This window comes from Rossellomorea pakistanensis, from assembly GCF_016908495.1.
GTDB lineage: Bacteria > Bacillota > Bacilli > Bacillales > Bacillaceae_B > Rossellomorea > Rossellomorea pakistanensis.
On record NZ_JAFBDZ010000004.1, the window covers coordinates 115,343 to 230,685 of the forward strand.

Annotated in this window: 101 protein-coding genes and 1 pseudogene (2 of these 102 running past the window's edge); 28 read left to right on the forward strand and 74 right to left on the reverse strand. The window is 38.0% G+C overall.

Features of this window, described 5'->3' with window-relative positions; translation table 11 throughout:
* The 4 genes from JOC86_RS18235 to JOC86_RS18250 all read right to left on the reverse strand — a co-directional run.
* Positions 1-750, reverse strand: partial view of a MurR/RpiR family transcriptional regulator gene (locus JOC86_RS18235; protein ID WP_205174379.1) — the 5' portion only. Its footprint begins 108 nt before the window's first position; 750 of the gene's 858 nt are visible here — the first part of the coding sequence; it begins with the start codon at positions 748-750; its stop codon lies off the left edge, out of view.
* A 516-nt stretch (positions 751-1,266) separates the two neighbouring features.
* Entirely contained in the window at positions 1,267-3,882 is a 2,616-nt protein-coding gene (ppsA, locus tag JOC86_RS18240) for a phosphoenolpyruvate synthase (RefSeq protein ID WP_205174380.1), read from the reverse strand.
* A gap of 1,051 nt (positions 3,883-4,933) precedes the next feature.
* Positions 4,934-5,473: a GNAT family N-acetyltransferase gene (locus JOC86_RS18245; RefSeq protein ID WP_205174381.1), complete on the reverse strand. Its 540-nt coding sequence runs from the start codon at positions 5,471-5,473 to the stop codon at positions 4,934-4,936.
* A gap of 221 nt (positions 5,474-5,694) precedes the next feature.
* Positions 5,695-6,165, reverse strand: a complete 471-nt coding sequence (locus JOC86_RS18250; protein ID WP_239587695.1) for a GNAT family N-acetyltransferase — start codon at positions 6,163-6,165, stop codon at positions 5,695-5,697.
* 190 nt (positions 6,166-6,355) lie between these two features.
* On the opposite strand from JOC86_RS18250, the gene JOC86_RS18255 reads away from it, so the two are divergent.
* Positions 6,356-6,541, forward strand: coding sequence for a hypothetical protein (locus JOC86_RS18255; RefSeq protein ID WP_205174383.1), 186 nt, complete (start codon positions 6,356-6,358; stop codon positions 6,539-6,541).
* 474 nt (positions 6,542-7,015) lie between these two features.
* Here the strand turns inward: JOC86_RS18255 and JOC86_RS18260 are convergent, their stop codons facing one another.
* On the reverse strand, positions 7,016-7,741 hold the full coding sequence (locus JOC86_RS18260; RefSeq protein WP_205174384.1) for a class I SAM-dependent methyltransferase: 726 nt from the start codon (positions 7,739-7,741) through the stop codon (positions 7,016-7,018).
* Positions 7,742-8,266: 525 nt separating this feature from the next.
* On the opposite strand from JOC86_RS18260, the gene JOC86_RS18265 reads away from it, so the two are divergent.
* Entirely contained in the window at positions 8,267-8,470 is a 204-nt protein-coding gene (locus tag JOC86_RS18265; RefSeq protein WP_205174385.1) for a hypothetical protein, read from the forward strand.
* Positions 8,451-8,768, forward strand: coding sequence for a YbjQ family protein (locus JOC86_RS18270; protein WP_205174386.1), 318 nt, complete (start codon positions 8,451-8,453; stop codon positions 8,766-8,768). Before JOC86_RS18265 ends, JOC86_RS18270 begins: the two co-directional genes overlap by 20 nt.
* A 97-nt stretch (positions 8,769-8,865) precedes the next feature.
* On the opposite strand, the gene JOC86_RS18275 is transcribed toward JOC86_RS18270, so the two are convergent.
* The 5 genes from JOC86_RS18275 to JOC86_RS18295 are packed head-to-tail and all read right to left on the reverse strand — an operon-like array spanning position 8,866 to position 14,603.
* Positions 8,866-9,963 carry a threonine aldolase family protein gene (locus tag JOC86_RS18275; RefSeq protein ID WP_205174387.1) on the reverse strand — a complete coding sequence of 366 codons (1,098 nt, stop codon included), beginning with the start codon at positions 9,961-9,963 and terminating at the stop codon, positions 8,866-8,868.
* 14 nt (positions 9,964-9,977) lie between these two features.
* Positions 9,978-11,555 (reverse strand): hydantoinase/oxoprolinase N-terminal domain-containing protein, encoded by a 1,578-nt coding sequence (locus tag JOC86_RS18280; RefSeq protein ID WP_205174388.1) that lies wholly within the window; start codon positions 11,553-11,555, stop codon positions 9,978-9,980.
* Positions 11,555-12,649 carry a DUF917 domain-containing protein gene (locus JOC86_RS18285; protein WP_205174389.1) on the reverse strand — a complete coding sequence of 365 codons (1,095 nt, stop codon included), beginning with the start codon at positions 12,647-12,649 and terminating at the stop codon, positions 11,555-11,557. The genes JOC86_RS18280 and JOC86_RS18285 overlap by 1 nt, the downstream gene beginning before the upstream one ends.
* Positions 12,646-13,977, reverse strand: a complete 1,332-nt coding sequence (locus JOC86_RS18290) for a purine-cytosine permease family protein (protein ID WP_205174390.1) — start codon at positions 13,975-13,977, stop codon at positions 12,646-12,648. Before JOC86_RS18290 ends, JOC86_RS18285 begins: the two co-directional genes overlap by 4 nt.
* Positions 13,978-13,994: 17 nt before the next feature.
* Positions 13,995-14,603, reverse strand: a complete 609-nt coding sequence (locus JOC86_RS18295) for a TetR/AcrR family transcriptional regulator (RefSeq protein ID WP_205174391.1) — start codon at positions 14,601-14,603, stop codon at positions 13,995-13,997.
* A 279-nt stretch (positions 14,604-14,882) separates the two neighbouring features.
* On the opposite strand from JOC86_RS18295, the gene JOC86_RS18300 reads away from it, so the two are divergent.
* Positions 14,883-16,481, forward strand: a complete 1,599-nt coding sequence (locus tag JOC86_RS18300; RefSeq protein WP_205174392.1) for an FMN-binding glutamate synthase family protein — start codon at positions 14,883-14,885, stop codon at positions 16,479-16,481.
* 77 nt (positions 16,482-16,558) lie between these two features.
* Here JOC86_RS18300 and JOC86_RS18305 read toward each other — a convergent pair whose 3' ends face one another.
* From JOC86_RS18305 to JOC86_RS18320, 4 genes are all read right to left on the reverse strand, one after another.
* Positions 16,559-17,443 carry an NAD(P)-dependent oxidoreductase gene (locus JOC86_RS18305; protein WP_205174393.1) on the reverse strand — a complete coding sequence of 295 codons (885 nt, stop codon included), beginning with the start codon at positions 17,441-17,443 and terminating at the stop codon, positions 16,559-16,561.
* 1,004 nt (positions 17,444-18,447) lie between these two features.
* Positions 18,448-19,113, reverse strand: a complete 666-nt coding sequence (gene wrbA / locus JOC86_RS18310) for an NAD(P)H:quinone oxidoreductase (RefSeq protein WP_205174394.1) — start codon at positions 19,111-19,113, stop codon at positions 18,448-18,450.
* A gap of 144 nt (positions 19,114-19,257) precedes the next feature.
* Complete coding sequence (locus JOC86_RS18315; protein ID WP_205174395.1) at positions 19,258-20,196, reverse strand: ring-cleaving dioxygenase; 939 nt, start codon at positions 20,194-20,196, stop codon at positions 19,258-19,260.
* 284 nt (positions 20,197-20,480) lie between these two features.
* Complete coding sequence (locus JOC86_RS18320; RefSeq protein ID WP_205174396.1) at positions 20,481-20,744, reverse strand: atypical membrane-integrating protein (Mistic protein); 264 nt, start codon at positions 20,742-20,744, stop codon at positions 20,481-20,483.
* A 163-nt stretch (positions 20,745-20,907) separates the two neighbouring features.
* On the opposite strand from JOC86_RS18320, the gene JOC86_RS18325 reads away from it, so the two are divergent.
* Entirely contained in the window at positions 20,908-21,378 is a 471-nt protein-coding gene (locus tag JOC86_RS18325; protein WP_205174397.1) for a hypothetical protein, read from the forward strand.
* A gap of 234 nt (positions 21,379-21,612) precedes the next feature.
* On the forward strand, positions 21,613-23,196 hold the full coding sequence (locus JOC86_RS18330; protein WP_205174398.1) for an OPT/YSL family transporter: 1,584 nt from the start codon (positions 21,613-21,615) through the stop codon (positions 23,194-23,196).
* 78 nt (positions 23,197-23,274) lie between these two features.
* Here the strand turns inward: JOC86_RS18330 and JOC86_RS18335 are convergent, their stop codons facing one another.
* The 4 genes from JOC86_RS18335 to JOC86_RS18350 form a co-directional block, all read right to left on the reverse strand.
* Positions 23,275-24,036, reverse strand: a complete 762-nt coding sequence (locus JOC86_RS18335) for an IclR family transcriptional regulator (protein WP_205174399.1) — start codon at positions 24,034-24,036, stop codon at positions 23,275-23,277.
* 136 nt (positions 24,037-24,172) lie between these two features.
* Positions 24,173-25,915: a hydantoinase B/oxoprolinase family protein gene (locus JOC86_RS18340; protein ID WP_205174400.1), complete on the reverse strand. Its 1,743-nt coding sequence runs from the start codon at positions 25,913-25,915 to the stop codon at positions 24,173-24,175.
* Complete coding sequence (locus JOC86_RS18345) at positions 25,905-27,959, reverse strand: hydantoinase/oxoprolinase family protein (RefSeq protein ID WP_205174401.1); 2,055 nt, start codon at positions 27,957-27,959, stop codon at positions 25,905-25,907. The genes JOC86_RS18340 and JOC86_RS18345 overlap by 11 nt, the downstream gene beginning before the upstream one ends.
* A gap of 280 nt (positions 27,960-28,239) precedes the next feature.
* The gene (locus tag JOC86_RS18350; protein WP_205174402.1) at positions 28,240-28,398 is read right to left on the reverse strand and encodes a hypothetical protein; all 159 of its coding nucleotides are present in this window, start codon (positions 28,396-28,398) and stop codon (positions 28,240-28,242) included.
* 98 nt (positions 28,399-28,496) lie between these two features.
* Here JOC86_RS18350 and JOC86_RS18355 point away from each other — a divergent pair, with 98 nt between their 5' ends.
* Positions 28,497-29,474, forward strand: a complete 978-nt coding sequence (locus JOC86_RS18355) for a LacI family DNA-binding transcriptional regulator (protein ID WP_205174403.1) — start codon at positions 28,497-28,499, stop codon at positions 29,472-29,474.
* 105 nt (positions 29,475-29,579) lie between these two features.
* Here JOC86_RS18355 and JOC86_RS18360 read toward each other — a convergent pair whose 3' ends face one another.
* From JOC86_RS18360 to JOC86_RS18370, 3 genes are all read right to left on the reverse strand, one after another.
* A complete protein-coding gene (locus JOC86_RS18360; protein WP_205174404.1) occupies positions 29,580-30,272 on the reverse strand; it encodes an LrgB family protein in 693 nt (230 codons plus the stop codon).
* A complete protein-coding gene (locus JOC86_RS18365; RefSeq protein ID WP_205174405.1) occupies positions 30,256-30,621 on the reverse strand; it encodes a CidA/LrgA family protein in 366 nt (121 codons plus the stop codon). The genes JOC86_RS18360 and JOC86_RS18365 overlap by 17 nt, the downstream gene beginning before the upstream one ends.
* Positions 30,622-31,007: 386 nt before the next feature.
* Complete coding sequence (locus JOC86_RS18370) at positions 31,008-32,423, reverse strand: YfcC family protein (RefSeq protein ID WP_205174406.1); 1,416 nt, start codon at positions 32,421-32,423, stop codon at positions 31,008-31,010.
* Positions 32,424-32,537: 114 nt separating this feature from the next.
* Here JOC86_RS18370 and JOC86_RS18375 point away from each other — a divergent pair, with 114 nt between their 5' ends.
* The 4 genes from JOC86_RS18375 to JOC86_RS18390 all read left to right on the forward strand — a co-directional run bounded on the left by JOC86_RS18375 (position 32,538) and on the right by JOC86_RS18390 (position 37,450).
* Positions 32,538-33,335 carry a MurR/RpiR family transcriptional regulator gene (locus JOC86_RS18375; protein WP_205174407.1) on the forward strand — a complete coding sequence of 266 codons (798 nt, stop codon included), beginning with the start codon at positions 32,538-32,540 and terminating at the stop codon, positions 33,333-33,335.
* A 14-nt stretch (positions 33,336-33,349) separates the two neighbouring features.
* On the forward strand, positions 33,350-34,501 hold the full coding sequence (locus JOC86_RS18380) for a M20 peptidase aminoacylase family protein (protein WP_205174408.1): 1,152 nt from the start codon (positions 33,350-33,352) through the stop codon (positions 34,499-34,501).
* Entirely contained in the window at positions 34,482-35,627 is a 1,146-nt protein-coding gene (menC, locus tag JOC86_RS18385; protein ID WP_205174409.1) for an o-succinylbenzoate synthase, read from the forward strand. Before JOC86_RS18380 ends, menC begins: the two co-directional genes overlap by 20 nt.
* Before the next feature lie 524 nt (positions 35,628-36,151).
* Complete coding sequence (locus JOC86_RS18390) at positions 36,152-37,450, forward strand: MFS transporter (protein ID WP_205174410.1); 1,299 nt, start codon at positions 36,152-36,154, stop codon at positions 37,448-37,450.
* A gap of 97 nt (positions 37,451-37,547) precedes the next feature.
* On the opposite strand, the gene JOC86_RS18395 is transcribed toward JOC86_RS18390, so the two are convergent.
* The 19 genes and pseudogenes from JOC86_RS18395 to JOC86_RS18485 form a co-directional block, all read right to left on the reverse strand.
* The gene (locus JOC86_RS18395) at positions 37,548-38,054 is read right to left on the reverse strand and encodes a protease inhibitor I9 family protein (protein ID WP_205174411.1); all 507 of its coding nucleotides are present in this window, start codon (positions 38,052-38,054) and stop codon (positions 37,548-37,550) included.
* A 107-nt stretch (positions 38,055-38,161) separates the two neighbouring features.
* Positions 38,162-38,875 carry a hypothetical protein gene (locus JOC86_RS18400; RefSeq protein WP_205174412.1) on the reverse strand — a complete coding sequence of 238 codons (714 nt, stop codon included), beginning with the start codon at positions 38,873-38,875 and terminating at the stop codon, positions 38,162-38,164.
* Positions 38,876-38,893: 18 nt separating this feature from the next.
* Positions 38,894-39,436 carry a signal peptidase I gene (locus tag JOC86_RS18405; protein ID WP_205174413.1) on the reverse strand — a complete coding sequence of 181 codons (543 nt, stop codon included), beginning with the start codon at positions 39,434-39,436 and terminating at the stop codon, positions 38,894-38,896.
* An 819-nt stretch (positions 39,437-40,255) separates the two neighbouring features.
* Positions 40,256-40,438, reverse strand: a pseudogene (locus tag JOC86_RS18410) (S8 family serine peptidase); the annotation flags it as partial.
* 420 nt (positions 40,439-40,858) lie between these two features.
* Positions 40,859-45,013, reverse strand: coding sequence for a S8 family serine peptidase (locus tag JOC86_RS18415; protein ID WP_205174415.1), 4,155 nt, complete (start codon positions 45,011-45,013; stop codon positions 40,859-40,861).
* A gap of 176 nt (positions 45,014-45,189) precedes the next feature.
* The gene (locus JOC86_RS18420; protein ID WP_205174416.1) at positions 45,190-46,461 is read right to left on the reverse strand and encodes a helix-turn-helix domain-containing protein; all 1,272 of its coding nucleotides are present in this window, start codon (positions 46,459-46,461) and stop codon (positions 45,190-45,192) included.
* Positions 46,462-46,669: 208 nt separating this feature from the next.
* Positions 46,670-47,140 carry a GNAT family N-acetyltransferase gene (locus tag JOC86_RS18425; protein ID WP_205174417.1) on the reverse strand — a complete coding sequence of 157 codons (471 nt, stop codon included), beginning with the start codon at positions 47,138-47,140 and terminating at the stop codon, positions 46,670-46,672.
* Positions 47,141-47,291: 151 nt separating this feature from the next.
* Positions 47,292-48,287, reverse strand: a complete 996-nt coding sequence (locus tag JOC86_RS18430; protein WP_205174418.1) for a LacI family DNA-binding transcriptional regulator — start codon at positions 48,285-48,287, stop codon at positions 47,292-47,294.
* An 80-nt stretch (positions 48,288-48,367) separates the two neighbouring features.
* Positions 48,368-49,249, reverse strand: coding sequence for a DMT family transporter (locus JOC86_RS18435; RefSeq protein WP_205174419.1), 882 nt, complete (start codon positions 49,247-49,249; stop codon positions 48,368-48,370).
* Entirely contained in the window at positions 49,250-50,926 is a 1,677-nt protein-coding gene (locus JOC86_RS18440) for an amylo-alpha-1,6-glucosidase (protein ID WP_205174420.1), read from the reverse strand.
* Positions 50,927-51,310: 384 nt separating this feature from the next.
* Entirely contained in the window at positions 51,311-54,373 is a 3,063-nt protein-coding gene (locus tag JOC86_RS18445; protein ID WP_205174421.1) for a glycoside hydrolase family 2 TIM barrel-domain containing protein, read from the reverse strand.
* 116 nt (positions 54,374-54,489) lie between these two features.
* Entirely contained in the window at positions 54,490-55,311 is an 822-nt protein-coding gene (locus JOC86_RS18450; protein ID WP_205174422.1) for a carbohydrate ABC transporter permease, read from the reverse strand.
* The gene (locus tag JOC86_RS18455; protein ID WP_205174423.1) at positions 55,308-56,237 is read right to left on the reverse strand and encodes a carbohydrate ABC transporter permease; all 930 of its coding nucleotides are present in this window, start codon (positions 56,235-56,237) and stop codon (positions 55,308-55,310) included. Before JOC86_RS18455 ends, JOC86_RS18450 begins: the two co-directional genes overlap by 4 nt.
* 101 nt (positions 56,238-56,338) lie before the next feature.
* Positions 56,339-57,586, reverse strand: a complete 1,248-nt coding sequence (locus JOC86_RS18460) for an ABC transporter substrate-binding protein (RefSeq protein WP_205174424.1) — start codon at positions 57,584-57,586, stop codon at positions 56,339-56,341.
* A 608-nt stretch (positions 57,587-58,194) separates the two neighbouring features.
* Positions 58,195-60,039, reverse strand: a complete 1,845-nt coding sequence (locus JOC86_RS18465) for a nitrilase-related carbon-nitrogen hydrolase (protein WP_239587696.1) — start codon at positions 60,037-60,039, stop codon at positions 58,195-58,197.
* A 304-nt stretch (positions 60,040-60,343) separates the two neighbouring features.
* Positions 60,344-61,657 (reverse strand): (Fe-S)-binding protein, encoded by a 1,314-nt coding sequence (locus tag JOC86_RS18470; protein WP_205174425.1) that lies wholly within the window; start codon positions 61,655-61,657, stop codon positions 60,344-60,346.
* Positions 61,650-63,059 carry an FAD-binding oxidoreductase gene (locus tag JOC86_RS18475; protein WP_205174426.1) on the reverse strand — a complete coding sequence of 470 codons (1,410 nt, stop codon included), beginning with the start codon at positions 63,057-63,059 and terminating at the stop codon, positions 61,650-61,652. The genes JOC86_RS18470 and JOC86_RS18475 overlap by 8 nt, the downstream gene beginning before the upstream one ends.
* Positions 63,052-63,936: a DUF6282 family protein gene (locus tag JOC86_RS18480; protein ID WP_205174427.1), complete on the reverse strand. Its 885-nt coding sequence runs from the start codon at positions 63,934-63,936 to the stop codon at positions 63,052-63,054. Before JOC86_RS18480 ends, JOC86_RS18475 begins: the two co-directional genes overlap by 8 nt.
* Positions 63,908-64,831: an alpha/beta hydrolase gene (locus JOC86_RS18485; RefSeq protein WP_205174428.1), complete on the reverse strand. Its 924-nt coding sequence runs from the start codon at positions 64,829-64,831 to the stop codon at positions 63,908-63,910. Before JOC86_RS18485 ends, JOC86_RS18480 begins: the two co-directional genes overlap by 29 nt.
* 180 nt (positions 64,832-65,011) lie before the next feature.
* On the opposite strand from JOC86_RS18485, the gene JOC86_RS18490 reads away from it, so the two are divergent.
* A complete protein-coding gene (locus JOC86_RS18490) occupies positions 65,012-66,379 on the forward strand; it encodes a sodium/glutamate symporter (protein ID WP_205174429.1) in 1,368 nt (455 codons plus the stop codon).
* A gap of 88 nt (positions 66,380-66,467) precedes the next feature.
* Positions 66,468-67,202 carry a FadR/GntR family transcriptional regulator gene (locus tag JOC86_RS18495; protein WP_205174430.1) on the forward strand — a complete coding sequence of 245 codons (735 nt, stop codon included), beginning with the start codon at positions 66,468-66,470 and terminating at the stop codon, positions 67,200-67,202.
* Between the two features lie 191 nt (positions 67,203-67,393).
* Here JOC86_RS18495 and JOC86_RS18500 read toward each other — a convergent pair whose 3' ends face one another.
* The 3 genes from JOC86_RS18500 to JOC86_RS18510 all read right to left on the reverse strand — a co-directional run bounded on the left by JOC86_RS18500 (position 67,394) and on the right by JOC86_RS18510 (position 69,164).
* Positions 67,394-67,558, reverse strand: coding sequence for a hypothetical protein (locus JOC86_RS18500; protein ID WP_205174431.1), 165 nt, complete (start codon positions 67,556-67,558; stop codon positions 67,394-67,396).
* 298 nt (positions 67,559-67,856) lie between these two features.
* Complete coding sequence (locus JOC86_RS18505; RefSeq protein WP_205174432.1) at positions 67,857-68,396, reverse strand: GNAT family N-acetyltransferase; 540 nt, start codon at positions 68,394-68,396, stop codon at positions 67,857-67,859.
* Between the two features lie 195 nt (positions 68,397-68,591).
* Positions 68,592-69,164 carry a dihydrofolate reductase family protein gene (locus tag JOC86_RS18510; RefSeq protein ID WP_205174433.1) on the reverse strand — a complete coding sequence of 191 codons (573 nt, stop codon included), beginning with the start codon at positions 69,162-69,164 and terminating at the stop codon, positions 68,592-68,594.
* Positions 69,165-69,737: 573 nt separating this feature from the next.
* Between JOC86_RS18510 and JOC86_RS18515 the strand changes: the two genes are divergently transcribed.
* A complete protein-coding gene (locus JOC86_RS18515) occupies positions 69,738-70,112 on the forward strand; it encodes a hypothetical protein (RefSeq protein ID WP_205174434.1) in 375 nt (124 codons plus the stop codon).
* A 984-nt stretch (positions 70,113-71,096) separates the two neighbouring features.
* Here JOC86_RS18515 and JOC86_RS18520 read toward each other — a convergent pair.
* From JOC86_RS18520 to JOC86_RS18545, 6 genes are all read right to left on the reverse strand, one after another.
* Complete coding sequence (locus JOC86_RS18520; protein WP_205174435.1) at positions 71,097-72,842, reverse strand: ABC transporter ATP-binding protein; 1,746 nt, start codon at positions 72,840-72,842, stop codon at positions 71,097-71,099.
* A gap of 39 nt (positions 72,843-72,881) precedes the next feature.
* The gene (locus tag JOC86_RS18525) at positions 72,882-73,691 is read right to left on the reverse strand and encodes an energy-coupling factor transporter transmembrane component T family protein (RefSeq protein WP_205174436.1); all 810 of its coding nucleotides are present in this window, start codon (positions 73,689-73,691) and stop codon (positions 72,882-72,884) included.
* Positions 73,692-73,722: 31 nt separating this feature from the next.
* A complete protein-coding gene (locus tag JOC86_RS18530) occupies positions 73,723-74,301 on the reverse strand; it encodes a hypothetical protein (protein ID WP_205174437.1) in 579 nt (192 codons plus the stop codon).
* A gap of 37 nt (positions 74,302-74,338) precedes the next feature.
* Positions 74,339-75,391 carry an NAD/NADP-dependent octopine/nopaline dehydrogenase family protein gene (locus tag JOC86_RS18535; protein WP_205174438.1) on the reverse strand — a complete coding sequence of 351 codons (1,053 nt, stop codon included), beginning with the start codon at positions 75,389-75,391 and terminating at the stop codon, positions 74,339-74,341.
* Positions 75,392-75,443: 52 nt separating this feature from the next.
* Positions 75,444-76,136 (reverse strand): GntR family transcriptional regulator, encoded by a 693-nt coding sequence (locus JOC86_RS18540; RefSeq protein ID WP_205174439.1) that lies wholly within the window; start codon positions 76,134-76,136, stop codon positions 75,444-75,446.
* 227 nt (positions 76,137-76,363) lie between these two features.
* Positions 76,364-77,233 (reverse strand): Cof-type HAD-IIB family hydrolase, encoded by an 870-nt coding sequence (locus JOC86_RS18545; RefSeq protein ID WP_205174440.1) that lies wholly within the window; start codon positions 77,231-77,233, stop codon positions 76,364-76,366.
* Positions 77,234-77,376: 143 nt separating this feature from the next.
* On the opposite strand from JOC86_RS18545, the gene pfkB reads away from it, so the two are divergent.
* The 9 genes from pfkB (at position 77,377) to JOC86_RS18590 (ending at position 85,647) form a co-directional block, all read left to right on the forward strand.
* The gene (gene pfkB, locus JOC86_RS18550) at positions 77,377-78,315 is read left to right on the forward strand and encodes a 1-phosphofructokinase (RefSeq protein ID WP_205174441.1); all 939 of its coding nucleotides are present in this window, start codon (positions 77,377-77,379) and stop codon (positions 78,313-78,315) included.
* A gap of 3 nt (positions 78,316-78,318) precedes the next feature.
* Complete coding sequence (locus tag JOC86_RS18555) at positions 78,319-79,749, forward strand: PTS fructose transporter subunit IIC (RefSeq protein WP_205174442.1); 1,431 nt, start codon at positions 78,319-78,321, stop codon at positions 79,747-79,749.
* A gap of 23 nt (positions 79,750-79,772) precedes the next feature.
* Positions 79,773-80,231 carry a PTS sugar transporter subunit IIA gene (locus JOC86_RS18560; protein WP_205174443.1) on the forward strand — a complete coding sequence of 153 codons (459 nt, stop codon included), beginning with the start codon at positions 79,773-79,775 and terminating at the stop codon, positions 80,229-80,231.
* Positions 80,232-80,282: 51 nt separating this feature from the next.
* Complete coding sequence (locus tag JOC86_RS18565; protein WP_205174444.1) at positions 80,283-81,155, forward strand: tagatose bisphosphate family class II aldolase; 873 nt, start codon at positions 80,283-80,285, stop codon at positions 81,153-81,155.
* Positions 81,156-81,572: 417 nt separating this feature from the next.
* Positions 81,573-82,148: a DeoR family transcriptional regulator gene (locus JOC86_RS18570; RefSeq protein WP_205174445.1), complete on the forward strand. Its 576-nt coding sequence runs from the start codon at positions 81,573-81,575 to the stop codon at positions 82,146-82,148.
* 12 nt (positions 82,149-82,160) lie between these two features.
* Positions 82,161-83,549: a PepSY-associated TM helix domain-containing protein gene (locus JOC86_RS18575; RefSeq protein WP_205174446.1), complete on the forward strand. Its 1,389-nt coding sequence runs from the start codon at positions 82,161-82,163 to the stop codon at positions 83,547-83,549.
* 19 nt (positions 83,550-83,568) lie between these two features.
* Positions 83,569-84,024 carry a FixH family protein gene (locus JOC86_RS18580; protein WP_239587697.1) on the forward strand — a complete coding sequence of 152 codons (456 nt, stop codon included), beginning with the start codon at positions 83,569-83,571 and terminating at the stop codon, positions 84,022-84,024.
* Between the two features lie 355 nt (positions 84,025-84,379).
* Positions 84,380-85,192: a VOC family protein gene (locus JOC86_RS18585; protein WP_205174447.1), complete on the forward strand. Its 813-nt coding sequence runs from the start codon at positions 84,380-84,382 to the stop codon at positions 85,190-85,192.
* 302 nt (positions 85,193-85,494) lie between these two features.
* Positions 85,495-85,647: a hypothetical protein gene (locus JOC86_RS18590; RefSeq protein ID WP_205174448.1), complete on the forward strand. Its 153-nt coding sequence runs from the start codon at positions 85,495-85,497 to the stop codon at positions 85,645-85,647.
* Between the two features lie 28 nt (positions 85,648-85,675).
* Here JOC86_RS18590 and JOC86_RS18595 read toward each other — a convergent pair whose 3' ends face one another.
* The 11 genes from JOC86_RS18595 to JOC86_RS18645 all read right to left on the reverse strand — a co-directional run bounded on the left by JOC86_RS18595 (position 85,676) and on the right by JOC86_RS18645 (position 95,260).
* Positions 85,676-86,209, reverse strand: coding sequence for a helix-turn-helix domain-containing protein (locus JOC86_RS18595; protein WP_205174449.1), 534 nt, complete (start codon positions 86,207-86,209; stop codon positions 85,676-85,678).
* Between the two features lie 124 nt (positions 86,210-86,333).
* On the reverse strand, positions 86,334-87,656 hold the full coding sequence (locus tag JOC86_RS18600) for a TRAP transporter large permease (RefSeq protein WP_239587698.1): 1,323 nt from the start codon (positions 87,654-87,656) through the stop codon (positions 86,334-86,336).
* Complete coding sequence (locus JOC86_RS18605) at positions 87,653-88,147, reverse strand: TRAP transporter small permease subunit (protein ID WP_205174450.1); 495 nt, start codon at positions 88,145-88,147, stop codon at positions 87,653-87,655. The genes JOC86_RS18600 and JOC86_RS18605 overlap by 4 nt, the downstream gene beginning before the upstream one ends.
* 13 nt (positions 88,148-88,160) lie before the next feature.
* Positions 88,161-89,249 (reverse strand): TRAP transporter substrate-binding protein DctP, encoded by a 1,089-nt coding sequence (gene dctP, locus JOC86_RS18610; RefSeq protein ID WP_205174451.1) that lies wholly within the window; start codon positions 89,247-89,249, stop codon positions 88,161-88,163.
* Between the two features lie 779 nt (positions 89,250-90,028).
* Complete coding sequence (locus JOC86_RS18615) at positions 90,029-90,580, reverse strand: GNAT family N-acetyltransferase (RefSeq protein WP_205174452.1); 552 nt, start codon at positions 90,578-90,580, stop codon at positions 90,029-90,031.
* A gap of 87 nt (positions 90,581-90,667) precedes the next feature.
* On the reverse strand, positions 90,668-90,814 hold the full coding sequence (locus JOC86_RS18620) for a hypothetical protein (RefSeq protein WP_205174453.1): 147 nt from the start codon (positions 90,812-90,814) through the stop codon (positions 90,668-90,670).
* A gap of 186 nt (positions 90,815-91,000) precedes the next feature.
* Complete coding sequence (locus JOC86_RS18625) at positions 91,001-91,495, reverse strand: hypothetical protein (RefSeq protein ID WP_205174454.1); 495 nt, start codon at positions 91,493-91,495, stop codon at positions 91,001-91,003.
* 57 nt (positions 91,496-91,552) lie between these two features.
* Complete coding sequence (locus JOC86_RS18630; protein ID WP_205174455.1) at positions 91,553-91,990, reverse strand: hypothetical protein; 438 nt, start codon at positions 91,988-91,990, stop codon at positions 91,553-91,555.
* A gap of 460 nt (positions 91,991-92,450) precedes the next feature.
* Positions 92,451-93,137, reverse strand: a complete 687-nt coding sequence (locus JOC86_RS18635) for a response regulator transcription factor (RefSeq protein WP_205174456.1) — start codon at positions 93,135-93,137, stop codon at positions 92,451-92,453.
* A 17-nt stretch (positions 93,138-93,154) separates the two neighbouring features.
* A complete protein-coding gene (locus JOC86_RS18640; protein WP_205174457.1) occupies positions 93,155-94,237 on the reverse strand; it encodes a sensor histidine kinase in 1,083 nt (360 codons plus the stop codon).
* Between the two features lie 246 nt (positions 94,238-94,483).
* Positions 94,484-95,260 carry a MurR/RpiR family transcriptional regulator gene (locus JOC86_RS18645; RefSeq protein ID WP_205174458.1) on the reverse strand — a complete coding sequence of 259 codons (777 nt, stop codon included), beginning with the start codon at positions 95,258-95,260 and terminating at the stop codon, positions 94,484-94,486.
* A 313-nt stretch (positions 95,261-95,573) separates the two neighbouring features.
* On the opposite strand from JOC86_RS18645, the gene JOC86_RS18650 reads away from it, so the two are divergent.
* Both JOC86_RS18650 and JOC86_RS18655 read left to right on the forward strand, forming a co-directional pair.
* Complete coding sequence (locus tag JOC86_RS18650) at positions 95,574-96,482, forward strand: ABC transporter permease subunit (protein WP_205174459.1); 909 nt, start codon at positions 95,574-95,576, stop codon at positions 96,480-96,482.
* On the forward strand, positions 96,475-97,479 hold the full coding sequence (locus tag JOC86_RS18655) for an ABC transporter permease subunit (protein WP_205174460.1): 1,005 nt from the start codon (positions 96,475-96,477) through the stop codon (positions 97,477-97,479). The genes JOC86_RS18650 and JOC86_RS18655 overlap by 8 nt, the downstream gene beginning before the upstream one ends.
* Positions 97,480-97,642: 163 nt before the next feature.
* Here the strand turns inward: JOC86_RS18655 and JOC86_RS18660 are convergent, their stop codons facing one another.
* From JOC86_RS18660 to JOC86_RS18685, 6 genes are all read right to left on the reverse strand, one after another.
* The gene (locus JOC86_RS18660; protein ID WP_205174461.1) at positions 97,643-98,458 is read right to left on the reverse strand and encodes a histidine phosphatase family protein; all 816 of its coding nucleotides are present in this window, start codon (positions 98,456-98,458) and stop codon (positions 97,643-97,645) included.
* A gap of 232 nt (positions 98,459-98,690) precedes the next feature.
* Positions 98,691-100,133, reverse strand: coding sequence for a glycoside hydrolase family 1 protein (locus JOC86_RS18665; RefSeq protein WP_205174462.1), 1,443 nt, complete (start codon positions 100,131-100,133; stop codon positions 98,691-98,693).
* A gap of 78 nt (positions 100,134-100,211) precedes the next feature.
* The gene (locus JOC86_RS18670; protein ID WP_205174463.1) at positions 100,212-102,059 is read right to left on the reverse strand and encodes a beta-glucoside-specific PTS transporter subunit IIABC; all 1,848 of its coding nucleotides are present in this window, start codon (positions 102,057-102,059) and stop codon (positions 100,212-100,214) included.
* Between the two features lie 195 nt (positions 102,060-102,254).
* Positions 102,255-103,085 carry a BglG family transcription antiterminator LicT gene (licT, locus tag JOC86_RS18675; RefSeq protein ID WP_205174464.1) on the reverse strand — a complete coding sequence of 277 codons (831 nt, stop codon included), beginning with the start codon at positions 103,083-103,085 and terminating at the stop codon, positions 102,255-102,257.
* A 462-nt stretch (positions 103,086-103,547) separates the two neighbouring features.
* On the reverse strand, positions 103,548-104,051 hold the full coding sequence (locus tag JOC86_RS18680) for a hypothetical protein (protein WP_205174465.1): 504 nt from the start codon (positions 104,049-104,051) through the stop codon (positions 103,548-103,550).
* Between the two features lie 54 nt (positions 104,052-104,105).
* Positions 104,106-104,621: a DUF6886 family protein gene (locus tag JOC86_RS18685; protein ID WP_205174466.1), complete on the reverse strand. Its 516-nt coding sequence runs from the start codon at positions 104,619-104,621 to the stop codon at positions 104,106-104,108.
* 257 nt (positions 104,622-104,878) lie between these two features.
* Between JOC86_RS18685 and JOC86_RS18690 the strand changes: the two genes are divergently transcribed.
* Positions 104,879-105,310, forward strand: a complete 432-nt coding sequence (locus JOC86_RS18690) for a DUF6463 family protein (RefSeq protein WP_205174467.1) — start codon at positions 104,879-104,881, stop codon at positions 105,308-105,310.
* Between the two features lie 20 nt (positions 105,311-105,330).
* Here JOC86_RS18690 and JOC86_RS18695 read toward each other — a convergent pair whose 3' ends face one another.
* Complete coding sequence (locus JOC86_RS18695; RefSeq protein WP_205174468.1) at positions 105,331-105,477, reverse strand: hypothetical protein; 147 nt, start codon at positions 105,475-105,477, stop codon at positions 105,331-105,333.
* Between the two features lie 369 nt (positions 105,478-105,846).
* Here JOC86_RS18695 and JOC86_RS18700 point away from each other — a divergent pair, with 369 nt between their 5' ends.
* Entirely contained in the window at positions 105,847-106,119 is a 273-nt protein-coding gene (locus JOC86_RS18700) for a hypothetical protein (protein ID WP_205174469.1), read from the forward strand.
* A 453-nt stretch (positions 106,120-106,572) separates the two neighbouring features.
* Positions 106,573-107,334 carry a TipAS antibiotic-recognition domain-containing protein gene (locus JOC86_RS18705; RefSeq protein WP_205174470.1) on the forward strand — a complete coding sequence of 254 codons (762 nt, stop codon included), beginning with the start codon at positions 106,573-106,575 and terminating at the stop codon, positions 107,332-107,334.
* 57 nt (positions 107,335-107,391) lie between these two features.
* Here the strand turns inward: JOC86_RS18705 and JOC86_RS18710 are convergent, their stop codons facing one another.
* The 7 genes from JOC86_RS18710 to JOC86_RS24750 form a co-directional block, all read right to left on the reverse strand.
* Complete coding sequence (locus JOC86_RS18710; RefSeq protein WP_205174471.1) at positions 107,392-108,105, reverse strand: response regulator; 714 nt, start codon at positions 108,103-108,105, stop codon at positions 107,392-107,394.
* Complete coding sequence (gene dcuS / locus JOC86_RS18715) at positions 108,098-109,708, reverse strand: DcuS/MalK family sensor histidine kinase (protein ID WP_205174472.1); 1,611 nt, start codon at positions 109,706-109,708, stop codon at positions 108,098-108,100. The genes JOC86_RS18710 and dcuS overlap by 8 nt, the downstream gene beginning before the upstream one ends.
* An 85-nt stretch (positions 109,709-109,793) precedes the next feature.
* Positions 109,794-111,053: a dicarboxylate/amino acid:cation symporter gene (locus JOC86_RS18720; RefSeq protein ID WP_205174473.1), complete on the reverse strand. Its 1,260-nt coding sequence runs from the start codon at positions 111,051-111,053 to the stop codon at positions 109,794-109,796.
* Positions 111,054-111,395: 342 nt separating this feature from the next.
* Complete coding sequence (locus JOC86_RS18725; protein WP_205174474.1) at positions 111,396-111,899, reverse strand: DinB family protein; 504 nt, start codon at positions 111,897-111,899, stop codon at positions 111,396-111,398.
* A gap of 237 nt (positions 111,900-112,136) precedes the next feature.
* Positions 112,137-113,336 (reverse strand): glycoside hydrolase family 88 protein, encoded by a 1,200-nt coding sequence (locus tag JOC86_RS18730; RefSeq protein WP_205174475.1) that lies wholly within the window; start codon positions 113,334-113,336, stop codon positions 112,137-112,139.
* On the reverse strand, positions 113,333-114,763 hold the full coding sequence (locus JOC86_RS18735) for a sulfatase-like hydrolase/transferase (RefSeq protein ID WP_205174476.1): 1,431 nt from the start codon (positions 114,761-114,763) through the stop codon (positions 113,333-113,335). Before JOC86_RS18735 ends, JOC86_RS18730 begins: the two co-directional genes overlap by 4 nt.
* A 15-nt stretch (positions 114,764-114,778) precedes the next feature.
* On the reverse strand, positions 114,779-115,343 hold the 3' end of the coding sequence (locus tag JOC86_RS24750; protein WP_338021792.1) for a polysaccharide lyase 8 family protein. 1,937 nt of this gene lie beyond the right edge of the window; the window shows 565 of its 2,502 coding nt (coding positions 1,938-2,502); the start codon falls outside the window, past its right edge — the gene reads right to left on this strand; its stop codon occupies positions 114,779-114,781.

Below are 115,343 nucleotides of genomic sequence, written 5' to 3' on the forward strand. Positions count from 1 at the left end.
AAGACTTACAACAGAAGCAATCGAGTGATGTCCTGAATTGAGATTTTCCTCAGTCGTTAAAGTGATATCAGATAGTTGTCCGATAGGTGACAGCTGTCTATTCGTTAACGCGACAATCTGGGCTTTTTGTTTTTTCGCAAAGTTTGCAAGCTTAAGACTTTCTCTTCGATAGCGCGGAAATGAAAAAATCATCACGACAGAATCCTTACTCAGTTCACATAAATCCTCTGGTAAAAATCCGGTTGGACTAGAGATAAACACATTTTCCCTCATCTGTTTTAGTGCGTAATAAAACCAAAACCCTGCTGCATAGGAGCTTCCAAAGCCTCCAATATAAACCCGGTCTGCATGGATGAATCGATCTACTGCCTTCCAAATATCCTCTGTGCTATTTTGTTGCAATAAATGCTGTAAAACCGTTCTTTCCTTATCGATGATTTTGGTAAATAAATTTTCTTCTCCTTCTCTTTCCTCTTTAGATGAAGGATATCCTTCATCCTTTAGGTGTTTCTGACCAAGCCAATCCTTTCGCACCACCTCCTGCATTTCAGAATAACCGCTAAACCCTAGCGCATAAGCTAGCCGAATGACCGTTGTTTCGCTTACTCCTACTTTTCTTCCCAATTGAAAAGCCGTAAGCAATGCCCCTTCATCATTGTGATCATTGATGAATTCAGCCACTTTTTTCTGGCCAGGTGATAAGGTAGAAAAACGATCTTTAATGATTTTTGAAATGATTTTTTGCTTCATAATGGCTCCTTTTTGATTTCGTTGCAGGAAAAACTTCATTTTGTTTATTATAGTGTATTATATACTTCGTATTCAATGGTTATTTTGATTTTTCAGATATTTAATGTGGGAAAAAACGTAAAAATTATTAAGAGTGGGCTGTGCAAAATTCAGTGTATCAGAACTACACCTTAATGAAATCGAGTGTGTTTACCTTCGAGAACTGCCCTTCTGAATAGAACCCAATCATGGTAGGTTCCGGCCCCCTTTAAGGACAGCTGTTGCTTTAGAATAACGTTTAATTGGATACTCATAACCTTGATAAACGAGAACAAAAAGAAAGAGCGAGTTTTGAAAAAATGGATTAAAACTCGCTCTAAATATATTTAATTGAAGCATTATTTTATAAAAAAGTTTGATCATTTCTGTGATCCTTATTCAATTAAAGCTCCGTTACTGTGTCCTAGTGACAGGTGTTTTACAATATACCGATTCTCCTAATTCCATTCACTTCTTTTATGATTTAAATGTAAAGAATTAAAGTATTTCTATATACCCTTCTGTTCCATTCACCCTGATCCTTTGTCCATCCTTGATCATCTTCGTAGCATTTTCCACACCGACAACTGCTGGTAAGCCATATTCACGTGCGATAACTGCTCCATGGGTCATCAGTCCACCAACTTCGGTGACTAGACCTTTTACAGATACAAATAATGGTGTCCATCCAGGGTCAGTAAAGGAGGTGACTAATATATCTCCATCTTCTAAATCAGCCTCTTCCATGTTTAAGATGACACGTGCGCGTCCCTCTATAACTCCGGAAGAAACAGGCAGACCTACAATCGCTTCGGCTGGGAGATTTTCTCGTTTGTACTCACCCGTAATAATTTCACCATCAGACGTGATAACACGTGGAGGAGTAAGTTTTTCATATAATTTGTACTCGTCTTTTCGTTTGCTGATGATCTGGTAATCCAGTTTGTTTGTACGTACGACTTCGTGAAGTTCTTCAAAAGTGAGATAGTATATCTCTTCTTTTTCATGAATAACGCTCGCTTGTACGAGTTGTTCGGCTTCTTTCAATAAAGCCTGCTTATAAACGAAGTAGCGATTAATCATACCGTATTTTGGATATTCCCTAAACCCGCTGAAATTCCGGATTAGGCTGATCATTCGTTTTGTCTCTTGAGCTTTTTGTTTACCATCCGGTAATTGCTTCAATCGACCTAATAACTCTTGTTCTTTTTTCAAAGCTTCTTGTCGCCCTTGCTCAAATTTCCGATTGCCAGAATTCGGCTTAAACTCTTTGATGTTATTGAGAATCATGGGGACAAGTGTAGTTGGTTTTTCACTCCAACGAGTTTTAGTCATATCGATTTCTCCAGCACATCGCATTCCGTATTTGTTGAGAAAAGCTATTATTGCGTCTTGGGTTTCCTGTCCACCATCAAACTTAACCAGTTCATCCAAAAAGTGATCATCTTTTACATGTTGTAAATAATCAATTACTTCTGGATAAGGATGAATCACATCTGCTACATCCATTAGCGCCAGACCCATTTCCGAAGTAATATTGTTTGGTACAGATTGAGAAAGCGTATCTGCTGCGTTTTTTTCACCCAACCACATGTTCATTTTTTCATTGATCCATGATGAAGCATCCATAGCAGCCATAATCACACTCGAACTTTGCGGGTCAAATAGAATCTTCTTTAATTCCTGAATATCATCCAGTATAAAATCAAATAAATCCGTTCCTGATTTTGTTTGGATGCTTTGTTTCAACTCTTCTATCGATGTTTGGCTGCGTTTAATCAAATCAGAAACAATTGTCGGATCGTTTTCGATTTGTGCTTGAGAATCCGAAGACGATTTACCTTTATTGCTTTTACCGGGGCTGGGCACTTTTTCAGCATTTGGTGACGATTTTATAAAATCTTCTCGCTCTACGATGGTCATGAGCGCGTCTTTTATGAGCGGATCGGATTTTCCTAAGGTATCTATTACCGTTTTTCTGCTGACAGGTGAAGCCAGATTTTGTGTGACATCAACAAACAACCTTCCACCAGCTTTACGCATGGGTGCAGGAGTGGTTAACAGGAAAAAAGACAATCCCAATGGTTTCATGGGGTCGGTCATCATTTGTTGATGACCAACAGATACATAGATGTGATTTTCTTGATCATTCGCTTCAGGGATGGGGTATAAAGTAGTGATTGGACGACTTTGGACTATATAAAATGTATCATCAACCAAACACCATTCGATATCTTGTGGATAGCCAAAATACGCTTCAAGCTTTCTACCGATCCTTTCAAGCTCTAACACTTGCTCATCTGAAAGTGTAGATAGGCTCTGCTGACCCGGCTCAATTTCCATTTCCTTCGTTCCGCCTTCATTTCGTACATAAATAGCCAACTTTTTGGTAGAAATCGTCTTCTCCACAATCCTACCTTCCCGCACTTTATAATTGTCCGCAGACACTAAGCCAGAGACAAGCGCCTCCCCCAGTCCAAAGCTAGCATCGATCGACAGCACCTTTCGGTTTGAGGTAACTGGATCAGCTGTAAATAGTATTCCAGAAGCTTGTGGAAAAATCATCCTTTGAATAACAACAGACAGAAAAACCTTTCGATGGTCAAATCCGTTTTGGATGCGATAAATCACTGCACGATCAGTAAATAGTGAAGCCCAGCACTTACTAATATGTTGTAAAATTGCCTCTATTCCTTTGATGTTTAGATAGGTATCCTGTTGACCAGCAAAAGAAGCATATGGTAAATCTTCAGCAGTCGCACTAGAACGCACCGCATAAGCATGTTCATTGCCAAACTGGAAGAGATAGTGAGCAACAGCTTTTACAACATCGGAAGGAATATCTACTTCCAATATGATTTTCCGAATTTCCCTGCTGATTTCACCAATTTGATCTCGATCCTCTACTTTTAGCAGTGTTAGTTGATCTAACAATGCGTGGAAGGCTTCATTTTGCTCGAGAGCTTTTTGATAAGCTTCTGTCGTAACACAAAATCCTCCTGGCAGTTGTATTCCGTGAATCTTCGATAGTTCCCCTAAATTTACCCCTTTTCCTCCGACCACCATTTGTCTCGTTTTATCAATCTCCCGAAACTCTAGAACATATGGTTTCATTTCTTTCCCTCCCATTTATCGCTTAATACCAAGACGAATCGTATGACACATCTGATCGACTAATTACGTTCAAATGAATCAGCGAAGAAGCAACTTCACTTGATTAATACTAACAATTTAATCAATAAAAAACAGACTAAAAATGGTTAGTTAATAATGGTATAATTAAATTAGGGAAAGGACAGTCTGATAAGTCAATACTTTTACTATCAGACGGATCATTTGATTTTAGAAATAGGATAAATAACGTTTCCATTTATAAATTTTCTGGATTTCTCTCTATTTGGATAATCCATTTTCCTACTACACTACATGAAAAAGAACTGGGCTGATCGATAATTTCAGGAAAAATTGTCATTAATCTTTGTTTTTCCTTTAAAATTCATAAGATTACTCATTCCATGCTAAGGAGAATCATTATTTTCCTTGACTCGAATGTCGAAATGCACAACTTTTTGATTTTATGCACCTAATCGACTAGTAATTGCACAAGAATCTAAATTTACGCATTAAGATCCAGGAGAAATGCACGAGATCGGTTTGACCCCCTAATTCCTAACACCAGCTTCAGTAAGCAAGTAATAGTTCAACTTTTATTATGGAAATCCTTGTTAAAGTAAACTTCCCTTTTGCTCAATAAGCCTCACTCAATTAAATGTCCCTTTACATAAAGAATGAGCGCATATTTTGTAAATGCGCCCGTTAATAAAGATATATTTGAACTATTATTTATTCACTACTTCTAACTATTTCTAACACATTTTTAATAATATCTATAACAACTTGTAGACGATCAATGTAGATTGCGTGTTCAGCCTCTTCAATAATGATATGCTTACTGTTTGTAGATAACTTAGAGCAAGTTCTTCTTGAAATAACATCTAAGCAGCTAGATTCCTGCGTATGTTGAGGTTGTAAACCACTTGTTACTACAATAAGTGGAATGTGTCCGAGTGATTTGGAAACACGAATTTGTTTTAGACTTTCTTCAAAAACAGTAAGAGAACTTTCATAAGGAAACCCTTAAACTCGCCTTTTGTTAAACAAGGATTTATAAACCAAAATAATCATCCCTTGTTATGCCATATATGACAGTATCTTCATAAACACCTCGGTACAAACAACTTTGTTTAAATGTACCTTCATATTTAAGCCCCACTTTTTGCATTACCTTTGAAGAGGCAGTGTTTTTTGTAAAAGCATCAGCATAGATTCTATTTAACCCTAATTCCTCAAACCCAAATTTAATCATTTCCTTTCCTGCTTCGGTGCAATATCCTTTATTCCAGTAAGGTTTGCCCAGCCAATACCCAAGTTCCCCTTTATTGTGTTTTTTATTTAAAAAAAGATAAATACAACCAATTAAAATGTTTTGATTATTTACTAGTGCAAAATGGATACTGTCCTTATTAATCATAGAAATTTGTATTTTGTTAATCCACTCTTCTGCAAAACCATCTGGCAAAGGATGTGGAATAATCGTTGTAGTTTCAGCTATCTCGCCAGCTCCTAGTAATTCTTGTACTCTGGAGGCATCATCTAATTGAAATGGACGGATACTTAATCGCTCTGTGAATAATAATGGGTTCATTCTTTAACCTCCTCTATTTATTAAATCATTGTTTTTTTTACTTTTCTGCTATTCTAAGAGACTAAGAAAGAGTGCCATTTTTCCTGCAAGTTCGCCCATAACTTTAATAAGCATTTTGCCTACGATCTTTTTAATGCAACCTATTAAAAATTCTCTATCTCTTTTGATCAAACTTTGTTTTTAATCCATGCCCCCTCTTTTTATCTCATCTAGTTCATTATTTATAATGAGTACCTGTAAATGAATTGTTCCCCAATCTTCCCCATCTTTCGTTGGCCCGTATCTTGAAATCCAACCTTTTCATACAGTTTCTGTGCTCCAATATTTCTTTTATTTACAGCTAAAACAATCTCATTACAAGTTGGAAAGGAATCATTGACGAATTCCTTTAATTGTTCCATTCCTCTTTTAGCGATTCCTTTTCCTTGTTCAGAATAATTTATTGAGAGTGCCGTTAATAACATTGCCTTAGGATTGTCTGAATAATCATTTACTCTCGCACTTGAATGTAATACAAAGAAACCAACCGGCTTCCTATTATTTAAGATTACTATAGGATATTTCTCATTCGCAGCTTCTAAATTTTCTAAAGGCAGGGCTGTGAATTGTTCTTGTTCTTCAGGTAAACTAAATTCCTTCAATGAATCGAAATATTCAGATTTATAATGGTTTAATTCAACATCAACTAACAAATCGGACAACCTCCATTATGTATATTTCCATTTTCATTATACCACGGGGAATATATGTTCGTACAATACTATCCTAAATAGATTAATAACTTCTGGCTTTGAAAACTACCATACATAAAATTCACTTTAAATTAATAATAATGATTGATGAAAATGATTAATTATAAATTCTTTATTAGGAGAGATTTGGATGGGGTTATCAAAAGAAGCGAAAAAAGGAAGTCAGCAAACTAAAGATGTGTTGAACGGTCCTCCCCTTGAACCTGTAAAGTCTAAAGTGTTAAAACCTAATGAAACAAAACGAGCATCGGACTCCATTTCCCGAAACTATTATGTTCAGAATCTCATTGCTAAAAAATACGGTCTAAAAAAATAGTTAAAAAAGGACTTTCCCATACATATGGGGGTCAGTCCTTTTTAACATTAAAATTAGCTTGAAGGTGACCACTGTAAATCCATGATCCTAACCCCTTCAATTAACTGAATAGGTACAGGATGATTCAAATCAACAGCCCACATTTTATGAGCAAATTCCTGTTCTGTACACCCACTAAGATAAGCGATTTTTCTTCCATCTGGTGACCAGGTGACAGGAGTGGAAAAACAATTAGAAATCGCCCATACTCTGTCATTTTCTCCACGCCTACCTACAGTCCTGATCTGTGAGAAATATCCCCTGTCATCAAAAGCGGTTGCACTTTAAGCGATTCGCATAGAATCAGGAGACCAAGTGACGAACGACTTTTTGATTCCTCTCGCTCCCTCTTCTTCAACAGTAAATAGATGGTTTAAGAACCTACTTTAATGAATCCATATTAATCATGCAGCGGGTTAAATAAGCAAATTAAATCTAGATTAAGGCTCCTTTATTTTTTACCGCTTTAATGATTAGGAAATGTGGGCTGGTCATCAAGTAGTGATAAGCTTCTTCGGTTATTTCTTTCATCTTTTCTTGTGGTTGAGGTTCAATTATTTTTTCAAGTACGAAGAATTGTGTCGTTTCATTTATTATGCTTTGCATGGATCTTCGGAAAAAACTTACATCAATCGTAATATTTGGCTTGTTCCAGGTATCCGTTAAGAATTCCGTTTCAAAGTAGTCCTTACATTTATGTCTAGTAAAGTCCATAAAAGGGTGATGAACGGAAAACAAATAAATTCCACCATCTTTAAGAATACGATTGAATTCCTGAAAAGTATTCGTCCAATATTCAATATAGTGGAGTGTAAGTGAGCTCACGATAATATCAAATGAATCATCCTTAAATGGCAAGGGTTCTTGAAGATCATGGCAAAGTATTTTCGCTTTTTCACCTACACGTTGCTTTGCTACCTTTACCATTTCAGGGCTGATGTCTATACCAGTGATTTCTGCTCCACGTTCAAGGAATTGAGAGCAATACCATCCGGCTGCACAACCTGCATCAAGCACTTTTTTTCCTTTTAATTGCGAGGGCAAAGCCCCCATCATGTTTGGACGCTCATAATATGCATTGTAAGGACTTTCCTTATCAACATTGTTTTGATAGGTATTAGCTAACTTATTATATATGTCTCTCATAGAATTGGACGCCATGTTATTTCCCCCTAAAAAATTTTATATATAACAACTATCATATATCTTTTCAATAAAATTCTATCTCTTTTTTAAATGAAGAAGATATCATTAATTACAGAATTACTTAATTTTATTTAAGCTTTAGATTTGTGATTTCCTCTTTTGCTCGATTTCACAGAATCAAAGACTTCTTTTTTAATGTCATTTCGGCTTTTGCTTGTTTTCACGGTATCAATGATCTCTTTTCGGTACGTCATTTCACCTTTTACTCGTTTTCACGGTATCTACGATCTCTTTTCTGTACGTCATTTCACCTTTTACTCATTTTCATGGTATCAAAGATCTCTTTATTGCCGTTATTCAGTTCTTTACAGTTTCAGTGATCTATCACCTCTTTTCAGAATATTATTCAGCCCTCACGTGTTTTTGGTGCTTCAGTAGACTCATTTAAAGCAAATTAAAAGGATGATCCTAATTAAAAAACATTCATCTTTTCCCCAAAAAAAGATATAGTAAAAATAGAAATAAGAAGGGAAGTTGAAGATGGAAAAGGTAAAGTATATTAGTATGGTGGCTGCAGCCATCACTCAGATTACCGGTATTATCTTTTTGTTTATAAACATGACGATTGCCATCGGGCTATTTTTTGTTTATTTCATCTCACTTCTTGTGTTGCTGGTGGTGTTTGTCAAATCAAGAATGGATGAGAAAAAGGAGGATGATCAGAATGATTATCGTGACTACTGAATCGGTACCAGGGAAAGAAACTAAGGAATATAAGGGGTTTGTAAGAGGAAGTACTGTTCAATCGAAACATATTGGGAAAGATCTTATGGCAGGATTAAAAACGATTGTCGGCGGGGAATTGAAAGAATATACAGAAATGATGGAAGAGGCTAGAAAAAAGGCGATTGGAAGAATGGTTGAAGATGCAAAGGCTAAAGGGGCAAACGCGATTATCTGCATGAGATTGGAGTCCTCCGCTGTCATGCAAAATGCTTCTGAGATTATTGCTTATGGAACAGCTGTTACGGTTGAGGAATAAAACTGTATACATCTAAAGGGAAAACAGGAAAAAAAGCCGCAAATATTGCAGCTTTTTTTCCTAGGAAATTGTATGGCAGGTAGGCAAGATATAAAGATTATTCTTTTATTTTTTTCATACTCTCATCAAGCATTTGAAATACTTTTATCAATCCTTCTTTTGGTATGTTTCCAAATTGATCACCAATACTTACCTCATAGAAACAAGCTTCTGCTTCAATTTCTCTAAGATAGCCAGTTAAACCAATGCCTGTTTTCTCATAAATATCAATAAGGATCGATTCCATCTTCTCTTTTGGACTATTAATGTATACATGAAACATATTAGAAACTGGTTCTACAGGCTTTGTTGAAATACCATGGCATTGATTAAATAAACCAGCCAGTTCTTTTGCTTCCTCATGATACATTTTCATTTTGTTTATTCTCTTGTTGAAATAATAATCGGCACTGATAATATAAGGGTAGAGACTTATTAAATCACCACCGTACCTCCTTTTCCAAACTTTTGATTCCTTTGTAAATCCTTTATCACCTGCAAGAATGGCTCCTGCAATCCCACCAATTCCTTTGTAAAAAGAAACATAAACACTATCAAAAAGTTCACAAATTTCAGCAGCTGACTTTTTATAATAAGGAAGAATTTCAAATAGCCTGGCGCCGTCTAAATGCAGTTTGATCCCTTTTTCATGACAATAAGCGGAAATCGCTTCTAACATCTGGTAATCTGGTAATTGCCCACCGATCTCTCGTTGAGGTAATTCAAGCAATAAACAGGCGACCCCCTCCCCCATGTTCACAACATCTTCGAATTGAATCAAACGACTTTTATCCGCTAGTAATACAGGCTCTATATGATGCAATTCTTTTAACCCTTCTTCTTCATGAATTTCTAAATGGCACAAAGGATGATAGGCCACTTTTGATACTCCTTCATGATCACACCATATTCTTAATGCGATTTGTTGTGCCATCGTTCCGCTAGGAAAAAATACGGCATCTTCTTTCCCTAAATATTCCGCCATCTTCTTTTGAAAATCTTCTATTATTTTGCCCTTCCCATAAATATCACTTTCCTGATGTCCTTCATAATTTCTCAATGCCTCTTTAAGTACTTGAATGTCTCTTATTCCATTACCTGCTACTTGATAGTTTGTTTGTTTAAATGCTTCTATTAACCTATTATTCTCATTCAATAGCTGATCTCCTTTCAGGACATAGGAACCTCTAATTGGGCTAAATCCCCTGCAGCTTTCACACGTATTCTAGTCGCATTTCCTGGTAAATAGGCCAGTGGAACATCCTCAATATCAACAATAATGAGATGATCTGGATCTGCTCCTGCTTTGATAGCTTCTTGCTTCGCTTCATCCTTTGCCATTTCCAATGCTTGATCACGGTCGATTTCAGTCAATTTATAAATCCGTTCTACCTGCCCGCTCACCTGTGAAATCGCTGCACCAATAGCATTGGCTACACCTGAACGCTTAGGGCGGATGACCTTAGAAGCGCCTTTTAATGCTTCCGGAAGTAAGATACTGCCTCCTCCAACGAGAATGACGGACGCATCTTCTGCACTTGTTTTCATCTTATCAACGGCTTCTTCCACCATTTCTACCATATTCGCATAAACCTTTTTTAATAACCCTGTATCTAGATGAGCAACCTTTGAGGGATCTCCTAGCTCCACTTTTCCGAGGGCAACAGCAACATCTGTTGCTGTTAGGGTATCTCCTCCAAAAATTAAGCTTTTTTCTGGAAGATGATATCCGACACTGTCAGGTCCAATCGTGAATTCTCCATTGTCTTTCATTCGAATGATGGTGCCTCCCCCAAGTCCAATCGAAACAATATCAGGCATTCGGAAATTCGTTCTCGCTCCACCAATTTCAACCGCTAAGGACGATTCACGTGGGAATGATTGCATTAAGACACCAATATCGGTTGTCGTCCCACCTACATCAACCACAATGGCATCAGAGCTTTTAGTCAAATAGGATGCTCCGCGCAATGAATTTGTCGGGCCGCAAGCGATGGTGAAAATCGGATATTTCACAGCATAGTCTAACGACATTAACGTTCCATCGTTTTGACCGAAGAACACCTTCGCCTCAATTCCTTCATTTTTTAATGCATGAACAAATCCGTCTGCCGCTGTTTTGGCAACATTCACGACTGCCGCATTGATAATCGTCGCATTTTCTCTTTCAAGCAGGCCAACTGAACCGATTTCGGATGATAAAGATATAGCCACCTCTTCTCCAAGAACCTCTCTGATGATTTCACTTGCTCTTGCTTCATGTGTTTGAGAGACAGGTGAAAACACGGAGGTAATAGCAACTGAATCTACTTTTCCTTTGATTTCTTCTGCAATTTGATATAAATGTTCCTCATCTAAAGAAGTGATCTCCCTGCCATCGAATTCATGCCCTCCTTTAACCAAGTAAAGATATTTTCCGAGTGCTTCACGTAGGTCATCGGGTACACCAATGAGCGTTTTCACAGCTAGAGTAGCAGGAGCTCCGATACGGATGGCCGCAATATTATTTAATCTTCTTCTTTCTACGATTGCATTTGTACAATGTGTTGTCCCTAGCATAGCAAACTTAATTTGTTCTCTAGGTACATTTGCTTCTTCTATGATTTTCTTCATGGCCGTGTAAATACCTGTCCCTACATCTTCAGTTGTCGGTGATTTCGTTTCAGAAATTACCTGATTGTTCTCGTCTAAAAGGACAGCATCGGTATGTGTACCTCCGACGTCTATTCCAATTCTATAGATACTCATTATGCTTTCACTCCTTTTTTCACAAGCTCTTCCACCGGAACATAGTCAACATCATAGTTAAAATATTTGGGTCCAACCGTTTCAATGCCCTTTTCGGTTCTCCACTTTGGGTCACAAGGGATTCCTACAATCACGCATCTTGCACCATAACGAATCGCTTCCGTTGTAACCGGGAGGCCTGTTTCTGCATCAAGGACTGCAATTAAATCTGGTGTCACACAAAGAAGACGTTGATCTGTTTGTGCAAGTAAGTGTTCATTTTGGAAACGAACTTCTAACGTTTCCCCTTTGTATTGATTGATACCTTCGAATGTTGCCACTCCTTTTGCAAATCCGCTCTCTGTCTTCCTATTGACATCTATCACTTTCCCACGGAACAATTCAAATCCATCTGCACATTTTAACGCTTCCTTAATGGGATCAGCATTGTTTCGTTTGGCAAGCCTGATCGCCTTCCCTAATTCCTCCTCAAGCTTGAGAATATTACGGATTCCACTATCTTTTAAGTTTTTTCCAGTCATTGGGTAAATCGCTGTCATCGTGCTTCCACCCATTTCGATTGTGGCCGATCGGGCAATACGTTCTGTCCATACATTATTAATGGTTGACAATAGCGACGTATTCCCTTTCTCATCCGCAATCACCATTGGGGTTGCGGATACGCCATCTAGGTAAAACGTTACCATTTGCAATTCAGGAAAGGCCCTCCCCATACCATCTACATCAACGACAGGAATGCCCATCCTGGCTGCAAGCGCAAGAGGCAGCATCGAATTCAGACCACCAGCCTCAATCGGCATCGTTGCATATATTTCTTTTCCTAAATAGGATTCAAGGTTTTTAAAGGCACTAATGGCTTCTTCACCACTTGGAGCCTTTTCAATCATGACAGTTGGGGCTCCCATCATGGCAGATGGTACAACAAGTGCATCATCAGGCACCTCATCAACATCCAACAATGTAATTTCTCCATACTCTTCAATCGCTTGCAATGCCATCAGTTTGCCAATGTAAGGATCTCCACCGCCACCTGTACCAAGTAATGCAGCACCTACAGCAATATCCTCAATTTCTTGTTTTCCAATGATCCTCATAGAATAGACCCTCCTTGATTTTTAGATGTAATCGCTTGTATTTTATTTTGTGAAGTCTTGCTTGCTATCAGCTGTAATCCGAATGAAACTAAAAATGCATCAAAACCTGAAGCACCTGTTAACGTGAAGAGACCAAATCCATTAGGCGCTGGAGTGGTGATAAACGCAACCAATGCTGCAACAATCCATATCGATACACTAACAAAGTTTACATTCTGAATAGATGATAGCTTGTAATATCGGTACTTACTTGGATTCATTAAATAATCCCCGACATAGATTCCTCCGATTGGGGGAATAAACGCACTTAAGAAGATGAGGAATGGAATAAAATTCTCATATATTCCTGCAACCGCCATGATTGTTCCGATTAATCCTGCCGTAATAGTCAGTATATATTTAGGTGTATTTTTAAAAATAACCGAGAATCCTAGTGCTGAAGAGTAAAGGTTATTGTCGTTTGTTGTCCACTGTGCAAGGATCAATATGAGCATCGCAGAGGTTCCCCACCCTAGCCCCAACATGATTTCAACAATATCTACTTGTGCTGTTGCTTTTGCCAAGATCGCAGCAATGATCAGAACGATACTAAAACCGATAAAGAATCCGGCAAATGAGGAAATAACTGCGTCTTTTGTTGATTTTGCATAGCGTGAGATATCAGGACCAATAATAGCTCCAATAGCTAACGATCCAATAATAAGTGAAATGGATAATCCTATTGTCAACGGATCCCCTATTAATGGTGCATTTACCACTTCATCCATTGACCTTCCATTCATGACACGAATTAATGATGCAATTAGCAGCAATCCAAGGAGAGGAACGGCAATCAAACTTAGTTTTTCTATCGCTTTGTATCCAATGAAAGCGGTAGTGGTCATAAGAATACCACCAATAACAACCAGTAATTTTGGATGAATATCTAAATGAAATACATTTATCAGGATATTGTGTAAGCTAGCCCCAAATAAATCAAGCTGCACGCCAAACCAACCGAATAAGGCGATGGCAATAATAACGGAAACAGCGTAGGATCCATATTTACCCAAGGCAAACATTGAAACAAATGAAGTAGACAATCCCGTTTTAGCGCCAACAATTCCACAAAGGGCACTTAATATTGATAGAATCAAACAGCCAACAAACGAAGCGATCACTGCCTGAGTCATGCTTAATCCGCCACCAAGGGTACCGCCAAGTGCCGTTGCAGATAATGCAATGATCGCTCCCATCCAAACCACAGAAAGCTTTACCCACCCTTTTCGTTGATCCTGTGGAACTGGCTCCCTTTCGTAGTCTTTAATAACGTGATGTTTGTTTTCCATAAGCATCTCCCTCCTCTTTATTTTTTGTGTACCTCTGAATCGTACTTTCTCTCTACATCTTTAAACATAGAGCTGATAAATTGATCGGCCATTTGAACCTGTTCTTCAAAAACTTGTCCATCATACAAATTCATCCCCCAAAAAACTCCATTCGCCAGTAAAACAAATTGTTTCGTAACTTGGTCTACATCCTCAGCGGATATGCAAGAATATCTTTGTCTCAAGAGATCCTCTAGTGAGCTGGCAAGCCAATCATTCACATGCAACATATGCTTTTGTAAATATTGACTAATTTCCGGAATCGGTGACGTAACCAATGAAATATATGCCATTGTTCCTTGCTTATCGTCTTTGTGATACCTAACGATTCCATGAAGCAATTCACTAAAAATTTGATCACCTGACTGTGCACTTGTTTCCTTAAAAATTCGTTTCATCTCGGCTAAATGGTTATCAAGCAATTGTTGAAACGCCGCGATATACAATTCCTCTTTATTCTTATAAAAAAAATAAATCGACGCGGGTTTAATCCCGACTTCTGTTGCAATTTTCTTCATCGTAGCTCCCTGATATCCATGAAGGGAATAATGCAAGAGAGCTGCATCTATCAATTCTTTCCGCTTCAATTTGTCACCACCTAACGTTTGTTAGGTAAATTATAAAAGACTAAATTTATAAAAGCAATAATTTTCTGAACTATTCATTTTTTCTAAAAAATTCCTGGTGTTACTGAAACTCCACCAGACAAAGGGATACAGAAAAAATTTTTAGTCAAAAGAACAGCCATTTTACTTAACATCCTTTTTTTAATTCTTGTAGAAAACAATGGATAGTTTCCTCTATTTTAGAAAACCTAACTATATATGTGAGTGTAAAACGTTATCGCTTGGTAGGAGGAATCAATCTTGAATATTGCTAATGTTTTTACGATAATTGGCTTTATTGCTTGTGTCATAATCTTACTGGTACTCATCGTGGCAGTACTTTATTTTTACTACATCGACCGTACGCAAAAGCAGCATCCAATTCTACGGAATTATCCAGTTATCGGGCGAGCTAGATACTTCTTTGAATCCATTGGACCTGAGCTGAGACAGTATTTCTTCAACTCCGATACAGAAGGAAAACCGTTTTCACGAAATGACTATACACATATTGTCAGGAAAGCTAAATATAAACGTGATGTTCTGGGGTATGGATCGCAAAGGGATTTTGAAGAAGAAGGATATTATATTCGAAATTCCATGTTTCCCAAGTTAACGGAAGAATTGAAAATGGATCGCGAAACGAAAGTGACAACTGATCGATATCTTTTGATCAAGGAACCTTTATTTGCACAGAAAAAAGAGCGTCTAGAGAAGAATGAATCACCTGTTTATTTGCTTGATGATGAAGATGCCATTGTAATTGGAAAGCACGCCAGGAACCCTTTCATTGTGAAGGGTCAGATTGGGATGTCTGCGATGAGCTATGGTTCCCTTGGAGAACGTGCCATTACCGCTCTGTCAGAAGGGTTGGGAATCGCCAAAGGAACATGGATGAACACTGGAGAGGGCGGGATCTCTGAATACCATTTAAAGGGCGGCGTTGATATTATCATGCAAATTGGCCCTGGATTATTTGGAGTTAGAGACCAAGAAGGAAATTTTAGCTGGGAAGCATTAAAAGAAAAAAGTGAGATTCCTCAAGTTAAAGCATTTGAAATTAAACTGGCTCAGGGCGCTAAAACGCGTGGCGGTCATATTGATGCTGAAAAGGTGACAGAGGAAATTGCAAGAATCCGGATGGTTGAACCTTTTAAATCGATCGATAGTCCAAACCGTTTTCGAGAATTTAGTGACTTTCCCTCTTTGTTTGACTTTATCGAAAAGGTTCGCGAACATTCTGGGAAACCAGTAGGAATGAAAGTGGTCATTGGAAGCAGTGAAGAAGCAGATGAATTAGCTAAACAAATTCAACTCACCGGAAAAGCACCCGACTTTATTACCGTGGATGGTGGTGAAGGCGGCACTGGAGCCTCCTATCAGGAATTGGCTGACAGTGTAGGTTTGCCCATTAAATCAGCATTGCCTATAATGGACAATGCCTTAAGGAAATACGGTGTTCGTGACCAGGTGAAAATGATCGCTTCAGGCAAATTGTTTTCACCTGACAGAATTGCAATCGCACTGGCAATGGGGGCTGACCTAGTGAATATAGCAAGAGGATTTATGATTACAGTTGGTTGTATTCAAGCCTTGCAATGTCAATCCAATGCCTGCCCGGTCGGTGTAGCGACAACAGACCCGGATTTGCAAAAAGCACTGGTTATTGACGAAAAGAAATATCGTACAGCCAATTATTTAATTTCGTTACGGAAAGGTTTATTTCGAGTAGCCGCTGCAGCAGGCTTGGATTCTCCTGTCCATTTTACACGTGAACATGTTGTTTATAAGGATGAAAGAGGGAAAACGTGGTCACTAGAGGAAATTTATCAATCCATCGTTCAAACTGAAAGTAGTTAAAGCATCTTACTAATGGAACGATACTAGGCATGATTAATACCTAATCATCCCTAGTATTGCTCCACTTAAAACATACCTTAACACTTTTCACTCATATACTTGTAAAGTGCTTGAGTACCACGATTTTCTTCCCCGACATTCGCAAGATCCGAATATAATTGCTCTGCAAGCGTTAGACCGGGCATCTCGATTTCCATTTTTCTCGCCTCATCTAAAGCAATTCTCATATCCTTCAGGAAATGTTTAATATAAAAACCAGGCTCGAAATCCCCTTCGATCATTCTCGGAGCTAGGTTAGAAAGACTCCAGCTTCCTGCTGCCCCTGTCGAGATACTTTGTAATACCGTTTCAGGATCTAAACCCGATTTTTCTGCATAAATGATGGCTTCACTTACGCCAATCATATTAGAAGCGATCGTAATCTGATTACACATTTTCGTATGCTGCCCTGAACCAGCCTTCCCTTGATAGACGATAGTGGAGCCAATTAAATCAAAGATCGGTTTCATCTTATTAAAAACCTCTTGATCTCCGCCAACCATAATCGATAGCGTTGCTTCCCTTGCTCCCCTATCCCCTCCAGATACGGGTGCATCCAGTGCATACATCTCTTTCCTTTTCGCTTCATCATAGATTTCTTTTGCCAAAGTCGGTGTAGATGTCGTCATGTCAATCAAGTAACTATGTGGCTGGCCATTAGCGATAATGCCCTTATCTCCAAGATAAACTTCTCGAACATCAGAGGGATAGCCTACCATCGAAATAATGATATTGGCTTGAGCGGCAACCTCCATCGGAGACTCCGCCCACTTCGCTCCTAATTGGACTAAGCTTTCGGCCTTCTCTTTCGTACGGGTGTAAACCACTACTGGAAAACCAGCATTCAAAATATGAGTCGCCATCGATTTTCCCATTACCCCTAATCCGATAAAACCAACTTTATTCTCCTCTGGTGAAATCATTTTCCTTCCTCCCTATGTGGTTAGATCCTCTAAATCCCTTTAATTGTTTTATAATTCTCAATTTTATCATTTTATTGTACATCCTGAACAGTTTGGTGTCTGGCAGCAAATGACCGAATCAAACGGAAATTCCTCTATGACACCGTAAAACTGAGAATAAGCTAACATGGTAACTTTAATAATGCTCTTTGACACCTTGAAATCGCGTAAAAGCCGAAATGATCTAACGAAAAAGAGGTCTTGGATATCATGAAAACGTGTAAAAGCCAAAATGACGGTATGGAAAGAGGTCATTGATGGCGTGAAAACGAGCAAATGACGAAATGATGTATCGTAAAGAGGTCTTGGATAACATGAAAACCAGCAAAAGCTGAAATGATGTAACGGATAGAGGTCTTGGATACCATGAAAACCAGCAAAAGTCGAAATGATGTAACGAAAAGAGGTCTTGGATACCATGAAAACCAACAAAAACTGAAATGATGTAACGGAAAGAGGTCTTGGATAACATGAAAACCAACAAAAACTGAAATGATGTAACGGAAAGAGGTCTTGGATACCATGAAAACATCCAAAAACTGAAATGATGTATCGGAAAGAGGTCTTGGATACCATGAAAACCAGCAATAGCTGATATGATGTATCGGAAAGAGGTCTTGAATAACGTGAAAACCAGCAAAAGACGAAATGATTTAACGGAAAGAGGTCTTGGATAACGTGAAAACCAGCAAAAGACGAAATGATGTAACGGAAAGTGGTTTTTGACACCGTGAAATCGCACAATAGCCATTATGAGAACCTCAACAGAGTTTTGTGACACCGTGAAAATTCATAACATCCAAAATGTCAGCCACAAAAACATAGATTGTCCTGACCTTATTTTATATAAACAATTTATCCCTAAAAATAAAAAAATGCACAGGAGCATTAATCAAATCTCCTGTGCATTGCCTTGCTATTCCTTAAAGTATACCCTAGTTTGTGGATCAGCTTCTTTGAATCTATTATTGATTACCTTTTTTAACCATTCCCGCTACATTTACAGTACGTTTAGCCTGGTGTTTAACTGCCGCTTCTACATCCTCCACCATTTTCCCATCTTGATCAACGGTCACACTTGTTCCATATGGATTCCCTCCAGCTGCAAATGTCACTGGATCTGTATATCCAGGAGTTGCTACAATGGCACCCCAATGATACATGGTGGTATAGAGGGATAAAATCGTTGCTTCTTGACCGCCATGAGGATTTTGGGCAGAAGTCATAGCACTAACCACTTTGTTTACTAGTTTACCATTAAACCATAAACCGCCTGTTGTATCTAAGAATTGCTTCATTTGTGATGGCATATTCCCAAAGCGTGTCGGTACACTGAAAATAATGGCGTCTGCCCATTCTAAGTCATTTAATGTTACCTCAGGGACATCCTTTGTTGCCTCTACATGAGCTTTCCAAACTGGATTTCCTTCAATTGCTGATTGTGGAGCTAATTCTGGTACTTTCAATACTTTTACTTCTGCCCCTGCTTCTGCTGCCCCTTCTTCCGCCCATTTTGATAATTGATAATTTGTTCCACCCATGCTGTAATAGATCACTGCTAATTTCACGTTTGTCATAGTTTCTGTCTCCTTTTTTGATGAGTTCCCAAATAATTTAGCTATAATCCCCATTGTATTGCACCTGCCTATTATTTCATTTTTCATTAATTTTTAAACTTAATCTGAGTAGATTTTGTCATCTTAAATGCTTATAATTTTTTCTTTCCGTATTTGTTGATGGATCAATTGAAAACAATATTAAGCTCCTTTTGGAAATCAATCTAACTTTCTTACTTCAATCGGAAGCAATACTCGTTCAATCTGATTTCGATGTGGTTCATATTGTTCAGGCAACATTAGGTTTTCACCCATTGTTTCTCGTGATTCATCATGAGCAAATCCTGGAGGGTCTGTCGCAATTTCAAAAAGGATTTCCCCATGCTCTCTGAAGTAAATCGCATTAAAGTAGTTTCTATCCTGGACAGGGGTGACCCCATATCCATTCTCTTCAACATACCTTTTCCAATCTAATTGATCCTGATCATCACTTGCTCTCCATGCAATGTGATGGACTGTGCCTACCCCCATTTGTCCACGGCCAACTGGAGTTAATGTAAGATCAATGATATTTCCGATGTCAGCTGAAGAACGAAAACGGACTAAATTGCCTTCTTCTTCAACCAATTCAAGACCTAATACCTTTTCTAACAACTCCGCCGTTTTTCTAGACTGAGCAGATAATAGAGTTGCTCCACCAAACCCTTTGATGGCAACTTCTGGTGTGACTCCGCTAAAGTTCCAGGTATTCACTTCCCCTTCTTCTCTTTCAACGATTTCTAAACGGAGTCCATGTGGATCCTCAAATTCTAAATACTGCTCTCCAAAGCGTTCCGTTTTTGAATAAATAATATTAAACTTCTCTAGTCTGTTTTCCCAAAAGCCCATCGCCCCTTTTGGCACCACATAAGAGGTGACACCTACCTGACCGTCGCCGATGACCCCTTTACGAGCACCCGCCCATGGAAAAAAGGTGATGATGGTTCCTGGTTTTCCTCCTTCATTTCCAAAATAAAGGTGATAGGTACCGGGATCATCAAAATTGACGGTTTTTTTCACTAATCTTAAACCTAACACCCCTGAGTAGAAATCCACATTTTCCTGCGGATTGCCTACGATGGCTGTGATATGGTGAATCCCCATTGTTTTCTTACTCATTTTTGGACACTCCTTTTTTGTTTTACACTTATATTTTTATAAAAAGGATTATTAATGGATCAAAAAATATATCTCGAATTAAAAAGTTTTTAATTCGAGATAATAGTAATACAATAATTCTTTCGTGTCAATAAAGATTTATTTTCTCTATCCATAAAGTCATTTAGTAAATTTTTTAGGAGTCACTTTACAAAAAGAAAAGCAATTTTACTAGTTTATAGGTTCTAATCATAGATACTGACTTGTGAAAAACAAATGAACAATCGCCGGCTTTTGATTTCCAGCTATTCTTCCTCTTCTTCTTCATGCTCATCTAAATCTAACCAAGTTAAAACTTCCTTAACAATGGTATTTAGTTTTTGACTAACATACTCTTCACCATAAATATGTTTGGCTTTTTCCAAATCCTCTAGCACTTCTTTATCAAAGTTGATTAAAGGCATATCTTCTTCGAGTTCATTATATAGCTCGATCATATTATCCAACCCTTCTTGCATGTTGTCGATTGCCTTGCTAAGGGTTTCGTTTTCTGTTTTATTTGCTCTCATTCTTATCACCCGATCGATTTTTTCATGATTCAACACTTGAGCTCAAGCGCTAGTTTACGGAAAAAGGATTTTATCATGAGTCTTATTTTTAATAGCAATGTTCTTTTTATACTTTTCCTATTTTTGGGGATATTATTCTTGAAGGGTGGAAGGAGGTTGTTTGATGAAATACTCGAGGTTATTGTTACTGTTATTATTGATCCTCCCCTGGTTTTCACTTCCGTTATTAGGGAAAGAGGCTATCAAAAGATTTTTACCAGCAGGATTATTTATCGCCTTTGTTGTGAGGTTCGTACATTTCATTGCTGAAAAGCGAAAATGGTGGTGGTGGTATGAACGACTCCATCCTAAACTTTCGGGAGGATTTTCTTTTATATGGGGACCTTATTTGATTGGTTCTCTATGGATACTTAAATTTACTTATGGTAACTTCCTTCGATTTATATTGGTGAACTTTATTGTGGATTCGATGTTCACTTATGTATTAGTGGATTGGTTACAAAAGTTAGGAATTGCTTCACTTGTTCGGATAAAGAAAATCCAATTGTCCTTCATTTTCTTTGTTGATGCTCTGCTTTTATATGGTTTTCAATTTTTTAAAGAAAAGGTTCCACAAATGAATGATACCAAGTAGAAAAGCGTAGCGAATATGAGTTACGCTTTTCTACTGTTTAAATGCTATTTTTTAAAGAATATCCGTTTACTTGCAGCCGTACTCTATATTTCACAAAAGATGCATCAATTAAATTCCCCTTTTTTATTCAGAATAGATTGAAAATTTATAATTTCATAGTATAATAATTTATAGATACAGCGTTTCTATAATAGATACACACGATTAAATTATTAAAGTGCAAAGGGGATATGTATGAACAAAGGGGAAACGAAAAAACATCCATCTGCATTCGAGCCGTCTACCATAGTCATTATGATTGTATTAAGTGTATTAGGTTCTTTAATTGGGTTGCAATTAATTACAACCCTTGGGATATCCGCAAACACATCTATTATTGGGGCATTATTTGCTATTTTAATCTCACGGATTCCCATCCATTATTTTATTAAATATCGCTCTGTTCACCGGCAAAATCTCGTACAAACAGCTAGCTCGGCCGCTACATTTGGAGCTGCCAATAGTTTACTATTACCTATCGGGATTCCGTTTGCCATCGGAAAACCAGAACTGATTATACCTTTATTCATTGGTGTTATATTAGCTATGTTTTTAGATGCCATTTTACTTTATCGTTTCTTTGACTCCAAAGTTTTTCCCGCTCAGGAAGCATGGCCTCCAGGGGTGGCTACGGCTGAATCCATTAAAGCAGGAGATGAGGGAGGAGGTCGTGCAAAGCTGTTAGGAATTGGGATTATCGTTGGGATTATTGGGGCATTCTTAAAAATTCCAATGTCTGCTTTTGGGGTAGCTTTTATCGGAAATATTTGGGCTCTCACCATGTTTGGGATCGGTTTACTGTTAAGAGCCTACTCGCCACAGGTATTAGGTATTGACTTAAATGCTTTATATATCCCCCATGGCTTTATGATTGGAGCAGGTTTAGTCGCCTTTGTCCAAGTGTTTGTCCTTCTTCTAAAAAAAAGGAATAATACAGAAGAACGTGATGAGATCGTTCTGACCCGATCAACCGGGGAGGTTAAAAAGAGTTTCACATATGGCTTTGCCGCCTACTTAGTCATTGCTTTAATCATCGCACTTTTAGGCGGTATTATAACGGACATGTCACCTGGGATGCTCATCCTGTTTCTCTTATATGCAGCATTTGCCGCTTTCATACATGAACTAATTGTTGGGATAGCCGCCATGCATGCCGGATGGTTTCCTGCTTTTGCGGTGGCTCTTATTACGTTGATTATAGGGATTATTATTGGATTCCCGCTCACTGCCTTAACCCTTTTAGTCGGTTTTAGCGCATCTACAGGGGTTGCGTTTGCAGATATGGGCTATGATTTGAAAACAGGCTATATGCTCCGAGGAAATGGTGATGATATTGAATTTGAGAAGCAAGGAAGAAAACAACAATTATTTGCAGGGTTATTTGCCTTTGGAGTATCTGCAGTGGTCGTATTCTTCACCTTTAATTACTACTTTTCACAAGGGTTGATTCCACCCGTTGATCGAGTATACGCGGCGACCATTGAAGCGGGAGTTTCGGCTGATGTCGCAAAACAATTATTCATTTGGGCAATCCCAGGTGCTATTATTCAATTTATCGGAGGTACCAAAAGGCAAATGGGTGTATTACTTTCTACAGGTTTGTTAATTATGTTCCCGATGGCTGGCTGGGCTGTTCTAGCCGGGATTCTCATTCGCTTAGTCGTTAAGAAAGTAAAAGGAGATTCTGCCGAAATTCCAATGTCTATCTTGGCAGGAGGCTTCATCGCTGGGGATGCACTCTACAATTTCTTCAGTTCGATTCTGAAATTGGGGAAATAACTGGCTCCCTCATTTATTAAGACTAGATAAAAAAAAGCTAGAAAGAACAACTTATTATTGTCTTTCTAGCTTTTTTTATTATCGATTATACTTAATATGTTTAAGATATCGTTGAATAAGCGCTCCCTCATCTTTTAAAATTGCCACAGTTTGATCGTTGTCGATACTTGAAAGCCGATAGACCGGCCCTGAAATGGTAAGTGATCCAAATACATTTCCACTAAAATCAAATAACGGCACACCCAGGCCAAACACATCATTGGCATATTCTCCTGTGGACAGACACCATCCTTGTGATTTAATCCGTACTAAATCCTTTTTCAGTTCTTGCGGATTGGTAATGGTGTTAGGGGTTAATGATTCCAACCCCTTTTCCATGATTCTTTCCTGATGATCTTCTTGCAAATAGGCCATCATTACTTTACATGATGCCCCTGAATATAATGGTGACCTTGTCCCGATTGAAACAGCATATTTTATATTCTGTGTTGTCTCCACCATCTCTACGGTTACCCCTTCATCCCCATCGAGAATGGTTAGGAAGACCGATTCATTCGTTTGATCGACAATACGTCTCATTGCTTGATAGACCTCTGAAGATAACTGGATTCGTTCTTTCACCATCTCCCCATACTCTAAAAAACGTAATCCTAGCTCATACTTTTTCGTTTCAGGATTTTGATATAAATAACCACTCTCTTCAAAGGTAGACAAAATCCGATAAATAATAGAGTGATTAACTTCCATTTTTTTTGCTAGCTCTCTAACTCCCCATGAGGGTGTTTGCCTTGTAAAATATTTTAATACATGTAACGAATTTTCCAGTGTCTTTAAGGACATAGTTCACCTCTATATGTACGCCTTTTTTCTAATTGTAATTTGTGGATGTATGTTTTACAACCGTTCATGAAAAAAGACTAAGCCCTCATAATATGGAATTATGAGAGACTTAATCTTTCTAGCAATTGATTTATTCTTACTGATTAAACTTTCTCCTAGCTTCTGTTTCCCCAATGACCATACCTAAAGTTTCATCAATGATGACGCCGAATGTTGTTTTAGCCTGTTCAGTAGAAATAAATTCATTTTTCCAATCCTTAAAAACCTTTTCAATTGGACGATGAAATGAGTGGCCATTTCCTCCACCTGTAGCTGTTACTAATTGAACAACATCACCTTCATTAAGCTCATAACGCGTCACGATACCGAAAGGACCGACGCTCTCTCCGTTCTGCTTCTTGATTTGAACATAGCTTGGGGATCCTTCCTCTCCTCCATTCATCCCCCATGGAGCGAATTGATGCCTTCCAAAATTAACAGATAGTTTTTGCCCGTCTGTCAACGCACGGTAAGATCGAATAACCCCAGAGCCCCCTACATACTCACCGGCTCCGGCTCCATCTGAACGAAAGCTATATTCATCTACTAACAACCCATAACGAGTTTCAGCTACTTCAATTGGAACGTTATAGGTTTCACCATTTCCCATTGAAAACTGTCCGCGTTCTCCATCCATGTCCTTACCAGCTCCCCACCCTCCTACTGATGGTTCAACTAGCAAAAAAGGCGTTTTTAAATCCTGGTGCTGACCTGTTAATACGACTGAGCTTACTGATAATAAGTTTCCAGCAGTCAAACGATCAGGCAAGATTGGAGCAAGAGCTTTCCAAATGAGATCTGCACCGCCGATCCGGGCTTCAAAATTCATCGATACTGGTGCTGGTCTTGTTGCCGATACAATGGTTCCTGATTCTGTAATGATGGTTAAAGGAGCAAACATTCCTTCATTTACACTCTGAGAAGGATTCAAAATAGCTAGAAACATTACTCGTACACTGGATAACAACCCAAAATAGGAGCAATTCACAGGTGATGTCACTTGGGGGTGGCAACCAGTAAAGTCACAAATGAACTCTTCTTCTGTCACTGTTACTTTGACATGAATAGGATAAGGTCCTCCACCTTCTGCTTCTATAAAACTATTCGCTTCATAGATCCCATTAGGAATCTTCCTTACTTCATTTATCGCAAGCTCTTTTCCCTGATCTAGTAACACCTCAATGGAACATAAGACTGGATCTTTCCTGTATTTTGAACATAATTCAATCATTCGTTTCTTACCTGTTTTTAATGCAGCGACCTGTGCCCATAAATCCCCTAAAGACAATTCTGGAAAGCGAACATTACTTTCGATGATGTCCACAATCGCTTGGTTAAGGACCCCTTTTTCGTATAGTTTAATTCCTGGTAGTTGAAGACCTTCTTGGTAAATTTCATTGGAATCGGTAGTAAATGAACCCGGATCCTTCCCTCCGACTTCAGTCCAATGCCCCTTGTTAGCAGAAAAACCGATCAGATCACCATCGTAAAAAATAGGCATCACTAACCCTACATCCGATAAGTGAGAACCTCCGCCAACATAAGGATCATTTATAATGATAATGTCCCCTTCTGAAAGATCTTGACCATGATCAAATTTTTCAATCACATGTTGAACCATCGGACTTAACATCCCGATGAAGCTGGTGACTCCATTCCCTTGTGAAATTAACTGCCCTTTCGCATCTGTCAATCCACATGCGTAATCCAGGACTTCATAAATGATTGGGCTCATTGAGGTCCGAGCTAATGCCACAAACATTTCATCTCCAATAGACAATAAGGAGTCTTTAATGATTTCTACAGTATAAGGATTTATCGTACCGTCTTTATGCCTCATAATCTATGCCCTCCGTTTCAACGACTAAATTGCCAAACCGATCCACTTCAATAGATTGACCAGGATAGATGACAGTCGATGAGGATTCTTCCTCTACTATTGCTGGCCCCTCGATATTCATCCCCGGCTCTAATTGATTCCGATCATAGATATTAATAGATAGCCATCCCTCATTTTCGTAATAAACAGATCTTTTTTCCTTTAGGGCATTTTTGAGGGGTTTCCCGGTGACTTCCTGCTCTTTAATAATTGGTTTTGAGACAACTCCAAAAAGAGTAAGATGAATATTGACAATTTCCGTGCTAGCTTTTGGTAAACTAAAAGAATAATGTTGTTCATGTAAATTGTGAAATTGATTTACTATTTCCTCTATTTCCTCTACCTCCACCTTATTTGTATTTAATGGTACTTTGACCGTATGTTCTTGCCCTTGATATCTCATATCTACATAGCGTTGAACTATAATTTCTGAGTGTTTTTGATGTTCAATAAAATGCTGGATAGACTTTTCCTCCATGTCAGCAAGCGCCTGATTAAGGTTTTCCATTGAATTCTTTTGAAATGAAAGGATAGATGTTTTTAAATAGTCAGAGCGCAGGTCAGTCATCAGCATTCCCCATGCAGAAAATACAGAAGATGCCATTGGGATAATCACCTTTTTAATACCTAATTCTTTCGCCAAAGCTGGAGCATGCATTGGCCCGCCTCCACCAAATGCTATCATCGAAAATTCCCTTGGATCATATCCCTTTCGGACAGAAATCAACTTCAGTGCATTCAGCATATTGGAATTGGCAATTTGAATGATCCCCATTGCAGCATCATCGGTAGAAGAGCTAAAAGATTGAGCGATTTTATTCTCAATGATTTCTTTTATACTCTTCATATCAACGAGATTTTCAAAATTTTTAGGAGAAAGTCTTCCTGTCACTAAATGGGCATCCGTCGTAGTAGGTTCTTCTCCTCCATTCCCATATGCTATTGGTCCTGGTGTGGATCCTGCTGATTGTGGCCCGACCTTCAATGAGCCTGATTCATCAATCCTTGCTATCGAACCACCCCCATTCCCAATCTCAACAATCTCCACAACTGGTGTTTTAATTGGATAGCCGGCATACCGATCATTTTTTTCAATATAGTAATCAGTAGATACTTTTACCTCCCCTTGATGAATGAGGGAGCATTTGGCCGTAGTTCCGCCAATATCAAAAGCAAGAATATTTTTTTCGCCTATCATTTCTCCTAATACAGCAGCTCCTAAAATTCCTGCAACAGGACCAGACTCTACTAAGGCAATCGGGGTTTCTTTTGCTTGTTCAAAACTAGAAGTCCCCCCATTGGATCTCATGATATATGTGGATCCTTCAATCCCATTAGAATGTAATTTTTCTTTTAATCGTTCCAAATAACTTGTGGCAATCGGCTTCACATAAGAATTTAATACTGTGGTATTGGTCCTTTCATATTCCCGCCATTCCCTCGTAATTTCACTAGAAGCTGTAACCGCTACTTCCGGCCATAACTCTCGGATGATTTGTACCGCTTTTTGTTCATGAATATCGTTTCGATAGGAATGTAAGAAAGCGACTGCAATCGCTTCAACGTTTTCTTCCCGTAAATACTCAATCACCGACACCAAGTCTTCTTCATTTAAAGGTGCTATGATTTCCCCTTTATAATTTAATCTCTCCTCTACCTCTTGACGCAGATACCTAGGGACAAACGGTTTAGGTTTTTGATACCGAAAGTTATATAGATCTGGCCGATTACCTCGTGCAATCTCTATGACATCACGCATCCCTTTTGTCGTAATTAATGCCGTTTTTACTCCTTTTCTTTCAGTAAGAGTATTGATAACAACTGTCGAACCGTGTATGAAAGTAGAGATATCCTTCATATTTAACTCGCTTTTCCTAAGTACGTCCATTACTCCCTGTTCAAAATTTGGCGGAGTTGAATGAGATTTTGAAAATCCAACGTCTCCATTCTGATCAATATATACACAATCTGTAAAAGTTCCACCAATATCAGTTGCTACTCGCATAAAGAACCTCCTTGTTTTGTATCTATAATAGAAACAACGTATCTATATTTGATTATATTATCTTTTCAGAATTTTATCAATTGTTGCTTAACGATATTTCAATAAATCTAATCCTCCATGCTTGAGCAGGGAAATCCCTCGCCCCACAAAAAAACCTTAATTCCAGCTTGCTGAAAATTAAGGCATAAATATCTTTGGAGAATAGTGATTTAATTTGTTTAAAAGATGGACAATTGATTCTTTATTTTCACCACATACTTCTTTCAGTAAGGTTTAAAGGTTATGATTTCGTTTTGGTGGTTTTTTTATAAGTCTCTAGATCCAAATCAAAAAACTCATAAAAATCCATCATAAAACAATCTTTGTCTTTAATGACGAGTTTTGCTAAGATTATTTCAAAAATACATAACCCAAGTAATATGAGTACACCATTTACCATTCCCACATCACTCCTTCTTCTTTGTTAAAAAAAAGATAATTTATGAAACGCGTTTCAGGTCAAGTGTGTTATTTAAATGAAGAAAGGAAGTTTTATAAATGGCAAACATTCGTGAGATTGCAAAGCTTGCTGGTGTTTCCGTTACAACGGTTTCGAGGGTATTAAACGACCATCCTTATGTGAGCGAAGAGAAAAAATCTGCTGTTTATAAAGCGATGGAAGAACTGAATTACAATCGAAACATCAAAGCGATTCAATTATCGAAAGGCATCTCCAACATGATTGGTGTCGTTCTTCCTACCATAGAACATCCCTATTTCAGTCGTATAGTTGAAGGCATTGCAGAAGAGGCGATAAAGCATCACCTTCAAATCGTCTTATTCCAAACCAATTATGAAACGTCAAAAGAACTAGATGCTCTTGAGCTATTAAGAGGAAATTTAATGGATGGATTAGTGTTTTGCTCACGGGCGATTTCATTTGATACCCTTAATGAATACAAGGAGCACGGTCCAATTATTCTATGTGAGGATTCGGATCAAGAAGAATTCCCAACGATTAGTATTCCTCATGAACAAGCCTTTAAATTTGGGCTGGAATATTTAATTTCAAAGGGGCATACTCGTATCGCTTACAGTTTGGGAAGAAAAGAGGGAACGAACAGCACGAAACGAAGAAAGGCATATGAAAATAAGATGAGAGAAATCAATCAACCACTCAGGGATGAATGGTTCTTTGATCAATGTTTATCCATTAAAGACGGCCAACAGATTGGCAGAAAATATATGAATGTAAAAGAAAAACCAACCGCCATTCTAGTCAGCAATGATCAAGTTGCCGCTGGATTACTACTGGAGGCAAATGAATTGAAGCTTAAGATCCCAGAAGATCTTGCAGTATTAAGCTTTGATAACCAACCGATTTCAGAAGCTATGCACATTTCAACTATAGAAATACCCATAATTGAGATGGGAAGAATGGCCGTCACGTCTATTATAAATTCCAAAAATAAAACGAATTCAACAGATAAAAAGATTACATTGCCATTTAGATTAGTGGAACGCTCAACAGTGTGAATGGCCATTCGTCATAAAAGCTTCGTATTATATTGTTCCTTTGTAGGCAAAGGTGCCTTCCGTATTGTTGATTAGGCACCTTACTGGTGAATTACCGAAGGATTCTTATATAAGATAGAGTCGGATGAATAGCGGAGCAATCAAGGACATGAACAGGGCAGATGTAATCATGGCGATACTCCCCATTGCTCCTTCCAGTTCTCCCCACTCAAATGCACGGTTAGCCCCAATGGCTTGAGCAGAAGTTCCTAGTGCAAGTCCCAAAGCAATCTTGCTTCGAAAACGACCGAATTTTAAAAGGACCGGCCCAGTAATAAGGGAAAAAACCGCAGAGATGACGACAAACAAAACTGTCAGAGACGGGACCCCACCTAGAGAATCAGAAATAGACAGAGCAATAGGAGCGGTAACCGATTTCGGTATGAGGGACAGCATCATGGTTTGATTCAAATGGACCACCTTTGCCAACAGCACGACGGAAGCAACACCTGTTAAGGTACCTAGTAATACTGCGCAAACAATGATCAAAAGATGTTTTCTAATTATTTCAATCTGTTTGTACAAAGGTACAGCCAAAGAAACAGTGGCTGTTCCCAAAAGCAGCGAGAAGATTCCCGTACCCGATGAATAGCTCTCAAAATCCATATGAAATAACGTCAAAAGACAAATGATGGTGACCGTTACCGTATATAATGGATTTAACCAAACCCTGTTAAACCTGCGAAACACTCTCACCCCCACGACATAACTTATAACCGTTATAATTGAGCATAAAAGAACATTACTCATGATTTCCATTATGTTTCCTCCTATCATAATACTCAGCAATATATGCAGTCACAAAAAGGATAAAAAAACTACTTGTGACCAAAATGATCGCCAGTTTGAATCCTTCCGCTCGAAAACTACCAGTATAGTGCAAAACACCAACAACAAATGGGATAAAGAGAAGTGTAATATGCTTGATATGCAGCTGGGCAACAGCTTCCACCCATGTTAGTTTACAGACTCCGAATAACAAAGAGATAAACAGTAACCCCATACCGACAATACTTCCTGGGATAGGGAGATCCAACCATGTTACGAGATGGTTTCCTAAAAGATAAATGAAAAGAATTGTGAGAAACTGAGCAATAAAACGAACCATAGAATGAGCACCTCCAGAATGATGACCTCCCTTTTTTAATTTATTTAACTTCCCTCTGAAATCAGTATTTCAAATCATTAGATTTTTTTCCTTAAATTTGTAAGGTTTTTTCACTTACTATTTTTATTTAGGACTCTGAGATATTACCTGTGAGTCATTTGTGAATGTACAAATAATAATTGTAAGGATATAGTGGATGACAATGGCATTAGTTATTAATTGGCATTAGAAAAGATGACCCCAGTCTAGTACCGAAGTCATCCTTAAGTTTATAACCACTTTATTAAAATTCAATTCTATTAAAAATCAATTTAAATTCAATTACCCATTATCTATCTAATTAACTTATACTACTGCTGATATTATCTACTATATATACTATTCTATTAAAACGGGCCCCAGTTCATAAAAACACCGGCCGTTAGAAAAATGGCTCCGATAATGATCCAGATTAAAAGTAATGGAAACATAAATCGAATCCATTTAGTCCAAGAAATCCCTGCAATGGCGAGATTGGCCATTAGTATGCCTGATGTAGGGGTAATCGTATTGGTGAATCCATCACCCATCTTATAAGCCTGCACCGCTACTTGCCTTGGAATTTCCATTAGATCAGCAAGCGGGGTCATGATTGGCATGACAATGACTGCCTGGCCACTTCCAGAAGAAACCAATATATTAAAAAGTAAATTAGCTACAAACATAACCAATGCTCCCACTACACTTGTAAAAGGTGTCATGACATTTGCCATTCCTTGTACAACGGTATCCAATATACGTCCATCTTCCAAGATTACAACAATAGAACGGGCCATCCCTATGATCATTGCTCCATACACAAGACCTTTGGCACCGTTGAAGAATTCAGTCACAAGTTTATTAGGAGACATTTTCGCAATAATCGCGGTACCTGCTGCAATAATCAAGAAGATGGCAGCCATTTCATTTAAAGACCATTTATACTGAAAGACACCAAACACATAAATTCCGATTCCAACAACAAGCCAAAGTAGAACAAGTTTATGCAGCCTAGTAATCGAAATATCCTTATTTAATTGTTGTTTATCTTCAATCTTAGGAAATGGTTTCTTTCCTAAGACACTCTTGGACGGATCATTCTTAATCTTCTTTGCATAATAAGCAACATAAGCAATGGTGGAAATGAGAATGGTTATGTAAATGATTACCCTAAAGCCGATACCTGAAAATAATGGAAGCTGGGCAATCTGTTGGGCCGTTCCTGTTGTTAGAGGGTCTAGAAATGCAGTATTAAACCCTGCATAAGCACCGAGATAAATAATTGATACTCCTACAATCGCATCAAGCTTCATAGATCTAGCAAGAATAATTCCAATAGGAATGAAGGCGATAACGGCATTGACAATAATGCCAAGTGCTCCAAATACCGAGAAAAGGATACTTACGACTGTGATTAAAAGCAATTCTTTGTTTTGGGTCTTTTCTATTGTTTTTAATATTAAAGCATCTATAGCACCTGTCGACTCAATAACTGCAAACGCTCCTCCAATAATTAAGACCAGAAAAATCAAAGGAGCAGAGCTAATCATCCCCTCCTGAATAGCTAAGAATACATCCATTAAGCTAGCAGGTGAAGAATTAACCTGTTCGTAACTATTTGGGACGACCATTGTGATACCATCCACTTTTTCCCTAGTAAACTCCCCGGCAGGAATAATGTAAGTTAGGATTGAAATAAACGCTAAAATAGCAAACAAAATGACATACGCATCAGGTATTCCCCAATTCATCCTTTTCTTAGTAGTGACCTTCTCAAGTTCCATTTAATACCCTCCTTCATAATTTTCTGAATATTTAGTTGACTATTTTAATAATAAATCATACAATTTAATTTAACAAGAATAAATCAAAAACTTTATTTATTGGAGAAGATACACATGTCCTATCTCGAGAAAACACAAACTCATTATAATGATTTAACTAAAGGGCTAAAAAAAGTTGGAGAGTCACTACTATCTAATCCAGTATTATTTGCTACACACCCCGCAAAAAAAGTGGCTGAAATCATTGATGTCAGTGAAACCATGGTGATTCGATTCTGTAAAGCAATTGGCTTCAATGGCTATGGAGAATTACAGAAAGATGTGCAACAAAGATTGCTTTCTATTCAACCATCTAATCAAGAAATTCCCATCGAGAAATCCAATTCTTTTGAACAAGTCATGAGTATTGATGAGATTAATATTCATCAAACATCAAGGAATATGGACTGGGATACAGCCCAAGAAATTGTGAATCAGCTTGTCATCTCTAATGCAATTAGTGTGGTAGGCTATTACCACTCTTTTTCTTATGCCCATTGGTTCTCTTTCCTTCTCAATAATTTATTGGAGAACACGACACTATATCGACCCGAAACGGACATAGGGATAACGAAAAAAGGGAAAAAAAACTGCGTAGTTATTTTTTCCTATTATCGATACGCGTTAGAAGCAATAAGATTAGCGCAAGAGGCAAGGGCGAATGGGAATACGATTATTGTGATAACAGATTCACAGCTTTCCCCCCTTGCTGAATACGGTGATTATATTTTAACCATCCATTCTGCTAAAAAATCTATTTTGGAAAAGGGTCCAGTGACATTTTCAGTATTGAATACCTTGCTGCTCCATATCGCACAAAAAGTAGGAAAAATGGAGTTTGTGAATCCAACCAACAAATATTACATACAGTGAAAGGAGTTTTATGATTGAAAACTCAATTCAAGGAAAAAATTAAATCAACTTTTCATTACTTACATACCTATCCAGAGGTAAGCTGGGAAGAAAGAAATACCACTGCCTATATTAAAAATCTCCTAGAGCAAGCTGGATGTAAAGTTCAAACATTTGAGGACTGTACAGGAGTCATAGGAGACTTTGGTAATTTTACAGGTCAAGTCCCGATTATAGCCATCCGTGCGGACATTGATGCTCTTTGGCAGGAAGTGAATGGTGAATTACAGGCTAATCATTCCTGTGGACATGATGCCCATATGACAATGGTTCTAGGAGTATTGTGGAATATCAAAGAGGATACTAGTTTGCAAGACAAAATCGGTGTCAGATTCATCTTCCAGCCTGCAGAGGAAGTGGGAGCAGGGGCACTCAAACTCGTTGAAAAAGGAGTTGTTGATGATGTTGATTACTTGTATGGCATCCATCTACGTCCCTACCAAGAAACCCCAAATGGTTTTGCTACTCCTGCCATTCAACACGGAGCTGCCGGTACAATTGAATTTGAAATCCATGGCGATGACGCCCATGGTGCACGACCTCATTTGACTCACAATGCTATTGAAATTGGAAACCACATTCTTAATGCTTTGAATACCATTCATCTAAACCCTAGTATTGCTCACTCTATCAAAGTCACGAAATTTTTGTCTGGTGGTAAGAATATCAATATTATTCCTGGTAAAGCATCCGTTGGAATTGATCTCCGCGCCCAAACAAATAGACTGATGGATCAATTAAAACAGAGAGTGCTTGATATTTTACAATCAACTGAAAAATTATATGATACGGAAATTATCATTACGAACAATTACGGTATCGCTGCTGCAGAAGTAAGTAATGAAGCAAAAGAAGTAGCAAATAAAGCCATTATCAATGTTCTGGGGCATGCTAAATTAACCCCACCCCTGGTTACTCCAGGTGGAGATGATTTTCATTTCTATACATTAAAAAAACCTCACCTCAAAGCAACTATGGTTGGGCTTGGATGTGATTTAAAACCAGGACTCCATCACCCCAATATGACTTTCGAAAGAGAGTCCTTGTTTAATGGAATCAAAATTTTAACAGAAATTGTAAATCTGCACAGTAAAAAGGAGAGGTCATATGAAATCCATTACGATTAAAGAAGTTGTTTTGCATACCATAAACGTTTCTTTAAAAGCTCCTTTCACCACAAGCTTTGGAACGATACACACAAAAGATGTATGCGTTGTTGAAGTAATCGATGAATCAGGTATCTCAGGTTGGGGTGAAACCGTTACGAGCGATGAACCTTACTATAATGAAGAAACAACCCATACAGCCATTTATATTTTGAAGGATTTCCTCATTCCACGAATAATAAAAAAAGAGATTACTCACCCTAAAGAGATTTACAGCATGTTTTCCTTTGTACGGAGAAACCAAATAGCAAAAGCCGCATTAGAAACGGCGATGTGGGATGTATATGCTAAAAAAAATGGAAAGCCATTATACGCAGTCCTTGGCGGGGAAAAGAAAAAGATTGCGGTAGGCAAAAGCATTGGAATCCAAGAGACACCTGACCATTTAGTAGATAAAGTAGGACAATACATCGATGAGGGATTCCAAAAAATCAAGGTGAAAATTGCCCCAGGAGCAGACCTTGACTATATAAGTGCAATACGCGAATCGTACCCTAATATTCCACTCATGGCTGACGCTAATTCTGCATACACCTTAGATCATGTCGATCATCTAAAAGAATTAGATAAATATCAGCTTATGATGATTGAACAGCCCTTAGCACATGATGATATTATAGATCATGCTATCCTCCAAAAAGCGCTCAGAACACCGATTTGCCTAGATGAAAGTATACATAGTTATGATGACGCCCGGAAGGCAATAAAACTTGGAAGTTGCCAAATCATCAACATTAAAATCGGGCGAGTCGGTGGTCTTCAAGAAGCTATTAGGATCCATAATTTATGCAAAGATCATAATATTCCTGTCTGGTGTGGCGGCATGCTTGAAACTGGAATCGGTCGAGCACATAACTTACACATGACAACACTTGAGAATTTCACACTTCCCGGAGATACTGCCCCTTCTTCACATTACTGGGAAGAAGATATTGTCAAACCGGAAATCACCATGAATAATGGGTATATACAAGTACCCGATGGTTTAGGGATAGGCTTTAAAATACACAAAGGCAAAATCGATAAAGTATCCATTCAGACAGAACGAATCGATTCAGAGAAATCACCGCACCCAATACCACATTAGGAACTACATTAAAGAGGAACAATTGAAAATTATTGATATAACTCCCAAACGTTCTTTTTAAAATGACTGTTTTTTATTTGGAATCTCCTGTTTAGAAGAAACATATTCAATAAGAATCAGCGTCTGTTAAAGACCCTGATTTTTTTTACTCTGCCAAATTAATAGACGGAGGGGTCCTGAGAGTTTAATCTAATAGTAAATTTTAACATTACTTATTAGGATTTTAAAAAAAAACGAGAGTTTAACACTATTTCAAGATGATCAGTCAAAATAATCGTTGACTTTGTTAAGACAAAAAACTATTTGACAATAACATTATTCAGTGATAAAAATTAGAAGAGACATTTATACAGTCCTTTAACTCAGTCCCGTGAGGTTGAGAAGGAAGCGGAATTAAAACATAGTATGTATCCATTACCTATGGTACTGCTATGTTTTTATGAGCCTTCTCGTCCTATTTGGCGAGAAGGCTTTTTCATTATTCTTCCAAAGTGACTGTGAAGATATTTCGAGGAGGAATAATCATGAGTACAACTTATCAATCATCAGATGATTTAGTGGAATCTAAGTCAAAACGCTATAAAACATTATTTGGTTCAGTTCTCGGCTATGCTGCTGAGGGATTGGATATGCTGCTTTTATCATTTGTATTAGTTTACATTATTAATGAATTTCAGCTATCTCCTGTCGAGGGAGGGAATCTTACCCTAGCCACAACCATCGGAATGCTCATCGGGTCCTATCTATTTGGATTTATTGCCGATCTTTTCGGAAGGATTCGTACAATGGCGTTTACCATTCTCTTGTTCTCCTTAGCTACTGCCCTTATCTATTTTGCAACGGATTACTGGCAGCTGTTAATTCTTCGCTTCCTGGTCGGAATGGGAGTGGGAGGAGAATTTGGGATCGGAATGGCGATTGTGACAGAAACCTGGTCGAAAAATATGAGAGCAAAGGCCACTTCAATGGTTGCATTAGGCTGGCAATTTGGAGTATTGATTGCTTCCGTTCTTCCTGCTCTCATCGTTCCCCATTTCGGGTGGAGAGCCGTCTTCTTATTTGGATTAATTCCAGCCTTACTCGCGATATTTGTTCGTAAAAGCTTAAGTGAACCAAAGATTTGGGAACAAAAACAGAATTACAAAAAAGCATTAATCCAAAAGGATAAAATGGGGACCTTGACGAATGAAGAAAAAACTCAGTTAGAAAGCATGAGAAAATTCCCTCTCCGAAAGCTTTTTGCCAATAAATCTGTAACGATTACGACGATTGGTTTAATCATCATGTCCTTTATTCAAAACTTCGGCTATTATGGAATTTTCACTTGGATGCCAACCATCTTAGCAGATAAGTATGACTATTCAATGGCAAAAGCAAGCGGTTGGATGTTAATTTCCACTATTGGAATGTTGATCGGTATCGCCACATTTGGAATTTTAGCCGACAAAATCGGCCGCCGAAAAACATTTACTCTCTACTACATTAGTGGGACGATCTATTGCTTAATCTACTTCTTCCTGTTCAAAGACCCAACATTATTACTATGGGGCAGTGCCTTACTTGGCTTCTTCGCAAACGGAATGATGGGTGGATTCGGTGCCATTTTAGCTGAGAATTACCCCGCCGAAGCACGATCCACTGCCGAAAACTTCATTTTCGGAACAGGTCGAGGATTAGCTGGCTTTGGCCCAGTCATCATTGGACTACTAGCTACTGGAGGCAATTTATTTGGAGCACTTTCTCTAATCTTTATTATTTATCCAATTGGGCTCATCACCATGCTGATTTGTGTTCCAGAAACAAAAGGGAAAGTATTGGACTAAAAAAATGAAGCGGGGCTGTCTTAAAAGGAGCCTGGAATCACTATGAAAAAGAACCACATCATTCCCTGGAATGATTGTGGTTCTTTTTCATTCTCTCCTATAATTGTTCTGTTGGCTGTGTGGGCGGATCTAGCTGGATATCTTCGTTTGCGTAAATTTTTTGAATGACAGTAGAACTTGTCAAGTGATGGATTTCATTGGCTGGCATTTTCATTGATACTCCATTAAAGGCAGTCTTATATCGATGCGTTATCTGATAGGGAACCTGATTTTCTTCTAAGGTTGTTCGGATCTCCTCTTGAAATTTCCGGTGACTATTTTCCACCTGCCGCACAGCTTCTTCAAATGTCAGGTCAATCCCCTTCTTTTCGGCTTCCAACACAGCTATCTTCGCAGGCTGGGTAGTAAAATGAATGACAATAGAAATCGTTTGACTGCTTGAAAGATCAATGGCTGGATCTATTTCAACAGAAGAATCCATTGTTTCTTCACCTCCCCTTTCTTCTAGAGGATAGGTATTATCTCCTTTACTAGCCTGACATCCACTTACGGCCATGACTAAGACGATTAAAAGGGCTCTACAGTAGCACTTCTTCAAAAACATTGCATCTCCTTTATTTTGTGAGTAAATAAAGACAACCTATCAGGATCGTCTCCAATAGATTGTCTTTTCAAACGTTTTTTCATGAAGGTACTTTCAGAGCGAGCTAATTAATATTTTGCTCCATCATCCATTTGTTTTGCCTGAATATTCAGGTTTGAAGTATACTTAACTCCTTGATATTCGTTCCCTGCTTTATGATCCAATTTAATAGCGAAAGAAAGGTCGATATATTGGTCATCGTTTAATTGCCAGAACTCATTCTTCTCCCCTTCTTTTGAACCTTCACCTAATACCATCTTCGCTTTTCCGTTACTGCTTTTTGCAGCTGGTTGGATTCCTTCTTCCTCTACAAACCCAACAACCATTTCAACTCCAGGAGCAATCTTCTTAGATGCTGTCATGGCTTCATTTGTTGGACCATTGAATAGCTGATCCAGATAGATTCTTGATTCTTCCAGGATGTCTTCTGTCATTTCTTCTCCTGCAGAGAACTTATACGCAATATACCCCACTTTATAAGCAGCCAGTGAAACATCAGCATCTACAGAATGGTTGTAAGCAGCTTTTAAATAAGCATCCATATCCCCTGTGTTTTCAATTGTTAACCACTCACCATAAACTAATTGGGATGGAGCAAAACCCGTTTGGTCGACGATCATTGTCTCTATGTCTTGTCCGTTATTGATTTCTAATGTACCGTTTGTAATCTGACCCGTAGCATTCGTCTCGGATGTAAACCAAGAATATGTACCGAAACTTGCTGACACAACAATCGTTCCTACCAGTGCACTGCCTAAGAAAGCATTTTTCAATTTAAACATTTGTATCCCCCATATTCATTATGATTTTGTAAACTTCTCTTGCTTCTGCTTTGGCTTCATTTTTTCATAAACCGTTAAACAAACATAACCTGTTAAAGGGAGAGCAATGAATAGCAGGAAGCCCATCGGACCTTTCGTATAGTGAGCAAGAAAGCCCAGGTTTGGAATATGAAATATCTCTTTTCCTACTATTTCACTTACTGTCGTGATTTCTTCATCCATCGCATTGTTGTTATCACCTTTTGTATAAAAATGCTTCTCTCCATCTTCTTCAACGATGGCAGTGATTCTATGAGTGATCAGTTTTTTCTCTTCATTGTAAAAGGAGATGATGTCACCTTTCCTAAGATCCCCTGTTTCAACCTCTCGAGTAATAATGACATCCCCTGCCTCAAAGATAGGAGCCATACTATTCGATAACACAGTCAGGGGCTTGATCCCAAAAACGGTTAGTGGTTTATTGCTGTTCAGGCTTACGAAAATGGAAAATATGATGATCATGATAAATAAAATGATTGCAATCAGGACTACTTTTTTTAAAAATGATATAATCTGTTCCATCCCTCATCCTCTAGTCTAAGTTGTTAAATGTATAAATTACCTAAATAAAAAAGAAGTTTACATTTTTGATCAGAATTAAATCAAGATTCTGATATCTACTTACATTATTGCATAAGTCTGACAGTTGGTGTATTGGGGGATTTAGCCTCTGAACATTCAGGATTTATGTACTAAAAAAACGTGGATATAAGGTGTAAGAAGTCTGTAAAAGGAAAAGAGGAAGGTTGAAATGTGATAAAATAACCAATCTATAATACCTATGTCAATGCCCCAATTTTGTCTAATTGAGATGTTTTATGTCAGTTTTTGCCCCCGTTCTACCAGCTGATTGGCATGGGAATATCCGTTGTGACTGCAGGAATTGTTCGCTAATGAATGTGTAAATTCGCATAAGACGGATGTTCATCAGGCGGAATTACAATAAGGGCGACGGCTCATTTTCTGCTGCGTCACGTTGAAGGGGTGAAAAGGTAGAAGATCTTGCAGGCTTTACGACTGCGATTTTTCCTTCTAAGTCTAAAGCTCCCAAAGCCTTCTCCAGCGAAAACAAGCTCGTATTCCTTATCTGCCTTCAAAGTGTCAATAAGCTTTTTAGAGCTTGCTTGAAATTGATACCCCAGCATGCTTCCATTGTTTAGCTGAAGGGAATCTAAGAGACATGTGAGAAAAGTATTTAATATTTAAATGTGCAAATAGTCTCATGATCATATAGATCATACTGGATACTTCCAATGATAAAAAAAAGAGTGTTTAAGGAATTTCCCCCTTAACACTCTAACGGATTCGTATGATATTGCCTCAATTTTTTAGTTCCGTGTATGTAAAATAACTAAAACCACCTGTATTGTATTCAGCCTCTCCGCAATCTTTCCAGTTTTTATAGGTTGTCTCATTATCAACAAAATCGTATCCGCTTTTAAAGAAATCTTTTAAATCTGGATAGTTATAGTCAACACCTGTATCAATAACCCCTACTTTCACACCTTCTCCTGAAATATTCTCTTGTTTAACATCCTTGCTGTTACAATGAAATCAAGGTCATTCATAAGTAAAAATATCTACTTCAAAACCATTGATATGTTATCAGTCGATGATGATGAAGCTAAAACTGTTTAGTAGATTTTGAAGATACCAGACTACTATACATGTAAGAGGAACCTTCCCCCTTGCAATCAGGAAAATAGAACCTGGAAAGTATACTTGTTTCTACAATCTATCATCCTCTGATTCCGCTACACATATCCTATAACCATTATATTAAATTCGGGTAAAAGGATCTGATAAATCGAATATTCACCTATTTACCCAATCAAATGGTATTCTTTCTTTTTACTTCTATATTTAATAAGTCGTTATTCTGCCAAAAAGATTTTTTTTACCTAAAAAAGCAACGGCACTTATTCCGTTGCTTCCGTTTTTACCTTACTGTATACTTAATTCCTTCAACACACTCTCTAATGTTTGTCCTTTATATGTTTTCACAGGGTCTGGAGACTGATCCATCCAAGGATTTTGCATTAAATAATTATTGATGACATATTGCATATCCTTTGTGTCTACGACTCCATCGAAGTTAATATCCGTTTCGCGTTTGTCTGTGTTCCAATTCGATTGAATAGAAAGTGCGTCTTTCACATCGATTACATTATCCTGGTTCACATCTCCCGCAGGTGCAGGTTCAGGAAAGATTGCTTTTGCATAAGGTTTCACTTCACCATTTTCTTTCAACCCGACTGTAAAAGTTTTCTTCACCTTGAAATGTCCCGGCATCTCTACCTCTACTGTGAATGGTTTATCCGTTAGTGGTAATTTAGCTAAGAAGAAAGCAGTAGTCGTATAACTATCGATCCCAAAACCGTTTGGATATTCTTTTCCTGCTTCATCTGTTACTTTTACTTTTGCGCCTGCTTTTACATAATCATATTGTGCTAATGGCTCACTCGGTACCCAAGGATTCTTAAATGCTTCCGGAAATACATGCGATTTCAAAATGGAGTACGTCCGCTCCACATGATAAGGGATACTAATACCAGTGGCGGATTTCATCGTATCATCTGTATTGGTGTACGATACATCGAATTGTTTAAAACCTAGATCCCCCGCGTTAGAATCCTCATTTACTTTGTATGTGATATCTACCATTGGGACCTTTCCTGAGACCCCTGTTTGCGCCGCATCACCGGTCAACGTCGCGGTAATGTTCATTTTTATCATCTTCTGTCCGTCGATGGTTACATCCGTATTCACTGTTTGAATGTCCAGTTTCCCATTCAATGTCGCATGCGGTTTGATGCTTTTTACGTCTACGTTCGATGGATACACAAAAGAATATACGGCTTGCTTCATGTTTGTCATATTGTTCATTGAAAGCGTAACCGTCACCGTATCGCCCGCTGTTACTTTCTTTTTATCCGGAATAGCTGTTCCATACTGAGTGCCTTGTTTCACATAATATACCTGTTTATAACTAGAATAGTTCCGCACTGTCGCCATGTTTTCTGCATACATTTTGACTGGTAGCACTGATACACCTGGGATCAGTGAGAGCTCTGTCGAAAACTTTCCGTCAGCGTCTAATGGAACTTCGGTGCTGTATCTACCAAACTCATAAACAAATTTATTATTGGCTTGAGACACATCCATACCGCCAGCTTTCATTTCTTCTACACCTGGATCATAAACAGAACCTGTTAATGGTACCGTTGTTTGATCCGGACTATATTCTACTACACCAGAGTCCACGTTGAGATCGAGGGTTGGCTGGGTAACGCTATAGTAAACCGGTGCATCTGAGGTAAAGGTTTTCCCTTTATCATTTGTCCCTACCATCCTGATATTGTATAATCCTGGCTCGGTTTGTTCCTTATCATACGCGATTGGCTGATCTGGATTTCCCGTTAACGGATGGTAATAACCTTCGTTCAGCACACCTCTTAAATAATATTCAATATTTTCATCCGCACCCATTCCGTCAAATGAACCAAGAAAACCGATTTCTTTGTTCGTTTTTGGATTGACAAGGAAGAGATCCATCGAACGCATATGAGATTTTAATTGGAAGTTAAGGCCAACTGACCATCGGATACCATTATAACCAGCCTCGACAGCGGTCGTAAAAGCAGGCGGATTTACCTCAATATGATCAATACCTTCTTCCGCTGTATGAATGCCAAATGGAACACGATACGTTTCATCCGGATTTTCTTTATTTGTATACACCACATAGCCTTCATAATTTCCTAGTTCCGCCGTTTTCGGAACTAACATCATCACTGCGGTTTTCTTTTTCTTTCCTGCCTTCACTTTCACCGTTTCCTTTGTATGCACGGTGACTCCGTTAGCAACCGCATCGTTGGCTACGCGGGAATAATCGTTAGGGAACCTTTTATCCAATGTTTGGAATTCGACCTTCACGTCATATGTTTTCGTTTCATTACTGTTGTTGAACAGCGTGACAGAGCGTGTATCCCTTATATGCTTTCCATCAGCAACGTGGGCGCCAAAGCTGAGGGCACCGGTCGTCTCTTTAATCGATTGGATTCCCTCATCTGCAAGAGTGGCGGCTCCTCCATCACTTGTTTCCGTCTCGTCATTTACTTGAATGTTGGTTTGAGCATGAATCGCTTTATACGGATTCACACGTCCTGCGCCTACTTCAAATACGCTATATTCTTCACTTAATGGATCCGCTGTATTCATGAGCGTTGTTTTGATCTCGGCAGGCGTCATGTCAGGGTCAGCTTGTTTTAAAAGTGCCGCAACCCCTGCAACATTTGGCGATGCCATGGATGTACCGGATAAACGTTCATACGCAAATTGATAATTCCCGATTTGATCTTCTCCATGCATATATGACGGTACTATAGACATGACAGATACCCCTGGTGCGGTCACTTCGGGCTTAATATCATACAATACGCGGGACGGACCGCGAGAACTGAAGTCAGCTAATACGTCCCCTCCTGTCACAACTGGTTCACCCAATTTATCAAAGGAGAACGTTGCACTGCCGGAAGTTAACGCTTGCTTCATTGCGGTTCCTTGTTCTTTGCTTAAAGAGAATACAGGGATAGAGTCAAAACCTTCTCCTAAATACACATCTTCCAGTGGATAGGCGTTGTATAATAGAAGAGCCTTCGCCCCTCCTTTTTTCGCGTTATTTATCATAGCGCGAAGATCAATATATCCGCGTGTGCCAAGGATAACTTTTCCATTCACATCTTTGTCAAGAAAAGAACCGTCACCTCCATCCACAACCGGAAAATTTTTCCCTCTTAGTTCTTCTATTTTATCGGTAAACCCTCTGGCAACCAGCTTTAAATCCGCTGATACAGTTGTATCGGCATGAAGCGTTCCTTTAAATGTTGGAATTGTAACAGATACATCACTGGCCCCCACAGTAAGCGCCAATGGAGAAGTACCAGGTGAACCAAGTGTATACATTCCGTTTCCTGAGTTTCCTGCTGAGACCACTGCCGTTACGCCTGCCAGCACGGCATTGTTAACGGCAATACTTGTCACATACAATGGGTCGTTGTAATTCGCACCAAGCGACATGTTCAGTACATCCATACCGTCCTCTACAGCTTGGTCAATACCGGCTAATATTCCCCCGGTGCTGCCAGTACCGTTAGGACCTAACACACGATAGGCATAAATATCAGCATCGGGTGCTACGCCGGTCACCGCATAGTCAGACTCGTTCGTTCCTTGTCCGGCAATGATTCCTGCCACATGCGTTCCATGCTGGGTATAATATGTCTGTGCTGACCATGGTTTACCTGCTTCCACCCAATCGTCATACGTTGTTTCCATCGGATCATTATCATTATCCACGAAATCATATCCGCCTTTATAGGCATCTTTTAAGTCAGGATGATTATAGTCGATTCCTGTATCCAGAATTCCGACCTTCACACCTTCACCGGTAAAGCCTTCATGATGGAGCTTTTCGATGCCAGGAAACGTGGTCATCCTATTTGTTTCTGCTTGCTTCTTTGATTTTTGTTGTTCTGTTACAGGCGGCTCAACGTGTACTTCCCTATCACTCCAAACAGCCTTTACCTCTTTAGAATCAAGCAGCGCTTTTGCCTTGTTGGCAGGGATGGTCATCGCCACGCCATTAAATGCATGCTTGTAGGACTGTTTGATTTTGAATGATGATTTCTTCTTTTGTTTTAATTCCTTTTTGAAAATCGTTTGCAAATCCTTTTTAAAAGTTTCATGAGCCGAGTTTACTTTTTCTTTTGCTTTTGTCTTAGACAGGGTTTTTCCTTCTATTTCCGCTTCCAGCATTGCCGTCTTTTCCGGCTTGTCCTTAAATTCAACAATGACAGAAATGGAATCGTTACTCTTTTGATCTACCTCAGGAGATAGTTGCAACCCACCTTGGGCATTCGTTTGTAATTGTTTAATCGCTTGACGCTGCTCTGGTGTAAGCTTTGCCAGCACTTGATCGATCCCTGAAGTTGGCTGTGCATGAACTTGTTGTGTAAAGGAGGCTGGTATAAGACTGCTGCATACAAGACCTGTACTAAGTGCCAACATTGTGACATTTTTGGTGATCCTCTTTTTCATCCGTCTTTCCCTTCTTTCTTAGTTTGATAAGTTCATTATATTTAAATTTGATAGAATTTAAGCTTTGAGAATTTTCATCAAATTTATGGTTTCTGACTAGAATTCTGCTAGAAATCTTAAAATCTTTAGATACCTTATACTGATTTTTGTCCAGAAAAAAAAGCTCAATTTAGAGCTTATGGTTGACCTATTATTTTACGATTTTCTTTAATACTTAATAATTCTATATACTTTTGTTCATGCTCTGGAGTAAGATAATTCCTATATTTCCAGAGGCTAAGTAGGCATTGTTTATACTTTTCTTGGATCCCTTTATTGTTTGCCTGTTCAGCCACGTTGAGCAATTCGTTTAATCCTTCCGTATATCGATTATCGGCACATTGATAGAGGGCATGTGAATAACAAAAATCTAAATAGATTTGCTGCTTAAACAACTCATTACTTGTGGACATTTCTGCAATTTCATCCTTAAAGCGTTTTAATAATAAAGAAGCATCTGTTAATCGATTTAATTTCACATAGGTTTCTAAAATTCTTGGTAAACCTACAAAAAGGTCATCTCGATCAATGAGCCAATTCAAATAATCATCAACAAATTGAAATTGTTGAAACTCGATATATGCAACAAAACGGTTGCCAATCGCAATATCTGCATAATAATCATTTACTTTTTCATAGCGATCGATTAAAGCTAATACCTCTTCTAATGAGCTCCCCAATCTAGTTATTGCAAAGCTCTGGTACAAGAGCGCCCTTCCATAATGGTCTTCTTCTTTAGCCATTTTCTCTAATCTTCGAGCATAATAAAGAACTTCATCCCATTCTTTTAGCATATAATAGGTGGCCGTTATCCATAAATACGATAGCTCCTGAAACTTCTCTGGCATATAGGCTATGTGCTCTAACACATGTGCTAATGAGAATTGTCCTTTTTCATTAAATCGTTTCATATAAAACTTTCGAAAATAGCTGATTGCCACCTCTTCTGAAAATCGATTTGGCATATGTTCAATGATGATTTCATATAAAGGCAACGATTCGTTTTCAAATCCTTCATTAAATAGTTGTTCTGCAACCGAAAAGAGATAGTTTAAATTTTTTGTTCGAACAGATTTAGATGATTCTTCCAGCATTTCGGTAATCATGTAAGAAAGCTCTTTATCATAACCATGCAAAGCACATTTATAGATATACGGAACACTTCTTCGTTTATCCAGATGATGCTTTTGATTAAAGCATGCTTGTACATATTGTAAATAAAACGTTCCTTCAGGAAGATCAAAAGCTTTTGTAATGGCATCTAAATTATGTAATGAGAGAGGTTTTTTCTCATTAAAAATTCTACTAATATCACTTATATGAATACCCGTTTTTGTTGCTAGATCTGTCTTATTCCACTTTTTTCGCTCCATTATCACAATAAACTCATAAAGAAGGGTTTGATTCATCTCCCCACTCCTATTCGATTAATAAAAAAATATCCGAAATGAATATAGTCCTTATGATATCGATATAATAAGCATTGAAAAATAGGTAAAAAGTACTGTTCATTTAATATTTAGAATAATAAGTATCTTTACAAATTCTTCTATATATTTTGTGAAAGAGTATAAAAAAACTTGTAGTAAAAAATTTTTTCTCTACAAGCTGATCTCATTATTTTAAATTATTTTTATCTATATGCAATTCCATTACAACTCCAAATACATGACCAGAATCATCAATTTCCCCATTCAAGTGAAAACCAAAAGATTCATATAATTTTTGTGCTAGTTTGTTGTCTGGATGAAGACTTAAATAAATTTTCTTACAACCATATTGATCTTGCATATTTTGTATTAATAAGGGAAGAAATCGTTTTGCATATCCGTTTCCCTGAAAACGGTAATCAATCATAAAACGATCTAACCAAGCGCTTTGAGTTGAATGCGAAGGCCAGCCATACATTGCATATCCAACAAGAGTTTCATCATCATATAACCCGAAGGAAATCCCATTTTTCTCAAACTGAGATTCCGCTAAAGAAAAAGCATTGCTTTCAATAAATTGATTTTGCTGTTCTGACACGGATAAAGCAGCGACATAACGCCAATTTTCTTTTGTTACTTCACGAATGTGAAGAGGCATGTTTCCAACTCACTTTCTAATCAATAGGCTGTTTTCGTAGAAGTTCTATTATTCATGAAAAGCACCCTATTGTGTAATTCATTTTCATAAGAAAACCCAATTTCTCGTTCAAAACACAGAGAAATTAGGTACTAACGATCTCATAATTCATTTAATCCTTAAGGGATCTGGTACTTTCCCTTTCGATTAACTTCGTATGAATGATGACTTTTTTACAAACTTCCCTTCTTGTGGAAATTCGTTCAAAAAGTAAGTCAACTGCTGTTTCCCCCATTACTTCCGTGTATAGCTTTATTGTGGTTAGAGGAGGGACCATGTATTGGGAAGCCGCTACATCATTAAAACCAACGATACTAAGCTCATCAGGTATTTTCACTCCAAGCTCGTATGCGGCCTTATAGCAGCCAACAGCGATCGTATCATTTGCTACAAATAATGCTGTTGGCCTATGAGCATTACGTAACATCTCTTTAGAAATGGTGTATCCGTCCTTTGGATTATAGCCTCCGATTCTTACATACTCTTCTTTATATAACTTTCTTTCCTTTAAGTAACTCTCAAATACATCCTGTCTCAAATCTTTAAATCTATTGCCAAACATGTCTGTATCAATTCCACCAATAAATCCGATGTCTTTATGACCTAATTCGATTAAATAATGAAGGGCACTAGTCGTCGCTGAATTGAAATCAATCACAACAGAATCAAATAGAGACGAATCTGGATTTGAATCGACAAAGACACAAATTTTATCTAATTCCTTAATAAAATGAATGTCTTCTTTTTTAAAGGTCCCTAAACAAATCATTCCATCAATTTTTTTCAGGCTTTTTTTGGTATCATTTTTCCCAACTCTATATAGCTCAAATCCATTACTTTTAAGTTTTTTTTCTAATGAAACTCTAATCGAAAGATAATAGGTATCGACTAGCTCCTCTTCAAGTGAAAAGGAATAATATAATCCAATTTTCTTTTTCGGTTTTGTTTTTTTCTTAGGAACCATTTTATAGGCTAGTTCCTCAGCCGCTTCAAACACTCTTTTTCTCGTTTCGGGTGATACATTTAAGGTTTCATCGTAATTTAATACACGTGATACAGTTGTGATTGAAACCTGGGCTAGATCTGCTATATCTTTAATTGTTGCCATCATTTCTACCTACTTAACATTATTTATTTACCTTATTTTACACAATTTAGTGAAAAGATTGAAATCTTTAATCTTGTCGTTTATGTGATTTCTTTAAGGTATTTCTTTTTCAAAAAAGTAAGCTTTGTTTCAGAAATAATAATTGCACAAAGGATAAAGACTGCACCTATAATCATTTTTATTGTCATCACTTCACCTAAGATGGTAACGGAGAAGACCATTCCCCAAAAGGATTCAGTCGAAAGGATGATGGCTGCTTTAGTATCTGTGGTGAATTTCTGAGCGATTGTCTGTAATAAAAACGCTACTGTCGTTGATACGATCCCTAAGTAAAAGAGAGACGTTATCCCTTCTCTTTCAATCGAAAAACTCATTTCCCCTTTTAATAGTATCACAATGAAGCCGATCAATGATGCAGCCATCATCTGAATAAGGGTTAAATGAATAGGATCCTCATCCTTCACAAATTTAGCTGTATAGAAAATATGAAAAGCAAAAGCAACGGCACATCCTAGCGTTAATAAATCCCCTATATTGATTTCAAAGGATAGCTTTAGTGATAATACACCTACCCCAATGATCGCCAAAATTGCCCCTAATAGTTCAAATTTATTGATTTTCTTCTTATATATAAGGAAACCAATAAATGGTACGATCACAACATTCACAGCTGTTAAAAATGCATTTTTCGAAGGAGTTGTATATTGTAACCCTACCGTTTGTAAAGCAAAGGCCAAATACAGAAACACACCAATTATTGTCCCTTTTATAATGGTTTGTTTTTTAATAAATTTTAGCTTTTTATAAAAAACACAGCTTAATAGGATGACGCCAATGAAAAACCTAATCGCCATAATTTGGTAAGGTGTATAATGTTCAAGAGAGATCGCACTTGCCACAAATCCACTTCCCCATATGACTGCCGTCACCATAAGACTTATTTCCCCGATATATTTTCGCATTTAGTCCTCCATGCTTTTATTTTCCAATAGTAAAAGAAACACACTTGACGTCCATGTAAATGAGGTATCTACTAAGCCCTTTCCAGTGATAGGATCAAAATTTTCCGCCATTCCACCAATTAAGGTGAGGTTCAAAAATTTATCACGTATTCGATCTCCGATTTCCTGATAGCCATTGTTTCGTAGAGCATCAATAAAAAGATATGTCACCGGCGCCCAAATGGGACCAAGCCAATATCCATTTTCTTTATAATACTTACTTTTTACACCCTCTGTAGCTAATCCATAATTCGTTTCAAACTCGTCTTCTAGATTTGCTACTAATTTGTCTAGAATGCTTCGATCTAACCTATATCCAATGATAAGAGGTAATCTAAGAATTAAACTAGTTCTTATTTCGATTTTTTCTCCTTCTCTCCCAACTCTTCCGAAGAAGCCTTCTTCATCGTGAAGTCTTTCCATTAGGAGCGTAAAAAGTGAATCTGCTCGTTCTTTAAAGCTCGTTGCTTCCTCTTTCTCGCCTAATATTTCCGCAAACTTAGAAAGGATGTCATAGGATCTTATTAAAAAGCTTGCAAGATCAGGTGCTTCTACAGGCATTCCCTTATGAAACAAAGAAGCATTGTCCCAGCCAGAATCGTTCCCATGCTTATAATGTGGTAATTTTCTGGGATAGGTTCGATATAAGTCAAAGTATTTCAATACTTTTTTCGTAGATTCATAGACCAATCTTACTCTTTTTTCATTTTTGAAATAGTCATTCTTCTTCATTAACTTTTCATATGTGTAGGCAAAGATAGGAGGTTTAATACAGTTATAGGAAACGAATTTATCATTGACAAAATCAGGATATGCTCCAGACGCATCTTGCATACCCATAAATATCTTTAACTGGGAATAAGCGAGTTCAGGGTAATGCTCCCCCAGATTTAAGGCATTAAAACAATTATCCCAAGACCAAATATTATACATCCACAGCTTCGACATATACATGGCATGATCTTGTAGAATCCCATGAGGATGAACGACGCTGGACCAGGTTATATAGGCTGCTCGCTCTATGGATGAGCGGTACGTTTGGATTCCCTTACTCATATTCGCAAACCATTGTTGGTATTCCTGTTCGACCTTTTCTCTTCCTTTATGAAAAGGTTTATATTCTTTTTTTTGACTAACGACTCGATAGCTCTCTACGACGAAGTGTCCATCGTTCATTCGAATATCCACAAAATCATTTCCAATTATATTCCAAGGTGCGTTTATGGATAGTTCACCCGTTAACTCTGTAATCTTTAGCTTTAATTCCTTTGGATAGATGTGATATTCAACTATTCCATCCTCTAACTCTATTAACGTATCATATTTTACTTTTTTATCTCTGAGTCTTAATTCTACACCTTTCACTTCAATATGAAGTTCATCTTCTTCTGGAATGATCATTTCTACATAATGTTCTTCGTCTTCATGCAGAAACAATTTTAAAGAGGTTTCTGTTGCTACGATATCAAACGGTTTTTCGATCCCATCTTTTAAAAGGGTTATTTTGAATAGCTTGGATGGTGCTTCATCTCCACCATGGACATCTCTAATGTATACATTCTCTGAATCCTTTTCTTTAGAAATACAGAAATAAGAACCAAATCTTGAAAAGGGTATTTCGCTTATGTCTAAATTCATCCCGAATCTCTCCTCTAAAAGAAATGAATGGAGCTATCTCATAAGTCGAAGGTTGGCTTTGAGATGCCCCTTTTTCATTTTTATAACGTTGATATAGTGAATTGACATTTCTTTCGACAGTCTGCACATGAGAGCGTATTTTCTGCAAAAGGTTGATCAAACGATTGTGGTTTTCTTTATTAGTGAGGATTCTAAATCGTAACTTGTGAATAAAATTCGATACTCGTGCACAAATTAGCCATTCTCGTGCATAATTTTGAAAAGTCGTGCATATCCTCTTCCTTAATAAGAAAATAAACGAAAACACAAAGATATGCACACCGCCGTTACCTCAAGCTCCCAAAATTTGAAAATGAACAATAGAAATCCTCATGGATCAGCCCATTATCGAACCCTAAAGAACTTACTCTCTTCCACTATGTCATCTTTCTTAATTTTTCTCATTTCTAACTCAATCATAAAGTCTTCGATTCTGACTCGATATTTGGGAAGCTGCTCTTCTCCACAGCTGTTACTTCCAAGACCACTTTGTCTATAGTCAATGGTTAAGACATTAAATGGAGACTTTTTAATTTCCCCTCTATGCTTCGCCTCTTCAAGAGCACTCGTTTCATAGTCATGAATGGTAAAATCCTTAAGCTCCTTAAAATTTATGATAAATGATTCGTCTTCCTTCGATAATGCAAGGAATGAAGCATCGCTTCTTAAACCATTTTCTTGAGGGTAAACATAATCTGTATGCATCTCTTCTACCTTTTTACGATAAAGTCCAATACTTTGGCTTCTTTTACTATCTGGATAGCTTTCTAAGTCCCCGCGGCCAAACCATGTAACATCACGATATTCATTATTTACATTCATGGTAATCCCAATTCGGGGTACCATTTCCGGGACTTCCTTCCCTCTAATGACTTTCGTACCTTTCAATTGAAGATTTAAGACACCCTCTTTTGTCATTCTGTAATGATAAATAAGCTGAAAGCCCCAAGCTTGATTAATGGAAGATAGGTACTTCGTGATCTCAACATCTATATACCCTTCATTCACCTGATAATGAATAGAATCCACCTGTTCTTTCGCATCCTTCAAGAAATATCTATTGATCCAGTCATCCTTCTTATACATATCATTATCAATGACAGCTCTCCAAAGTGTGAGCTCAGGTCCGTTACTGACAAACTCCTCACCTTCTACATGAAAAGATAATAATTTCCCGTATACCTTTGAAAAAACGATTTTACATTCATCGTTTTCTACTATGAGTTGTAGGTCATCTTCAAGAATATTGAGTTCTGCTATATCATCGTTACCATTACTTTTAACGACTTTATTAACTTTTGTTGCTTCAAGGAGAAAAGCTTCTTTCGTTATAAGGTGACCTTTACTAGCATAAGAAGTATCCTCTGGTTCTAAATAGCTTAAATGAATATAAACTTCGTCATGCTTTAAAGCTTCTTGAAAACTTATCGGTAAAGTCATCACCAAATCTTCTTGGGCGCCGATACTTCCTAAGAGTAATTCCTTTTCTTCAATGAGTACATCAAAGGATACGACCTTGATGTTTAAAATCACTCCCTCAAGATTACGAAAATCATAGCGGTTGGTCACCTTTATCTTTAAATAAGTCTGATCCATCATCTCCGTTACGATTGGTTCAATGACTTTTTTGTATTCAATTAGACCCGGTGATGGTGTTCGGTCTGGGAAGACGAGACCATCTATACAAAAGTTTGTATTCGTAGGGAAATCACCATAATCTCCGCCGTAAAGATAATTCACATTACCGTGTTCATCCACTTGTTCAATCCCGTGGTCATACCATTCCCAAATAAATCCACCTTGTAACCTCGGGTATTTCCTCATTATTTCTTGATATTCAGTCAAACCACCAGGACCATTTCCCATGGCATGACCATACTCACATAAAATATGTGGTTTTTTCCCCTCGTTATCCTTTCCAATCTCTTTAAGCACTTTTAATCTTGTGTACATGGTAGAATAAACGTCACTATAAGCAGCCATCCGGTCTCCCTCATAATGGACTAATCTAGTAGAATCGATTTCTTTTATCGCATTATACATGGCTGTAAAGTTTCTACCTGCACCTGATTCATTGCCTAAGGACCAAATGATAATACTTGGGTGATTTCGGTCTCTTTTCACCATCCGAACCGCTCGATCCACATATTGTTTTTCCCACAATTCATTGTCACTTAGCCAATGGTAATTTCCTGTGTTTTCAAAGCCATGACATTCAAGATCCGCTTCATCCATCACATAAAGCCCATATTGATCACATAAATCATAAAAAAGATCATTGGCAGGATAGTGTGATGTCCTAACTGCGTTAATATTATGTTTTTTCATTAATAATACATCTTGAAGCATATCCTCGTACGTTACTGTTCTTCCCATTTTCGGATTAAAATCATGTCGATTCACTCCATTAAAGAAGATTCTTTGACCATTAAGTCTTATTTCATTATCAATGATGTCAATCGATCTTACCCCAAATTGTAATGGAATCATTTCTTCTTCAGCATTCGGTAATGAATACGCGAGTGTTAGTTTATATAGGTTCGGCGTCTCTGCACTCCATAACAACGGTTGATGCATCTCTCTAAATGCATGAAATCTTCCATCTATTACGTCGATGAAAAATTCATCTACTTGTGATTCTTGATTAAACAGCTTAACCTTTATTTCTTTTACTTTATCTGTAAAAAAACGCCCTGCTACTTTTAAAGTAAAGTTTTTATACTCTTCATCTGGCAATGTTTCAATAAATACATCCTCTACCGTATGATGATTGATTCTAAAGAACTCAACACTTCTAAATATGCCTGAGAGCCACCACATATCCTGATCCTCTAAATACGTTCCATCGGAAAACTGATAAACTCTAACGGTTAACCGATTATGACCGTTTATCACATACTTGGTTAGATCAAACTCTGCTGGCATTCTTGAAACTTTACTAAAACCGACATGATGTCCATTCACATACAAATCAAAAGCTGAATCTACACCGTTGAATTTTAAAATTAATTTTTCATCTTCATTTAGTTCGTTTAGCGTTACATCTTTAAAATATATACCCGTAGGATTTTCTTGGGGTACAAATGGCGGATTAATGGCAAACGGATATAGTACGTCTGTATAATGCATTTTCCCATAACCTTTTAATTGCCAGCAGGATGGAACCTCGATCGTATCTAAATGATCGATATCGAATTCTTTTGCTGCAAATTGTGGTGGTGAAAACTCTGGAGCTTCTAGAAAAAGAAACTTCCAAGGTCCATCCAGTAATAAATATCCATCACTATTTTCTTTATTAAACGAAACGGCATCTTCAAAATCTCTGTATCTATAAAAATCGGTATGAGCAGGAAGTTTATTGATCCCAGTAAGGTGAACGTTTTCCCATCTCTTCATTTCTCGTAGCATTTCATATCCTCCGTTTTTACTTAGGCTGTTTTCGTAAACTTTGTTGCTAAGATCCCCTTATGTTCTTGATGTCAGAAGGGAAAGGGGCAAATAGCCAATTTTATACAAAGAGATCCTTACTTAATGGATCCACTGATTCCTTCCACAATATATTTCTGCGCAAACATAAATACTAATATTGGTGGAACAATCATAAACAATGTTATCGACATGATCGGTAATATTTGAAGGTCGTGTACGCCCTTAAAAGCCGCTAATCCTAGTGCTAAGGTATACTTAGATTGATCCTGTAAATAAATTAAAGGCCCTAAATAATCATTCCAAACCAATAGAATGTTTAAAACCGCTATTAAGATTAACGGTGCTTTCATAATCGGCAGAAATATTTTATAGAAGATTTGGAATTCATTGGCTCCATCGATTCTTGCTGCATCTTCTATATCCCGAGGGATATTCATTAAAAACTGTCTAAGTAGAAAGATAAAATAAGCCGATCCAAAAAATGCTGGAACAATTAACGGTTTTAATGTGTTAATCCATCCAAACAGATTAAATTGCATATACAGTGGAATCATTGTAACGTCCCACGGAATCATCATCGTTGATAAAAGCAAGATAAATAGGATTCCTTTATATTTAAAGTTAAATCGTGCAAAACCATACGCAACCAATGAACACGAAATGAGTTGACCAATCGTTGTCATGACGGTAATGATGATGGAGTTTTTTAAATACACTCCAAATGACTGACTTGTCCATGCATCAATGAAATTCTTAAACTGAGGAATTTCAGGGAAGATTTTAGGTGGAAAGCTAAATACTTCTGCTTCCGTCTTAAGTGCTGTTAAGATCACCCATACAAAAGGGAATAAAAAGTAAAGGGAAAATAAAACAAGAAGGATATAAACAACGATTTTATGAGTTTTTGTAATCTTCATGATTTCTTCCCTTCCTTCTTCACTTCATTTTCATAGAACACCCATGCAGACGATGATTTAAATATGATTAATGTTAATAATAGAATGATGATGAACATAAACCATGCATTTGCACTCGCATAGCCGAGCTTATGATGTTTGAATGCATTGTTATAAACAAATAAGCCATAAAAATACGTTGACTTTAATGGTCCCCCGCCCGTCAAAAGCAATACTAACGTTAATTGCTGTAAAGCAGCTATAACAGAAGTAATCACATTAAAGAGGATGGTTGGTGTGATACTTGGAATAGTAATGCTAAAAAACTGCCGCAACGGACCTGCCCCATCAAGGGCCGAAGCTTCATAAAGCTCAGGTGAGATTCCCTTAATGTCTGTATAAAAGATAAGCATCATGGTTCCAACTCCCCAGGCACTTGCAATCACGATTGTGACGATGGCCCATTTCGGATCAATGAGCCACTTCGGACCTTCAATCCCGATAAAGGATAATAAATAATTCAACACACCATACTCAGAGTTAAATATCCACCCCCATATAATCGATATCGCTACACCTGAAACCACTGTTGGAAGATAGAATATCGTCCGAAAGGCTTTGATCCCCTTTACAGGTTGTGTGATTAAAAGCGCAAGCATCAATGCTATGATTAGGTTAAGAGGTACAAAGATTAACGTAAATTTAAAGGTAATAACTAAAGATTCATAAAACTGAGGGTCTTGCGTAAACATTTTCTTATAGTTACCAAGCCCAATGAACTTTGGATCACTCGTAACAGGCCAATCAAATAAACTCATAATCAAAGAAAATAGTAATGGTCCAATCGTAAAAACCAAAAACCCAATGATCCACGGCAGAATAAAAAGATAGGGGATCTTATTGCTCACTAGCTTGAATTTCTTTGGTCTTTTCTTTTTTGAAAACATAAAATAACCCCTTAGGAAAAATCAGATTTACTTACAATACATCGAATTGGAAAAAGCATCCTAAAACAGCTCTTGATGCTTTTCCGCATTTAAAATGATCTTTACTCACTCATTTCTGATACTTCATTTAGCGCTTTCTTTGGCTCCATTAACGTACTTGGATTAAATATTTGTTCAAATGCAAGGTTTAAGCTTTCAGAAACAACACTCCAGTCTTCCACTAGATAGGATGATGGTGTATAACCATCACTCTTTTCAAGCATCGAATAGAATACACTTTTAACCGGATCTTCCTCTAGCTTCTCTTTTTCTACTAAACTTTTAAGTACAGGAAGTTCATACTCAATTCTTTGTTTATTCGCTTCTTCCCCTGTCCAATATTTCATGAATTCAAAGGCAGCTTCTTTATGCTTAGAATCTTTTGACATCGCTATACCAGAAGAACTAATGATACTCACACTTTTTCCATTATCAAACTTGGGTAATTCAATCACACCATAATCAATTCCGGCTTCTGTTAAAGTCCCAAGTGACCATGCACCGTTCACAAACATCGCAACTTTTCCTGACTTCATTTCAGTTGCACCTGAACCTTCAGTTGTTACCGCATAGCCTTTTTTCAGCATATCTTGAAACATATCAAAGACTTCAATCGACTCAGAGGAGTTAATCTTCCCCTTCAGCTTACCTTCTTTATCTACATAGGAAGTACCATTGCTCCATAAATACATTTCAAAGTCATATGGATCCGGTTGTCCTGAAAAAGCAAATCCAGAAATTTTCTTCTCTTTATCCGTCAATTTCTTAGCGGTTTCTTGTAGTTCCTCCCAAGTCCAGCCAGCCTCAGGATAATCGATTCCTTTTTCATCAAAAAGTGTTTTATTATAGTAGACTACATGAGTTGTATATCCAACTGGCAATCCTAGTACTTTCTCATTTTGAGTATTATAGTTCCATAGAGCATCATAAAAATTATCTTTATAACCCTCCCCCTCTTTTTCAATATAAGAATCAAGAGGTTCTAAAGCATCTTTGTATAATGGATAATTCCACATGTACATAACATCTGGAGCATCATTCCCACCCATACCAGCTGCTATTTTCGTGTCAAAATCAGCTCCGTATGCTTCAAGAACAACATTAATCTTGTCATGCTCAGCATTGAATTTATCGACTAAGTCCTGCTGCAAATCCAGCGTTTCTTCAGAGTCCCATGTGGCAAATCGAATGGTTTTAACACCATCTTTTCCCCCTTCATCAGCACCTGATGATGAGCTGCATCCAGACAGTAGTAAAACAGTAGCAATCGCAAATAACAAAAACATTTTAAATTTTCTGTATTTTTTCATTATACCCCTCCTCGTTATTTACATTTGATTATAGTTTTTATTTTACTAAATGTAAACGTTTTATTTAAGTTTTTACTAAAATATTTACTAATTTTCGGAATGTATAACAACCCCTTTTGGTTCTAACCGGTATTCCTCATGGGCTTGCGCAGTGCAAATATTAATAAGATACCTAATTTAAATGGCCCATTCTACTATTCATAAGTTTTCACCATTTTACTAAAATATATTTCATTTACTGAGCACCTCGATTTTTTTCCTTTGGATAAGTTGAAAGCACTTTGTGTAGTCACTCTTCTAGATTTTTGAGTACGGATTGGATTATTTTCAATTGGACCTCGGGGAAGATTAGCGGATTTCGTGCTAGAAGATAGGGTTTATTTTTTGAAGAATAAAGGAATTGCACGAATTTTCATTTTATTGAACAAAAAATAAAATAATTGCATATTTAGAGTTATTTACATATAAAAGAGCCAATCCTCGATCTTTACGGTCTAATATAAAAAAAGCAACGAGAGGGGTACCACCGTTGCCTTTTTCATAGATTATTAAACTTCAAGTTCTTTCAAAATACTCTCTTATGAATTACCTTTGTTTTCCCTTTTATACTATTCCTCCACTAACGGTACAAAGTTTGGCGTTCTTCGTGAAAGGATTAATTGTTCTTGGTTAAACCAAGCATCAGATTGCAGAGTGTTAAACTTCACCACCAAAGCTTCTTCTTCATCCTCTGAAGCAACAACCGGTTGATCAAGGCCATATAAAGGATCGAGGGTGTATAAGCTACTTCTTCCTTGATAATCACGATCTGTCCCAATATAGTTTGCTATCACCGTGTAAGCTTGGGCTCCTATTGCAACCGCATCCCACGTGACCATTGAACCTTCTGGATATTCATTAACCGAGAGTTCTTTGTTAATTTCCATCGCACCGCCAAATTCTCCATGCCATGCTGAAGGGATCGCTATGATGTCAGCACGTTTAACTGCCAGTACACCTGATGCCTCAGGATATTGTGCATCTTCTCCTAATAAAACTCCGATTCTTCCTAACTCTTTCGATTCAAACACTGGTAAAGTAGAACCAGCTTCAGCCCATTTTTTATCAAATTTATTAAGGTGTGTTTTTTGATATTTCCCTATCGTTTCACCACTAGAAGACACAAGCTGGGCAGAATTATATAAAGACTTGTTCTCCTTTTCAATAAATCCATAAACAATAGATACTCGATATTCTTTAGCTATATCTGCTATGAATCTAGCTGTTTCTCCCTGAGTATCCTCAGCTAGAGCTTCTATTTCTTTTTTTCTTTTTCCATCAACGGGTCCCGTTAAGGAGAGTTCAGGAAGAACAACTAGGTTTAAGTCGTTATTTTGTTTTTTGGCTTCCTTTACCAGTTTTATAATTTTTTCTTTATTTTTCTCTTTATCTCCAATAATCGGTTCATATTGAAGAGCCGCTGCTACTACCTCATGGGAAGTTGTATTTTTTGTATAATCCCATGGGGCTACATAATGAACGATCTCCTTGTACAATTCTGGTCTTCTATTTTTTAGCCCTTCTTTATTCTTATTATCAAAAAGCTGAGGGTCAATGGTTGCATAAGTAATTGTAGGTTCGTCGACATCCTGACTTTCATTCATCACGACAGAGGCTTCTGCAAGTTTTTTTCCTTCTGGTGACCAGATTGCGCTCCCTCCGACCATGTGAAATCCATTCTCCGTATTAGAGCGGTTAGCACTAATAATATACATTCCATTCTGTTGTGCTCTAGCAGGAAGGGCGGAAATCGTTTGTGCGGAGGAATTAGTAGGAAAAGCCAAGATGTCAGCCCCTTTAATGCCTGCTAATCTAGCCGTTTCGTAATAGGCAGAATCCATACATATATTGATGGCGATTTTTCCAATCTTAGTATCAAATACTGGTACACCTAAATCTCCCCAGGCAGCCCAGTGCATTTCCGTTTCCCACATCTGTGTTTTACGATATTTCCCTATATAGCCTTCTGGCCCCACCAAAGCAGCTGAGTTATAATACATTCCTGTTTCGTTCTCGACTTCTGCCATTCCAAATACAATATAGGCATCATATTTTTTCGCAAGCTTAACAAAGGCATCCGTCGTTTTACCAGGAATCGTATCAACGAAAGGACGAATGGCTTCACGGTTTGCATAGTCGTAACCGGTTGTAGACATTTCTGGTGCAACGACAAGTTTGGCTCCTTTTGTTAAAGCTTCTTCTGTTATTTTCAGTAGTTCTGTAATGTTTTTCTCTCTCTCGTTTAGAATAGGATTGAACTGGATGGAAGCCACCTCAAAAGGTTCAGCTTTTTTCTTTTGATTGTTTTGATTATGTGGTTTAGCGAAGGAATCTGTTGAGCCAATTTCACATCCAGATAATATCAAGACTGAAATGAACAAAAGAAATAGGATAATATTTTTTTTCATAGACATCTATTACTCCTTTTTTAAATGATTAGAGTGTATTCGATTGAATGTCTTATCAATAAATCCCCTTTATAATAACTCCTTCTATATTCAAAAATATCCTTTCAATGATGAGAGAATAGATAAAGCTGTCCCAAAAAGAATCTGGAACCACATGTTTTTCATTCTTTAGAAGAGGTATTGAAAGTTCTTCTAGATATTGAATCCTGTGTTTCCTGACACTCTTGATTGGAACAGCTTCATAAATGAGACTCGGATTAGGAGCTTTTTCTCTCTATACACGTATATTTCAAATCTCAAATTCTATGGTCTACTGAATATAAATTCCACACGATCTAGCCAACAACTCAACAAGGTGGATCGATTCTGGCTGCCCTTCCCCGTAAGTATTGATCCCATGTGATATTTGAATCAAGCAACCAGGATTGGAAGTGACTACGATATCTGGTTTGATGATGTTCACTTCATCCATTTTATCGCCTAGTATTTTCATCGATTCATCGTACTGTTGAATGTTGTAAATCCCTCCAGAGGCACAGCAAGAGTTCTTGCTTGGTAATTCGATATACTTGACTCCCGGGATTTGTTGAATGAGCCATTCTGGGAACGCTCCTGCTTTTTGGACATTTGATAGATGGCATGAAGGTTGATAGGTGACGACTTTATCAAGCTTCTCCGTAAAAGGAAGAGAATTTAAAGAGGATAATACCTCAGAAATATCCTTGATTTTCCCCGTAAATTTCTTCGCTTTCATCATCCACTCTGTATCGTCTTTCAATAGATGGTCGTATTCCTGAAGAATCGCCCCACATCCGCCTGCATTGGTAATAATCGTATCTACCGCATATTCTTCAAATGCAGTAAGGTTTTCTTTTGCTAATTGGCGGGCTTGTTTCATTTGTCCCTGATGAGCATGGAGGGCACCACAACAGGTTTGTTCTTCAGGAACATAAACGTTACAGCCTGAAACCCTTAGGAGTTCAAGAGTATAATAGTTAACGTGATAGAACACGGCATCATTAATGCATCCGAGAAATAAAGCGACCGTTTTCACTGCATTTTCTGTTTTGGCTTCGTACAGCCTACCTCTTTTAATCTGGTATTTTTTTGCAGGAACCTTAGGGAGTGCCTTTTCAAAGCTTCCTACGTTTTTGACCAGCTTTTCGGATAGATTGGTAGACCGTACAAATTTTTGCAATCCACTTTTTTGATAGAGATAATACAGGTCACTGGATACCTTCATTGATTTAGGCTTTGTAAATAGTTGGTTTAAAGCAAAATCCTTAAAGGCATGATTTTTCTTTTCATGGACTTCCATATCGTGTATGACTTCTTTAGCATTTTCTAAAATCGAGCCATATGGAACATCGACTGGACATGCGATTTCACAAGCTCTACACCCAAGGCAAAGGTCAATGGGCACCTTCAAATCTTCAATAAGATCAATTTTCCCTTCTGCCGCCATTTTGACAAGATTGATCCGTCCCCTTGGCGAGGCGCTCTCCGTTTCCATAGACTTATAAGTCGGACAAGCTGGAAGACAGTAGCCACACTGGATGCATTGGTTGACTTCATCATAGGTTTTCTTATAAAGAACGTTAGTGAGTGTGTCATCCTTACTCATTTTGCGTTAATACCACCTTTGTTTGCCCTTTCTGTGGAAACATTTTGCCCGGGTTCATAATGTTGTTAGGATCCCAAGCTTCCTTGATTTTTTTCATTAAATCAAGGGTTACCCCAAGCTCCCCTCGCATGTAAGGGGCTTTTAATATTCCAATGCCATGCTCACCAGATAACGTTCCACCGAGGTCAATGGCTGCTTGGAAGATTTCGCCGACAGCAAGCTCAGCCTTTTTCATTTCTTCTATATTTCTCTTATCGGTAATAATGTTTGGGTGAAGATTCCCATCACCGGCATGACCGAACACAACCAAATTTAGCTGATATTTATTACGGATCGAATGAAGTTTTTCGATCATATCCGGAATTTTGCTTCTTGGCACCGTCGCGTCTTCTGAAATTTTCGTTGGCCCTAATTGGGTAATAGCGGGTGATACCATTTTTCGAGCTTTCCAAATCTTCATACGATCTTCTTCTGTTTTCGCTACCTTTACCTTTGAACCTGGAAAGGCACTGCAAATTCTAGAGCATTTATCGATTTCTTCATTGACCGATGCCATATGGCCGTCAACCTCAATGATGACAATCGCTTCCGCATCAAGAGGCAGGCCTGATGGCTGATAATGCTCCACCGCTTCAATACAGTATTTGTCCATGAGCTCCATGGCCGCTGGTAAAACTCCTGAAGACAATATATTGGTAATCGCCCGACCAGAGTCTACTACACTCTGAAAAGAAGCGAGCAAGGTCATTTTATGGGCAGGTTTTGGAATGAGACGTAGCGTAACTTCTGTGATGACTCCAAGCAGTCCCTCAGACCCAACAATAAGTCTTGTTAAATCAAAGCCTGTTACATTTTTTACTGTTTTTCCACCTGTTCGGACGATCTCTCCCGTGGGTGTAACCATTTCTAAACCAATAACGTATTCCTTCGTGGTCCCATATTTTAACCCTTTAGGTCCACTTGAATTTTCAAGGATGTTCCCCCCAATCGTTGAGACATGGGAGCTGCTTGGATCCGGAGGGTAGAACAGCCCTTCCTTTTCTGCATTTTCATGAATGCTCGAAGTAATTACACTTGGGGTGGCAATCGCAAGCATATTTTCTTTATCAATAACTAAGGTTTTTGGGTACTGCGACATATCGAGCACCATCCCCCCCATTGTCGGGAGAGGGCCGCCACTTAAAGAAGTAGCAGACCCTCTGGGATAAACCGGAATTTGATAGGTATTGGCTATCATGATTATTTTGCTGATTTCTTCCTTAGATTGGGGTTGAAGAACCACTTCTGGCAAATATTCACCAAATGAAGCGTCAAAGCTAAATGAATACAGATCCTTCTTCTTGGTGAAAATTCGACTTTCTTCAACGATTCCTCTTAGCTCATTCAGAATTTGTTCATTCATTTTTATCAACACCTAATAAGGTTCGTGGATTTTCTTGAAGCATCCTAATGACTTGCTCTTCACTAACTCCATGTGAGAGAAGCTCTTCTACAAAACGATTCATGGCATAAACAGGTGCCTCGTGGTGTGGCTGACCATAATCGGTGACAAGAATACAGGATTCATGACCAATGATCTCAATTGTTTTTGCCATTTCTTCTACCGTTAAATCGTGAAAATCCGAGCTGCAGGCTAACAAACATTTTTCAATCATACATCCTTCTGAAGCAAAATATAGTTGATCTTCAAGTGGGATTTTTGATATCCCCATGTCGGCATGCTGTATAATGATTTTCCGAACCCCTGCTTCTTTGGCCGCACGTACAATTTGATGCTGTTCTTTTAAAGACATATGACCTGTTGCTAAAACCGCGTCATAGTCCGTGATCAGGCGAAAAATTATTTCTACTTCTTCTATTAAATGACCGTCTTCGTCTATCGAAACGGTTGACTCGGACAAAAGAGGATTTCCATTGAATAGCTTCGTATTTTTACTTTTGAAGTATTGCTGATGCTGACCAGCAGAAAGGGTGGGAAACCAAACGACCTTCCCTCCCATTTTTAGCGCAGTTTCAACTGCATATGGATTGAGTCCCCCGACATGCTGATTCAGGACGATACCACCAAATACGCTTACAGAAGGCTCTTTCTCATTTAAGAGAAAGGCCCGCTCAGCCGTTGATGACTCATGACTTTTTAATACGATTCCGCCCATCTTTGCCGCTTTCGCATCTTCTAGAAGCTCCCAATCGGTTTGCCTTCTTTTAAAAATACTTGGGGAACTATGAACATGGAAATCATATGAACCCTCAAGTAAGGGATGAAACTGATTTTTCATAGAGATCACCTTTAAGTGCATGTTGTAGAAATTCATCTAGCTTGTTGTTTAAACGAATAAATTCAGCGTGGTCTTCAAACATAAAATCGTTATGTTTGCCTTCAATCCAATAGAAGGTTTTCGGTGAGTTTGCACGCTGATAAAGGGATACAGATTCTGACTTTGGATGAAGAAGGTTGTCTTTTCCATGTCCGATGAATACCGGCACAGGGGAAATCTTCTCTACTACATCTTCTGCGTTCGTCTCTAAAATAGAATCAGTAAATAATAGTTGTGTCTCATGACCAAATCCATAAACGGAGGACAATTCATTTTCAACATAATCCTTAGTAGCAGGGTCTAACGGATAATGGATGAAGGTAGGAGCTAATTGAGATTTCCCCTCATTAGCTCGGACTTTACGATCTTCATCCAATACTTTCTCAATCTCTGCCCATTCCACATAGGAATGAATCGACTTCAACCATCTCTCTCCATTATAAAAGCCATTTAACCCTGCAACGGCTTTAACTCTTTTGTCTTTTGCTGCCACATGGATGACATTGCATGCCCCCATTCCCCAACCAATTAGACCGATTTTGTTCTCGTCCACATTTTCGTGAGTCGATATGTAGCTAATAGCGTGTTGAATGTCTCTGACTTGCTCCTCTAATACGACTCTACCTTTCTCTCCTTCACTATCAGCAAAACCACGATAATCAAAACCAAAACAGAGATATCCTTTTTGCGTTAGTTTTTCAGCGAATAACTTTGGATAGAATTCATTAAAGCCTTGATATCCTGAGTTAATGATGACAGCAGGGTATTGTTTACTTTCATGAAATTGATCTGGCAAATAGTAGCTTCCTTTTAACGTTAATCCATCACTATAAAACTCTACTTTTTTTTCTAACATTTTTTCACCTCTTATGATTATTCAGTCTCAAACCCACAAATGAAAACGCTTAACTCTTAACTTGTAATACAAGTATACTACCAATCTCATTTTTTTCAATATGTAATTGTAATTTTCTAAAATTATTGTATACTTGTATTACAAATGAGAACGCTTACTTATTAAATGAGGGGGATGAATATGAACGAATTTTCAATATGGTCATTAATGATTGACATTAGTGTTATTTCAGGATTGCTACTGGTTGGAACGATTTTACGTGCAAAGGTGAAATGGGTGCAAGCTCTTTTTTTACCAGCTAGTATGATTGCTGGATTTATAGGGCTGGCTCTTGGCCCAAGCGGAGTAGATATCCTTCCTTTTTCGGATCAGCTCACAGCGTATCCAGGATTATTAATTGCAGTGATCTTTGCTTCCATTCCAATTGGAGCAGCCAAGGTCAATATCAAGGAAATCATTCATCGGGTAAGAGAAATGTGGTCTTATTCAATGTTGCTAACTGTATTAATGTGGGGTGGGGGTGCCCTATTCGGCCTTGTGGTCATTAATCAATTGTTTACAGACCTTCCGAGTGGATTCGGGTTAATCTTAGGTGCCGGGTTTCTAGGTGGACACGGTACAGCGGCAGCGATTGGACAAGGTTTCAGTCAATATGGCTGGGAAGAAGCCATGACCCTCGGAATGACATCGGCTACCGTTGGAATATTAGTAGCTGTATTAGGCGGCTTATTTCTTATTAAGAGAAGTACAGAAAAAGGACATACCCAGTTTATTTCCAGTTTTAAAGAGCTACCTTCTGAACTAAGATCAGGATTAATGCATCCCAATAAACGAATTGGGATGGGGAATGAGACCGTCTCTCCGAGTTCCATTGATCCATTGGTATTGCACCTTTCGATCATCGCCTTTGTTGTTGGGGTCTCCTATTGGGTTACAGGATTACTAGAGTCCATTTTGCCGGGAATCTCTGTTCCATTACTAAGTATCGCCTTTGTCGTCGCCCTACTCTTCCAAGTTTTTATTAGAAAAGTAAAAGCGGACGAATATGTAGACCAACGAGTGATGGAGAGAATCGGTGGAAGCGCAACAGATTATCTAGTAGCGATTGGAATTGCATCTATAAATATAACCGTAGTCATGGATTATGCGGTCCCTTTACTCTTGTTATTTGTCTTCGGAATTATTTGGGCTTACCTTATTTTCCGTTTGATTGGACCGAACATCTTTAAAAGTTTTTGGTTTGAAAAATCCTTATTTGGTTGGGGATGGAGTACTGGAACAGTCGCTATGGGATTAGCACTTCTCAGAATTGTCGACCCAGAGTTAAAAAGTAAAACAATGGATGACTATGCTCTAGCCTACATAGGGATGGTCCCAATTGAAATCGTGATTATAACGTTTTCCCCCATCCTGTTTTCGATTGGGTTCTCGTGGGTGATGCCGATTACCCTTCTCCTTGTAGGTGTAGTAATCATCGCCGTCCATAAACGTTTTGGCCTATGGGGACCCAGTGTAGCAGGCAACGCCTCAGATAAAAAAATTAGTTAAAGGAATGGAAAGCCTTTCATGCCTGCTATTATTTTCATGTTATAATAGTAGGAAATGGAAGGCTCTTTCGATTAAAGGAGAATCAGTCATGATCGTCAGAAAACGTGTATCACATCAAATTATTGATGAAATAAAAAAAAGAATAAAATCAGGGGAATTTCCGATGGATTCAAAGCTCCCATCAGAGAATGAGTTGGCCAAAATGTTTAACGTGAGTAGAGTGCCAATAAGAGAAGCATTAAGTGCTCTAGCTTCCCATGGAATCATTGAATCCATCCATGGTGGCGGCAGCTGGGTTCGGCCAAAACCCCTTGAAAAGTTATTAGATCAACCCTTAATAGAAGTGATTTCTTATAAACAAATAGTAGAGTTATTAGAAACAAGAATGATTCTTGAAACGAAAGCAGCGGCATTGGCTGCCGTGAGACATGATGAGGAAGATCTAAATAAAATGTATCAAGCTCAAGAAATGCTATTTAAGGAGCTGAATGAACCAGATAAAATTGGAAATGAAGCGGATTTCCTCTTTCATCAATCCATTCTTCACTCTTCTAAAAATGAAGTGCTCATTCGTACATTAGAAAATATATCTGACCTATACCATCGTGCCATGAAAGCTTCTCTAACGATCAATACGAAGATTAGCGGAAAGAAACAACAGGTTTATGAAGAACATCAATCGGTTCTGAAGGCGATTTCCCTACGTGATGCGAAAAGTGCTGAAAATCATATGTATAAGCATTTATCTAATAGTATGGAGAAGCTTAAAGCGAGGAAAAATGAGTTTTCTTTAGAAGGCAATGGAAATGGTGAAGAGGAATAGTTTGACTATTCCTCTTCACCATTCCCTTGATCTTCATCATCTACCCATTAGCTACTCACCATGCTGCTCTGTGTTCCAGAGACAAAAAGGAAAATAGTAGATAAAAAATGAAACGGGGCTGTCCCATTAGGATTCTTGACCAATATGGTTGTCAAAATATATAAGATGATCATGAGGTTTTCATCTGAATTTCAATTTTTTCCCTTTGGATTCGAAAGCATGAGAGTTATTCCAACAATTCCTCCCCCTAAAAATATAAATGGATAATTTAAATCTCCATTTCCAGTAAATAATTGGACTACCAGAAAGAGTAAAGTAAATAATACCAATACTACTATTGCTTTTTTCCTTCCCAATGATAAACCCTCCTCTTCCGTTTATAATATGATAAAATTTTCTAAATTAATATAAACACATTACTTCTATTATTAATTTAATAAACCAACAAGAGAAAAAAGGCTAGTTTTGAATAATCTTTTTCAAAACTAACCATTAATGGATTTAAATGAATTGCATCATTCTTTAACAAAAAATGTTACGTATTTCTATAACCCTCATTCTATTAAAGCGCCCTCTAGTGGAATATCGATTAACCGCCGATTCATGGCTTAACTTTCCTAAAAATCTTGAGTTTGTACATGATCGATATGATGGTCAGTGTGTCAATGCATTATAAATCGAATAATCTACTTCACCTGAGATATTTTCCATCCCATTTTCACACAACTCCATAGCCATTAAATTCTCAACAGAAGGTGGAAGGTTTTTCTTGGACGCATAGATTCCGAATTCAGTTGATGTTCTAAATCCAAAGCGTTGATAGTAACGATCATCTCCTTCAACGATGATTCCCTTAAACCCCATTTTAGCAGCTAATTTAATCCCTTCCTGCAACATATACTGACCAACACCCTGACGTTGTTTATGAATGGCCACTGAAACTGGTGATAACATCAACATTTCATTTTCGTACCTATTACTAATTGGAAGTTTTGAAAGGATAAAGTGACCTATCATCACCCCTTCTTCCTCAACAACTAAATCAAGCTTCGGAATATAATAGGGTTTTTCCCGGATCTCTCTTACCAAAGCTTTTTCAGCTAATCCATTTGAATAGGCGGTATTTTTGAATATTTCATATACAAAGTCTTCAATAAAGCTATATTCTTCTTTTTCTACTGGTCTTATCTCCATTAATACACCTCTAATCTACAGCTGCATCTTTGTTCTACACATTCTACAATGATTCCAGAATTCCTTTTTCAATGATCTGTCCGATACACGAAAAGACACGTTCCTCAATAAACGCGCCCTTTCGTTCAATAGGTGACTTACTCTCAAGTATTTCCTAATGATATTTATTGTATTTTATCTTTGGAATGTCCACTCTTATTTATCCCCATTTAAATGATAGATTAGTTGCACAACGCCAGAGGTGAACGTTCTTGTATTCACCATTTTTAAATTCAACCTCTTTTTTATATCAATAAACAAAGGTTTTCCTTCTCCTAAAATAACAGGGTGAACAGATAATCTAATTTCATCAACAAGCTCTAAATTGATAAATGTTGTAATAAGACTTGCTCCGCCATATAGCCAGATATCTTTACCAGGCTTACTCTTTAATTTATTTACTTCTTCAAGAATATGATCATTTATAAATATTGCTTTATGATCAGACCCTTTTTGCGTTCTGGAAAATACGTATTTTTCTTTACTATGAACTAATTCCCAAAGTTCTTTTTCAGTGTCAGTCCCTTCCTTTTCTGGAGTGAATTGTCCCCATAAATCATAACTTTTTCTTCCATATAATATAGTATCAATTTGATTTAAAAAATTCACAAACCCCATCTCTGTGTCCATGATGCACCAATCAACTTCCCCATTTTCCCCTTCAATAAAGCCATCTAAAGTAACGGCTAAATCTAAAATTATTTTTCTTGGTCTTACGTTATTGGACATAACGCTTCCTCCCTATACTCATTTAGAATTGTTTCTCCTGCCAAGTTTTTTAATTTTCCATTATTTCCATTATTTATTTCTTAATAAAGTTACTTATGTTACTAAACTAACCTGCACCTATAGTTTAAGTATTCGATTTTCCTTGAGATTCTTCCTCTATTAAATGGCCGAATGGCTGAATATGAGAAAACTGCCTAAAATAACAGGATGTACAAGCCAATCTTTTGCAAATCAAACTTTTTTTAATCAAATGGCACTGTTTAACTAAATGCTTGGTTTACAGTTCAAAAGAATTTTTATGATAATACTAACTCTTTACCATTTTTAACAGAATTTTAAATTCAAGTTAACTTTTAATAGATTCGTTTACAAAAACGCTGAAAGTAAAGAGTTTTTTTCATAGATTAAAGGAAGATAACAATTCATTTAAACCGTAGTAATGTTGAATAAATCGACAATATTTTAAAAATAGCTTGTATATAATGGCGTTAGTTTTGAAGGAAGGGAGTTGAAAAACCTCTGTATTTAATTTCATTGGTTCATTACTTTTAAACATAATGAGGAGGAATAGTAATGCTAATTAAACAACTTTGGAAATTATCTGTCCCTGTATTCGCCTTGGTGCTCGCTACCGCCTGTAGTAATGGTCAAGACATGGAAGAAGACGTGAATCCTCAAGAAGAGCCAGTCGATGGTGACATGAATATGGAAGAAGAACCTGCTAGTGGAGGAGCGGATACAGAGGAACCTTCAAATGATATGAATACGGAGGACCCTGCTGAAGAAGGAATGGATACCGAAGAACCTTCAAGTGATACGAACACGGACGCCCCTGCTGAAGAAGGTACGAACACAGAAGAGCCTTCAAGTGACACGAATACGGAGGATCCCGCTGAAGAAGGAATGGATACAGGAGAATCTTCAAACGATATGAATACAGAAGAATAAACTCATATACACCTGGCATCATGTAATTAGTCAACGACTAATTCTCTAAATTGTTGTTTTCTTTAAAACAAGAGTATCAAAAACGGTGGATTTACAAAAAATACATTCTTAAAATGTCCTAATCAAGTGTCTGGAACCTAATTTTTTTGCATAATGAAGAAACCCTCCCAAACCTTCTTCATATATAAAAATAGCATATGGTTCCGGACCCTATTGGGACAGCCTATGGAAAGGGATGAGAAGCAAAAACAAGATAGGAGTGACCCTGATGGAATTATTACTCTATCTAGGTGCGTATCTCTCGGGTGCTGTGGCTATTGTGTATTTGCTTACGATCACGTTTAATCTGTTTATAAAATAAATTTGACAGGACGAAAGGAATCAAACAGCATTACATATCGAGGTCATACAACAAGATTTCCTCTTCTCCTGGGAACAATTTTATGCGGCTGCAAATTCAATTAACAAGGAAAAGCCACATTAACTTTTTCCCGTAGAACAGTGCTTCTTGCTGCTTTACGGTATTTTTTTGTCTTTTTTTCATTTTGATTCGCACATCAATAGGATCATGATATTAATTTCTTAAGAGGCAACCTCTATTTAAACATCCTCCAACTCACATAACAGGAAAAGCTTCACAAAACATTTTAATTGACCCAAATGATCCGTTCAAGCATGGGTTTATTGTTGATTAAGTAAGCTAGACTAGTACAATGTATATATAAAAGCCGATTGTAGGATGAAAGTATCTTTCTCTACAATCGGCTTTTATATTTTCAACAGTAGATTCATCTAAACTTTTAACCAACCTATCATTACTAAAAATTCACGAACTTTTCATGAAACTTGTTCCTATTAAATACTTACGAAAGTCCATGGGCGCTAAGTTAATCCTGAATGATAAAAAGCTTATAGAGAATAAGGGTATTTTCTTTATAAGTTTCTTCTATATTTCCAATATAAAGCGTTTTAGATTCTACTTATTTAAACAATCATATCTTTATTATGATTTATCACTTCTTCATGAAACATGTTCCAGTTTGATACCTGTGGAAATCCATACTCGTATAATTCTGCTGAGAATTGAGAAATAATCGGTGGTTTTAATTTTAGCGAATGCAGCTTTTGATAATTTTGAAAGAAAACTTCCTTCGGGCTGCCTTCAAGTACAATCTTCCCCGCATCAATGACAAGAACCCGACTAGCGTATTGAGCCACAACTTCCATATCATGCGTAATCATGACGACAGTTGACCCATTTTCCTTCACTAATTTTTCCATTAAGGTTAAGAGAGCGGTTAAACTTTGGTCATCCTGCCCAGTAGTGGGTTCATCCAATAAGATAATCTTTGGATTTGACACTAGCATCGTTGCTACCGCTAGCCTTTGTCTTTCTCCCCTACTTAAGGAAAAAGGATGTTCCTTCCTTTTTTTCTGCAATCCTACAGTATTGATCGCCAGTTCTACTTGTTCACGAATTACCTCTTTACTATAGCCCCTATTTTTCAAACCGAATTGGACTTCCTCTTCAACAGTGTTACAAAATAGCTGATTATCAGGATTTTGAAATACATATCCAATGTCTAAAATAATATCTTGGCCTTTATATTTTTTGGTATTCTTATTATTAATTTCGACTGTACCTTCAGATGGCTTTAATAGTCCGATTAGATTTTTCATTAATGTGGATTTGCCACATCCATTATGCCCTACTATAGCCAAGAGCTCGCCTTTGTTCACATTTACGTTCATATCAAAAAGGATTTGTTTATCTTTTTGATAACTAAAGCTTACCCCTTCTAGTTTAGCGACAGTTTCTTGCGTATTGTTTTTAGTATGATTTTCAAGAATGGGCAAAGTTAATTTTTTCGTAACAAGTAGATTTTTTATCCAATCGGATACTTCTCTCTTGGTAATAGGAAAAGTGTCATTGTTAAATCCTTTGTTATATAGGAATTTCCCCAACCGTATATGATCGGGAATCCGAATTCCCAGTTTATCTAATGCGTAATAATGCTTATAAAATATTTCTCCTGGTTTACCGTTGTAGAGGATTTCCCCTTTATCCATAATGATTACTCTGTCAACAAATTCAATAAGATCGTTTAAATCATGCTCAATGATCAGAAATGTCGTGTCAATTTCTTCTTTTAGTTCTGCTACGATATCCATGACCTCCTGTTTACTGACAGGGTCTAGATCTGTTGTCGGATCATCAAGAATCAAGATAGAGGGCAGCATAGCCAGGTTACTTGCAATCGACACCTTTTGTTTTTGCCCGCCGGATAGAGAAAACGTTATTTGTTTTTTGATATCTTCTAATCTGAGTTTTTGAAGCCCATATTGTACTCGTTCTCTTATAACTTCTTGTGTGAATCCTTGACATTCGACTCCAAATGCTATTTCATCTTCTACTCTTATTGAAAAAATTTGGTCTTCAGGATTTTGAAAAACCATCCCTATATCTGAAGCAAGACTATGCATAGGTACACTTTGTGTATGATTTCCGTTGATATTAATTTCTCCATCTAGAACACCTTCTGCGAGATGGGGAATAATGCCATTTAAGCATTTAGCAAGAGTCGTCTTCCCACTTCCACTTGTACCCGTTATGAGTACAAATTCTCCCTTTTGAATCTCTAAATCTATGTTATTCAACGTTTTACTTTCGACTCCTGGGTATGAAAAACTAAGACCTTTTACTTCAATAATAGGATGGTTGTCACCCATACTCTCACTCCTTTTCATGAAGAGTTTTGACAGACATTTTTATAAGACAATGGAATGATCTCCACCAAGCCCCAAAGCAAACCTTATATATAAAGAAGCAATTAAGAAAATAACTGTTAAAATGGTTATCGTCGTATCGATAGTGGTGAATCTCATTTCCTGGTAGTATTCTTTCCATGCCATTTTACTGAAACCTTTACTTTCAACGGCAAGACCCATGGTTCTACTTCTTCGCAGAGAATTTATTAATAAAGGAAAAACAGCTAATTTAAAACTGTTCCAACTCCCTCTAATCCCTTTCTTATTGACCCCTCTAATCGTCTGTGCGTTTGAGATATTCGTTAATTCTTCGAACACTAATGGAAAAAATCGTAATGTTCCTAAAAACATAAAGGCAACACTAATCGGTACCTTCATTTTCATTAATCCTTTTGCCAAAAGAGCTGGATCTGTTGTAGAGATTAAGATAATCGTCATAAAACAAGGAATAGCAATCCTGTATCCCAGTATTAGTCCAGAATATAGTCCAATATCAGTAGCTTGGAGAGAACCTATTGAAAAAAGGATATTGGCGTTAGGTTGGTTGTAATTATAAAAGGTTGCAAATACAATAGCAGACATGGCAAGTATAACGATTGTGACAAGCAAAGGCAGGATCGGCTTAATCTTAATCCTTGCTGAAAACCATAACGGAAGCCCAAGTAGTAGAATAGCCGTTAAATAGAAGGGATCCATAAATAAAAGCGGAATAATAACGAAACTCAAGATTAATAGTAATTTAGCTCTTGGATCCAGCTTATGAACCCAAGTATCTTCATCCAAATTAGAAACAAAGTCAATCGCTGCCAATTCTTCCACCTCCATATTATTTATTAGAATATCAACCTAGTAGAGCTTTCAATCTTACTCCAAGCTTTTTAGCCATAAACGCTCCAAAGATCATTCCAATGATAGAAATCGCAAATACGATGGCTATCAAATTAAATGGGACAGGAATCTGATAAACACTATTAATACTCCACCAAACAAAAGCTTCGTAAATCACGTTGTAGAGGACAGCAGCTACAATCAAATCTTTTGTACTTGAATATATCTCATCACGATTCGTAAACGATTTACTTCTCATATTCAAATAGATTTCTGGTAATAATGGAGCAATGACCACGAGAACCCAATAGACTGGAATTTCACCTTGTATAAAAAAGTTAATCGCACACCAGGCGGCAGTAAAGTAGACTGACGCATAGGGTCTTCTTACAATTACCCAACATAGAACCAAACAGAAAGCACAAAATAGATAAACAAAGGTATGATTGAAAGGAAAAACAACACCGGCAAATTTAAAGAAATACCACAGTACTCGATATAAAACAGCAAAAATGACAATCGTAATCAAATCAACCGCTGTAACCTTCTTCTTAAGTACATTCAGTTTATTTCCAGTCGCTAACTCAGCCATTATAATTCCCCTCCATTTTGTATTTGATTTTGTACCATTAAATCTGTTGAGTGAGCCCTCCTACATTTAAAAGATCCTCTTTCCTAAACTTTTCAAACGTGACACCTTGCTCTCTAAAGTCTTTATTCATTAATAATGAAGCCGTATTAATTATGGAATCTGTATAAGGAGTTTGGATCCCTATTTTTTTTCCTAATTCAGATATTGGCACAAGTCCAAAAGGGATATCCTCCAAGATGTAGCGATGATTTAAGGTCTTAGGTGCCGTACCGACTGGGAACAATCCTGGTAATGCATCATACAAACTTGCATAGTCTGTTCCATAAAATTCATTTAAGATTGTTAAGATGTCTTGAGTTTCAACTTGTAACATGTTGGCTAATACTAGCCTTTCCCGATCTAATTTTTCAATATAGGTGACCGTTAAGGGGGAAACACCCTGACCATAAAATTGAAATTCCTCAGATGAATCGATTCTGCTTGCGTTAAAAAGAGTAATAGGGGTATGAATAACAACATTTGAATTGTTTAAAGATGTTTCAAAAATATTATTAGCTGTTATTAATTGTGGGAAAGTTTCTAAAAACTTTTCAGAAATAGTAGCATTCTTTGAAGTGGGGATCGAGCTGATTTGAACATTTTTCTTAATTTTATTGATATACACAGATCCTGTATTATCTGCTTTACTGACAAAAGGCATGGCACTCGTTTCGGCAACGGTAATATTTTTCTCTTCTATATGATTCCCCAGTACCTCCTTACATTCCACCGCTCCCCAATATCCTGGGAATATAACGATCGTTTGATTCTCTTTCAAAATAGGTTTCAGTTGACGGAAAACTGGTTTATGTCCGGATGAAGTAGTGGAGATGATAATGAATTCTGCCTCACCGATCACTTCTTCCATATGAGAAGACGATTCAATGTCGACCTTAGCTGAATACATTCCTTTTAGCTCGAGTCCCTGACGTGAAATTCTTTCAGCCTTAACTGGATCTCTGCTAAACAATTTTACTCTTTTCCCTTTTAACGAAAGGTAGCTTGCAATCGCTTGGCCTGTGTTCCCTGCACCAATCACCGCAAAAGTCATAAAATCCCCCTTATTCACTTGTCATTTAATTAGAAATTCCTCTTATCAAGGCTTAGTTGGCTGGGTTATTCAATGATTCTTCATATTGCATGACAGCTATAACTGCTTGGTTCATGGAATCTAACACGTGATTTTTCATCGTTAATTCCGCATTTTTTTTATCCTTCTTGATAATGAAATCTAGAATGACCTCATGTTCATCCGACGTCTTTTTAGTATCGATAAAATGAGCTAAGCGTCTGTACCGTGTAATATGATCGTTCAGTTGAAAAAGGATCTTCACAACCGTTTTGTTTTGGCTAAGATTGTAAAGATAGGTATGAAATTGGGTACCAAAGTTACTGACATCTTCATGATTGCCTTCTCCTGAAGTCTCTTTCACCATTCTCACCAAGTAAGATAAATTTCGAATATCTTGATCTGTAATGTTATCAACCGCTTCTGTCACAACTATCCCTTCTAACATGCTTCGAACCATAAATAATTCTTTTACCTCTTTTACTGATACGGGGGCAACTTTCAAGCGTCCATTTGGTTGACGAACCACTAATTCCTCCAATTCTAATCTTTGAAGAGCTTCTCTTAGGGGGGTTCGACTTATCTCCAATTCACTCGATAATTCTTCTTCAACGATTTGTTGGCCTGGCCTAAAATTGCAATGAATAATTCTTTGTTTAACCTCTGTGTAGGCAAAGTCTTTAGCCGAAACTCTTACCATCTTCGGGATATCTCGTTGGGTTCTCAACTAGTTTCACCTCGCAAATCTAAATATAATTGAATAATTGTATACAATTATATTGTAAATCCCATTAATCAGAATGTAAAGAATTATTTTATTATTCAGAAAATAAAACACTGCGAACTCTTCTATTATTGAATGTAAAATAAACAAAAAAGACCGCTGCCTAAACGTTCTACACGAACCTCTCAAGAGCGACCTCATTCTATATAAATTATAAAGATTATACAATCTTAATCAGAATTAGAGCTTTTTAATAGACACTCCTTTAATGCATACCCCACTCCATTCTCATCATGATCTTTCGTTATAAACATACTTCTCTCCTTCACCTCATCCTCAGCATTCCCCATCGCAATACTCATCCCAGCCGCCTCAAACATGGAGAAATCATTTAAGTTGTCCCCTATCGCGACGGTATCTTTCATAGGGATATTCAAATAATTCGCCATCATCTTTAAGGCATTTCCTTTACTTGTATGTGGATGGGCAATTTCTAATTTTGTCTTTCCAGATGAAGTGAGGGAAAGATCAGTTCTTTCACTAAGTCTTTCTTTTAATTCTAGAAGTCTGACTCTATTAAACGAAAGGACAAATATCTTATAAACCTCTAAACTTGCAAAATTAAGACCCCTACAATCGCTAATAAGGTGTAAGCCATTCTGCTTGTATTGGATGTCAATTTCACCCGTTGCCCATTCGACAGAAAAGCTTTCATCTTGATTCTGTATGGACTGAATTTCACGATTTAGTATTCCCCTCCCGTTTTCTAGAATAAGAATCCCCTTATTGGTATAAATCTCAAAGTAATATCCTTCCCTTTGTAACCTATCCACCAATTCCTCTATTACCTTCTCCTCCATAATCAAATTTTGAATCACTTTTCCTGACTCAAAAGCAATAGCGCCATTTCCTGTAATAATCGGGCAATCAATGCCAGCATGTTGAATGATTTCTTTTGTATCATGAAGAGAACGTCCTGAAGATATCATGACTACATGGCCTAGTTCCTGTACCTGATGGATGGCCTCTATATTTTCTTGACTGATCGATCCCGTGCTTGACAAAAGCGTTCCGTCTAAATCAATAGCGATTAATTTCATTTCTCTCTCCCTCTCTTCTTTTTATAAGGAAAATATAACATCCTCAGACACTGAAAACCTTTACATATTCTGAAAACATTTTCATCTTTCCCTATGTCATAATCAAGGTAAGCAATACATTTCTCGCACGAAGGGGGTTCACCATGATTTACACTTGTACGTTAAATCCAGCTATTGACTTATTTGTGGATTCTGATTCCCTAGATCCCTATGTAGTGAATCGTACAAACACAGAAGACTATCAAGCAAATGGAAAAACGATCAATATCTCTCTTATTCTAAAAAAGATGGGGATCAACAATACAGCACTTGGCTTTATTGGAGGGTTCACTGGAAAATTTATTGAAAGTGAGCTTCAGCAGCAAGGCATTATAACAGACTTTATTGAAATCAATGGAATCACACGGGTGAATACGTTTGTCCGAACGAAAGAAAAAGAATATAAAATCGTCAACAAAGGCCCGGAAGTTCCACTTTCAAAAAAAGAGGAAATGTTAACGAAAATTAGATTCATTCCAGAAGGGAGTATCCTTTTTGTATCAGGAAGTCTGCCAAAAGGATTATCAGATGACATTTATCTCGAAATATCAGAAATTTCAAAACAAAATAATTTCAAGTTAATACTCGACATCAGTTCAAAAACACTTCTTGATTGCCTTCCTAATAGGCCCTACTTAATCAAACCGAACCGAGAGGAATTAGCAAATTGGTTTGACAAAGATGATGTAACTCTGGAAGAGGTCTTGACATTCGGGTATGAATTGTTACACAAAGGGGCAATGCAGGTGCTAATTTCTCTAGGGGAAGAAGGATCGATATACATGTCACATGAAATCGCAATTCATGTCACTTCCCCTCAAGGAAAAGTCGTGAATACCGCTTGTTCAGGAGATGCACTTCTCGGATCCTTCATTGCCAAGCTTGAGCAAGACTCCGATTTAGAAGAAGCCTTAATCTATGCCTCAGCAACAGGGGCCTCCACTGCTTTTTCAATGGGCTTGAGTGACTTAACGGATATTGACCACTTGGTAAAAAGCATCAAGCTTAACTATATAAATACATTCAATATTAAGGGGGTTTAAGAAATGAGTAAGATCAAAATCATTGCCGCAACAGGCTGTCCTACTGGAATTGCCCATACTTTTATGGCGGCTGAAGCGTTGAAAATCGCTGCCAAAAAATTAGGAGTTGAGATTAAAGTCGAAACTCATGGACAAGTGGGAATTGAGAATGCTTTAACAAAAGAAGAAATTCGTGAAGCAGATGGTGTCATTATCGCAGCTGATAAGGATGTCAATGCCGACAGATTTATCGGAAAACCAGTTGTCGATGTTCCCGTAGCTAAAGGAATCAGAGATGCAGAAACCCTGATCAGTACCATCATAGAGGGAAAAGCAAAAGTGTACAAACCTTCGAGTAAACAACAAGCTGATACAGAAAATGAAGAAGCATCTCAATCAGGAGCTTCCATTGGAAGATCCATTTATAAGCACTTAATGAATGGAGTTTCCCATATGCTGCCATTCGTTGTCGGCGGCGGGGTTTTAATCGCCCTCTCTTTCCTATTTGGAATTCATTCGGCCAATCCTGATCATGAATCGTTTAACCCAACGGCCAAGCTGTTAAAAGATGTAGGAGGTCTTGGCTTTCAATTGATGGTCCCAATCCTTGCTGCCTATATAGCGGAATCCATTGCCAAGCGCCCAGGTTTGGTAGCCGGATTCATTGGAGGCATGATCGCTTCAACTGGAGGCGCAGGTTTTCTTGGAGGAATTGTCGCAGGTTTCCTTGCAGGGTATGTCATTGTTCTCCTTTCAAAATTATTTAGTAAAATGTCAAAATCTTTAGAAGGCTTAAAAGCAATTTTTCTTTTCCCAGTACTAGGAATCCTCCTTACAGGAGCACTAATGACCCTTTTTGTTGAGCCAATGACTGTTATTAATGAAGGAATGATGTCCTTTCTAGCTGATTTTCAAAATGCCAATCCGATCATTCTAGGATTAATTGTCGGAACGATGAGTGCCTTCGACATGGGTGGACCGATCAATAAAGCAGCTTATGTAACGGGAACCGCTTTACTTGCTGAAGGAAATCTCTACTTTATGGCGGGAGTATCAGCAGCTTGTATCACACCGCCCCTTGTAACAGCATTTGCGGTTGTCCTCTTTAAAAAGTACTTTAATCAATCTGAGCGGAACGCAGGAGTCGTGAACTTTATCTTAGGATCGACCCATATAACCGAAGGCGCAATACCGTTTGCCGCCAAAAACCCTATTGTAGTCATCCCGATTCTTATGGTAGCCTCTTCGGTCTCAGCGATTTTAACGTATACGTTTAATGTCCAAGTGCCTGCCCCCCATGGCGGATTCTTAGTGCTGCCGGTCGTAACAGGAGCATTCAAGTGGGTCTTGGCGATCTTAATTGGATCCCTTGTCGGTGCAGTGGCTTATGGCTATTCAAGAAAGTTCAGTGCTCAAAATAATCAAGTACCACAGAGTGAAAAAATATCCGCTTAATTCGTTCATAAGGAGTGTAAAACATGATAGAGATTTTTAATCTAAATAACATCTTGGTTCATCAACCATTAACCTCTCAAAAAGAAGTATTCGAAAAGATAGCAGAAGTCGCGATGGAAGCGGATATTTCTGATTCAAAACAAGCAATTGTCGATGGGCTATTCAACCGGGAAACACATGGGACAACGGGCTTCCTCGATGGTTTTGCCATCCCACATACAAAATCAGAGGCGATTCACAAGCCTGGTGCAATTATTATCACCCTAAAGGATGGAATTGAGTGGGATTCAATGGACGGAAAACCTGTAAAATTTTTGATCGCTTTATTAATCCCAGAAAGTGAGGCTGGCACAACCCATCTATCGCTTTTGTCGAGCATCTCAAGAATGTTAATCCATCAAGAAATCCGTGACCATTTGTTGGCGGCATCAAAGCCTAAACAAATTCTGGATCAATTAAATAACGCTTTAGTTAGCCATTAACAGCAATTTATAGAGCGAGGAAATCCAAAATGAAAACGGAGTGACTTATATATGACTACTCATATCGCCAATCACCTAGTCAATACAAAGGAAATGCTACTCAAAGCACAAAAGGAAGCCTATGCCGTTCCTGCCTTTAATGTTCATAATCTAGAAACCATCCAAGTGATTGTAGAAGCCGCAATGGAAATGCGTTCCCCTGTTATTCTCGCAGGTACGCCAGGTACATTCCAATATGGCGGCAGAGATTATATTCAAGCGATTGCCGAAACAGCAGCAAAACGATATGACATACCGATTGCATTGCACCTTGATCACCATGAGAGCTTAGAAGATATTAAAGAATCGATTCAACTAGGAACAAAATCCGCTATGATTGACGGCTCTCATCATCCTTTTGAAGAAAATATTAAACTTGTAAAAGAAGTCGTCGAGTATGCACACGTTCATGGAGTGACCGTCGAAGCAGAACTAGGACGCTTAGGGGGGCAGGAGGACGATTTAGTCGTGGATGAAAAGGACTCCTTTTATACAGACCCTGCGGCAGCAGCTGAATTCGTTCAACGTACTGGAGTCGATTCCCTTGCAGTTGCGATTGGAACCGCCCATGGCCTTTACAAATCCGCTCCAAAACTGGACTTTGACCGCTTAGCCCAAATTCAAATGGTGGTTGATGTACCTTTAGTTCTTCACGGTGCTTCCGGAATTAGCACTGATGAGGTGAGGAAATGTATTGATTTAGGATGCTGTAAAGTCAATATCGCAACAGAGTTAAAAATCCCTTTCTCCAATGAAGTAAGAAAATACCTAGTCGAAAACCGAGAGGCAAATGATCCAAGAAAGTATATGGCCCCGGCTAAAGAAGCCATGCGGAAAGTGGTGGTTGAGAAAATTAAAATGTGTAAAAGTGATCATAGATACTAGAGGCACAACCTGGTTATGAACTCATAATCGAAGTATACACATTATTAAAATGGTAGAGTTTGAAGGCGAAGTCTTTTCGATTTCGTCTTCTTTTATGGATCTAGATCCGTAGTAATTATTAGTTTAAGTTAGGTAAATCAAACAAGCACTGCCAAGTTTTAAACTTCTTCTACTCTCATTTCAATAATTTTTGGATAAGACCATATCCAAAAATTCCCCAAAACTTTAAATAAAGGAACCTATCAAACTTCATTTTTTCCTCACATTTGAATGGTATAATTAATTATGGTTAATAATGTTATCATTCAACATTTTTTCACATTCATTTTCACAAAAATCATGTCTGAATTAAAGTAGTTTCATAAGCGATCTAATGAATAAAACGGAACGTTGTCAAATAAAGAATGGAGGGATAAAATGTTACCGATTGAACGACAACAACAAATTTTAACATGGTTAGAACAGGAAGAGTCATTACGTGTTTCGGATATCAGTAAAAGATTAGAAGTATCCGAAATGACAATCTACCGAGATTTAAAACCTTTAATTGATCAGCAGAAAATAGAAAAAACATCAAATGGCATTACTCTTTTGACTCAAAGCTCCTTTTCTTCTAGTCATTGTCCTTATTGCTTTAAGGACTCAAATACGAGAATGCCTGTTCAATTAATTAAAAAGAATCAACAGGTGGAGCAAGCTTGTTGTCCGCATTGTGGTCTTCTGCGATTTCAGGATATTAAAAATGAAGTCTCACAAATTATTTGCCATGATTTCTTACATGCGACCACGATCAGTGCTAAGACCGCGGTCTTTCTTTTAAATGCAGATATTCATCTGAACTGTTGTCAACCACAAGTAATTGCTTTTGAGTCAATGAGACAAGCCAAACAATTTCAGATGGGGTTCGGTGGAAATATCCACTATTTTGAAGAAGCCATTCAAGCGATAGCCTTGGAAATGCATGGGAATGGCGGTTGTCATTCGGGAAAGTAGGAGGAGAAAAGATTGGAAGCTGTAAAAGTAGAAAAAATAGTAAAAAACTCTAAAAAACGCACTAGAACCTCTCTTTATCAAACGGTATGGAGATGGCACTTCTATGCAGGGCTTATTTTCGCACCATTTTTAATCATTCTCGCTTTAAGTGGTTCTATCTACTTGTTTAAACCGCAAATTGAATCAATGCTCTATCAAGATCTCTACTATGTTCAGGCAGAAGGTTCCTCAAGCTTATCTCCTTCTGAACAAGTATCCAAGGTCATGGAAACCTATCCTAGCGGGACGATTACCTCCATTAAATATTATGATAATCCAATTCGAACGACTGAAATTGGATTAATGGAAAACGGTCAGATGTCCTCCGTTTTCGTCAATCCTTATAATGGCGATATTACAGGTGCTTTGAATAATGAAGAAAAATTTACGGAAATCGTGAAAAAGCTTCATAGTGAATTAATGGTTGGAGGTACGGTGGCCAACCGAATCGTTGAGCTTGCTGCATGTTGGGCCGTCATTTTATTGATTACAGGTTTATATATCTGGTGGCCAAGAAATAAAGCTTCCATATGGGGAACGATTCTCCCAAGGTTTAGTAGTGAAGGAAGGACCTTTTGGCGAGATATGCACGCTGTACCGGCGTTCTGGTTATCTGTGTTTATTTTAATCTTAATTGCAACCGGACTCCCTTGGTCAGGAGTGATGGGCGAACAAATCAATCGTCTCGCCACTTCAACCAATACCGGCTACCCGCCATTTGCTCAAAGCTTTGAAGAAAAGCCAGAGTCCATTGTCAAAACAAAAGATGTAGCAGAAGATGTACCTTGGGCGACAGAGAATTTGTCCGTTCCAGTGTCTAGTCCTAATGGGTATGTACCAATATCTCTCGAAGACGTTACCTATATTGCAAGGAATGAAGAAATCAAAAAACCCTATACAATCTCCATGCCACAAGGTGAAAAAGGCGTCTATACCATTGCTACCTCCCATACTAAGCCGGGTGATAACGCAACATTACATGTAGATCAATATTCGGGTTCCATTTTAAGTGATGTCCGTTTTGATGATTATGGAATAATGGCAAAAGCGATTACGCTGGGGATCGCTTTACATGAGGGACGTTTATTCGGTTTCGCTAATCAAATGCTCGGTCTTATCGTTTGTATGGGCCTGATTGGTTTAGTGGTCAGCTCATTTATGATGTGGAGAAAACGAAAACCGGAAGGCAAGATAGGATCACCTGCCAAATCCAAGGATAAAAAGATCACAAGAACCGTATTCTTTATCATGTTAGCCATGGGAGTCATCATGCCGTTAGTCGGGATTTCCATTATCGTAGTATTCTTATTCGATCGTTTTCTGTTTTCGAAAATCAAAACACTAAAGGCTTGGCTTAGCTGAAATATTGGGGGAAAAAGAATTGAATAGATTTTTCACAAGTATCATGCTGATGTTTACGTTGCTATTGGCTTCAGGGTGTACAGCCAATACCGAATCTTCACCTGAACGACTAGAAGCTGATATTTTACTACCTGGAGAGATTTCTCTTAATCAAGAAAATGTGCTAAAGGTTCAAGTCACACAAGGGAAAGAAAAGGTGGAAGATGCTGAAGACATCCAATTTGAAATATGGAAGTCCAATAACAAGGAGGACAGTGAGCTGATCGATGCTCAGCATGAATCAGGTGGAACCTATCGTGTCAAAAAGGCCTTTAAAGAGGAGGGTATCTACTACGTTCAAACCCATGTATCTGCCCGAGGCCTGCATGTCATGCCAAAGAAGCAATTGATTGTAGGGAATGTTTCAGAAGAGGAACTTGATTCTCTTAATAAAGAATCTCAAGATCAAGAGCAAGGTCATGGTCATCATCATTGATTTCATTTTAAAATCCGGTTTTCATTTGAAGACCGGATTTTAAAATATCTATTGTTTAGCGATGGTACGTTTAAACTTTTACATTCTCACGTATCGAACAATTTCACAAAGGAATTCTTAGAAAATGGAGAATTAGTATATAGAGGTATTCCATTTACTCGGATTCAAAAGGAGGTAGATAATAATAAGATGCCTCCTCTAAACTTGAAGGCATCTCCCTTAAACCAATAGCTCTTCGTCAATGATATCTAATCAAAACCCAGAGTAAATGATCCAAGAAAATTGGTAAAAGCTAAAGAAGCAATGTGGAAAGTGGTACATAAAAAAATAAGATGAGTAGAAAAGGAGCTAACTAATGAGCTTTCAATTCGATCATATCGTTCATTTCGTTCATCAGCCATTAGAAGCAATGAAGCTAATTCAGAAAATGGGATTACATGTAGTAGAAGGGGGACGCCATGATCATCTTGGAACATACAATGCCCTCAGTTATTTTGATCTCAGCTATATTGAATTAATCGGCATATTTGACCAACAGTTGATAGACACCCCTGATAGAGAGAAATATAGTTTAAAAGAAACCATCAGAAGAAATCCTCATACAAATGGGTTACGAAGAATCGCCCTTCGTTCCAGCGATTTGGAAGCTGAAGCCGAACGTTTCCGGCGACTTGGTCTAGAGGTGTATGGTCCATCCCCTTTAAGCAGAAGGCGACCAGATGGCAGCCTCCTTTCCTGGAAACTATTATTTGTTGGAAAATCGGATGAAACGCTTGATCTGCCTTTTTTTATTGAATGGCAAGAAAGTGATAAGGACCGTAGACAGGATTTAACCCAACGCACCATTATGGCTAATCATCCAAGGGGCAATTTATCACTGTCAGCTGTGGGCTATGCTGTGAAAGATGTGGAGAAGACCATTCACACGTGGGCAAACTATTTAGACATAAAAATGGAAACACCTTTTAACGATGAAAAACTAAAGGCACGAGGAAGAAAGCTAAAGCTAGAAGGCGGTGACATCGTCTTCTACAGCCCTATCGGAAATGGAATTGTTTCCGATATTCTCAACAGACGTGGTGAAACGCCTTTTTTAATCACATTTTCCGGCTCTGAACAAGAAGAAGATATCCAGACCTTAGGGGCAACTTATCGATTCACAAAATGACCAGGCTTAATTAAAAATAGTTATAGTAAAAATTAAGATAAACTTATAAAACGCTTAGAGATTAACTCTGAGCGTTTTAATTTTATTTTATGACTATATCTTAAACCACAGCCGTTAAATAAATGAAACCCTACTTTGCATGGGGAACTAATTATTTTTAAAAACTTCTTCTACCTCACTAAGAATAGTTGTTATTTTCATAAAACAACGTCTTCTTCCATTAAGTAAATTGTAGACAATCACTTTATTGAAGTATAGTTTTATTTTTTATTGAAACTATATTAAATGGAGGTGGTTTAATAATGCCTGATCATCACAAAGAAGTTCCAAATACACTCAAATACAGCATATGGGATACAAAAACCGATGAAGGTCAATCTGGTACCAAAGAAAGATATACTGAGTCAAATGACAATTCTACCCTTCAATCAGAAACTGCAGAAAATAAAGAATAACAATTAAAAAGGATAAAATTCTATTGAGTCAGTTATTTGTACTGACAACAAGTAATATCACCGGCTGATCCGTTTCGTTGTACCAAACATGTTTTTCTGTAGAATCGATATGCAATGATTCATGAGCATATAAAGTCTCTTGATGGTTTTCCAAAACAACTTTTAATTCGCCTTCTAACACATAGACAAATTCCTGACCATGGTGTCTATAGGGTGTAGTGTGAGACTCGCCAGCTTTCAATTCAATACGTGCCGGGTAAAATTGGGGTTTTTCCATATTACCAACCAGACTTGTGTAAGTAAAATTAGGTTGGACTGCGCTTGTTTTAAGTGACTGTTTTTTTATTGACGGAGACCCTTCTTCCGCTTCAAAAAATAGGTTGATGTTTACTTCTAATGCCTCGGCAATCTTTCGCAATGATGTAAATGTCACTGAACTATTTCCTCTTTCCACTTGCGATAGGAAACTTACTGAAAGGCCGCTTCGTTCACTTACCTCTCTCAACGTTAATTTTTTACTTTTACGAATTCGTTTAAAGTCTTTTCCTAGTTTATTATCCATGACTCAATCAACCCATTCTAGCGATTTTTAATAGACTTCCTTCTAAGCACTATAATAGCGTCAAAAACTCTTAGAAAGCAAATACAGCTTTCCAAGAGTTTTTTTCATTTATTGCTGTTTAATGTTATTTATTTAGTAAATTGGGCAGCCATACAGCGAGTATCGGGAAAAGGATTAGGATGATTGTTGCAATCAGCTGGATCGTGATAAATGGTATGGTTGCCCGGTAAATCTTGTCGATTCCCACTTTCGCTCCGACAGCGCTTTTCAGATAGAAAATGGCGAAACCGAATGGCGGGGTCAAAAATGCCATCTGAAGAACTACCATAAAGACAACCGCCCACCATAACGGATCAAAACCGGCATTCACGATGATCGGTGAAATGATTGGAGCTGCGAGCATGATCAGCGCCATCGTTTCAAGGAACATTCCGAGCAGGATGATAAATGCAAGCGAGAAGAAAAGAACTCCCCATTTTCCGCCCGGTGCTAGTTGAGCCATTTCTGAAACGAACTGATTTCCGCCGACTCCAGAGAATACTGCACTGAATGCAGCAGCACCGATCAGGATCCAACCAACCATACCTGTCATTTTTGTCGACTCATGGATTGCTTCCTTCGTTTTTTTCCAATCTAAGCGCTTTGTTCCGAAGCCGATCAATATCGTTCCAAAGACACCAACCGCGGCACCTTCTGTCGGGGTCGCTATACCTGTGAAGATGGAACCGAGGACAATGATGATTAGCAATAATGGAAGTGCGATAGACCTAAGCGACTCCACTTTTTCTTTAAATGTGGCACGATCTTCTTTGGCAAGTGCAGGCGCCATGTCTTCCCTGTGGTAGGCACGAATCAGGATGTATATGATGAACAAGAAAATCAGAAGGAATCCTGCACCTAATCCCGCGGCAAACAAACTGGATACGGATACACCGGTAATTGCACCATATACTACCATGTTGAGGCTAGGTGGAATAATTTGTCCGAGAGTGCCGCCTGCCATAATGGAACCGAGACTAAGATTTTCATTATATTTGTATTTCATCATCTGCGGTAAAGCAATCAAACCCAAGCCGATTACGCCTGCAGCGACAACCCCTGAAATAGCACCGATAATGGCACCCACGACAATAGCGGCAATGGCTAGGCCCCCACGTAATCCACCGGACCATTTATAAACAGAATCGAACAGATCTGCTATGATGTTAGTCTTTTCCAGCAAGACGGACATCAGTATGAATAACGGAATCGCGAGGAGCGTGAAATTATTCATTACACCCCAAACAGCACTAGTAAGGAGGCTTGTGCTGTCGATCCCCCACATAATCAATGCAAAGAAGACACCTACAAATGCAAGTGAGAATGCTATCGGTACTCCAAGGAACAACAAAAGTAACAGCAGTAAGAACATGGCGATCGGCGCATATTCAAAAATAAACATCATCATTTCTCACCTCCACGCCAGACTTTGTAAACCTCAACCCATGCCTGGAACCAGACGAGTAGCCCGCTGAGCGGGATAAACAACTTAAACCACCAAATTTGTGGATTGAATGAACTTTGATGAGAAGAACGTTCCAGAATCCGAGTCGATTCAATCGCCATTTCAGTTCCTTTGAACACGAGGAATGTGCAGACGACTAAAATGAGTAGTAGAGCGAAAGTTGACAGCAATCGGTTCAAACGGTCTGGCAGACGTGCATTGATGATATCAACGGCGATGTGCCCTTTCATCCGTAATACATCCGCTCCTGCAAGCAGGATTGAGATACCGAAAATGAAAATCGGAACCTCGAATCCCCAATCTGGGGCATTTGAAAAGAAACGGCGCATAACAATGGTGTACACAATGACCAGGGTCAACGGAATCATGAGGTAACCTGCGAGTTTGCCAGCAGCGGAGGACAAAGCTTCAATCCCTCTCATTATTGGTTTCATCCTGTTCACCGCCTTACTCTTCATAGCCAAGTTTCTTTGCTTCTTCTAGGTATCCTAGATCTGCAAGAACCTTTGCATATTGCTCGATATATTCCTTGCTCGCCTCACTCTTGGACTTATACTCATTCAAGAGCTCGATTCCTTTTTGGCGCATTACCTCGATATCTTCCTTAGGCAGCTGGATGAACTCAATGTTCGGATTTTCCATCCATTCTTTCTTTGCCTTCTGGTTCTCAACTCCATAGGCAATGGCAGATTCATAACGGACTTTGTCACGGGCCACATAAACGGCTGCTTTCAAATCTTCCGGAAGCTCTTCCCACGCCTTAGGATTGACAATTAGTTCCTTATCTGTGCTCGGTCCAACATGAAGTGCAGGCTCAATTACGTATTGGGTCACTTCATCCATCCCCATTTCACCGTTTACAAGAAAATCGTTGTATTCTGCAGCATCCACGGTTCCTAATTGAAGGCCTGTATAAATTTCAGGTGCGGAAAGGGAAATGGCCGATGCACCAAGTTTGCTATAGTACAGGCTCGCTACCCCCGCTGCCCGTATGTTTTTCCCCTTAAAATCGTCGATTGACCGAATTGGCACCTGTGACATCAACACTTCTTCCGGTGCATAATCAAATGCTCCGAGATTTTTGATCCCATGTTTTTCATATGCTTCATCGATGATTGGTTTCAGCTGATCTGAACGATAGAAATGCTCTTGGAATCCAGTAATCGGGTCACCAGGGATGGTCCCGCCCCCTAGGGCAAAGACCGGATCCTTTCCAGTCCAGAATCCTGTATAGACCGCTGCGATTTCTACTACACCGTTTTTCACCATGTCAAACGATTGATTTGTCGGGAACAGAACATTCGCTCCAAACGGTTCAATGACGAGCCGACCACCTGTGATTTCCTCCACCGCCTCTACAAATGGCTTGACCGTACCTTCATAGCGGGCCGTCCCCGGAATTTGGTGTGTGACCATCCGCCACTTGTAGACCCTTTGTTCTCCTTCAGCAATTGTCTGATACGGCTGACAGGCACTTAAAACAAACAGCAACGACATGAGCAACAGTAACATTGGCACTACATTCTTTTTCCACATTCTCGTACCCCCTTGTCCAATTATAAAATTCTGAATTATGAAATAATTATTAGTTGAACACATTATAATTGAAGTACGGGTGGAAAGTAAATATAAATTTCACTCACACTGTAAAAATTGAAGTGAATTGTACAATTATTACAATACTTTGAAAAAAGCTTGATCTCAAATTCCGAACAAACCTATATTTTATGATAAGTAGAAAAGCATCCATTTAAAAAATTGAACAAAGAGTAGGTACATACAGAGGAAGATATTAAAAAAGCATGGGCTGAAATTTTGCAAGCTTTACAAAACAGTGGGTATCAAATTGACAACAAACCGATTTTTGAAAGATACACCAGTAATATGATTGGCAACGATTATTGCGAAATATTTCCCCTCTAAGCCTTTTATAGATTGGAGGGGGTCTCTACAAAAAATGATTAAATTACATTTTTCTTAAACTAGCGCCTAATACAAAAAAGCAACAAAGCAGGAGAAAACTTGCTTTGTTGCTTGTCAAAATATCATGTAAAAGGATCTCAAGATGAAGATTTTCTAAAAGGTTCTTAACATATGTTTTCCTCTTTTCACTTAGGACTCCTATTAGAAATCCATCTTTCGCTATTCCAGCACTCCGTTATTCTGAAAATAACCCTTTCCGGACTCCTTTATTAACTAATTTTTGATTTGTGGAGTTCGTAAAAATAGTTGCATTTTGGGATGACAGATTTATATTTATGTTTATAAGATACTGTATTTAAAGGATATGTTTTGTCTTACATACTTAACTATCCTTAAATAAAGTCAACATCCTCTTTTAAAAGTGAATACATATATAAATCATCAAATTTCCCACAAGTAAATTCATAATGTCTAAGTAACCCCTCTTTTATAAATCCTTGTCTTTCTACAAGTTTTTGAGATGGAAGATTCCCAGGTTCGATCAATGCTTCGATTCTTTCCAGCTGATAGTGATGATAGCCAAATTTAACAACTGCCTCTAATGCTTCACTAGCCATTCCTTTCCCCCAATAATCTTTGCTTAATTCAAACCCAATTTCAGCACGATAATGCTTGGGGATCCTATTAAGAAACCCACAGCTTCCTATGACCTTCCCCACATCTTTGAGTGTGATTCCCCATCTGATGCCAGTATCTTCTTCGTAAATTGAGTTATACCATTTGATTTCATCCCACACGTCATCCACCGTTTGAAATGGTTCCAGCCCCATATATTTCACAACTTCTTTATCTGCTAGATACATATGCATATCACTAGCATCTTCCACTTTTACTTCTCGTAAAATTAATCTTTCTGTTTCAAGTACTGGAAATTGTTTAACCATTGATTTTCCCACTCTCTATGTAATATGGATCTTATTGAATTTAACTGCCCTTTTCATGAACAGGTTATGGGGGCAACTGTCGTATCTTTAATTAAGTTTCTCGAATACAAATGAAAGGAGATACAGTGGTACCCCCACTATTACCATCCCAGCCAATAGATAACAAATACTTGTAAAAATAAATTTAATGAAATCATAGATTGCACCAGCTAAATCATCAATAAACTTTATCATTCTACGACCTCCATTTTAACTCCCTACTAGTAAAAAACCATATGTATTTATCTTGTAAATCTATCTCCTTATTCTATTATCCTGCCTAATACCAATTATTTCAAAATTCCGCATTTAACTCAATCCTTTATTCCATAAAAAAAGACGCTTTCCTTACTCCGGAAACGCGCCACTTAAATGAGATACTTATTTCATAATGATGTGCTTATAGTACTTCATAAAGCCAATAAAGATTAAAACGGAACCCATTAGGTTGAATGCCACACGAAAGCCATGGACTACAAGGAATTCCTGGGCCGTTTGTTTTAAAAATTCGACTGAATGCACATTTACTCCTTCAATGAACATAATTTCGTTACGCGGCCATTCAAAGACCATGGAAGATAGCCCTTCACAAAACATCATGATAACACTACCTAAAATCCAATAACGAGCAGATTTAACAGACCAGCCTAATATTACAGCTACTAATCCAGTCACCCAACTTAACAAACCTAGAGGCGGAAAATAAGTATGTGGACTAGCCACCTCCATAAAATCTAAAGCTGTTTCAAACGATCGCGGAATGTCATGAAAAATATTGGGATATACCATAAATGTATCTAGTAGAATACTACCTAAAAGAATGAGCTGAACCCACAGATGGGATAAAATTGATAAAAAAGCAGATTTTTGTTTCATATAAGACCCTCTCCATTTATTTTTTTATAGAACTTTCAACATTACCTCTAAACCAAATCATGTACGGATACGATTTATCCATAAGCCAATAAGGCCTAAAATGATTCCCATAATCGTTCCTGTGAATAAACTACTAAAAAATCCAAAAGCTCTTGTAATGAATGCGTTGACAAATGGTGGGATGGCCGCTAAATTCCCGCCTAAAGTCGGGAGTTCATCAAAAGTTATATGCCAAAAAATTTGGTGTGTGATCCCTAATAAGATTCCATAGATTATTCCAACCAACAATAATGCTTTAAAAGGCTTTATTGCTTTTTTCCATAAAACAACGACGATCCAAATGATGGGTGGGATCATTGCCAATAGCATATTGACAATGCTTCCAGGTTCAACCCACTTCAAATCATGTACGATTACACGGGGAACACCTAGTAAAGCCAGAAGAAAAAGTGAGCTTATCGGAATTCCTAATGTATTTTTTGTTACATTAACCATTCTCTTTACCTCCAAGTACCATTGATTTTTGGGGGCAATCTTCCCCCTCTTTCCATCTTTAATCTAAGCCTGACAGCATCTATAAAGAAAAATACACGTAGCTTTAAACCGCTTATTATCCGATTATTTTTTCTCGCAAACGATTTTTTCTATAAAATGGCGCCACTTGAGCCTACTGAATCTACCTATACACATTCTCAATATAATTCATTCCACTATTCATCCTCCTCGTATGAACACTTGCTGTTCAATTTCTATCGTCATCATAAGCAAGACTTCTAAAAAAACTGTTATCAAATTCTTAAATAATTCTTAAATCGAATATAAGACGTGATGTTCTTTTGCAGCTCGGATGTAATCGTGAAAAAACCATGGGTATCTTGACAAATGGACATAAAAAGACCAGCCCTCACATTCGTGTAACAAATGTCTTGGACTAGTCTAGTTTTATTTTTTCGTATTATTTTTTGAGCCTATACCCTACACCCCAAATGGTTTCGATATATTTAGGCTCAGAGGGATTCTCCTCGATTTTTTCCCTGATTTTCCGAACATGGACGGTAACCGTTGTTATATCTCCTATCGAATCATGTGCCCAAAGACGTTCGAAAAGGTGATCTTTACTGAAGACTCTGTTTGGATTTACCGCTAAAAAGGTTAAAAGATCAAATTCCTTCGCCGTAAATATTTTTTCTTCGCCATTGATATAGACCCTACGGGAGCTTCGATCGATAACTAAGCCTCTAATTTGGATCTCACCCATCTCGTTCTCACGATTGATCAGGCGATGATACCGTGAGATATGCGCCTTGACTCGGGCAACGAGCTCATTCGGATTGAACGGCTTCTCGATATAATCATCCGCTCCTCGATCAAAACCACGTATTTTATCGATATCTTCCTTTCTCGCCGTCACCATCAATATTGGGATATCAAGCTTTCCCCGAATTTTTTTGCAAAGCTCGAAGCCATCTACTCCCGGCAGCATCAGATCCAGGATAATCAGATCATATGAATGATCGAAGGCTTTCCTCAGACCTTCTTCACCGGTCGTGGCAATCTCGCTATCAAAGCCATTCACTTCAAGGTAATCCCGTTCTAATTCAGCAATACTTTTTTCATCTTCAATAATTAATATTTTCGGCATGCTCTCCCCTACGCTTTCTAAGGTTTTTTCAACGTGAAAAATATACTTGTTCCTTTTCCTAATTCACTTTCAACCCAAATTGAGCCACCATGCTCTATAATGATCCTTTTTACGATTGCTAATCCTAGACCACTTCCACCTGTGGATGAATTCCTTGAGGCGTCTATCCGATAAAAGCGCTCAAAAATATGAGGGATAGCATCCTGTGACATTCCGGTTCCATTATCTTTTACCTCTACCATAATCTGATCTGATTCACTTTCCAACCGGACATGAATTTCTTTTTTAGGTTTATCCATATACTTCAAGCTGTTTTGTATGATATTTGTTATGACTCGCTTCAGCTTTTCCCTATCGGCCATCACTATATAGGAATCGCTTGGATTTACTTGATAGGTTACCGTTCCTCCATCTTGTTCAAGGTTATACCTGACTTCTTCTAGTAAATCAACAAAGTACGCATTCAGGTCCATTTCCTCAAAGTTGAATGGAACACCCTGTATATCCAATTTCGAGTATAAGAAAAGCTCGTTGATTAAATGGTCCATATCATCCGCTTTTGTATAAATCGTTTCCATATAACGATTCATTTTTTCGGGTGTGTCTGCAATTCCATCCATAACCCCTTTCACATACCCTTTAATGGATGTCATCGGGGTTTTCAGATCATGGGAGATGCTGGCGATCAATTCTTTCTGATTGTTTTCGTAACGCTTTTGTAGTTCCTTCGCTTCTTTCAGCTTTAGCCGCATCGATTCGAAGGTTTCTGCAAGTTCTCCAAGCTCATCCTTCTTTGCTGACTCTATTTTGAAATCCAAATTTCCGTTACTGATTTCTTTTGCCGCTTTCCTCAGTTTTTGGACAGGGGTGATGATGCTTTTTGATACGAAGTAAGTCAGAAGCCCGTTCGTGACCGTTAAGACAAGCAATAAGCCAATGAATCTCAGCGTCATGAACAGCTTTTTACTATTTCCTTCTATATCACCGTCTAAAAGATAAAATAGGACGTAGCTTATCATCATCTCGATGAAGAAAAAAAATAGGATAGGAATGATAATCATTGCAATATTCGAAAGGATCAATCGCTTTTTAATAGACAAATTATCACCACCAATAAAATACATTTCATGATTATAATGGACATTTATTAATCAAATCTAAATCAATCATTAACTTTTTCTTAAATATTATTTTGCTTTTTGTTATAAGAGCCACTAGGACATCAAAGACATAACTCAAATGCAGAAATTTTTTAGTAATCAAACACAGTACCGTCATTGATGCCTATGAAAAGAAGCCACCCTAAAAAAATAGCTTTGGCTGACATAGTTAAGCCCTTTTTAAACTCACACCATCCGAATCACATAAGCATCCAAAATAATTCGGGAAATTACTTGAAGCGGCAATCGGGAACGCACCTCGTAATCAGGAAAAAAGGAATGGGAGCCTTTATAACCTAGAAGAGTGATCTCTGATAATTTGGCCAAGGAGGAATCCACCCCTGCTGTAAGAGTGATCGTACTGATATTCTGGATTTTTAAATTCTTACACGCTTCTACCAGCTCTTTTGTTTCTCCGTTTAACGATACAAAAATAGCTAGCTCTTTTTCTTTAAGCCTTCTGGATATAACGCGGATAATATTAGGATCATTATGCATTTCCGAATTTTTCCCGAGCAACTGCAGCTTCACGTTCATTTCACTGGCAATCATTTCAGAAAATCCTCTAGCGAAAATATAGATTTTTTCTGCATCATTTATTTTTTGGATCGTATCCTCGATATTCCCCTTATTCAACATCTGAATCGTATTTATCACTTCCAATTCATTTTTCTTAATCGCTTTTTGGATCTTACTATCAATTTCATCTATGACCTCCACATTTTCTTCAGAGTTCATATGATCTTTTATATTGTATTTAAACGAAGTAAAGCCATCATGACCAATTTTTTTCATCAATCGAACTATCGTCGCAGTCGAAACATTGGCTTCTTCACTTAATTTCACAATCGATAGATTTGGGATTCTTTCTATATTTTTTACGATATACTCCAACAAATAACGCTCTGATTCGCTCAGGGATTGGTATTGGTCTGCAGGGATATCAAAGATAAAATGATTCATGGTCTCACGCCTTTAAAGTATTCTTCCTTATAGGATGTACGAATATATTTCTTTGGAGCATCTTTAATAATGAAATGTCAACCCTCTAACTTCATTAAAAAACATCTATTATTTCTCCCTCTCATTTCTTGCTTCCTATACAATTCTTTTCAAAGAAAGATTATCCTTCTTTCTATCTACGAAAGAGTGATAGTCTCTCACATTTCGATTCCCTTTCCACCTTTTAATAATTTCTCAAAGGAATTCTTTAGAAATTGGAGAACTAGTACTAAAGACAGATATTTACATTTCTAGAAGGATTGAGGGGGATTTAATGCGATTCATACGAAATCTCTTGATCATTTTGATCGGGATTATCTTGATTAGCTCATTACCTGTTTTATTTTATGGAGGTTCAGGCTTTCAATATTTAATGGAAGTGCTTGTTGCCAATAACATATCGTCCATTGGGTTTTATCCACTTGAGTATGGATTAGCAATTGTGAATGTGATAAAGAATTTGTTTCAACCCGAGCAATGGGTCATCGCTTCTTTTGGAAAAGAATATTCTTTTTTTGAATTTTACCCTAAGAGGTATTTCTATTCTTTAAAGCTTTTTACGCTTTCTTTTATCATTGCCATTGGGGCCTCATTCCTTGTTACGATGATTGTTTCCCTATCGCCTGGCTGGTTTAAAAAGGTTTCGAACGTTACGATCGATATTTTAGAATCATTGCCCGATGTTTTTATCATTGTGGGTCTCCAGCTTATTGTCATATTCATTTATAAAGCGACTGGCCATTTAGTTGCAGAGGTGGCGATGTTAAATGAAGAGATTTATTTATTGCCTGTCATATGCTTATCGACGGTCCCTTCCGTATTTCTTATTAAAACGGCGCTTCTTTTAATGAGAGAAGAAGAACCGAAGCCGTATATGGATTTGGCCCGTGCGAAAGGATTGAGCAGACTGAGAGTTTTATTGGCCCATAACTTCCGAAATGTCCTATTTAGTCTATTTTATCGCTCCAAGATCATCTTTTCGTTTATGTTATCGAACTTATTTATTATTGAAAGATTGTTTAATATTAAAGGAATGATGGATTTACTGCTCTATTCAAATCAACTCATCCTTGTGGTGGTTATTTGTTCGGTTTTTATTCCATTTTACACATTATTCTCAATCTCCGAGTTTTTCATCATGAAGAAAATAGGGGTAAGAGAGGAGGAATTTATAAATGGGTAAAGTTTTATTTAAAAAACCAAAGTTTCTCATTGGGTTTACCTTTCTAACTGTGATGGTTATCGCAAGCTTTCTATATGAGCCATTTATTTCTGAACATATTGAACGCTATGATTTTTTCAAGTATAAAGGAGAATTGGTAGGCCCGCCCTTTACCCCTTTAGAGCTCCCACCTCTTGGCTCAGATCGATTAGGGACACCTTTATGGACTTACATCATTCAAGGCGCAAAATTCACGATTCTTATGGCAGTCGGGATTGGTTTTATCCAGGTCCTGTTGGGATTACTGCTTTCTGTTTTCTTTCTGCAATTCTTAAAGAGAATTCAAAAGCTATTAGAAGTGTTGGTTGAGTCGATGATCTATGTCCCTGTTGCCGCCGTCGCCTTTTGGCTGCTCATACCATTAGAGCATATCATTCTGAAACCGGAGGAACAGTTCCTTGAGTTAATCGTCACCCAAGCCCTGTTCATTAGCATGATCGGAATTCCGCCCGTTCTTGTAGTCCTATTAAAAGAAATCCAAAAAGCACTTCAAGAAGAGTATGTCCTAAGCTCTCGAACCCTAGGTGGGCGAGGATGGTTTTTGTATCGCAAACACGTATTTTCCAATCTATTTCCAAGATTGGTGTTACTCTTTTTCCAGCGCAATGTGCAGGTTCTTGTATTATTTGCCCACCTCGGATTTATTAATATTTTCTTGGGCGGGAAATTCGAAGAAGAAATCATGATAGGTGAAGTAAGAATGTTCTCACTATCTAATGAATGGGCCGGGAACATCGGGAAGGCATACTTTGAAATCATGACAGCCCCATGGCTGATCCTAGCACCTTTAATTGCATTATCACTTGCCGTCTTATCCTTTAATTTCATGGCTTCCGCAGTACAGGAAGTGATGTTAAAAGACTCTCCATCTCGAATCAAGGGGATAAGAAAGAAAATGAAGATCGAGAAGAAATCGGTGATGGAGATTGGGGATGATTTTACTTTTGTGAATAAGTAGGGAGAATAACGTTAAAGGAGAGGAACCAATTTGGTTCCTCTGTTGAATGACAATAAAAAGTTTCATAATTATTATAAGACCTAAATTTTATTAAAACTTAAATATAAAGGGGCTGCCTTTTATCTTTACTATTAGTTACGAAATCCATCAAAATTCCCGACACTTATTCTTTTTTTTGACCCTTTTCGATATAGCTTAGATCACCCACCTTATCTATGGTATATTCACCATTTTTATATTTAATGGTGGTTACACTTGCATTTTTTATTCCTCCAGCTGGAAGCTCATATCCACCAGATAAAGTATCTATCAATGCACCAATGCTTAAACCATGAGAGACAATTAATACATTGCTGTCCCCTTTTTTACTTTCTTTTTTAGCGATTTCATCTATACTTTCCTTCAAACGTTTCGTAATGGTATTATAATCCTCTGCTGGCCAATTTTTCCCTTCTTTTACTCTGCCTTTATCTAGTTCAGCGACACTATTGGCAAAATCTTCAGGTGAAATCCCCTCATTCATCCACTCTTCAAGTGTCTTACCCTTGCTTTCTGCTATGTCAGTCCACATAGTATGATTTAAATCGCCTTCATAGCTCCCAAAATTGAATTCACGTAAACGTTTATCTGTCTGTAAGGTTACATCCGATTTCTGGTTCTCATCTAATATAATCGTAGCCGTTTGGACACTTCTTCCACTGTCACTACTATAAGATGCAGAAAATTCAATATCTTTTAAGCCTTTTCCAGCATACCCTACAGTTTTTTCACCTTCAGGAGTGAGCACGGCATCAGACCACCCTTGAACCCGATCTGTTATGTTTAGCATTGTTTTGCCATGACGCACAATATACAAAGTGATTTCCCCGTCTTTTGCCGCCTCGGCCTCTTTTTTCTCGGTAGTGGCCGTTCCGCTGCACCCAACAATAAAAATTATGCTAAATATTGCGACAACCAATTGTAATAAACGTTTTTTCATTTGTTTCTCCTCTTTTTTGTTTTTTCATTTTTAGTAACCGCGATTTTTCTTTTTCTGCATCCTTAAACTGAATTCGCATCGGGTTTTAGTTTAAGTGAATACCTTGTACCACTTTTGATAAAAGGTATTCACAATTCTTCATTCCAAACAAAGCTCATAACCAAAAAATCACACTATATTTTAATCCGAATCTAAATCTATAGGCGATATAATTTTTCTCCATTAAATGACTTTATAAAATTTCTCCATTACTTTTAATAACCTCTTTATACCAATAGAAAGATTTCTTCTTTTTACGTTCCATTGTCCCACTGCCATCATCATGCTTGTCTATATAAATGAAACCATAACGCTTGGAGAATTCCCCAGTTGAGGCACTGACTAAATCAATACATCCCCAGCTTGTATAACCCATTAATTCAACACCATCTTCAACCGCTTCACGCATTGCTTCAATATGGCTACGTAAATAATCAATACGGTAGTCATCCTGGATCGAACCATCTTCCTCGACCTTATCATAAGCTCCCAAGCCATTTTCTACGACAAAAAGTGGAACCTGATAACGATCATAAAGTTTATTTAAGGTAATACGTAAACCGGTTGGGTCAATTTCCCATCCCCAATCGCTTGCTTTCAGAAATGGATTTTTCACTCCTTCAAGGAGATTCCCTGGTGTCGTTTCAAGGCCCGTTTTATCTTTTTTCTGTGTAAGGGACATATAGTAACTTAAAGCAATGTAATCAACCGGATGTTCCTTGATCAATTTCAAATCTCCTTCTTGAATGTCAAGGGTAATATTATTTTCTTTAAAATATCGTTTGATGAACGCCGGATATTTCCCACGTACTTGTACATCCCCGCAGAAATAATTGAACAGTCGTTCTTCTTGCAGAGCATACATCACATTTTCTGGATTACTATCATAGGAATAGACAGGAGCAGAGAGAAGCATACAGCCAATTTGGGCACCTGGAATAATCTCATGACACGCTTTTACTGCAATACTGCTTGCGACAAATTGATGATGGAATGCCTGAAATATCGACTGATATTTATCCTCTTCTTTTTGAATCGAGAATCCCATACTCATAATTGGGAAATGAAATGCACTATTAATTTCATTGAATGTCATCCAATATTTCACTTTACCTTTATAACGATTGAATATGGCGTTAACGTATCGTTCAAAGAACGTAATGACTTCACGGCTTCTCCAGCCGCCATACTCCTTCACAAGGTTTAATGGCATTTCATAGTGAGAAATCGTTACAACTGGCTCAATGCCATATTTGTGTAGTTCATCAAACACACGGTCATAGAATGCAAGCCCTTCCTCATTTGCTTCTAATTCAGTGCCCTCAGGGAAGATCCTTGTCCACGCGATGGACATACGGTATGCTTTGAAACCCATTTCGGCAAATAAGGCGATATCCTCTTTATAGCGGTGATAGAAATCAATTCCTTCATGGTTTGGATAGGTATATTTTTCATTGTCAATTTCAAAGGTAAAGCCTGGTTCTTTTAATACTTTTAATCTCTCTTTTCCCCCTGGAAGTACGTCAGCAATATTTAATCCCTTGTTCCCCTCATTAAATCCACCTTCCATTTGATTGGCAGCCGTAGCTCCTCCCCATAGAAAGCCTTCTGGAAACTTTTTATCAACTTTATTCATCTGTTATTCCTCCTACATTTCATTCATATATTTTTTAAAAGGGGAAAAGGTGAATCATTGATCCCCAAATGATATCACTTACACAATTAGTGTTAATAAATTTTCTTTTGCTTGGACGTTCCTCTTATCTGATTCCAAAATTTCCATATAGCGATCTGTATTCGTGATGATAACGGGAGTTGTTACATCGAATCCAGCTTCTTTGATTTTATCAATATCAAAATTCACTAGAAGATCGCCTTGTTTAATAGAATCACCTTGTTGTACAAGAGGGGAAAAATACCTTCCATTTAATTGCACTGTGTCAATTCCAATATGAATTAAGATTTCCGCCCCATCATTCGATGTGATGCCAATCGCATGACCGGTTGGAAAAACTGCTGAGATCGTGCCATTCACTGGTGATACAACTTCACCGACTGACGGTTCAATAGCAATTCCTTTTCCCATTGCTTCGGATGCAAATGCTGAATCTTTTACTTCATTTAGAGCTATTACTTTTCCCGTGATCGGACTAACAATACTTTCGTTTTTAGTTCGACCACTTTTTATAACTAACGATTCACCTGCTACTGTTTCATTCTGTGGTTTTTTATGTTTTTTATTTTCAAATCCTGCTAAAAAGGTTAATAGAATAGCGAATGAGAAAGCAACCAAAGCACCTGTTGCATGCAGTCCAATTGGTGAATATGCAGGGATTGAGAGAAAACTTGGGAAATTGAAAACCACAGCTTTTGATCCAAGAGCACCGTTAATGGCTCCACCAATCGCTCCTGCACTTACAACATAGAATAGGGTTTTTCTATAACGAAGTAAAAGACCGTAAAGAATTGGTTCCGTAACACCAGCTAACGCCCCTGGTAGCATGGTTGAACCAGCTAATGCTTTAAGCTTCTTATCTCTTGCTTTTATGAAAATACCCAATGCTACCCCAATTTGGGCAAACACAGCCCCTGAAAGCATAGAAGTAAGCGGATCTCCTCCAGTACCAAGGTTACCAATCATAATCGGAACAACTCCCCAGTGTAAGCCTAACAGTGTTAAAAACGTCCAGCCCGCTCCCATGATAGCACCTGTGATAAGACCGCTTCTTTCAGCTAAGAATCCAATTCCTGCACCGATTCCATTCCCTACGTAAACCCCAAAAGGACCAAAGATGAGAACGGTTAAAGGGACAATAACGACTAGTGACAACATCGGGACCATAAACATTTGTAAGTCCTTGTGGATCACTTTCTTAATCATTTTTTCAAATGCTGCGTACATACACACCGCAATGAAAACAGGGAAAACGGTTGAAGAATAATCCACGATCACAGCCGGAATTCCTAAAAACGATGAAGCACCTCCTTCAGCTATTAGTTTTGTTAGATTTGGCTCAAGAAGGGCAGCTCCTATTGACCCTCCAACATAAGGATTGGCTCCAAGCCTTATCGCTAGCGTAATCCCTAGAAAGATCGGGAGAAAGTAGAAAACAGCATTTCCTGCAGCAGATAAAATTAAATACGTACCACTTTCAGATGTAAGCCATCCAAGCATCGTTAAAACGGTCAACAATGCTTTAAGCATCCCTGCTCCTGCAAGCGCGCCCAATAAAGGGGAAAAGCTTCGTGAGATCACATCAAAAATCTGTGAGGTAATGGACCCCTTTGATTCATTAGAAGAATCAGCGTTAGCACCAATATTGGCCACCTTGATTATTTCCTGATAGACATCTGAAACATGTGAGCCGATTACAACTTGATATTGACCCCCACCTTGAACAACGCTTAACACACCGTCCATCTCTTCAAGTGCTTGCTGATTTGCTTTGTTTGTATCATTTAATTTAAACCTCAACCGAGTCGCGCAATGTACCAGACTCGAAATATTCTCTTCGCCACCAACATTTTGTAAAATTTCTTTTCCTATAGTTTCGTAGCTCATGGTTCTCCTCCTGTTCATGTTGTTTTTTATTCTTTCTTATCAAATTTTTTCAGCTCTTTAGGGATAAATACACGATTTTTCAAACCGATTACTATCACTCCCTTCAAAGAAAAAAACCTAAATTGAAACTTTCAATTGAGAAAGTTCAATTTAGGTTTTGCCTCGTAAGTTACAATCCTAAAAAAAGAATCTATTTTATTTTTTCACTACTCTTTCAATATGGATGGTTAAATAGAGCATTTCTTCATCTGTTAACTCGTACCTATATTGATTTTCAACGAATTTTCTAATTTTTTCTGTGCATTTATAAGCATCAGGGTACTTATTTTTAATAACGTTTAAGAGATCGTCCTCATGTTCATTATTATAATGATTTCCCTTAACTAATCTGTGAGCGAAAAACTTTAAATGAGTGATAAATCGATAATAATTTAACGAGTTTTCATCAAATTCCATTTTAAAGTGATATTTAACGATCGTTAAGATATCTTGTATCACTTTAGTCATATCCACGATATTAGTCATATCCTCATTAAGCTGAGCATTTACAATATGAAGGGCTATAAAAGCTGCTTCATCTTCGGGTAAAATAACATTAAACTGATCACAAATCATATTCAATGCTTCTATCCCTATTTCAAACTCTTCTTTATAAAGGTGTTTTGTTTCCCAAAGCAATCCATTTTTGATTGGTAAATTATTCTTGTAACGGTCGATTGCAAAGTGAAGGTGATCGGTTAAAGAAATATAAATACTATCATTAAGCTTCTTTCCAAGTTGGATTATAGCATAATTAATTATTTTTTCTGATAATTCCATGTATTCAATTGGAATATCTGCAATTAATGTTTTGAACTTCTTTATAATTTCTTCGTCTTCCAAAGTGAAGATTTTCTCGATTTGTTCTTCATTTATATCCTCACCGGCACGTTTATTAAATGCAATTCCGCGACCCATGACGATCACCTCTTGCTTGTCTTTTATAGAGACAATAACATTGTTGTTTAATACTTTTACAATCTTCACTTTTTCACCTCCAATAACAAAAAGGGCAAAACCACCCCTTTAAAAAGGAATCGGTTTTGCCTGATTTAACAGTAACAATCCGTTCTGTATGCGCTTTCCTACATAATACTACAGACTTTTTATTTGTGCAACTATTTTCCTTGAATCTGGACCATTTGATATATAGTGAATAAGAATGTGATCTTTCTACACGATAATGTTATGTAATATTTCTGAATAAGCATTTATTCCAAGATATTGATCCTGATCATCTCCACTTTTTGAACATGATTGATTACATCGTAAATATTTAAAAAGTAGGTTTTTTGTTCAATTTTCCATCTATTTCTAGGTCATTATCAGCTCATTATATAAGTAACATTATCGTCTTTGTGAAGTTAAAAAGAATGTTATTATTTTAGTAATTTTGATGGATATGATCAATGCTCTTCGTTATCTGACAGCGAACAAGTGTCGAACCTTTTATCCACCAATCGGCATCAACATAACTTCCCACTTATGAAAGCATTCATTCAGATAATAGGCACCACGTTCCATATCTTTAGACACCCCGCTGCACTGCTGCGGCTCAATCAGGTCCTGCCCCTCTTGATCATAATTCCAATCTCGCGAAATCTCCACCCAGCTTTCGCCAGCTTCCTTATCTATTCGGGATTTCAATGTATAAACCGCCATTGGAACATCGCTGTTCGGTTCGAAGACTACATAGCGAATTTCGCTTTCCTTTTCCGCTTTCGAATCCTCCACAAATTGGTCCATGGACTCAAGATTTTGAACATCTTCCCCCTTTTGAATCACATCTGTTTCTAGTGGGGTAAAAGTAGGCACTTCACTTTCACTATCACTTTTCCCTTCACTTTCATTTTCTTTGGCCCCTTGCGTTTTGTTCTCTTCATTGCCCAAACCACAAGCCACAAGACAGACGCAGAGGATAAGGATAAATCCAGTCTTTATAAAAACCTTCATAATAATCATTCTTCCTTTCTATATTACTAAAATACAAGTACTCCTATTTACTCCTCAGGTTTTTGGCTGCTCAGCATTCCTAAACCGAATAATCGAGAAATCATCTATGGTAGAGGAGATAATGGCGTCACGTAGAGGGTAAAGATTAGGAGTTACTCTAAGTTCAACACCCTTTTCAGCGATTTTTCCGAGCAAATCCCCCATCGGTTCTAAGGAAATTGGTTGGACGGGCGAATGAGTAATATAATACCCTGCGGTTTGATCAAACACCTGAAACCCTTCATCATGAAAGGTGTATTTGTAAAGAGTGGTGTTTTTGATCTTTTCCATCCATGCATTTTCAACCGCGATAATCTTATTGGCAAGTGTATGGGAGAAAAATAATTTCTCATCCTCTTCACTCATATTAGCTGATTTCGAGTAGATCACACGTGGACAATCTCTCGGGAAAAAATAATGAACGGCATGCTCTTCATCAATCGCCCAAACAGTAGGTGGCATCTCTTTATTTTGACTCTTTAATGGGATAAATTCTTTGATACTAGGATCTTCACTGAAATGATAAAGCATTATATGATACCTCCAGATCTTATATAGACAAAAAACGGATTTGGAATAATTGCTTTATAACCTTCTTTTCTCACGAATTATGCCAATCTATTAAATTCTTTACTTATTATAATAATCCTTCTTAGACCCTATAAAATTTTGGTAGTATCTTTTTTTAACCAAATAATATAGCGACCTTTTTCAATTGACATTAAGACAGATATCGCATTACTATCATAAAGAGAGAAAATTTTCCAATTGCAGTGGGAGGTATGGTGATGAATAAAAGAAACTCTTCTCTTTTATGGCTTCCGAAACTTGCTGGAGGGCTGCTGATCTTTATGGGACTTTTCCATCCTATTTACGTGCTCATTGCAACACCAGAAATGTGGGAACAAATTATACTTTCCGGATTTTGGAATTCAGTTGCCCCACCTTGGGAATCTCGAGACATTGTGTTTCAACGGGATTTTTGGACTTCGATTGGAAGCTTGTGTTTTCCATCTGCTTTATTGGGTGGCTATCTTTTATGGAGCATCCGACAAGGATATGCCATTCCAGCCTTTTTAGTTTGGGGAATTTTATTATATGGTGTAGTATCATCCATACTTATGCCTATTTCAGGGTTTTGGTTTCTAGTGGTAGCTGCGCTGTTACTGATTATTTATCAAATCCGAACAAAGCATAAGCCCCCAAGAGTTGCAAAATGAAAACGTTGATCGAGAAATTCCTATTTTAGAAGTCCTAGATAAAAGATAATCGTTTCTTTTAAATCGTGTTGGTAGGATTCAGAAAATCTCGCCTCATTCAACTTCCAAAATCCATCAAAATGATCTTTTAAAATACATTTAATGATTCCGCTCCCTTGTCGACTCATACCGATACTCCTCTATTTATTGGAACATTTTATCGAACCGTTATCCAAGAGTAGAAAAATTTATCATTTCCTGGACAATAAAAAAATCTCTCCTAACACATAACGGTTTAACACATTAAAAAGAGTGCCAAATCGCATTGATTTCGATACCTTTTTTTCTTAATTTAACGGGAGTTTTTCAACTTAAACTAATTAATTGGTATACCAAAACTCACCTTATTTAGCTGGCTACAGGACTTTCTGTACTTCAAAATTCTTGGCATATGATAGGTGATAAAAACCTCTGAACTGGAATTAATATCGTAAAATGCAGGAAAACGCTCTTCAATTAAAGTGCAGGATTAATGAACAAAACTAAGGGGGAGTTTTATGTGGTGGGAGTATTACGGGGATGCAGTAATTTCTGTAGCAACGTTAAGTGCCATGTTGATTTTACTTTTTATTCATTTTTTGATAACAAAAAGTAAAAGAGGGTTAATTATTCCCTTATCTATCTCAATGATCGGTTATATATCCTTCGTTAGGGGTATTGTCTTTATTAGAGGATGGAATGGTACAGGATGGATAGTCTATGGCGTAATTATAATGGGGATTGGTCTCCTTTATTACCTTGGAGTCGGAATATATAATAGATACAAATGATAAATGTGTCATGTATATTCCGTTAAATGAAGCTTAAATTGAATACGAACCTTTTTATAAAATGAATGGTCAGAGGCTTTAGCCACTGACCATTTTTTGTGAGAATTTATTGGGATTTGTGTTACGAAATACACTGCTATTTCTATTAGTAATTGAAAGTTTGTACTTCAAAACAGAACCCGTTACATAAAACGGGGACTTGTTCTTTCACTAGTATTAATCTCTCAAAGAGCCTTTGTCAATAAAAGCTTTTAATGAATTATTATAATGTCTTTCCCTAGTCGGTCCCATAAGTTTGTAAATTGATCGACGAGACCACTTAAATGGAATACGTTATACAATGGTTCCATTACCCAAATTGAAGTGAAATAATAAAACACCATAAAAGAAAAAAATGGTCTTGACCTTCCCGTAGCGTAAAGGTTTAGAATCAAATTGTCAGGAGGGAAAAACGTGGAATATACCGTAAACAAATTGGCACAGCTCGCGGGTGTTAGTGCACGAACACTTCGCTACTATGATGAAATCGGACTCCTCAAGCCAGCAAGAATAAATTCATCCGGCTATCGCATCTATGGACAGCAGGAAGTTGACCTGCTTCAGCAAATCTTATTCTACCGTGAATTGGATGTAAGCTTAGAAACGATTTTACACATTGTCAACCAACCCACTTTTGATCAAACAGAAGCATTGAAACAGCATTATATAAAATTGAAGCAGAAACGCGCCCGCCTTGACAAACTAATGGCAACGGTCGAAAAGACGATTGCGAATAAGGAAGGAGAAATACACATGCAGGACAAGGATAAATTTGCAGGCTTTAAAGAAAAGCTGATACAGGAAAACGAAAACAAGTATGGGGAAGAAATCCGTGAAAAATATGGGGATGAAACAGTAGACGCATCCAATGCCAAGCTAAGAGGAATGTCGGAGGAAGACTTCGCTGCCATGAGCTCATTAGAAAAAGAAGTCCTTTCGTTACTGGAACAAGCATACGCAACCGGAGACCCTGCCTCACCACTGGCACAAGAAGCTGCCGAGAAGCATAAGCAGTGGCTCATGTACTCATGGCCAAGCTATTCAAAGGAAGCACATGCTGGATTGGCAGAAATGTACGTTGCCGACGAGCGCTTTACAAGCTACTATGACAGAGACGTTAAGGGCGGTACGGAATTTTTACGGGACGCCATTTTAATCTATTTAGGGAAAAAGTAAGAAAATACAAAGGGCTTTGGAAAGTCAGAGTAACTGAATTTCTAAAGCCCCTTTTCATCATAAATAACTTTTAAGAATGGAAGAACGAGTTTCTTTATAAACGTAAAGAGAAACCGGTCGTCCAAGCCCATAGGTGGTCGTTTCCTCTAAAACCTCAATATCCTTTAGAAATTTTAAATATTTACCGATAGAAACCCTTGAGATTGAGGTCTTTTCCGCGATATTGTCTGTGGAAAAAGAGGCTTTCCCCTTCTCATTAATGGCGTTTACAACAATATTCAAGGTACTTCTCGTTAATCCCTTTGGCAATGGCTTTCCTGACATAGGTGGTGTGTTTTGTTTTTTTCTCAATATCAGCTGATCCAGATCTTTTTGTTGGACATGACGTTGTTGAGTTAAAAAAAGATGTTTTTCCCGATAAGAGCTTAAGGCGTGATGAAACCTTTCGAATTCAAAAGGCTTAATCAAGTAATCGACTACTCCATATCTTAAGGCGGTCTGAATTTTCCCTGCGTCAGATGCTGCCGTTATGAGAATTACGTCAATATTTTTATCTTGCTCCCGAATATACGTTAGCAGTTCTAAACCATTTTTACCTGGCATGTAAACATCTAATAATATAAGGTCAACCTCTTCTTTTCCGATGTATTCCAAGGCATCATGAACAGAGTGAGCAACACCGATAAGGGTAAAATGTTCGATTTCTTCAAGATAGCGCTTATTAAATTCTGCCACCATCGGATCATCTTCTACAATGAGAACTCTAATCATCCCCTTCACCTCCTGTCTGGGTTTCAAAGGGTACTCCTACATTTATGCTAATTCCATTACTTGGTTTTAATTGAATGGTTATTTCTCCACCAAGTTTTTCGATACTCTTTCTAACAAGATAGAGTCCGTAGCCTCTATTTGGACCTTTCGTAGAAAATCCTTTTTCAAATACATGGTCAACCATTTCTTTAGAAAGTCCTGGACCTGAATCTGAAACATTGATAAATAAGTGTTGTTGCGAATAGGTGAGGGTTACCTCGATAGCTTTCCTATTACTTTGAGCCACAGCTTCGATGGCATTGTCCATTAGGTTTCCTAAAACCGTAATGACTTCATGGGTGGTTTCCGAATGTTTTGGTTCAGGGATAACCGATTTCGTTACAATTGATAAATCGACGTTTTCTTCCCTACCATAGCTTAGCTTTCCCATAATAAAACCAGCGAGTGCCGGGTCCTTAATATTCTTAGTCACATGACCGACTTCATGATTTCGGTGGTCGACAAGGGTATGAATAAAATCCGTTAATTCATCCTTATATCCCATACGGACCATTCCGAGAATGACGTGTAGTTTATTCATAAACTCGTGTGACTGTGCCCGTAGTGCCTCAGCGTATGTTCTTACTCCTGTTAACTGTTCAGCCAATTGATTCATCTCAGTCTTGTCCCGAAAGGTTGAGATTGCCCCAACGACTTGTTTATTCACAATAAGCGGCACTCGATTGACAAGAATCGAGATCCCATTAATGCTTTGTTCTTTATCTAATTCAGGTTTTCCTGTTCGTAGGACAGATTCGATTTCGAAGGTCGGGATATAATCCTCGACACGCATTCCAATCGGGTTTCCTGATAGCCCTGCCCTTTTAAACATACGGATCGCGGATTTATTCACAAGAGTAATCGTGGAATCTTGATCAACCGCAATCACTCCTTCATGAACAGATTGCAGCATGGTGTTCCGTTCCTCCAGAATTTTAGCGATAGCTAACGGTTCAAGTCCAAACAAAATCTTTTTAATGTATCTTGCTACAATATAGGCACCAACAATTCCAACCAATATTCCAATGATCGAGCCGATAATGATATTTTCATGCCCTAGATCAATGGCTTCATCCACCTTTTCCAGAGAGATCCCAACAGCTACGGCACCGATTTGCTTATGGTTTTCATCATAAACGGGGGCAAACGCTCGTAATGATTTCCCTAATGTACCTTCTGAGACAGAGATATATTCTTTCCCTTCTAATACAGACTTTTCATCTCCACCAACAAATTTTTCTCCAATTCGTTCAGGGTTCGGATGCGACTTCCGAATCCCGTTCATATCAAACACGACAATAAAAAGGACATTAGTAGCTTTACGTATGTCAGTGGAATATTCCTGGATCTCCCTAGCATGCTCTTCATTCTGTAATCCATTTTTTACGATTCGTGACTTTGCGACGGTTTTAGATATTACTTTTGCTTTTTCTTCAAGACTTTCTTCTAGCTGGTCATTAATCGTTGTACTAATTAACAAATCCGTAACAAGCAAAGAAACTAGGACAACCAGGCAAACTAGGAAAGTAATCATCGTATGAAGCTTCCATCTTTGTCTAAGCATAGATTCACTCCAGCCCATAATGAAATATTTTTATTATAAACGAAAGAAGGCTGCCCATAAATAGGACAGCCGTTGCAAACTAGGGTTATGCAGACATTTCCTCCTTGGAACTGTCTTTCACAATCTTAGGTGTAAACTCTCCTTCCATCTTCGAAACGACTACTGTTGCGACGCCATTCCCGATTAAGTTCGTGATGGCACGGGCTTCAGACATAAAGCGGTCAACCCCTAATATTAAAGCAAGACCTGCAACTGGAATCGTTGGGAATACAGCCAAAGTGGCAGCCAGCGTGACAAACCCTGAACCTGTTACACCAGCAGCTCCCTTCGAAGTCAGCATCAAGACCCCAAGCAGAAGCAATTGTTCACCTAATGAGAGATCAACGCCAAATGCCTGTGCGATAAATAGCGCGGCCATTGACAAGTAGATAGATGTTCCATCAAGGTTAAAGGAGTAGCCCGTTGGAAGGACAAGACCGACAACCGATTTCGAACACCCATAGTTCTCAAGCTTTCTCATCATAGGAGGCAAAGCGGATTCAGATGAAGACGTACCAACAACAAGAATAATTTCTTCTTTAATGTATTTAATGAATTTAATAATGCTGAATCCATAAAACTTACAAATCGCCCCTAGGATTATGACAACAAATAAGAACATCGTGATATAAACGGACCCCATTAGCTTACCAAGATATAGTAGAGAACTGATTCCGAAATTTCCAATCGTATAAGCCATTGCACCGAATGCCGCAATTGGAGAAATCTTCATAATGATATTAACGATTCCAAACATCACATCTGTTAATTTTTCAAAAAACTCTACAACTGGCTTGCCATTCTTCCCCATTGCAGCAAGAGAAATCCCAAATAGGATGGCAATAAACAAAACAGGTAAGAGCTCACCATTGGCAAAAGCTCCTACAAAGGATTCAGGGACAATCGACATCACAAAGTCCATAAACCCATGGCTTGTTTCTTCTGCTGCCTTTGTATATTTCGAAACAGCATCTGCTGAAGCATTGCTTGTATCAAACCCTTCTCCAGGTTTAATAAAATTCGCTACGGCAATCCCAATCAATAGCGCAACCGTGGAAACGATTTCAAAATAAAGCAGTGCTTTTCCACCGATACGCCCGACTTTCTTAAGATCTCCCATCCCTGCAATCCCCACGACAATTGTAAGGAATACGATAGGAGCAATGATCATTTTCACTAGCTTGATAAAAATATCCGCTAATACCTTTAACTCAGCACCGAATGTCGGAAACACAGCCCCACAAATAATCCCGAGAATAATCCCCGTAATCACTTGAAAGGTCAAGCTCTTAAAATTAAACTTCATTCTCATCACTCTCCTGTCCGTTTTTAAGTTCATTTAATGAAAGCGGAAACATTTGTGAACATTATATGAATTTTCGGACAACTAAAAAAGATTATGAAACTAAGTAAACCTTTTTGTAATTAAAAAAAGTGAATGGGAGTGAAAGGTTATTCTACTAAATTGGAACGGGAGATAGAAATGGCTAGCGATTATTTTTATTTTGACAAAAAACAAAGGGATTGTCTCAAAACCAGATGTCAGGAACCATAATAAAAGAAACCCTATTGTGGTTCCTGACACCAGATGGGACAGCTCCTTTACTTTTAATAGAAAAATATCTTTGATTCCTTCATCCGACCTGGATTACATTTTTGGTGGTTCCATACCAAATTTAGCCCATTCCTCTTTTGAAGGACCATATATACCTGGAACCGATAATCCCGCTTGTCGCATAAGGACCGTCATCTGCCCCCGATGGTGACTTTGATGCTGAAGCAAGAACATCAATAGAGAACCATTTGTCATTTGTCTACCCAAAAAGTTGATCTGTTTTCCTAACGTTTGGTCGCTCCATTGGGTTTCTAAAGCTTGTACAAATGCTTCACTTCCTTGGCTATAACGATCGGCTATAATTTTAGCTGAATTAGGAACGGGCCAATCCTCTGCTTGGCCTTCAAATCTCAAGTTTGTATTGGAAGTAATGATGTGAATGGACGCAACTGTATGCCAAGCAATACGTCCTAAATTCCAGTTCTGTGAAGTAATTTCTTGTTTAAGTGATTCATCCGTTAGATTATTCAGCAGGTTCTGTGTGGTTCCAGATTCGTACTCCCAGGATTTCAAAAAGTGGTTTAGGCTTTGAAACATAAGTAATCCTCCTAATTTTATAATAAATAATGGTTCGCCAAATAATGGATATTTCCCTTCTTATTCATAAGAGCGTTTATAAGGTTGATTGACTTGTGTTTAAACTTATGGTTTTTCCAGAATCGAAAATTCTATTTAAATAAGAAAAGTGTTAAATCATGGCGATTTAACACTCTCTATTCTTACTACTAATATTAAATTGTAGAAACCTACCTACAGCTTACTTTCAACATCATCTTACCAGTAACACTCCCAATCCTTCGCCATTCGTATAAGCGCTTCAAAATAGTAGTAATCCCCCCAGATACAGCTTTCATCTACACCACGGCCGCCGCCTTTATAATAAACAGCATGGAGAAGAATCCCATTCGCTTCGCTGTCGATCTCAGTTGTGTAGTGTTCATAGAGTGATTGAATCATAGCCATTGCCGCATTTTCGTAAGTGCCTCTTTGCGGGTCGGTAAGAGGTAGATATTTGAGCATTTCTAGTAGTCCGCAAACAGTAATCGCTGCCGCTGAACTATCGCGTTCTTCCTCTCCTTCTGTGAAAGTTAAGTCCCAATAACAGATGTGATCTTCAGGAAGCCTGTTTAAGTAATAATGTGTCAGCTTTTTCGTAAGGCTGATTAGATCAGTGTCTTTGATATATCGATAGCTTAATGGAAAACCATAGATTCCCCATGCTTGCCCTCTGGCCCAGCATGAATCATCTGAAAATCCTTGGTGGGTATTTCCTTTTAATGGTGCTCCTGATTCCGGATCCATAAAGAAGGTATGGAAGGTGGAAGCATCTTCTCGTACAATATATTTGGCTGCTTGTTGAATATGACTTGAAGCAATCTCCCTGTACACGCTTTTCCCTGTCACTTCTGATGCCCAATATAATAACGGAAGATTCATATTGCAATCAATGATCATCCGGCCGCGCTGAGCGGGATCGTTTAAATCTCCCCATGCTTGAATGATTCCTGCTTTGTCATAGTAACGGGTAATTAATAAATCCGCCGCCTTCAATGCTGCCTCTTTAGCGATTTCATTTCCGCTAAGTTTATAAGCACTTACGCATGACAACGAGTATAGGAAACCAAGATCATGGTGATTGACTTCAATTTGCTTGTCAATTCGTTCTTTGAAGCTTTCCACATGCTTTTCTGCTATTTCACGATATTTCTTATCTCCTGTCCACTCATAAGCTAGCCACAGCATTCCCGTCCAGAAGCTTGTTGTCCATTCGATATTTTCAATCGGCTGATACACTTGATTAATGCTGCTTGAATCGGGAAAAAAATCGGTAAATTCGCCTATGCTTTGATCAATTTTTTTCAACACATGCTCGATGGCTTTTTCAATAAATGGTTTGTCAACAGGCGGCATTTGAGCGAAGCGTTCAGGTTTTTGAATTTCTTCAAAATGAATCGAGCTTTCAGTAATTTTCATATATTTTTCACCTCATTGTTGATATTGAATGGATCATTAGTTCTGTTCAGCCACAGGGCTAACTTCTCTTCAAGCTTTTGTGCGATAACATGGCTATGCGGTATTTCAATTACTTCAGGTTCTAGTTGATATGGATCTTTTTCCAAATCATAAAGCATCCGAACTGTTTTCTTCCTTGGGGAGTAGCCTTTATGGACTACATACATATAGTTTTTCGTCCGAATGCCTCTCCAGCCATATGCACGATTATCCATCCCCGACTGCCGAAACTGTTCAATTGCCTCTTTCCGTCCTGGATAAGCGCAAAGATAGGATTGATTTACTAGTTCCTTCTTTTCCCCTTTTAATATAGGAGATAAATCTGTTCCTTCTACTTGGGAAGGAACAGGGAGTCCTAGTAATGTAAGCAATGTCGGCATAATGTCAACTGTATTAAGGAGAGAATCGGTCGCTATTGCCGGGATCTTTCCTGGCCAACGGATTAAAAACGGAATCCCTATTGATTCTTCATACCAGACATGCTTCGCCATCAGTCCGTGCGATCCCATCATTTCACCGTGATCGGAGGTTAAGACGATAATCGTATCCTCTTCTAGTTGAAGCTCCCTTAACACATCGAGGATACGGCCAAAATTTTCATCAATTCCTGTTATGGCGGCAAAATAATTTTTTTGATTCTCCTGTAACTCTTCTAATCCCCCGCCTACCTCTTCGCCTGTATGAACCTTGAAGGAGTCTGAAGTTACATTCTTTCGGAGTGGCAGGGATTGTTGTTTATAGACGTCTTTGTATTGCTTTGGCACCTGATCAAACGGGCTATGGGGAGGATTCCATGAAACAAATAATGCAAACGGCTCATCCGGGTTTCTACTATTAATAAACTCTATCGCTTTATCAGTCTCATGCTCCACTGACCACTGATTCGGCTTTATTTTCTCTGGACTGTCTTGCCAATAATGGGGAGACAGATGATCATCCCATGCACCATACGAGTACCATTCATCAAAGCCATGACGTTTTGGCCCTGGCGGTGTATAGGCATCCCAGCCAGAAGCACCTGATTCTGGCTGGGATTGGTATTGGAGCTCTGGTAAATCCAAATGCCATTTTCCAATATAGCCTGTTGCATAACCCGATTCTTTTAATACATCACTGATACACCTTTCCTCTGGCTTCAGCATCACATCAGCACCGACCTTACAATTCGTGTAAACCCCCGTACTCATTGGGTATTTTCCTGTTAAAAGTGATGCCCGGTGTGGAGAGCATAACGGATTGCAGGTCACAGCCTGAGGAAAGGTCATGCTTTCTAATGCAAATTGATCGATATTCGGTGTGTAGACTGGGTCCTCCTTTGCATACCCAGCCGCTTGTCTTCGCCATTGGTCGGCAAAGAGATATATAAGATTCGGTCGTCTTTGATTCACTACTATCCTCTCCTCTTATCTATCCGTGACAGGGAATGTGACCACATTGGAAAGCAGTTGATATTCACCGTTTTCGAAGTCTTTTCCTTTCCACATAAAGATCCTTACCTCTCCACCGTCAATTTTCTGCGGCAGGTTAAGGGACTGCTTGATCTCTTTTGATTGGCCTTGTTCAAAATCTTCTTCATGATGGACAGCTTTTTTCAGCTCTCCTTTCCAGTTATAAAAAGCCGTCGTAACCGTTGCCTTTTCCCTATCATTCGTTTGGCTGGAGATGTTCACTACCGCATCGACAGTTCCATTAGCCTCCATCTGTTCCTGATTAATTTTGGCATCTGTTAGAAAATGATCGCTTTGATCCGACTGTTTCGGGTTAAGCTGCAGCTTTGTCGTAAACGTCTTTCCTTTGGCTTCTTTTACATCAATTTCTAGTTTTATAAATGGTTTTAACTTTGTGACTTTTACACCTTCATCGGCTTTAATCACTCCGAAGGCTTTTCGGTCAATTTCAACTTCAATGGTTCCATCGTTTTCCATAGTCGGATCTGAGACCGCAATTTCTAGCTCGTTTTCAATTTCT

What these genes read in the sequence shown, in the direction of transcription:
- JOC86_RS18485 (WP_205174428.1), bottom strand. Translation starts at nt 64,831, where the DNA reads ATGTTAGAAAAAAAAGTAGAGTTTTATAGTGATGGATTAACGTTAAAA.
- JOC86_RS18265 (WP_205174385.1), top strand. Translation starts at nt 8,267, where the DNA reads ATGGAAAAGGTAAAGTATATTAGTATGGTGGCTGCAGCCATCACTCAG.
- JOC86_RS18260 (WP_205174384.1), bottom strand. Translation starts at nt 7,741, where the DNA reads ATGGCGTCCAATTCTATGAGAGACATATATAATAAGTTAGCTAATACC.
- JOC86_RS18490 (WP_205174429.1), top strand. Translation starts at nt 65,012, where the DNA reads ATGAACGAATTTTCAATATGGTCATTAATGATTGACATTAGTGTTATT.
- JOC86_RS18370 (WP_205174406.1), bottom strand. Translation starts at nt 32,423, where the DNA reads ATGGAACTTGAGAAGGTCACTACTAAGAAAAGGATGAATTGGGGAATA.
- JOC86_RS18680 (WP_205174465.1), bottom strand. Translation starts at nt 104,051, where the DNA reads ATGAAGGTTTTTATAAAGACTGGATTTATCCTTATCCTCTGCGTCTGT.
- JOC86_RS18670 (WP_205174463.1), bottom strand. Translation starts at nt 102,059, where the DNA reads ATGAGCTACGAAACTATAGGAAAAGAAATTTTACAAAATGTTGGTGGC.
- JOC86_RS18325 (WP_205174397.1), top strand. Translation starts at nt 20,908, where the DNA reads ATGAAATACTCGAGGTTATTGTTACTGTTATTATTGATCCTCCCCTGG.
- JOC86_RS18395 (WP_205174411.1), bottom strand. Translation starts at nt 38,054, where the DNA reads ATGTTTTTGAAGAAGTGCTACTGTAGAGCCCTTTTAATCGTCTTAGTC.
- JOC86_RS18585 (WP_205174447.1), top strand. Translation starts at nt 84,380, where the DNA reads ATGAGCTTTCAATTCGATCATATCGTTCATTTCGTTCATCAGCCATTA.
- JOC86_RS18445 (WP_205174421.1), bottom strand. Translation starts at nt 54,373, where the DNA reads ATGCTACGAGAAATGAAGAGATGGGAAAACGTTCACCTTACTGGGATC.
- ppsA (WP_205174380.1), bottom strand. Translation starts at nt 3,882, where the DNA reads ATGAAACCATATGTTCTAGAGTTTCGGGAGATTGATAAAACGAGACAA.
- JOC86_RS18690 (WP_205174467.1), top strand. Translation starts at nt 104,879, where the DNA reads ATGAATAAAAGAAACTCTTCTCTTTTATGGCTTCCGAAACTTGCTGGA.
- JOC86_RS18345 (WP_205174401.1), bottom strand. Translation starts at nt 27,959, where the DNA reads ATGCGAGTAGCAACTGATATTGGTGGAACTTTTACAGATTGTGTATAT.
- JOC86_RS18280 (WP_205174388.1), bottom strand. Translation starts at nt 11,555, where the DNA reads ATGAGTATCTATAGAATTGGAATAGACGTCGGAGGTACACATACCGAT.
- JOC86_RS18290 (WP_205174390.1), bottom strand. Translation starts at nt 13,977, where the DNA reads ATGGAAAACAAACATCACGTTATTAAAGACTACGAAAGGGAGCCAGTT.
- JOC86_RS18695 (WP_205174468.1), bottom strand. Translation starts at nt 105,477, where the DNA reads ATGAGTCGACAAGGGAGCGGAATCATTAAATGTATTTTAAAAGATCAT.
- JOC86_RS18605 (WP_205174450.1), bottom strand. Translation starts at nt 88,147, where the DNA reads ATGAAACCAATAATGAGAGGGATTGAAGCTTTGTCCTCCGCTGCTGGC.
- JOC86_RS18285 (WP_205174389.1), bottom strand. Translation starts at nt 12,649, where the DNA reads ATGAGGATCATTGGAAAACAAGAAATTGAGGATATTGCTGTAGGTGCT.
- JOC86_RS18570 (WP_205174445.1), top strand. Translation starts at nt 81,573, where the DNA reads ATGTTACCGATTGAACGACAACAACAAATTTTAACATGGTTAGAACAG.
- JOC86_RS18365 (WP_205174405.1), bottom strand. Translation starts at nt 30,621, where the DNA reads ATGGTTCGTTTTATTGCTCAGTTTCTCACAATTCTTTTCATTTATCTT.
- JOC86_RS18520 (WP_205174435.1), bottom strand. Translation starts at nt 72,842, where the DNA reads ATGGGTGACAACCATCCTATTATTGAAGTAAAAGGTCTTAGTTTTTCA.
- JOC86_RS18270 (WP_205174386.1), top strand. Translation starts at nt 8,451, where the DNA reads ATGATTATCGTGACTACTGAATCGGTACCAGGGAAAGAAACTAAGGAA.
- JOC86_RS18360 (WP_205174404.1), bottom strand. Translation starts at nt 30,272, where the DNA reads ATGGAAATCATGAGTAATGTTCTTTTATGCTCAATTATAACGGTTATA.
- JOC86_RS18590 (WP_205174448.1), top strand. Translation starts at nt 85,495, where the DNA reads ATGCCTGATCATCACAAAGAAGTTCCAAATACACTCAAATACAGCATA.
- JOC86_RS18455 (WP_205174423.1), bottom strand. Translation starts at nt 56,237, where the DNA reads ATGTTTTCAAAAAAGAAAAGACCAAAGAAATTCAAGCTAGTGAGCAAT.
- menC (WP_205174409.1), top strand. Translation starts at nt 34,482, where the DNA reads ATGAAATCCATTACGATTAAAGAAGTTGTTTTGCATACCATAAACGTT.
- JOC86_RS18475 (WP_205174426.1), bottom strand. Translation starts at nt 63,059, where the DNA reads ATGAATGAACAAATTCTGAATGAGCTAAGAGGAATCGTTGAAGAAAGT.
- JOC86_RS18330 (WP_205174398.1), top strand. Translation starts at nt 21,613, where the DNA reads ATGAACAAAGGGGAAACGAAAAAACATCCATCTGCATTCGAGCCGTCT.
- JOC86_RS18530 (WP_205174437.1), bottom strand. Translation starts at nt 74,301, where the DNA reads ATGGCTGAGTTAGCGACTGGAAATAAACTGAATGTACTTAAGAAGAAG.
- JOC86_RS18440 (WP_205174420.1), bottom strand. Translation starts at nt 50,926, where the DNA reads ATGAATTTAGACATAAGCGAAATACCCTTTTCAAGATTTGGTTCTTAT.
- JOC86_RS18465 (WP_239587696.1), bottom strand. Translation starts at nt 60,039, where the DNA reads ATGTCTATGAAAAAAAATATTATCCTATTTCTTTTGTTCATTTCAGTC.
- JOC86_RS18515 (WP_205174434.1), top strand. Translation starts at nt 69,738, where the DNA reads ATGCTAATTAAACAACTTTGGAAATTATCTGTCCCTGTATTCGCCTTG.
- JOC86_RS18700 (WP_205174469.1), top strand. Translation starts at nt 105,847, where the DNA reads ATGTGGTGGGAGTATTACGGGGATGCAGTAATTTCTGTAGCAACGTTA.
- JOC86_RS18630 (WP_205174455.1), bottom strand. Translation starts at nt 91,990, where the DNA reads ATGGTTAATGTAACAAAAAATACATTAGGAATTCCGATAAGCTCACTT.
- JOC86_RS18615 (WP_205174452.1), bottom strand. Translation starts at nt 90,580, where the DNA reads ATGGTTAAACAATTTCCAGTACTTGAAACAGAAAGATTAATTTTACGA.
- JOC86_RS18565 (WP_205174444.1), top strand. Translation starts at nt 80,283, where the DNA reads ATGACTACTCATATCGCCAATCACCTAGTCAATACAAAGGAAATGCTA.
- JOC86_RS18495 (WP_205174430.1), top strand. Translation starts at nt 66,468, where the DNA reads ATGATCGTCAGAAAACGTGTATCACATCAAATTATTGATGAAATAAAA.
- JOC86_RS18665 (WP_205174462.1), bottom strand. Translation starts at nt 100,133, where the DNA reads ATGAATAAAGTTGATAAAAAGTTTCCAGAAGGCTTTCTATGGGGAGGA.
- JOC86_RS18245 (WP_205174381.1), bottom strand. Translation starts at nt 5,473, where the DNA reads ATGAACCCATTATTATTCACAGAGCGATTAAGTATCCGTCCATTTCAA.
- JOC86_RS18505 (WP_205174432.1), bottom strand. Translation starts at nt 68,396, where the DNA reads ATGGAGATAAGACCAGTAGAAAAAGAAGAATATAGCTTTATTGAAGAC.
- JOC86_RS18425 (WP_205174417.1), bottom strand. Translation starts at nt 47,140, where the DNA reads ATGCCTCTTCACATTCGTGAAGTAACAAAAGAAAATTGGCGTTATGTC.
- wrbA (WP_205174394.1), bottom strand. Translation starts at nt 19,113, where the DNA reads ATGGGGATTATAGCTAAATTATTTGGGAACTCATCAAAAAAGGAGACA.
- JOC86_RS18545 (WP_205174440.1), bottom strand. Translation starts at nt 77,233, where the DNA reads ATGAAATTAATCGCTATTGATTTAGACGGAACGCTTTTGTCAAGCACG.
- JOC86_RS18375 (WP_205174407.1), top strand. Translation starts at nt 32,538, where the DNA reads ATGTCCTATCTCGAGAAAACACAAACTCATTATAATGATTTAACTAAA.
- JOC86_RS18435 (WP_205174419.1), bottom strand. Translation starts at nt 49,249, where the DNA reads ATGCGAAAATATATCGGGGAAATAAGTCTTATGGTGACGGCAGTCATA.
- JOC86_RS18420 (WP_205174416.1), bottom strand. Translation starts at nt 46,461, where the DNA reads ATGAATCAAACCCTTCTTTATGAGTTTATTGTGATAATGGAGCGAAAA.
- JOC86_RS18720 (WP_205174473.1), bottom strand. Translation starts at nt 111,053, where the DNA reads ATGAAGTTTAATTTTAAGAGCTTGACCTTTCAAGTGATTACGGGGATT.
- dctP (WP_205174451.1), bottom strand. Translation starts at nt 89,249, where the DNA reads ATGTGGAAAAAGAATGTAGTGCCAATGTTACTGTTGCTCATGTCGTTG.
- JOC86_RS18620 (WP_205174453.1), bottom strand. Translation starts at nt 90,814, where the DNA reads ATGATAAAGTTTATTGATGATTTAGCTGGTGCAATCTATGATTTCATT.
- JOC86_RS18635 (WP_205174456.1), bottom strand. Translation starts at nt 93,137, where the DNA reads ATGCCGAAAATATTAATTATTGAAGATGAAAAAAGTATTGCTGAATTA.
- JOC86_RS18305 (WP_205174393.1), bottom strand. Translation starts at nt 17,443, where the DNA reads ATGATTTCACCAGAGGAGAATAAAGTTGGTTTTATCGGATTAGGGGTA.
- JOC86_RS18730 (WP_205174475.1), bottom strand. Translation starts at nt 113,336, where the DNA reads ATGAAAATTACTGAAAGCTCGATTCATTTTGAAGAAATTCAAAAACCT.
- JOC86_RS18625 (WP_205174454.1), bottom strand. Translation starts at nt 91,495, where the DNA reads ATGAAACAAAAATCTGCTTTTTTATCAATTTTATCCCATCTGTGGGTT.
- JOC86_RS18595 (WP_205174449.1), bottom strand. Translation starts at nt 86,209, where the DNA reads ATGGATAATAAACTAGGAAAAGACTTTAAACGAATTCGTAAAAGTAAA.
- JOC86_RS18600 (WP_239587698.1), bottom strand. Translation starts at nt 87,656, where the DNA reads ATGATGATGTTTATTTTTGAATATGCGCCGATCGCCATGTTCTTACTG.
- JOC86_RS18255 (WP_205174383.1), top strand. Translation starts at nt 6,356, where the DNA reads ATGGGGTTATCAAAAGAAGCGAAAAAAGGAAGTCAGCAAACTAAAGAT.
- JOC86_RS18335 (WP_205174399.1), bottom strand. Translation starts at nt 24,036, where the DNA reads ATGTCCTTAAAGACACTGGAAAATTCGTTACATGTATTAAAATATTTT.
- JOC86_RS18315 (WP_205174395.1), bottom strand. Translation starts at nt 20,196, where the DNA reads ATGAGTAAGAAAACAATGGGGATTCACCATATCACAGCCATCGTAGGC.
- pfkB (WP_205174441.1), top strand. Translation starts at nt 77,377, where the DNA reads ATGATTTACACTTGTACGTTAAATCCAGCTATTGACTTATTTGTGGAT.
- JOC86_RS18340 (WP_205174400.1), bottom strand. Translation starts at nt 25,915, where the DNA reads ATGAGGCATAAAGACGGTACGATAAATCCTTATACTGTAGAAATCATT.
- JOC86_RS18555 (WP_205174442.1), top strand. Translation starts at nt 78,319, where the DNA reads ATGAGTAAGATCAAAATCATTGCCGCAACAGGCTGTCCTACTGGAATT.
- JOC86_RS18350 (WP_205174402.1), bottom strand. Translation starts at nt 28,398, where the DNA reads ATGGTAAATGGTGTACTCATATTACTTGGGTTATGTATTTTTGAAATA.
- JOC86_RS18560 (WP_205174443.1), top strand. Translation starts at nt 79,773, where the DNA reads ATGATAGAGATTTTTAATCTAAATAACATCTTGGTTCATCAACCATTA.
- JOC86_RS18460 (WP_205174424.1), bottom strand. Translation starts at nt 57,586, where the DNA reads ATGAAAAAATACAGAAAATTTAAAATGTTTTTGTTATTTGCGATTGCT.
- JOC86_RS18430 (WP_205174418.1), bottom strand. Translation starts at nt 48,287, where the DNA reads ATGGCAACAATTAAAGATATAGCAGATCTAGCCCAGGTTTCAATCACA.
- JOC86_RS18405 (WP_205174413.1), bottom strand. Translation starts at nt 39,436, where the DNA reads ATGGAACAGATTATATCATTTTTAAAAAAAGTAGTCCTGATTGCAATC.
- JOC86_RS18355 (WP_205174403.1), top strand. Translation starts at nt 28,497, where the DNA reads ATGGCAAACATTCGTGAGATTGCAAAGCTTGCTGGTGTTTCCGTTACA.
- JOC86_RS18480 (WP_205174427.1), bottom strand. Translation starts at nt 63,936, where the DNA reads ATGAAAAATCAGTTTCATCCCTTACTTGAGGGTTCATATGATTTCCAT.
- JOC86_RS18535 (WP_205174438.1), bottom strand. Translation starts at nt 75,391, where the DNA reads ATGACTTTTGCGGTGATTGGTGCAGGGAACACAGGCCAAGCGATTGCA.
- JOC86_RS18655 (WP_205174460.1), top strand. Translation starts at nt 96,475, where the DNA reads ATGGGTAAAGTTTTATTTAAAAAACCAAAGTTTCTCATTGGGTTTACC.
- JOC86_RS18660 (WP_205174461.1), bottom strand. Translation starts at nt 98,458, where the DNA reads ATGAAAAAACGTTTATTACAATTGGTTGTCGCAATATTTAGCATAATT.
- JOC86_RS18645 (WP_205174458.1), bottom strand. Translation starts at nt 95,260, where the DNA reads ATGAATCATTTTATCTTTGATATCCCTGCAGACCAATACCAATCCCTG.
- JOC86_RS18400 (WP_205174412.1), bottom strand. Translation starts at nt 38,875, where the DNA reads ATGTTTAAATTGAAAAATGCTTTCTTAGGCAGTGCACTGGTAGGAACG.
- JOC86_RS18725 (WP_205174474.1), bottom strand. Translation starts at nt 111,899, where the DNA reads ATGTTTCAAAGCCTAAACCACTTTTTGAAATCCTGGGAGTACGAATCT.
- JOC86_RS18320 (WP_205174396.1), bottom strand. Translation starts at nt 20,744, where the DNA reads ATGAGAGCAAATAAAACAGAAAACGAAACCCTTAGCAAGGCAATCGAC.
- JOC86_RS18390 (WP_205174410.1), top strand. Translation starts at nt 36,152, where the DNA reads ATGAGTACAACTTATCAATCATCAGATGATTTAGTGGAATCTAAGTCA.
- JOC86_RS18710 (WP_205174471.1), bottom strand. Translation starts at nt 108,105, where the DNA reads ATGATTAGAGTTCTCATTGTAGAAGATGATCCGATGGTGGCAGAATTT.
- JOC86_RS18685 (WP_205174466.1), bottom strand. Translation starts at nt 104,621, where the DNA reads ATGCTTTATCATTTCAGTGAAGATCCTAGTATCAAAGAATTTATCCCA.
- JOC86_RS18450 (WP_205174422.1), bottom strand. Translation starts at nt 55,311, where the DNA reads ATGAAGATTACAAAAACTCATAAAATCGTTGTTTATATCCTTCTTGTT.
- JOC86_RS18415 (WP_205174415.1), bottom strand. Translation starts at nt 45,013, where the DNA reads ATGAAAAAGAGGATCACCAAAAATGTCACAATGTTGGCACTTAGTACA.
- JOC86_RS18650 (WP_205174459.1), top strand. Translation starts at nt 95,574, where the DNA reads ATGCGATTCATACGAAATCTCTTGATCATTTTGATCGGGATTATCTTG.
- JOC86_RS18470 (WP_205174425.1), bottom strand. Translation starts at nt 61,657, where the DNA reads ATGAGTAAGGATGACACACTCACTAACGTTCTTTATAAGAAAACCTAT.
- dcuS (WP_205174472.1), bottom strand. Translation starts at nt 109,708, where the DNA reads ATGCTTAGACAAAGATGGAAGCTTCATACGATGATTACTTTCCTAGTT.
- JOC86_RS18510 (WP_205174433.1), bottom strand. Translation starts at nt 69,164, where the DNA reads ATGTCCAATAACGTAAGACCAAGAAAAATAATTTTAGATTTAGCCGTT.